This is a genomic window from Vibrio sp. PBL-C16, assembly GCF_034321865.1.
In the GTDB taxonomy this organism is placed as follows: Bacteria; Pseudomonadota; Gammaproteobacteria; order Enterobacterales; family Vibrionaceae; genus Vibrio; species Vibrio alginolyticus.
In genome coordinates this window covers 1,729,800-1,845,142 of the sequence record NZ_JAXLNY010000002.1, presented here as the reverse complement: position 1 = coordinate 1,845,142, position 115,343 = coordinate 1,729,800, and the positions used below count along the sequence as shown (strand labels likewise).

97 protein-coding genes (1 of these 97 only partly in view) are annotated in these 115,343 nt (G+C 44.2%); 48 read left to right on the top strand and 49 right to left on the bottom strand.

Annotated elements, in window-relative coordinates; translation table 11 throughout:
- Nucleotides 1-663 precede the first annotated feature (663 nt).
- Nucleotides 664-1,179 (top strand): GNAT family N-acetyltransferase, encoded by a 516-nt coding sequence (locus UQW94_RS16680; protein ID WP_017634886.1) that lies wholly within the window; start codon nt 664-666, stop codon nt 1,177-1,179.
- A 147-nt stretch (nt 1,180-1,326) separates the two neighbouring features.
- On the opposite strand, the gene rplY is transcribed toward UQW94_RS16680, so the two are convergent.
- The 5 genes from rplY to UQW94_RS16655 all read right to left on the bottom strand — a co-directional run bounded on the left by rplY (nt 1,327) and on the right by UQW94_RS16655 (nt 6,237).
- The gene (gene rplY / locus UQW94_RS16675; RefSeq protein ID WP_005378066.1) at nt 1,327-1,605 is read right to left on the bottom strand and encodes a 50S ribosomal protein L25; all 279 of its coding nucleotides are present in this window, start codon (nt 1,603-1,605) and stop codon (nt 1,327-1,329) included.
- A gap of 284 nt (nt 1,606-1,889) precedes the next feature.
- Nucleotides 1,890-3,239 (bottom strand): ATP-binding protein, encoded by a 1,350-nt coding sequence (locus UQW94_RS16670; RefSeq protein ID WP_258657255.1) that lies wholly within the window; start codon nt 3,237-3,239, stop codon nt 1,890-1,892.
- Entirely contained in the window at nt 3,229-3,888 is a 660-nt protein-coding gene (locus UQW94_RS16665; RefSeq protein ID WP_005378073.1) for a response regulator transcription factor, read from the bottom strand. Before UQW94_RS16665 ends, UQW94_RS16670 begins: the two co-directional genes overlap by 11 nt.
- A 76-nt stretch (nt 3,889-3,964) precedes the next feature.
- Nucleotides 3,965-4,330, bottom strand: coding sequence for a PepSY domain-containing protein (locus tag UQW94_RS16660; RefSeq protein WP_372036143.1), 366 nt, complete (start codon nt 4,328-4,330; stop codon nt 3,965-3,967).
- Nucleotides 4,331-4,485: 155 nt separating this feature from the next.
- Entirely contained in the window at nt 4,486-6,237 is a 1,752-nt protein-coding gene (locus UQW94_RS16655; protein WP_258669548.1) for a DEAD/DEAH box helicase, read from the bottom strand.
- A 121-nt stretch (nt 6,238-6,358) separates the two neighbouring features.
- On the opposite strand from UQW94_RS16655, the gene rsuA reads away from it, so the two are divergent.
- The 3 genes from rsuA to UQW94_RS16640 all read left to right on the top strand — a co-directional run bounded on the left by rsuA (nt 6,359) and on the right by UQW94_RS16640 (nt 9,361).
- Nucleotides 6,359-7,060 carry a 16S rRNA pseudouridine(516) synthase RsuA gene (rsuA, locus tag UQW94_RS16650; RefSeq protein WP_005388670.1) on the top strand — a complete coding sequence of 234 codons (702 nt, stop codon included), beginning with the start codon at nt 6,359-6,361 and terminating at the stop codon, nt 7,058-7,060.
- A 436-nt stretch (nt 7,061-7,496) separates the two neighbouring features.
- The gene (locus UQW94_RS16645) at nt 7,497-8,699 is read left to right on the top strand and encodes a Bcr/CflA family multidrug efflux MFS transporter (RefSeq protein ID WP_258669546.1); all 1,203 of its coding nucleotides are present in this window, start codon (nt 7,497-7,499) and stop codon (nt 8,697-8,699) included.
- Complete coding sequence (locus UQW94_RS16640) at nt 8,699-9,361, top strand: DUF2913 family protein (protein WP_005378053.1); 663 nt, start codon at nt 8,699-8,701, stop codon at nt 9,359-9,361. Before UQW94_RS16645 ends, UQW94_RS16640 begins: the two co-directional genes overlap by 1 nt.
- A gap of 30 nt (nt 9,362-9,391) precedes the next feature.
- On the opposite strand, the gene UQW94_RS16635 is transcribed toward UQW94_RS16640, so the two are convergent.
- The gene (locus UQW94_RS16635; protein WP_213898153.1) at nt 9,392-10,843 is read right to left on the bottom strand and encodes a DUF2867 domain-containing protein; all 1,452 of its coding nucleotides are present in this window, start codon (nt 10,841-10,843) and stop codon (nt 9,392-9,394) included.
- 94 nt (nt 10,844-10,937) lie between these two features.
- On the opposite strand from UQW94_RS16635, the gene UQW94_RS16630 reads away from it, so the two are divergent.
- From UQW94_RS16630 to fabV, 8 genes are all read left to right on the top strand, one after another.
- Nucleotides 10,938-12,314, top strand: coding sequence for an MATE family efflux transporter (locus UQW94_RS16630; RefSeq protein ID WP_005378048.1), 1,377 nt, complete (start codon nt 10,938-10,940; stop codon nt 12,312-12,314).
- Between the two features lie 187 nt (nt 12,315-12,501).
- Nucleotides 12,502-13,173, top strand: coding sequence for an ABC transporter ATP-binding protein (locus UQW94_RS16625; protein ID WP_005378040.1), 672 nt, complete (start codon nt 12,502-12,504; stop codon nt 13,171-13,173).
- Nucleotides 13,154-15,607 (top strand): ABC transporter permease, encoded by a 2,454-nt coding sequence (locus UQW94_RS16620; RefSeq protein ID WP_005378038.1) that lies wholly within the window; start codon nt 13,154-13,156, stop codon nt 15,605-15,607. Before UQW94_RS16625 ends, UQW94_RS16620 begins: the two co-directional genes overlap by 20 nt.
- On the top strand, nt 15,607-16,731 hold the full coding sequence (locus UQW94_RS16615) for a lipocalin-like domain-containing protein (protein WP_042521997.1): 1,125 nt from the start codon (nt 15,607-15,609) through the stop codon (nt 16,729-16,731). The genes UQW94_RS16620 and UQW94_RS16615 overlap by 1 nt, the downstream gene beginning before the upstream one ends.
- A gap of 330 nt (nt 16,732-17,061) precedes the next feature.
- The gene (gene nhaA, locus UQW94_RS16610) at nt 17,062-18,213 is read left to right on the top strand and encodes a Na+/H+ antiporter NhaA (RefSeq protein ID WP_005378034.1); all 1,152 of its coding nucleotides are present in this window, start codon (nt 17,062-17,064) and stop codon (nt 18,211-18,213) included.
- A 717-nt stretch (nt 18,214-18,930) separates the two neighbouring features.
- Nucleotides 18,931-19,566, top strand: coding sequence for a TetR/AcrR family transcriptional regulator (locus UQW94_RS16605; protein WP_053306960.1), 636 nt, complete (start codon nt 18,931-18,933; stop codon nt 19,564-19,566).
- 71 nt (nt 19,567-19,637) lie between these two features.
- The gene (locus UQW94_RS16600) at nt 19,638-21,920 is read left to right on the top strand and encodes an acyl-CoA dehydrogenase (protein WP_017634878.1); all 2,283 of its coding nucleotides are present in this window, start codon (nt 19,638-19,640) and stop codon (nt 21,918-21,920) included.
- 174 nt (nt 21,921-22,094) lie between these two features.
- Nucleotides 22,095-23,297 (top strand): enoyl-ACP reductase FabV, encoded by a 1,203-nt coding sequence (fabV, locus tag UQW94_RS16595; protein ID WP_005388648.1) that lies wholly within the window; start codon nt 22,095-22,097, stop codon nt 23,295-23,297.
- 78 nt (nt 23,298-23,375) lie between these two features.
- On the opposite strand, the gene UQW94_RS16590 is transcribed toward fabV, so the two are convergent.
- The gene (locus UQW94_RS16590; protein ID WP_005378028.1) at nt 23,376-25,058 is read right to left on the bottom strand and encodes an aspartate:alanine antiporter; all 1,683 of its coding nucleotides are present in this window, start codon (nt 25,056-25,058) and stop codon (nt 23,376-23,378) included.
- Between the two features lie 175 nt (nt 25,059-25,233).
- Complete coding sequence (locus UQW94_RS16585; RefSeq protein ID WP_005378026.1) at nt 25,234-25,500, bottom strand: GrxA family glutaredoxin; 267 nt, start codon at nt 25,498-25,500, stop codon at nt 25,234-25,236.
- Between the two features lie 377 nt (nt 25,501-25,877).
- Here UQW94_RS16585 and UQW94_RS16580 point away from each other — a divergent pair, with 377 nt between their 5' ends.
- Complete coding sequence (locus UQW94_RS16580) at nt 25,878-27,122, top strand: iron-containing alcohol dehydrogenase (protein ID WP_104975245.1); 1,245 nt, start codon at nt 25,878-25,880, stop codon at nt 27,120-27,122.
- Nucleotides 27,123-27,198: 76 nt separating this feature from the next.
- On the opposite strand, the gene UQW94_RS16575 is transcribed toward UQW94_RS16580, so the two are convergent.
- The 5 genes from UQW94_RS16575 to UQW94_RS16555 all read right to left on the bottom strand — a co-directional run bounded on the left by UQW94_RS16575 (nt 27,199) and on the right by UQW94_RS16555 (nt 32,916).
- Nucleotides 27,199-28,053 carry a MurR/RpiR family transcriptional regulator gene (locus UQW94_RS16575; protein WP_005378021.1) on the bottom strand — a complete coding sequence of 285 codons (855 nt, stop codon included), beginning with the start codon at nt 28,051-28,053 and terminating at the stop codon, nt 27,199-27,201.
- A gap of 311 nt (nt 28,054-28,364) precedes the next feature.
- Complete coding sequence (gene panP, locus UQW94_RS16570; protein ID WP_213871580.1) at nt 28,365-30,011, bottom strand: pyridoxal-dependent aspartate 1-decarboxylase PanP; 1,647 nt, start codon at nt 30,009-30,011, stop codon at nt 28,365-28,367.
- Between the two features lie 211 nt (nt 30,012-30,222).
- Nucleotides 30,223-30,735 carry a hypothetical protein gene (locus UQW94_RS16565; RefSeq protein ID WP_017634875.1) on the bottom strand — a complete coding sequence of 171 codons (513 nt, stop codon included), beginning with the start codon at nt 30,733-30,735 and terminating at the stop codon, nt 30,223-30,225.
- Between the two features lie 208 nt (nt 30,736-30,943).
- Nucleotides 30,944-31,849 carry a lysine exporter LysO family protein gene (locus UQW94_RS16560; protein ID WP_005378011.1) on the bottom strand — a complete coding sequence of 302 codons (906 nt, stop codon included), beginning with the start codon at nt 31,847-31,849 and terminating at the stop codon, nt 30,944-30,946.
- Nucleotides 31,850-31,995: 146 nt separating this feature from the next.
- Complete coding sequence (locus tag UQW94_RS16555) at nt 31,996-32,916, bottom strand: HDOD domain-containing protein (RefSeq protein WP_005378009.1); 921 nt, start codon at nt 32,914-32,916, stop codon at nt 31,996-31,998.
- Nucleotides 32,917-33,285: 369 nt separating this feature from the next.
- Between UQW94_RS16555 and UQW94_RS16550 the strand changes: the two genes are divergently transcribed.
- Nucleotides 33,286-33,873, top strand: a complete 588-nt coding sequence (locus UQW94_RS16550; RefSeq protein WP_005378007.1) for a TfoX/Sxy family DNA transformation protein — start codon at nt 33,286-33,288, stop codon at nt 33,871-33,873.
- A gap of 193 nt (nt 33,874-34,066) precedes the next feature.
- Here UQW94_RS16550 and UQW94_RS16545 read toward each other — a convergent pair whose 3' ends face one another.
- The 3 genes from UQW94_RS16545 to UQW94_RS16535 form a co-directional block, all read right to left on the bottom strand.
- A complete protein-coding gene (locus UQW94_RS16545; RefSeq protein ID WP_005378006.1) occupies nt 34,067-34,615 on the bottom strand; it encodes a hypothetical protein in 549 nt (182 codons plus the stop codon).
- A gap of 291 nt (nt 34,616-34,906) precedes the next feature.
- Nucleotides 34,907-35,404, bottom strand: a complete 498-nt coding sequence (locus UQW94_RS16540; protein WP_213874708.1) for a response regulator — start codon at nt 35,402-35,404, stop codon at nt 34,907-34,909.
- Nucleotides 35,401-37,341 carry an ATP-binding protein gene (locus UQW94_RS16535; protein ID WP_322142418.1) on the bottom strand — a complete coding sequence of 647 codons (1,941 nt, stop codon included), beginning with the start codon at nt 37,339-37,341 and terminating at the stop codon, nt 35,401-35,403. The genes UQW94_RS16540 and UQW94_RS16535 overlap by 4 nt, the downstream gene beginning before the upstream one ends.
- 186 nt (nt 37,342-37,527) lie before the next feature.
- Between UQW94_RS16535 and UQW94_RS16530 the strand changes: the two genes are divergently transcribed.
- From UQW94_RS16530 to UQW94_RS16520, 3 genes are all read left to right on the top strand, one after another.
- Nucleotides 37,528-38,796: a DUF945 family protein gene (locus tag UQW94_RS16530; protein WP_005389614.1), complete on the top strand. Its 1,269-nt coding sequence runs from the start codon at nt 37,528-37,530 to the stop codon at nt 38,794-38,796.
- A 137-nt stretch (nt 38,797-38,933) separates the two neighbouring features.
- On the top strand, nt 38,934-40,028 hold the full coding sequence (serC, locus tag UQW94_RS16525; RefSeq protein WP_322142417.1) for a 3-phosphoserine/phosphohydroxythreonine transaminase: 1,095 nt from the start codon (nt 38,934-38,936) through the stop codon (nt 40,026-40,028).
- Nucleotides 40,029-40,111: 83 nt separating this feature from the next.
- Nucleotides 40,112-41,443, top strand: a complete 1,332-nt coding sequence (locus UQW94_RS16520) for a D-serine ammonia-lyase (RefSeq protein ID WP_130546683.1) — start codon at nt 40,112-40,114, stop codon at nt 41,441-41,443.
- Between the two features lie 97 nt (nt 41,444-41,540).
- Here UQW94_RS16520 and cydC read toward each other — a convergent pair whose 3' ends face one another.
- From cydC to trxB, 3 genes are all read right to left on the bottom strand, one after another.
- Nucleotides 41,541-43,262: a heme ABC transporter ATP-binding protein/permease CydC gene (gene cydC, locus UQW94_RS16515; protein WP_322142416.1), complete on the bottom strand. Its 1,722-nt coding sequence runs from the start codon at nt 43,260-43,262 to the stop codon at nt 41,541-41,543.
- A complete protein-coding gene (gene cydD, locus UQW94_RS16510) occupies nt 43,255-45,042 on the bottom strand; it encodes a heme ABC transporter permease/ATP-binding protein CydD (RefSeq protein ID WP_322142415.1) in 1,788 nt (595 codons plus the stop codon). The genes cydC and cydD overlap by 8 nt, the downstream gene beginning before the upstream one ends.
- Before the next feature lie 103 nt (nt 45,043-45,145).
- A complete protein-coding gene (gene trxB, locus UQW94_RS16505; protein WP_005377991.1) occupies nt 45,146-46,105 on the bottom strand; it encodes a thioredoxin-disulfide reductase in 960 nt (319 codons plus the stop codon).
- Between the two features lie 359 nt (nt 46,106-46,464).
- Here trxB and UQW94_RS16500 point away from each other — a divergent pair, with 359 nt between their 5' ends.
- Together UQW94_RS16500 and UQW94_RS16495 are read left to right on the top strand one after the other, a co-directional pair.
- The gene (locus UQW94_RS16500) at nt 46,465-47,121 is read left to right on the top strand and encodes a 2OG-Fe dioxygenase family protein (RefSeq protein ID WP_005377989.1); all 657 of its coding nucleotides are present in this window, start codon (nt 46,465-46,467) and stop codon (nt 47,119-47,121) included.
- Nucleotides 47,105-48,340, top strand: coding sequence for a cysteine desulfurase-like protein (locus tag UQW94_RS16495; protein WP_085569570.1), 1,236 nt, complete (start codon nt 47,105-47,107; stop codon nt 48,338-48,340). The genes UQW94_RS16500 and UQW94_RS16495 overlap by 17 nt, the downstream gene beginning before the upstream one ends.
- Nucleotides 48,341-48,430: 90 nt before the next feature.
- Here UQW94_RS16495 and UQW94_RS16490 read toward each other — a convergent pair whose 3' ends face one another.
- Nucleotides 48,431-49,255 (bottom strand): DUF2797 domain-containing protein, encoded by an 825-nt coding sequence (locus UQW94_RS16490; protein ID WP_322142414.1) that lies wholly within the window; start codon nt 49,253-49,255, stop codon nt 48,431-48,433.
- A gap of 333 nt (nt 49,256-49,588) precedes the next feature.
- Here UQW94_RS16490 and UQW94_RS16485 point away from each other — a divergent pair, with 333 nt between their 5' ends.
- Nucleotides 49,589-50,926, top strand: coding sequence for a GGDEF domain-containing protein (locus tag UQW94_RS16485; RefSeq protein ID WP_031781257.1), 1,338 nt, complete (start codon nt 49,589-49,591; stop codon nt 50,924-50,926).
- Nucleotides 50,927-51,068: 142 nt separating this feature from the next.
- Here UQW94_RS16485 and UQW94_RS16480 read toward each other — a convergent pair whose 3' ends face one another.
- From UQW94_RS16480 to UQW94_RS16470, 3 genes are all read right to left on the bottom strand, one after another.
- Nucleotides 51,069-52,439, bottom strand: coding sequence for an SLC13 family permease (locus UQW94_RS16480; RefSeq protein WP_130546003.1), 1,371 nt, complete (start codon nt 52,437-52,439; stop codon nt 51,069-51,071).
- Nucleotides 52,440-52,658: 219 nt separating this feature from the next.
- Nucleotides 52,659-53,393, bottom strand: a complete 735-nt coding sequence (locus UQW94_RS16475) for a SanA/YdcF family protein (protein ID WP_213898167.1) — start codon at nt 53,391-53,393, stop codon at nt 52,659-52,661.
- Nucleotides 53,394-53,547: 154 nt separating this feature from the next.
- Complete coding sequence (locus UQW94_RS16470) at nt 53,548-55,236, bottom strand: NAD-dependent malic enzyme (RefSeq protein ID WP_005377977.1); 1,689 nt, start codon at nt 55,234-55,236, stop codon at nt 53,548-53,550.
- Between the two features lie 213 nt (nt 55,237-55,449).
- On the opposite strand from UQW94_RS16470, the gene UQW94_RS16465 reads away from it, so the two are divergent.
- The 3 genes from UQW94_RS16465 (at nt 55,450) to UQW94_RS16455 (ending at nt 60,473) form a co-directional block, all read left to right on the top strand.
- A complete protein-coding gene (locus UQW94_RS16465; protein ID WP_213898177.1) occupies nt 55,450-57,804 on the top strand; it encodes a helicase-related protein in 2,355 nt (784 codons plus the stop codon).
- Between the two features lie 288 nt (nt 57,805-58,092).
- The gene (locus UQW94_RS16460; RefSeq protein WP_005377965.1) at nt 58,093-58,470 is read left to right on the top strand and encodes a hypothetical protein; all 378 of its coding nucleotides are present in this window, start codon (nt 58,093-58,095) and stop codon (nt 58,468-58,470) included.
- Nucleotides 58,471-58,799: 329 nt separating this feature from the next.
- Nucleotides 58,800-60,473: an alkaline phosphatase D family protein gene (locus tag UQW94_RS16455; RefSeq protein ID WP_213963939.1), complete on the top strand. Its 1,674-nt coding sequence runs from the start codon at nt 58,800-58,802 to the stop codon at nt 60,471-60,473.
- A gap of 78 nt (nt 60,474-60,551) precedes the next feature.
- Here the strand turns inward: UQW94_RS16455 and UQW94_RS16450 are convergent, their stop codons facing one another.
- The 7 genes from UQW94_RS16450 to UQW94_RS16420 form a co-directional block, all read right to left on the bottom strand.
- Nucleotides 60,552-61,655, bottom strand: coding sequence for a phosphoribosylaminoimidazolesuccinocarboxamide synthase (locus tag UQW94_RS16450; protein WP_017634860.1), 1,104 nt, complete (start codon nt 61,653-61,655; stop codon nt 60,552-60,554).
- A gap of 204 nt (nt 61,656-61,859) precedes the next feature.
- A complete protein-coding gene (locus UQW94_RS16445) occupies nt 61,860-62,252 on the bottom strand; it encodes a SulA-like leucine-rich domain-containing protein (RefSeq protein WP_005377962.1) in 393 nt (130 codons plus the stop codon).
- A gap of 411 nt (nt 62,253-62,663) precedes the next feature.
- Nucleotides 62,664-62,846 carry a hypothetical protein gene (locus UQW94_RS16440; RefSeq protein ID WP_005377960.1) on the bottom strand — a complete coding sequence of 61 codons (183 nt, stop codon included), beginning with the start codon at nt 62,844-62,846 and terminating at the stop codon, nt 62,664-62,666.
- 177 nt (nt 62,847-63,023) lie between these two features.
- Nucleotides 63,024-63,998, bottom strand: a complete 975-nt coding sequence (locus tag UQW94_RS16435) for a J domain-containing protein (protein ID WP_322142413.1) — start codon at nt 63,996-63,998, stop codon at nt 63,024-63,026.
- A gap of 76 nt (nt 63,999-64,074) precedes the next feature.
- On the bottom strand, nt 64,075-64,734 hold the full coding sequence (locus UQW94_RS16430; protein WP_005377956.1) for an OmpA family protein: 660 nt from the start codon (nt 64,732-64,734) through the stop codon (nt 64,075-64,077).
- Between the two features lie 217 nt (nt 64,735-64,951).
- Nucleotides 64,952-65,647: a DUF2786 domain-containing protein gene (locus UQW94_RS16425; protein WP_005377954.1), complete on the bottom strand. Its 696-nt coding sequence runs from the start codon at nt 65,645-65,647 to the stop codon at nt 64,952-64,954.
- A gap of 208 nt (nt 65,648-65,855) precedes the next feature.
- Entirely contained in the window at nt 65,856-66,536 is a 681-nt protein-coding gene (locus UQW94_RS16420) for a DUF3334 family protein (RefSeq protein WP_005388843.1), read from the bottom strand.
- A gap of 262 nt (nt 66,537-66,798) precedes the next feature.
- Between UQW94_RS16420 and UQW94_RS16415 the strand changes: the two genes are divergently transcribed.
- Nucleotides 66,799-69,834, top strand: a complete 3,036-nt coding sequence (locus tag UQW94_RS16415) for an FAD-binding and (Fe-S)-binding domain-containing protein (RefSeq protein ID WP_322142412.1) — start codon at nt 66,799-66,801, stop codon at nt 69,832-69,834.
- A gap of 73 nt (nt 69,835-69,907) precedes the next feature.
- Entirely contained in the window at nt 69,908-70,369 is a 462-nt protein-coding gene (locus UQW94_RS16410; protein WP_005377951.1) for a methyltransferase family protein, read from the top strand.
- Between the two features lie 110 nt (nt 70,370-70,479).
- On the opposite strand, the gene UQW94_RS16405 is transcribed toward UQW94_RS16410, so the two are convergent.
- The 6 genes from UQW94_RS16405 to hutC form a co-directional block, all read right to left on the bottom strand.
- Nucleotides 70,480-71,205, bottom strand: a complete 726-nt coding sequence (locus tag UQW94_RS16405; RefSeq protein WP_017821813.1) for a DUF3581 domain-containing protein — start codon at nt 71,203-71,205, stop codon at nt 70,480-70,482.
- Between the two features lie 335 nt (nt 71,206-71,540).
- Nucleotides 71,541-73,076 (bottom strand): histidine ammonia-lyase, encoded by a 1,536-nt coding sequence (gene hutH, locus UQW94_RS16400; protein ID WP_017821814.1) that lies wholly within the window; start codon nt 73,074-73,076, stop codon nt 71,541-71,543.
- A gap of 11 nt (nt 73,077-73,087) precedes the next feature.
- On the bottom strand, nt 73,088-74,785 hold the full coding sequence (hutU, locus tag UQW94_RS16395) for a urocanate hydratase (protein WP_322142411.1): 1,698 nt from the start codon (nt 74,783-74,785) through the stop codon (nt 73,088-73,090).
- A 73-nt stretch (nt 74,786-74,858) separates the two neighbouring features.
- Nucleotides 74,859-75,869 (bottom strand): formimidoylglutamase, encoded by a 1,011-nt coding sequence (gene hutG, locus UQW94_RS16390; RefSeq protein WP_170897140.1) that lies wholly within the window; start codon nt 75,867-75,869, stop codon nt 74,859-74,861.
- A gap of 1 nt (nt 75,870) precedes the next feature.
- On the bottom strand, nt 75,871-77,121 hold the full coding sequence (gene hutI, locus UQW94_RS16385) for an imidazolonepropionase (RefSeq protein WP_322142410.1): 1,251 nt from the start codon (nt 77,119-77,121) through the stop codon (nt 75,871-75,873).
- Nucleotides 77,122-77,250: 129 nt separating this feature from the next.
- Complete coding sequence (gene hutC, locus UQW94_RS16380) at nt 77,251-77,958, bottom strand: histidine utilization repressor (protein WP_005385493.1); 708 nt, start codon at nt 77,956-77,958, stop codon at nt 77,251-77,253.
- Nucleotides 77,959-78,206: 248 nt separating this feature from the next.
- Here hutC and UQW94_RS16375 point away from each other — a divergent pair, with 248 nt between their 5' ends.
- Entirely contained in the window at nt 78,207-78,950 is a 744-nt protein-coding gene (locus UQW94_RS16375) for a sporulation protein (protein WP_322142409.1), read from the top strand.
- Nucleotides 78,951-78,956: 6 nt separating this feature from the next.
- Here the strand turns inward: UQW94_RS16375 and UQW94_RS16370 are convergent, their stop codons facing one another.
- A complete protein-coding gene (locus UQW94_RS16370) occupies nt 78,957-79,934 on the bottom strand; it encodes a DUF3187 family protein (protein WP_005377942.1) in 978 nt (325 codons plus the stop codon).
- Between the two features lie 402 nt (nt 79,935-80,336).
- Here UQW94_RS16370 and thrS point away from each other — a divergent pair, with 402 nt between their 5' ends.
- The 6 genes from thrS to UQW94_RS16340 all read left to right on the top strand — a co-directional run bounded on the left by thrS (nt 80,337) and on the right by UQW94_RS16340 (nt 85,213).
- Complete coding sequence (thrS, locus tag UQW94_RS16365; RefSeq protein ID WP_005395892.1) at nt 80,337-82,265, top strand: threonine--tRNA ligase; 1,929 nt, start codon at nt 80,337-80,339, stop codon at nt 82,263-82,265.
- A 3-nt stretch (nt 82,266-82,268) separates the two neighbouring features.
- Nucleotides 82,269-82,820 (top strand): translation initiation factor IF-3, encoded by a 552-nt coding sequence (gene infC, locus UQW94_RS16360; RefSeq protein ID WP_080276913.1) that lies wholly within the window; start codon nt 82,269-82,271, stop codon nt 82,818-82,820.
- A 121-nt stretch (nt 82,821-82,941) separates the two neighbouring features.
- Complete coding sequence (gene rpmI, locus UQW94_RS16355) at nt 82,942-83,136, top strand: 50S ribosomal protein L35 (protein WP_005377932.1); 195 nt, start codon at nt 82,942-82,944, stop codon at nt 83,134-83,136.
- Nucleotides 83,137-83,176: 40 nt separating this feature from the next.
- Entirely contained in the window at nt 83,177-83,530 is a 354-nt protein-coding gene (rplT, locus tag UQW94_RS16350) for a 50S ribosomal protein L20 (protein ID WP_004727974.1), read from the top strand.
- A gap of 189 nt (nt 83,531-83,719) precedes the next feature.
- Entirely contained in the window at nt 83,720-84,037 is a 318-nt protein-coding gene (locus tag UQW94_RS16345; RefSeq protein WP_005377919.1) for a heavy metal-binding domain-containing protein, read from the top strand.
- Nucleotides 84,038-84,403: 366 nt separating this feature from the next.
- Nucleotides 84,404-85,213 carry a helix-turn-helix domain-containing protein gene (locus UQW94_RS16340; protein ID WP_005385480.1) on the top strand — a complete coding sequence of 270 codons (810 nt, stop codon included), beginning with the start codon at nt 84,404-84,406 and terminating at the stop codon, nt 85,211-85,213.
- On the opposite strand, the gene UQW94_RS16335 is transcribed toward UQW94_RS16340, so the two are convergent.
- Nucleotides 85,206-85,391, bottom strand: a complete 186-nt coding sequence (locus tag UQW94_RS16335) for a hypothetical protein (RefSeq protein WP_005377915.1) — start codon at nt 85,389-85,391, stop codon at nt 85,206-85,208. The genes UQW94_RS16340 and UQW94_RS16335 overlap by 8 nt on opposite strands.
- A gap of 270 nt (nt 85,392-85,661) precedes the next feature.
- Here UQW94_RS16335 and UQW94_RS16330 point away from each other — a divergent pair, with 270 nt between their 5' ends.
- From UQW94_RS16330 to pheT, 6 genes are all read left to right on the top strand, one after another.
- Entirely contained in the window at nt 85,662-86,450 is a 789-nt protein-coding gene (locus tag UQW94_RS16330; RefSeq protein ID WP_005377913.1) for a TetR/AcrR family transcriptional regulator, read from the top strand.
- Between the two features lie 249 nt (nt 86,451-86,699).
- On the top strand, nt 86,700-89,078 hold the full coding sequence (locus UQW94_RS16325; protein WP_005377910.1) for an efflux RND transporter permease subunit: 2,379 nt from the start codon (nt 86,700-86,702) through the stop codon (nt 89,076-89,078).
- Between the two features lie 18 nt (nt 89,079-89,096).
- The gene (locus UQW94_RS16320; RefSeq protein ID WP_169628419.1) at nt 89,097-89,888 is read left to right on the top strand and encodes an outer membrane lipoprotein-sorting protein; all 792 of its coding nucleotides are present in this window, start codon (nt 89,097-89,099) and stop codon (nt 89,886-89,888) included.
- A 10-nt stretch (nt 89,889-89,898) separates the two neighbouring features.
- A complete protein-coding gene (locus tag UQW94_RS16315) occupies nt 89,899-91,074 on the top strand; it encodes a hypothetical protein (RefSeq protein ID WP_416153101.1) in 1,176 nt (391 codons plus the stop codon).
- A gap of 191 nt (nt 91,075-91,265) precedes the next feature.
- The gene (gene pheS, locus UQW94_RS16310; protein WP_005385470.1) at nt 91,266-92,249 is read left to right on the top strand and encodes a phenylalanine--tRNA ligase subunit alpha; all 984 of its coding nucleotides are present in this window, start codon (nt 91,266-91,268) and stop codon (nt 92,247-92,249) included.
- A gap of 18 nt (nt 92,250-92,267) precedes the next feature.
- Complete coding sequence (gene pheT, locus UQW94_RS16305; RefSeq protein ID WP_322142408.1) at nt 92,268-94,673, top strand: phenylalanine--tRNA ligase subunit beta; 2,406 nt, start codon at nt 92,268-92,270, stop codon at nt 94,671-94,673.
- Between the two features lie 213 nt (nt 94,674-94,886).
- On the opposite strand, the gene UQW94_RS16300 is transcribed toward pheT, so the two are convergent.
- A complete protein-coding gene (locus tag UQW94_RS16300) occupies nt 94,887-95,768 on the bottom strand; it encodes an AEC family transporter (protein WP_005377901.1) in 882 nt (293 codons plus the stop codon).
- Between the two features lie 534 nt (nt 95,769-96,302).
- Here UQW94_RS16300 and ihfA point away from each other — a divergent pair.
- Complete coding sequence (gene ihfA / locus UQW94_RS16295) at nt 96,303-96,599, top strand: integration host factor subunit alpha (RefSeq protein WP_005377899.1); 297 nt, start codon at nt 96,303-96,305, stop codon at nt 96,597-96,599.
- 122 nt (nt 96,600-96,721) lie between these two features.
- Here ihfA and UQW94_RS16290 read toward each other — a convergent pair whose 3' ends face one another.
- Nucleotides 96,722-97,501 (bottom strand): phosphoribosylglycinamide formyltransferase, encoded by a 780-nt coding sequence (locus tag UQW94_RS16290; RefSeq protein ID WP_025766820.1) that lies wholly within the window; start codon nt 97,499-97,501, stop codon nt 96,722-96,724.
- 315 nt (nt 97,502-97,816) lie between these two features.
- Between UQW94_RS16290 and UQW94_RS16285 the strand changes: the two genes are divergently transcribed.
- Entirely contained in the window at nt 97,817-98,467 is a 651-nt protein-coding gene (locus UQW94_RS16285; protein ID WP_021707633.1) for a thiopurine S-methyltransferase, read from the top strand.
- 72 nt (nt 98,468-98,539) lie between these two features.
- Here UQW94_RS16285 and purT read toward each other — a convergent pair whose 3' ends face one another.
- From purT to UQW94_RS16250, 7 genes are all read right to left on the bottom strand, one after another.
- On the bottom strand, nt 98,540-99,715 hold the full coding sequence (purT, locus tag UQW94_RS16280) for a formate-dependent phosphoribosylglycinamide formyltransferase (RefSeq protein ID WP_322142407.1): 1,176 nt from the start codon (nt 99,713-99,715) through the stop codon (nt 98,540-98,542).
- A 143-nt stretch (nt 99,716-99,858) separates the two neighbouring features.
- Nucleotides 99,859-100,746 carry a cytidine deaminase gene (gene cdd, locus UQW94_RS16275; protein WP_005377892.1) on the bottom strand — a complete coding sequence of 296 codons (888 nt, stop codon included), beginning with the start codon at nt 100,744-100,746 and terminating at the stop codon, nt 99,859-99,861.
- A gap of 430 nt (nt 100,747-101,176) precedes the next feature.
- Entirely contained in the window at nt 101,177-101,854 is a 678-nt protein-coding gene (locus tag UQW94_RS16270; RefSeq protein WP_171344747.1) for an LrgB family protein, read from the bottom strand.
- Nucleotide 101,855: 1 nt separating this feature from the next.
- A complete protein-coding gene (locus tag UQW94_RS16265; RefSeq protein ID WP_005377887.1) occupies nt 101,856-102,230 on the bottom strand; it encodes a CidA/LrgA family protein in 375 nt (124 codons plus the stop codon).
- Nucleotides 102,231-102,285: 55 nt separating this feature from the next.
- Entirely contained in the window at nt 102,286-103,707 is a 1,422-nt protein-coding gene (sbcB, locus tag UQW94_RS16260; RefSeq protein WP_085569561.1) for an exodeoxyribonuclease I, read from the bottom strand.
- A 157-nt stretch (nt 103,708-103,864) separates the two neighbouring features.
- A complete protein-coding gene (locus UQW94_RS16255; protein WP_005377885.1) occupies nt 103,865-105,238 on the bottom strand; it encodes an L-cystine transporter in 1,374 nt (457 codons plus the stop codon).
- Between the two features lie 200 nt (nt 105,239-105,438).
- Nucleotides 105,439-106,128 (bottom strand): NAD(P)H-binding protein, encoded by a 690-nt coding sequence (locus UQW94_RS16250; RefSeq protein WP_258514450.1) that lies wholly within the window; start codon nt 106,126-106,128, stop codon nt 105,439-105,441.
- 248 nt (nt 106,129-106,376) lie between these two features.
- Here UQW94_RS16250 and cobT point away from each other — a divergent pair, with 248 nt between their 5' ends.
- From cobT to btuD, 8 genes are all read left to right on the top strand, one after another.
- A complete protein-coding gene (gene cobT / locus UQW94_RS16245) occupies nt 106,377-107,420 on the top strand; it encodes a nicotinate-nucleotide--dimethylbenzimidazole phosphoribosyltransferase (RefSeq protein WP_104979038.1) in 1,044 nt (347 codons plus the stop codon).
- A gap of 29 nt (nt 107,421-107,449) precedes the next feature.
- Nucleotides 107,450-108,226 carry an adenosylcobinamide-GDP ribazoletransferase gene (locus UQW94_RS16240; protein ID WP_322142590.1) on the top strand — a complete coding sequence of 259 codons (777 nt, stop codon included), beginning with the start codon at nt 107,450-107,452 and terminating at the stop codon, nt 108,224-108,226.
- Entirely contained in the window at nt 108,223-108,756 is a 534-nt protein-coding gene (cobU, locus tag UQW94_RS16235) for a bifunctional adenosylcobinamide kinase/adenosylcobinamide-phosphate guanylyltransferase (RefSeq protein WP_065274411.1), read from the top strand. Before UQW94_RS16240 ends, cobU begins: the two co-directional genes overlap by 4 nt.
- A gap of 11 nt (nt 108,757-108,767) precedes the next feature.
- The gene (gene cobC / locus UQW94_RS16230; RefSeq protein ID WP_213868412.1) at nt 108,768-109,382 is read left to right on the top strand and encodes an alpha-ribazole phosphatase; all 615 of its coding nucleotides are present in this window, start codon (nt 108,768-108,770) and stop codon (nt 109,380-109,382) included.
- A 128-nt stretch (nt 109,383-109,510) separates the two neighbouring features.
- The gene (locus UQW94_RS16225; protein ID WP_262656924.1) at nt 109,511-111,307 is read left to right on the top strand and encodes a M3 family oligoendopeptidase; all 1,797 of its coding nucleotides are present in this window, start codon (nt 109,511-109,513) and stop codon (nt 111,305-111,307) included.
- 274 nt (nt 111,308-111,581) lie between these two features.
- On the top strand, nt 111,582-112,610 hold the full coding sequence (locus UQW94_RS16220) for a succinylglutamate desuccinylase (RefSeq protein WP_005377878.1): 1,029 nt from the start codon (nt 111,582-111,584) through the stop codon (nt 112,608-112,610).
- 82 nt (nt 112,611-112,692) lie between these two features.
- On the top strand, nt 112,693-113,688 hold the full coding sequence (gene btuC / locus UQW94_RS16215; protein WP_322142406.1) for a vitamin B12 ABC transporter permease BtuC: 996 nt from the start codon (nt 112,693-112,695) through the stop codon (nt 113,686-113,688).
- Nucleotides 113,675-114,442, top strand: coding sequence for a vitamin B12 ABC transporter ATP-binding protein BtuD (btuD, locus tag UQW94_RS16210; RefSeq protein WP_017820884.1), 768 nt, complete (start codon nt 113,675-113,677; stop codon nt 114,440-114,442). The genes btuC and btuD overlap by 14 nt, the downstream gene beginning before the upstream one ends.
- Before the next feature lie 69 nt (nt 114,443-114,511).
- Here btuD and UQW94_RS16205 read toward each other — a convergent pair whose 3' ends face one another.
- Nucleotides 114,512-115,087 (bottom strand): nucleoside triphosphate pyrophosphohydrolase family protein, encoded by a 576-nt coding sequence (locus UQW94_RS16205; protein WP_005377875.1) that lies wholly within the window; start codon nt 115,085-115,087, stop codon nt 114,512-114,514.
- A 110-nt stretch (nt 115,088-115,197) separates the two neighbouring features.
- Nucleotides 115,198-115,343 carry the 3' portion of a DUF1415 domain-containing protein gene (locus UQW94_RS16200; protein WP_322142405.1) on the bottom strand. It continues 427 nt past the right edge of the window, so only the last 146 of its 573 coding nucleotides appear in the window; the start codon falls outside the window, past its right edge — the gene reads right to left on this strand; it ends in the stop codon at nt 115,198-115,200.

Here is a 115,343-nt window from a genome sequence, read left to right as displayed (position 1 = left end):
ACTTCTATCGGAGAAATGAATTAATAAGCCTGCAAACTACGTCTATAAATAAACAGAATTGGTATTTAGTATTTATTTTATATAGCTAGCTCTGTTTTTTGTGAGGTAGTTAATTGAATGTGTGTTGTTTGTGTGAATCAATGCGCATTTTTGCGAAGTATTACGCTGATTTTGGTGATTATTTTGCCAAGTTTATGTTTTTCCTAATAGGTATGACACAAATCGTTATAAATTTTCGCTCTGATGATGAGGGGTGGCGGTTTGTATGCATAATGAACAGCACAGAGCTTAAACTCATTTGATCATGGCTTTATTCTGCCAAACTCTATCAAAAATTGTATTTATCTCTTTACTATAATTGCGATCGTTTAGAAACCTTATGCTTTAAGCATCGTTTATTTATCCTCATCCGATACCTTATCGTGCTTATTCCGCATTTGACACTCGAATGTTTAAACAAATAGATTCAACCTAATGAGTCAAAATGAAAAGTAAATAATGGATCGTTCTTCTTCGAATATTATGATGTGAACTATCATTTAATTAATGAAAATGAAATGGATTAATGTAAAGCGTTGCGACTGTAGCTGTTATCTTTGAGCTTTGGTTTAAAGGGTAGGGTTAAAAGAATTTGTAAGTGGTGAACGCTAATAAAGGATGCTTATGAGATACACAGTAAGGGACGCACTCAAAAAGGAAGCAGCCCAAATCGCCAAGATACACGTTGATTCTTGGCAGGTGGCGTATAAAGGATTAATGCCAAAGAGCTACATAGAGCAGTTTACGATTGAGCGTCGAGAAAGGATGTGGGCGCGAGTGATGACGGAGCAACTGGCCCAATTGATCGTAGTTGAGAGGCAAGGAGAAATTGTTGGCTTTTTAAGTTACGAGTTACCTAACCACACCAGCGAAGATAAAACGGCATTAGTGACATGTTGCTACGTTACGCCGCTACATTATGGGCAAGGAGCAGGAAGTGCACTGTTAGATGAGTTAGAGACACGTTTGCTCTCTACGTCAGTTATGCAGATCAGTTTGAAAGCACTGGATACTAATCAACAGGGGCTTAACTTTTACAAGAAGTGTGGTTTTGTGCGTACTGGAGAGGAAGAGTCGGAAGTGATTGAGAGTATGACGCTGACCGATCTCACTTTAGTGAAGTATATTGCCCGTTCATAAATCAAATGCTATATGCCAAATATAGTAAAACCCCGGAGGTGGTAAGACTCCGGGGTTTTGAAATTTTGTAGATGTCTCGGTTGGTAAATCCGATTATCTTTTATGCAAAAGGTTTGGATTTAATCCGATTAATTCCTTGGTAGGGAATTAGATACGGATGAAGTCCATGTGTTCAACTTTTGGCTTGAACGCGTGACGTTGAACGTCTTGTGGCTTAACTTTAACTTCTTTGCCATCGATAACTAGAACGATGCCTTCGTAGAATTCAGGCTTGTCCATTTGGTTTACGATGTCGTCGTGGTTAAGAACGATAGCTACTGCTGCTTCTTCACCGCCGTATACAACTGCAGGGAATTTGCCAGCGTGACGTAGGCGGCGGCTCGCACCTTTACCTAGTTCAGTACGTACTACTGCTTCGAATTTCATAGTATTTACTCTCAAATTAGTAAAAATCAAATGTTCACAATCAACAATGCGACCTTGTTGTTCGTGGTAAAGCTTGAAACAGGAACTGTTCAAGCGAGCGCGGATACTATCATTCCACTTATAAATGGGCAACCCAAATCGTATCCAAATCAACAAAAAGGTATGATTTAGCGGGGTGGAAGGCTATCCCTTTTAACGCTTTGCTTGGATTTTGTTCACATCGACTTCATTTTCATCGGTTTACTGATCATGGTCCGAAAAACAAAGTTTATGTGTTATATGCTTTATGTTCGGCCGAGATGTAAGACTAAAGATGCTTTTAATCCACCTAAAGCGCTTGTATCCAATGTTAATTGACCTCGGTAACTGTGTGCCATTTCACTGACTATGTTTAGACCAAGACCTGAGCCAGGGGTTGTTTCATCCAATCTAACTCCTCTCTTGATTACTTGACTCAGTTTCTCTTTAGGGATGCCTGGCCCATCATCTTCAATAATGATGTGTATATTTTCCTTATCCTGAGAGGAGTGCACACGAATCATGCTGTTGGCCCACTTATAGCCATTTTCTAGCAAGTTACCTAGCATTTCATCGAGATCGGTCTGCTCTACTGCTACATTCAGCTCTGAATCAAGTTCATTAATTAAGGTAATGCTTCGGCTCGCATACACTTTATCAAACGCCATTGAGATAGCATCCACACGATCTGCTGGGTTCGACTTCACTGATAATATGTTCATCGATCCGGCCATACGGGCACGACCCAAATGGTAATCGATATGGTCTTGTATTTGATTGATTGGAGCTCGGAGACGGGATTGTGCCTCAGGTTCTAACGTCTGAACTTCATTTTTTAGAACAGAAAGTGGCGTTTTAAGTGCATGAGATAGGTTACCTGCATGATTGCGAGCTCTCTCTAGTAATTCTTGGTAATGGAACAGCAGAGCGTTGAGGTCGAAGATTAGAGGAGAAATCTCTTTTGGGTAGGTTTCTTCTAGACTCTTTTTATTACCAGACTTCAGCTCGGCTAATTCTTTTTGTAGCTTTGTAAGCGGACTCAATGACCAAGCAATTTGCAGTAAAATGACGGTAAGCACGCCCGCGAATAATAAACCCAAAATAAGCCAAAGTTGGCCGATTAACGTCTGAAGGGTATTTTTAATGGGCTCTTCGTCAATACCAATAATAATGTGAATAGGACCATCGTAATCAGGAAGATACAGCGCTTTTTCTAGCGTAATTAGTTTTTCGCCTCTTGCTCCATACGCATCTTTATCCAAACCTTTGTATTCGATTTTTTTGTCCCACAAAGAACGAGAACGTTCGAGGCTTGCCTCTGTAGAGGCACTCCAATACAAACCACTGTAAGGTCGGTTAAATCGAGGGTCTGATAGCTGAGCTGCGAGTGAAAGATGCCCGGTGTTATCGACTTCTAACTGTGCTGCGACTTCATCCATAAAAATGCTGAGCTGTGAGCGAGTGTCATCAACCATATAGTTGTAGACCTGCGTCGGTATCGTCACACCAGCGGCGAGGATCATTGCCGTTAACCAAACGATCGCCGCTAAAACGAGGCGACTTTTGATACTCAGTCGTTTTATTGCGTTCAACGGTAGCCTGTTTCTATTCGGCATTTAATTGGTATCCCAACCCTCGGACAGTTTTGATGATCTTTGGTGCGATTTTTTTGCGAATTCGGCCGATAAAAACTTCGATTGTGTTGGAGTCACGATCAAAGTCTTGTTTGTAAATGTGCTCGACGAGTTCGGTTCGAGAAATCACTTTTTCCGGGTTATGCATAAAGTAAGCGACCACTTTATACTCTAGCGCTGTCAAGCTTACCGCTTGCCCTTGCCACATGACTTTAGAAGTGCGTGTATCCAAGCTCAAGTCGCCAATTTGCATCACAGGAGAGGCATTACCAGAGGCTCTTCGAAGCTGTGCACGAATACGAGCGATAAGCTCAACCATTTCAAATGGTTTAGTTAGGTAATCGTCTGCACCTGCGTTTAAGCCTTCAACTCGCTGCGTTAGGGTGTCGCGAGCGCTTAAAATCACGACAGGAGTATTAATGTTTTCATCTCTGATGCCTTTTAGGACGGTAAGACCATCCAGTTTTGGCAACCCGAGGTCGAGAACAATGGCGTCCCATTCTTCCGAGGTCGCGCGATACAGAGCGTCTATGCCATCTTGGGACAATTCTGGTACCCAGCCGGTACTTTCTAATGTTTCGATGATTTGCTCGCCTAAACGAGGATCATCTTCAACAACAAGTATTTTCATATTGATGATTCTTATTATGTTTGGATTTTTATCGAAGTAAGCTACGCATCGCGTCTGGATTACGCATTAGACAAGTTTAGTTGTTTTGCGGCTTTAACGCTTTGTTAAAGCTGCGACCTTTGATCTCAAGCATTTCCAGCGTGGCGGCGTCGTACTCAACTTTCAGGACGCTATTGTTGTACAGAATTTTCAATTCATACACCCAAGCATCATCATCTTCTTCAAGCTCGACCTTGATGATGCGGCCGTATAGGTCGTTTTCTACTGCGGCGTAAAGTTCCGAAAATGGTCGTATATATCCTTGTTGAACCGCGCGGTAGACCTCATCTTGATCTTCATCGAACTCGATGCGTGTTCCTGGCTTTTCGACATCTTGCACGATGGCGTGGCCATTTTGTGATGTGTACTCGTTGTCATGCTTGGCAAAACTTGGTGCACACATGAATGTCGCAATAAGGCCGAAAAGTAACGCAGAATGTAGAGAAGTCGTTGCTTTATACATAGTCAAACCTTTTCTGGAGCGTTAGCCGCAGTATATCGGATATAGATGAACAGAGAGTGAATCAGCTAATTAAGTTTTGCCATGTGTTGTGGATGTTATTTCAACTCATCTTCAAAAATTTTATCTCGCAGCTTCCAAAAGCGACCAGATTTTCTAGCAATAACAAACTGAGGCAAACGGAAACGATGTTGATTAGCGACAACGCGTGTCGGTGAAGCCTCTTCAAAAGGGCGATGCTTGTCTGCTAAGTGGGGGCGTACGAACTGATCTTTAAACGTTTGTTTTTGTTTTTTGGTACTCAATGACCAAAACTCATGAACTAACGCATTGCCTTCGCCTTGGTATGGTTCACCAGAATACGTCACTTTTAGCTGAGATTTACCATCACTGGACTTAAATACAGATAGGTCCATTTCTGTGCATTCAAAGATTAATGCATCTTTGAGATTAAGGGCTTCTTTTAGCTTTTTATCTGGGTCTACGAGCGTCGCGTCACACTCATGACAAATTCGTGCAGCGATATCGTTGTCCGCACCACATTCACCGCAGTATTTGGCACGAAAACGGTAGCCACAGTGTTCACGTTCGCCTGTGTCTTCATCTTCAAAGTAACCTTGGCAACGTCTGCCAAAATGTTCAACCAAGAAACCGTTACTATCCAACTTACCCCAGAAATTGTTATTGAATCCGCAAGCCGGGCAAGGAATCGTGATAATTTCACTGTCAGAGTCTGGTTTGGGATCACCGACTTCAGGTTGGTATAAATCGTAGCTGTTGCCTGCGTAATCAAGCACTAAACATTCTGATTTTCCGTCTGATAAGCGTAATCCTCGTCCTACTATCTGTTGGTACAGACTGACTGACTCTGTTGGTCGCAAAATCGCGATTAAATCGACATGCGGCGCATCAAACCCGGTTGTCAGTACCGAAACATTGACTAAGTATTTTATTTGACGATTCTTGAACGCTTGGATGATCGCATCGCGCTCCGGCGTAGGTGTATCACCAATGACGATTTCAGTTTCGCCTTCTGGCAATAAACCGTGTATCTCCTGTGCGTGTCGAACAGTTGCAGCGAAGATCATGACACCTTGACGCTCTTTCGCATATTGCATGATTTGCTCAACAATTTGTGGAGTCGCACGTTTGGCTTTATCGATCACCATGTCCATTTCTGCTTCTTTGTAGCGTCCGGTGTTAGCGGGCTTCAGCTGAGAGAAGTCGTAAGACAAAACGGGCGCATCCATCATGCGGGCTGGAGTGAGGAAGTTTTCGTCGAGCAAGTAACGGATCGGCAGTTCGAAAATACAATCGCGGAAGAATCGGGGCTCTTCGGCTCGCACTTGACCTCGGGTGTGATACTGATAAATCCAGCCCATTCCTAAACGATAGGGCGTTGCAGTTAGTCCCAGCACCTTAATGCCAGGGTTCAGTTCTCGTAAGTGAGTAATAACTTTTTGGTAGCTGCTGTTTTTGTCATCTGGCACACGATGGCACTCATCAATAACGAGCAGAGAAAACTGGTTTTTGAACGAATCTAAGTTACGTACGACCGATTGAACCGAAGCAAACACGACTTGCTGGTCAGTTTCTTTTCGTCCCAATCCTGCTGAGAAGATAGAACCTTTTAAACCATAACCTTCATACTTCGCGTGGTTTTGCTCGACCAGTTCTTTTACGTGGGCGAGGACTAACACTCGTCCTTTCGCAAGGCGAGCAAGTTCTGCGATCACCAAGCTTTTTCCTGCACCGGTTGGCAGCACGATCACTGCTGGTGTCGAGTGTTTACGAAAGTAATGAATAACGGCTTTAACCGAGTCGGCTTGATAAGGACGAAGTGTGTACATGAAAATATGTGAAATTGCTCAACTATTCGAACGAGGAACGCTATAATACCTGACTTTTATACCCAAGTGACCTTTAAACCAAGATTTAGAGATCACTTGGGTATAATTCAATGAGGTATTCATGCGTTTAGATAAATATTTGTGTGACGCTCTGGGTGCAACACGCAAACAGGCAACAAAGATCATCAAAAGTGGAGACATCACCGTTGACGGTGAGGTTCAAAAAAGTGGTGCATTTAAAGTACCTAAAGGTGCGGAAGTGATGTGGGAAGACCGTGTTATTGGTGCTCCTGGCCCTCGTTACATTATGTTGTATAAGCCTGCTGACTTTGTTTGTTCACATGAAGATGGCTACAACCAAACTGCATTCGCATTGCTTGATGAGCCTAAAATTGAAAACCTTCACTTTGCGGGCCGATTAGATGTCGACACAACTGGTTTAGTGTTGATTACGGATGATGGTAAGTGGTCTCACCGTATTACCTCACCTAAGCATAAGTGTGAGAAAACGTACCGTGTTTGGCTCGTCGATGCTATTCAGCCAGATTACGCGGAAAAGCTCGAACAAGGCATCATTTTGCGCAATGAATCAGAAGCAACATTGCCCGCTCGTTTGGAAATCGTGAACGAGGCCGAGAATGAAGTATTGTTAACTATCGTGGAAGGTAAGTATCACCAAGTGAAACGTATGTTCGCGGCGTTAGGAAATAAAGTTGAGTACTTACATCGTGAGCGTATTGGTTCTATCGAACTTGATGAGGCACTAGAACCAGGTGATTATCGTTACCTCACGCAAGAAGAAATTGATTCTATTTGGAATTAATTGTCGGCATGGGAAATTCTTTAGTTCCTAATGGGAACTAGTCTTTTGGTAGGAATTGGCTCAGAATAAATTTTCCTACCAAAATTAGTGCCTAGACAATTCCGGTGTGCTTACTCATCTCAGTGATATGCCTTTGCATTTAGCTGAGGCATGCATACTCTTATTGCAAAGCCTTCGGCTACGGTGAATGGAATGATGGTGTCAACGCCATCATTTTTACTGCATTGTGTTTGTTTCCCATAAACACATTTCGCTTTCACATGCTTTTCTATGTCGAGTTCGTCAAGGTCACACCTTGGTACATATTTGCCCTTATGATTCTCGAACGTTGGATAGAACAGGTTTTTGGCTTCTACATTCAGCGATATGAGAACTTCCGTTATTTTCACTTTGTTCTGCAAGTATTGACGGTAGGGCTCCAACAAGAGGTAAAAGAATGACAGAAAAAGCTCAAAGTGCTCCGCAATCCCAAATCAGTTTTCTATTGTTTCTGGTACTAGGAGCGATTGGTGCTTTGACGCCTTTGGCGATCGATATGTATTTGCCTGCGATGCCGACAATTGCGAAAGATTTGGGGGTCGCGCCTGGCGCGGTTCAGATTACGTTGACGGCTTATACCGCGGGTTTTGCGATCGGCCAGTTAATTCACGGGCCGCTTGCCGATAGCTTTGGTCGCAGACCTGTGTTGATTTTAGGCGTACTTTTCTTCGGCTTGGCTGCTGTTGTGAGTGCGACAACAAATGGCATTGATGCGCTGACCTATGTACGTACGGCACAAGGTTTTGCTGGCGCGGCAGCGGCGGTCATTATCCAAGCCGTCGTGCGTGACATGTTTGACCGTGAAGACTTTGCACGCGCAATGTCCTTCGTTACTCTGGTCATTACTATTGCGCCGTTGGTGGCACCGATGATCGGTGGCCATCTCGCGATTTGGTTTGGTTGGCGTTCCATTTTTTGGGTACTAGCTATTTTCGCTGTAGTTGTGATTTTTCTCGTACTTTGGAAAATCCCTGAAACGTTACAGCCTGAAAATCGTCAGCCTCTTCGTTTCCGCACGACGCTGAGAAACTACGCCAGATTATGCTCCAATCCTGAAGCGATCGGTTTGATGCTCTCAGGTGCGTTTTCATTTTCCGGAATGTTTGCATTTTTGACGGCGGGTTCGTTTGTTTATATTGATTTATATGGTGTTCGACCAGACCACTTTGGTTACCTATTTGGTTTGAACATTGTGGCGATGATCATCATGACCAGTATTAATGGTCGCTTGGTGAAGAAAGTTGGTTCCCATGCCATGCTTCGTTTTGGGTTGTTCGTGCAACTTTTGGCGGGGATTGGTTTATTCGTAAGTTGGATAATGGACTTCGGATTATGGGGCATTGTGCCTTTTGTTGTGCTGTTTATCGGTACATTGTCGACGATAGGTAGTAACGCGATGGCGCTGCTTTTAAGTGGTTACCCATCAATGGCGGGTACGGCGTCGTCTCTAGCGGGGACATTAAGATTCGGTATCGGTTCATTGGTTGGTGCGCTGGTGGCATCACTGCCCGGGAATGTTGCTTGGCCGATGATCATCGTGATGTTTGCTTGTTCTGTGCTTTCAGCACTGTTTTATTGGACTTTAGGAAGAAAGGCGTAATGTCGAATTACACCAAAGAAATTCAAAACTTGGTTAACTCAGCACTTGAAGAGTTAGATCAAGAGCATCGCTCAGGTAAGTTAGCCAATGCCCCTGTTGCGAATAACCATTATTTAGTGCGTTGGGTAACAAAGGCGCTAAAATCACAACGTTTCGGACGTACGGTAGGCGATGACTTAACGCGTTGGCAAAAAGCAGGTCGCTCAAAGGGGAACGATGCTGGTTTGTTGTTTATCTTCAAACGTATTTCTGCTTTTTATGCGCAATTCTTCCCTGAAGGTGAAGACTCCAAAGTGTTCAAAGATTCAGATATTGAGTCTTTTCTTGATTTGATGGAGCAAGCAGGCTGGGAAGTCTCAACGTCTGAGCAACTGATTGGGTGCGGCAAAGTACAAATCTTCACTGAAGGTCAAAACTCTTTAGCGTTATGTGCAGACCAATGCGAAAGCTGTTTTGATGGCGAGTTGCTCGTCAAGCCAATGAGTTGGTTTGTGCGTGGCAATCATGCTGAGTTTGTTGAGAAAGCAGCGCAAGCGGGCTTTATGGTTCATAAGGTAACAGACTACAAATCGATGGTGAAATACCATGGCGAGTACCTTATTTTTCCAGCAAACGAAGGCAACCAGTTAGCCGAAATTCCACTCTCGTTCAAAGCTGACTAAAGTGACATTTTGAGTGTTTAAAAGCCCCTGTTATTGGGGCTTTTTGTTTTCTAAACGGTTTGCTTCTTTCGCGATGGCTTTGACCATGCCTTTAAATATGAAAAGATGGGCTGGCATCATTGCAAACCAATAAAGCAGCCCAAGAAACCCTTGCGGGTGCCACCAGGCGGTAATATCCAGCTCTCGTTCGTCACCGAGATCTTTGATGGTAATTTCTAAACGCCCAAGGCCTGGGCCTTTCATACCAAAAAACAGTGAAAGAAACTGATTATTATCGCAGCGAATCACTTTCCAAGAGTCAATAAAATCACCGACTTTAAGCTCTGGTCCAGGAGGAGAAACGCGAATCGGTTTTCCGCCACCAAAAAAGATATCGAGCCATTCACGTGTACGCCACAAGATGTTGGCAAAGTAATAGCCTGTTTCGCGACTCCCGATCTTTTGCGCCACTTTCCATAATGCCGCAGCGGAGGCATGAGTTTTAATGCTCGCTCCAGCTTTTTTTGGGTAATAGCCATATCCTGGTTGCCATCGACGAAGCGCTGCGGGTTCAAACCCCCAGACATTACTGCGTACAAATGTGCCTTCATCTTGAATGGTATCAGTTACCGCTTGCTCGTAGCTGATCAGCGTTTGAGGAAATCGTTCTTCAATCGCTTTGGAGTTTGCAATGTAGTCGTGCTCTAAGCCCGCAAGTAATGCTTTACCGATACTAGTTGGCACTGAGGTAACTAAACCTAGCCAGTACGATGCCATTTTCGGAGTAAGTAGCGGGGTCGACCACAGTCGATACGGCTTGTTCGTGATTCGGCAAATGACTTTGAACTGTTCGCGGTAGCTAAGTGTATCTGGCCCACCAACTTCATAAATTTGACTTTCTTCTGGAGAGGGGGCTTCTGCTAACTTCAACAAATAGTGGTTGAGATTGGGCAAGGCAATAGGGTTCGCTTTTGAGTCGACCCATTTAGGAGCGATCAAAATAGGTAAGTTGTAGACAAAGTCACGCATGATTTCGAAAGCAGCAGAGCCGGGGCCGATGATAACGCCTGCACGCAATTCAGTTACTGGAATACCAGACTGTCGAATTATTTTTCCCGTGGCTTTACGAGCGGCTAAATGGCGAGAGTTTCCGGTTTGAGGTTGAATGGCACTCAAATAGATAACATGCTCGACGGAGCTTTGTTCCAACGCATATTTGAAGTTCAAAGCAAGGTTTAGTTCGTACTCAACAAAGTCATCACCTTGAGCCATCCCGTGCACGAGAAAAAATACTAAATCAAAATCGTTCACTACAGCCTTCGTGGTCTCTGCGTCAGCCAAGTCGAGATACCTTAACGTTAAATTAGGGTGAGGCTGAGTTCTTGACTCTAAATAATCAATATGTCGCGCTGCTGCTGTGACGGCGTAACCTTTATCTAAAAGTAACGGAAGAAGTTGAGAGCCAATGTAACCCGAGGCGCCTAGCACCAACACCTTTTTCATTATCTGTCCTTTTATCGTTGGTGGAATAAACACCACAGAGTATAATCATGAGACACTTTCCCCATTCTATCAATAAGTTGTCGTTGGAGCGCTTGTGACTTTTCTTTCTCAACTCTCAATACACGCAGATAAAGCATTCTTACGTCGTTTATTTGCAATCGCGTTACCAATTACACTGCAAAGCATGATGTTTTCAAGCCGAAGCCTCGTCGATGTTCTTATGCTTGGTCAACTTGGTGAAGCAGAAATTGCCGCTGTTGGAGTTGCTGCGCGCGCGACTTTCGTCACCACCATCATGTTAGTTGGGGTGACAACGGGCGGTGCGTTGTTAACCGCTCAATATTGGGGGGCTGGCGATAAAGTTGGGGTGCGTCGCAGTACCGCTTTAACATGGATGATCGCAATGATGTTTGCTGCGATTGCTGTTGCTTTGTTTGTTGTTTTTCCACAGCCCATCATGAGTTTGACTACCGATTCACAAGAAGTGATTGAGCTAGGGGCCAGCTATCTCATTATTTCGTCGGTTAGCATGTTTGCTGTTGCATGTGTGGCCAGTATGTCGGTGGGCTTAAGGGCGATGCACCAACCAGGCTTAAGCACTTTTTTTAGTGGTATAGGCATTTTATCTAATGTGTTTCTTAACTGGGTGTTAATTTTTGGTCAATTAGGCTTTCCTGCTCTGGGTATTACGGGAGCAGCGATCGCAACGGTAATCAGTGGCGCGATCGAAGTAGGTTGCCTGTTTGGTTATCTATGGTTGAAAAAACACATAATCGCATTTGGTTGGGATGATATACGCGCAGGATTGGTCTTAGATAAAATTACGCGTTTCTTGAGCCTCTCTTTGCCAACCACATTTAACTTCTTGGCGTGGGCTGGTGGGCTGTTTGCTTATCACGCCATCATGGGGCAAGCAGGCGTACAAGGTTTGGCGGCACTTTCCGTAATGACACCTGTTGAGTCGATCGCATTGGCGATGATGATTGGTTTATCGAATGCGGCTGCAGTTTTAGTCGGGAACCAGCTCGGCGCTCGTAATTTTGAGCCCGTTTATTATCAAGCATGGGCTACGGTCATTTTGAATGTGCTTATCGCATTTGTGGTCGCCGTCTTGTTGATAGTGTCAAATCAATGGATCCTTAATGCGTTTAGTGCACTGACAACAGACACTCGCGAGCTAGCTGAACAGTTTATGGTGATTCTTGCGTTGGGTGTCGTGCTACGCTCGGTGCCGATGATGGCTATTGTTGGTGTATTACGTGCGGGCGGTGATGTTAAGTTTTGTTTGTATCAAGACATCTTGGCGCAGTGGGTGATCGGGATTCCACTCGCAGCATTTGCAGCTATTTATCTCAATTGGGACCCACAATGGGTTTACTTACTCTTTTTGACGGAAGAAGTTGTGAAGTGGGCGATTTGCTTGCCAAGAATGGTTAGCCGAAAATGGATGAAAAACCTGATTGGCCAGTAAGGAGGAACAGAGTTTATTTTGGCTGCAAAAATCTGCTCAAAACGTCAACAAAATTAGCAACAGAAAGTGAATCGAGTTGCATTTGTACTTCCATAGTGTGATCAAGCATTCAAAATACTTTCTACTAACAGGATTTTAGTGTAGATTCTGATCCCAATTTTTAAACACCATCCGAGCGGCATAATCAATGTTAAAACTGTCAGACCTATGTAAAGGCTATGTAGACGGGGGAGAGTTTCACCCTGTATTACAAGGGGCAGAATTAACATTGCAGCAAGGCGACCAAGTTGCTCTGATGGGAGAAAGTGGTTCGGGTAAAAGTACTCTGCTGAATTTAATCGCCGGATTAGATACTGCTGACTCTGGTGAAGTGCAGTTTCCAAATTTTGCTATGCATGAAGCACCGGAGCATTTAAGAACCCTTTATCGCCGCAACAATATTGGGAATATCTTCCAACAATTCAACCTGCTTCCTACACTTAATATTGCCGACAATATTCGTTTTTGTCGTCAGTTAAAAGGTCTGCCGGAAGATAAAGAGTTGTGGCGTCAAATTCTTTCTGCTTTGGACTTAATGCCATTGCTAGGACGTTATCCGGAAGAGGCGTCTGGTGGTCAGCAACAACGTGCGGCGATTGCTCGTGCACTCTATATGGAGCCAAAAATCCTGCTTGCTGATGAGCCAACTGGTAGCCTAGACGAGCGAAACGCAGAAGCAGTAATGCGCTTACTAACGAGCCTCGCTCGCCAACTGGAGTGTACTTTGCTGTTAGTGACGCACAGTGAAAAAGTGGCCGCCCATATGGAAGGAAAGATTCGACTTCAAGGAGGGCAGCTACATGTTATGGCCCGTAGTTAAGGCACTACTCGGTCATTACCGTCGTTACCCTCTACAAATTATTCTTGTCTGGCTGGGATTAACTTTAGGCGTGTCCCTCCTTGTTGGTGTTACTTCTATCAACCAGCATGCAAAACAAAGTTATGCTACTGGGGAAAAGCTTTTCTCCAATCCTTTGCCATACCGAATCCGAACGAAGCACTCTGCCAATAAAATTCCTCAAGGTTTCTATATTCAGTTACGTCGAGCTGGGTTTAACCAATGTGCACCGTTTGACGTGCTTCATCTAGATGCCAAGACCGATATGAGCCTGATGTTGGTGGGGATTGATCCTGTCGCGATGATCCCACTACAACAAGGAAAATCGCTAGGTGAGATGCCTGTTTTATCTCTAATGAAGCCTCCTTATCCTATTCTCGTTAGTCAAGATTTAGCCGCTTACATGAGTTGGCAGGATGGGGACTTCATTGAGATGAATGACGGAAGCCGTCTTGGGCCTATTCAAGTAGATAAGGACAAGATGCTTTCGGGTACTCGGTTGGTTACTGATATATCGTTGTTGCGTATGCTCAAGCGGAGCTCAGGTTTGTCTGCGATTTCTTGTGGTGAAATGCCAGAGGAAAAGCTAATAGCACTGAAAAACATGCTGCCAAATGGAATGACGCTTGTTAGGAATACGCGTACTGAGCTTGAGTCGCTAACTAACGCATTCCATATGAATCTCACCGCGATGGGAATGCTGTCGTTTTTGGTCGGGTTGTTTATTTTTTATCAAGCGATGTCTCTGTCTTTCATCCAGCGACAACGTTTGGTAGGTATTTTGAGACAGACTGGTGTTAACGGAACACAGTTAGCGCAAGCTTTATTACTAGAGTTGTCTTTGCTCGTCTTTATTGCGTGGGCGTGTGGTAACTTTTTTGGCTTGATCTTAGCAAATGAACTTATCCCAGCAGTGTCTTCGAGCCTGAGTGATTTGTATGATGCCAACGTAGGCTTAACCATAGGATGGTCATGGCAATCTAGCTTATACAGTCTAATCATGGCAGCGATGGGTGCGTTGATATCGTGTCTGTGGCCATTAATCCGTTTGTTGAAGTCACAACCAATCCGCCTTTCTTCTCGACTGTCGCTAATGCGATTTGCTGGAAGAGAGTTCTCTTGGCAGGCGCTTGCGGCATGTGCGTTTTGTGTCGCTGCAATAGCGGTATATCAGGCGCCGAAAACACAAGAAACCGGCTTTGCTATTATTGCGCTGATGTTGGTTAGTGTGGCGTTGTTTATGCCATTTATTATGTGGCATATGTTCCAAAGTTTTTCTTATACCATGCGATGGGTTCGTGTCCGTTGGTTTTTTGCTGATGCAGCAGCCAGCATGAGCTATCGCGGTGTGGCTACGATGGCGTTTATGTTAGCGCTGGCGGCAAACATTGGTGTAGAAACAATGGTCGGAAGCTTTCGAGATACAACCGATAAGTGGCTAAATCAGCGATTAGCGGCTGATGTGTACATCTATCCGACCAACAATTCAGCCGCTAGGATGAGCGCATGGCTCCAGAATCAGCCAGAGGTGAACTCGGTTTGGTGGCGCTGGGAAAAAGATATGCCGACCGAGCACGGTGCTCTACAAGTTGTAAGTACGGGCTCTTCTGAAGGTGAGTTAGACTCACTTACCGTCAAGTTAGGTGTCCCAAATTACTGGTATCAACTGCACGCTACCAAGAGCTTAATGGTCAGTGAGTCGATGGCCTTGAAGCTGGATATCCGCCCTGGCGATTTCATTAACTTGCAAGAACCGCTTGGTGGTGATTGGCAAGTCGTAGGCGTTTACTACGATTATGGAAACCCATATAACCAGGTGATGATGTCGCACCGGAATTGGCTGTATGCATTTGCAGGTACGGGTAATGTTGGTCTTGGCGTAGTATTAAAAGATAACGTCAATGGAGAAGGGCTGAAAAATCGCTTAGAGAATGTATTCCGTCTCCCGCAAGATCGTGTGTTTGATAACGGTAATATTTATAGCCAAGCAATGAGAGTGTTTGATCATACCTTTGCGATAGCGGGAACCTTGGGCAATATCACGCTGATTATTGCCGTGTTTGGTTTATTCTTTGCGACGTTGGCAGGAGAACTTTCACGGCAGCGGCATTTTTCCTTATTAAGGTGTATGGGTGTGTCCGGAAAAGAACTTGTCGTATTAGGTGGTTTGCAGCTATTCGTCTTCGGAGCCATTTCTGCGATTATTGCAGTGCCGCTCGGCTTGGCGCTCGCACATTTGATCGTTGATATTATCATTAAGCAATCATTTGGCTGGTCTCTAGAGCTTCAAACGATTCCATGGGAGTATGCTCAAACCATTGCTTGGGCGATGCTTGCCATCATGGTTGCTGGCGCATTGCCTGTTATTAGAATGATCAAAAGTACACCGATGAAGTCATTAAGGGACGCGTTGTAATGAAAAAAATGGGCTCTAAAAAACGCTTGTTGGTTTCAACGCTCATTGTTGTTACGTTCGCTTTTCTGACTGGGGCTGCTTTTTACTCAACTTTTTGGTTAGAGGCGACAGCAACACGAGAAAGCGAACTTGATTCTATCTTAACGCGTGAAAATCAAACGATTTTCGAGCCTGTACTACCTAATGAGCATGTCTCTTTACCCTCAGACTTTCGCTTTCATCCCGAGTATCAGCATGAATGGTGGCACTACTTTGCGAAACTAAAAGATGAGCAAGGCAAGATCTACAATGTTCAATGGAGCTATTTTAGGGTTGCGACGGACGAGCGAGAAACCAGCGGTTGGCAGAACCCTCAATTGTACATTTCACATGTTGTCGTCAGTCATGGCTCGCATGTATGGAAAGAGCAACGGGTAGCTAGAGGTGGGATAGGCCAAGCTGGTATGATCAATCGTCCTTTCAGGTTATGGATTGATAATTGGACTTGGCGATCACTCGGTGCGACGCCTTTCCCGGGCAACTTGAATGTGAATACTGATACGTTTGGACTTGAGCTCAATACCATGACAAGCGGCCCCTTTGTCGTGAATGGAGACAAAGGCTTCCAAGTTAAACATGCGTTGCAATCTGTTGCTTCTTTCAGCTTCAGTGCTCCATTTTTAAAAGTAAAAGGCAGCTTAAGCTTAAATGGTAAGCGATTCTCAGTGACGGGTTCTGCTTGGGCGCAAAAAGAGTGGGGCAGCGGCTTAATTGGTGAGGGGCAACAAGGCTGGGATTGGTTTGTTTTCAATTTAGATGATGGTCGAGCATTAACTGTTAGCCGTTATCGTCACCATGGGCAAACACCGCACGTGTTTGGCACGTTGTCGACACGCTCAGGTAAAGTCATCAACCTCTCAGACGACGATATCAGTATTAAACCAATGCAAGTGACCAGTTTATCCAATGGAAGAAGGTTACCTTTGCAGTGGATTATCAATATTCCGAAGCATCAAATTAATTTGACTACCCGCATTATCAAGTCAGATATGTGGCTACCCTTTGTAATACCTTACTGGGAAGGGCCTACTTTAGCTTCCGGCTCCAATGAGGCTTGGGGCTTTATGCAGCTGACAGGCTATTGAGTTGTGAAGAAAACCACCTCCTACGGGTGGTTTTTTAGTGCGCGAAGCTTCCTAGCTTTTTCTCAAAAGTACGGGGTTATCATGATGGTACAAGCCGTGTTATGCTGATTTTCTCATCATCTTGATAAATATTTGGTGCGACAAAAACAAATACGATCTCCGATCAAAATTGAGTGTCATGTTGGAAAATACGATGTATAGTAAACTTAACATCGAAAAAACCGAAGTTTATACTCTGAAGAAGCGATTATTCTAAAGTTTTCGACAGCTATACACTCTTATCACTCTTTGTTAATCGTTTATTAAGATAATAAATATAAGGACGAAACCATGAACGATGTCATTCGTGACTTTTTCAAAATGGAATCAGCAGGTGGTATTCTTCTCGTAATTGCAGCGGCAATTGCGATGACCATTGCTAACTCACCGCTGGGCGAAACTTATCAATCTGTACTGCATACTTATGTATTCGGTATGTCAGTTTCTCACTGGATTAATGACGGCCTAATGGCTGTTTTCTTCTTACTTATTGGCCTTGAAGTGAAGCGAGAGCTACTTGAAGGAGCGCTAAAATCAAAAGAAACCGCAATTTTCCCTGCGATTGCAGCGGTTGGTGGTATGTTAGCCCCTGCTCTTATTTACGTTGCGTTTAATGCTAACGACCCAGAGGCGGTTTCTGGCTGGGCCATTCCAGCTGCGACGGATATTGCATTTGCTCTAGGTATCATGGCGCTACTAGGTAAGCGCGTACCAGTAAGCCTTAAAGTGTTTTTGTTAGCTCTCGCTATCATCGACGATTTAGGCGTGGTTGTTATTATTGCACTGTTTTACACAGGTGATCTTTCTAGCATGGCGCTGCTTGTTGGCTTCATCATGACTGGTGTCCTGTTCATGTTGAATGCGAAGGAAGTAACGAAACTGACGCCATACATGATAGTCGGCGCGATCTTATGGTTTGCGGTACTTAAATCTGGTGTTCACGCAACACTTGCAGGCGTAGTGATCGGCTTTGCTATTCCTCTTAAGGGTAAACAGGGCGAACATTCCCCACTTAAGCACATGGAGCACGCACTTCATCCATACGTGGCATTTGGTATCTTACCTCTATTCGCATTTGCAAATGCGGGGATTTCGCTAGAAGGCGTATCGATGTCAGGCCTAACTTCAATGCTGCCATTAGGTATTGCTTTGGGGCTACTGGTTGGTAAGCCTCTAGGTATCTTCACCTTTAGTTGGGCAGCTGTGAAAATGGGTGTAGCTAAGTTACCGGAAGGCATTAACTTCAAGCATATCTTTGCGGTCTCTGTGTTGTGTGGTATCGGTTTTACAATGTCTATATTCATTTCCTCTTTAGCGTTTGGAAATGTAAGCCCTGAGTTTGATACCTATGCTCGACTAGGTATCTTAATGGGCTCGACGACAGCCGCGTTACTTGGCTACGCGTTACTGCACTTTTCTTTGCCTAAGAAAGCGCAAGCGTAAGATACACACTGTTTAGTAAAGCCTCCCATTCGGGAGGCTTTTTTATGTCTGCAGATCGGCACATCAACTACTTCAGGATGGTTACTTTTGTGACCAACTAAGGTCTAGCTTATGGAGTTGGGGCAAATCATCGAAAGAGGCGCTTGGCAAATCTATAGGCGAAAAAAAGCCCAGCCGAAAATTTGACTGGGCGGATACAAACATAGGAGTTAATAAGAAAAAAGCAGCAACGTAACAATTAGATGGAAACAAGTTTGACGGCCAGTGAAACTTCAAATGCCCTAACTGTTACGTATATTCAGACCGAGCCTTTTCCAAACAGTTCCATTTTTTTTCAAAAAATTTCTACTTAATGCTTTCTAGCTTCTTACACACCCGAAAGTAATAGAAAAATCGAGATGGATTACCAACTTGGCGAAGTTACTAACTTCTGTGTTTCTCATTTTATCTCCCCTAGAACCGAAGATGTATTTCATACTCTCGTCGCTCACTCCAAGCCGCCAAGGCTATTGTTAGCATTTCAATTGCGATGGACTGAGAAGTTTGATCGTTTTCTTCTGACAAGCTTCACTGGAGTATTCGATTGAATTTCAAAAGATTAGATCACACCTTTTATTGTCTGGTCAGACCAATTAGTTAAAGTGTGATGTTAATCATTTGTTAATCTTAAGTTTCGGGAGTATATTTTCAAACAGTTGTTTAATACGAGTGATTAAAATGGCCCCGAGAACATCAACAAAAGAAAAAATACTCGATGTCGCAGAAGGACTCTTTGCTGAACATGGCTTTAATGATACTTCGCTAAGAACGATAACAGGTAAAGCTAACGTTAACTTAGCATCGGTAAACTATCACTTTGGCGATAAAAAAACGCTGGTTAGAGCGGTTTTAGATAGGTATTTAGAAGCACTAATGCCGAGCATTAAGACTTCATTAATTGAGTTAAACACGCGCGATAGCTACAACATGGACGATGTCTTTGAGTCATTGCGATTACCTTTACGTACATTAAACGATGTACGCCCAAATGGTACTGCGCTATTTATGTTGTTAATTGGCCGCGGTTATACAGACGTTCAAGGTCATCTACGCTGGTTCATTACCACCAGATACGAAGAGGTACTGAACCTTTTCACTTTCTCGATAATGAAGGCGAACCCGGAACTATGTGAAGAACATTTGTTTTGGCGACTGCACTTCACGTTAGGAACCTGTGTATTTACGATGGCTTCAAGCCAAGCTCTTTCGGAGCTGGCAGAAAGTAAGTTTGAAAAGGAAGTCGATGTGAAATCTGTCGTCGATTTACTGATTCCATATTTGTCAGCAGGAATGTCAGCAAAGCAGTTGGCATAAGACAAATAAGAAAGTTAAACCAATAATAAGATTATACCCCGAGCGGTTACGTGAACAAAAGGATCTGAACTATGAGCTCTCTACGAAGAAAATGGATTAGTGACCCGGCTTTTAAAGTGTTCAAAAAAGTATTGCCACCTCTGTCTAGCACCGAGAAAGAGGCGATGGAAGCGGGTAGTGTATGGTGGGATGCCGAACTATTCTCAGGCAAGCCAAACTTCACAACATTGCATCATTATCCAACGCCTACACTGACGGCAGAAGAGCAGTCATTTATGGATAATGAGCTTGAAACCCTGCTAGAAATGCTTGATGACCAGAAGATTGTCAAAGAAGACAGGGATTTACCGCCTGAAGTATGGGAGTACCTACGTAAAGAGCGATTTTTCTCTTTGATCATCTCGAAAGCATATGGTGGTCGTGAATTTTCCGCTTTGGCGAACTCAACCATTGTTTCTCGTATTGCGACTCGAAGTATCAGTACCGCGGTATCGGTAATGGTACCGAACTCTCTTGGCCCTGGTGAGCTGCTATCGCACTATGGTACGCAAGAGCAAAAAGATTACTGGTTGCCTCGTTTAGCTGATGGTACAGACATCCCTTGTTTCGCCCTAACTGGCCCTGAAGCGGGTTCTGATGCGGGTGGCATACCTGATCAAGGCGTGGTTTGTTACGGCACCCATGAAGGCAAAGAAGTGCTTGGCGTGCGAGTTAGTTGGAATAAACGCTACATCACGCTTGCGCCAGTTGCGACAGTGCTCGGGTTAGCATTTAAACTGCAGGATCCTGAAGGGCTACTTGGTGACAAGAAAGAGGTTGGCATTACATGTGCGTTGATTCCCGCTGACCATGAAGGTGTCGAGATAGGCGAACGCCATGATCCTCTGGGGTCTGCGTTTATGAATGGTCCTACTCGTGGTGAAGATGTCTTCATCCCTATGGACTGGTTGATCGGTGGCGCTGATTATGCAGGTAAAGGTTGGCGTATGCTGGTTGAGTGTCTTTCTGCTGGTCGCGGTATCTCTCTCCCAGCGCTTGGCACAGCGATTGGTCACCTTACTACACGTACAACAGGTGCTTATGCTTACGTGCGTAAACAGTTTGGAATGTCGATCGGTAAGTTTGAAGGTGTTGCAGAAGCAATGGGGCGCATTGGTGGTCTTACTTACCTACTAGAAGCGACGCGTACGCTAACGACGACTTCTCTCGATATGAAAGAAAAACCTGGGATTGTAACCGCGATTGCCAAGTACCACATGACGGAAATCGCGCGTACCATTCTAAATGATTCGTTTGATATCCATGCGGGTCGTGCGATTCAAGATGGTCCAATGAACTATCTTGCTAAACATTACCTTGGTATCCCGGTTGCTATCACCGTTGAAGGCGCGAATATTCTGACTCGTAATCTGATGATTTTTGGTCAAGGTGCGACTCGATGTCACCCATATGTTCTAAAAGAAATGGAAGCCGCGGCGAATCCAGATTCTGAACAAGGTGCGAAAGAATTTGACAACTTACTCTTTAAACACATCAAGCACGCGCTCGGTAATACATTCGGTGCATTTGGTGCAGCACTAACTGGTTCTCGATTTGTCAACGCGCACATGAGTGGCCCAACGCAGCAATACTACAAAGACATTACTCGTCTCAGTCGTGCACTTGCAGTAAGTGCAGACTTTGCGATGTTAACCTTAGGTGGAGACTTGAAGCGTAAAGAAATGATCTCCGCACGTTTGGGTGATGGATTAAGCTATCTATACATGGCATCTGCTGCCTTGAAAAAGTATGAAGATGAAGGCCGTCAACAAGGCGATCTAGACTTCGTTCATTACGCTGTTCAACACTGTTTGTATAACGCTTCTAAGTCATTAAATGAGGCTTACACCAACTTCCCTGTGAAATACGTTGGCGGTGTGCTTAAGGGGCTATTGTTCCCGCTTGGTAATCATTTCAATAAGCCAAGTGATGAGCTGTGTGTGAATTTGGCAGAAGCGATGATGACACCAGGCGCGCAACGTGATCGCCTCACGCATCTGTGCTACATCGGAAAATCAGAGGATGACAGCGTAGGCTTAATGGAGAATGCATTCCTTGCAATGTACGACATTAAACCTTTGGAGCGTAAACTTATGAAGGCTGCTAAGGATGGTAAAGTGGCTCGTAAAGGTCTGCTACATGATCGTTTGCAGCAAGCATTTGAAGCAGGCGTGTTAACTGAACAAGAAATTGATCAAATCATGGCTGCAGATAAATTGCGCTACAAGGCGATTCAAGTTGACCACTTTAGTCATGACTTTTCTGAAGTGCGAACTCATAGCCCAAAAAAGTCGCAGTTGAATCCGGCGGCATAATAGATAACTAATGTTAAGAAAAGCACCTCAATGAGGTGCTTTTTTGTATTCTTGGGGAGTGGATGGTGGGATAGTGCTCCAACCACTTGCCTTTTAAGAGCATTTTTACAGAAATTAGATGCGAAATCCCAACGAAACTTTTATCCTAACAAGGTTTTTTAAAGGAAGTTGAATATGATCATCAAACCTAGAATTCGTGGATTTATCTGTACTACAACGCACCCTGTTGGTTGTGAAGCTAACGTAAAAGAACAAATTGCGTACACCAAAGCGCAAGGTCCAATCAAAAACGCACCTAAGCGTGTTCTTGTTGTTGGTGCATCAAGTGGCTACGGTCTATCTTCTCGTATCGCGGCAGCATTTGGTGGCGGTGCATCAACTATCGGTGTTTTCTTCGAAAAAGAAGGTACTGAGAAGAAGCCAGGTACAGCAGGTTTTTACAATGCCGCTGCTTTTGAAAAGCTAGCGCGTGAAGAAGGTCTGTACGCAAAAAGCTTAAACGGCGACGCTTTCTCAAATGAAGCGAAACAGAAAACTATCGAGCTGATCAAAGAAGACTTAGGTCAAATCGATATGGTGGTTTACTCACTGGCATCTCCAGTACGTAAAATGCCAGAAACTGGTGAATTAGTTCGTTCATCTCTTAAACCTATCGGTGAAACTTACACATCAACGGCTGTTGATACCAACAAAGATGTGATCATCGAAGCTAGCGTTGAGCCAGCAACAGAAGAAGAAATCAAAGACACTGTCACGGTAATGGGCGGTGAAGATTGGGAACTTTGGATCAATGCGTTGTCTGATGCTGGTGTTCTTGCTGAAGGTTGTAAGACCGTCGCGTACAGCTACATTGGTACTGAGCTAACTTGGCCAATTTATTGGGATGGTGCACTAGGTAAAGCAAAAATGGACCTAGACCGTGCAGCGAAAGCGCTAAACGACAAGTTAGCAGCAACAGGCGGCAGTGCCAATGTTGCGGTACTTAAATCTGTTGTAACTCAGGCGAGTTCTGCAATTCCTGTTATGCCACTGTACATCGCAATGGTATTCAAGAAAATGCGCGAAGAAGGTGTACACGAAGGCTGTATGGAACAAATCTACCGTATGTTCAGCCAACGTCTATACAAAGAAGACGGTAGCGCGGCAGAAGTTGATGAGATGAACCGCCTACGTCTGGATGACTGGGAACTTCGTGACGACATTCAGCAGCACTGTCGTGAGCTATGGCCTCAAATTACGACTGAGAACCTAAAAGAGCTGACTGACTACGTTGAGTACAAAGAAGAGTTCTTGAAACTATTTGGTTTCGGCGTTGAAGGCGTAGATTACGAAGCGGATGTGAATCCAGCAGTTGAAGCAGACTTCATTCAAATCTAATCGAATCACAGACTAGATAACCAATAAACAAAAGGCGCTCATTGGGCGCCTTTTTGTATTTCATAGTCAAAGTGAGTATTAACTTAGTATTATCAGAATCGTACCAGCTAGCGTCATTAAAATATTCGCAATCGCATAGGTACCCGCATAACCAAGGGCAGGGATGGTGGACTTAGCGTAGTCGTTAACGACATCCATAGCTGGAGCGCAAGTACGGGCGCCAATAATGGCTCCGAAGAGCAGGGCACGGTTCATCTTGAGTACGTGTGCGCCAACTAAGTAAGCCAGAACTACAGGTACAACACTGACAATAAATGCCAAACCAATGACTTTTGGTCCTACTTGCGTTAGGTGCTCGAACATCTTTCCACCTGCACTTAGACCAATTCCCACCATAAAGAACATTAACCCTAGATCTTTGACCATATTCAGCGCCCCTTGTGGGACATAACCGAAAGTAGGGTGATTTGCTCGTAAGAAACCAAGCGTAATACCGGACAACAGAAGACCCACCGCATTACCCAAACTGAAAGACACCTGACCGAACGTCATTGTGATGAGGCCAAACAGAATACCCAAAATAAAGAAGCTACAAAAAGCGAGCAAATCGGCCATTTGACTGTGGATCGAGATGAAACCGATTTTTTCCGCCAGTCCATGTACTCGGCTTTTCTCGCCGCTCACTTGAAGGACGTCCCCTTTAGCGAGCACAATGTCTAAGTCCATAGGCATTTCAATCTGAGCGCGAACTACGCGGTTTAAGAAACAGCCAAACTCAGACAAATTCAAATCCGATAAACGCTTACCAGCGATAGCGTCACTTTTTACGACGATTTCTTCTTCAACGATGCGCAAATCAAGCAAGTTACGGTCGAATACTTCTTTACCATTACGGAAGCTAGGGTCTAAGCGAGCATGGCTGTCAGGGAAGCCAACCAGTGCAATTTCATCTCCCTCTTGCAAGATAGCATCACCATCTGGGTGGGCGAGAATACCATTGCGACGGATTCGTTCAATGTAACAGCCAGTTTGACGATAAATCCCCAGTTCTCGTAAGTTTTTACCATCAGTCCAGTCAATTAGCTCTGGGCCCACTCGGTAAGCTCGAATAATGGGTAAATACACTTTTCTCTGGCTTGAATTTCCAAGGCCACGTTCTTGTGCGATTTGCTGCGCGGAATCAGAAAGGTTTTGTTTTTGCAGTTTTGGCAACAATTTAGCAAACATGATCATGCTAATTAAGCCGACCAGATAAGCCATCGCGTAGCCTACGGATAGATTTTCTAATACCAGAGAAAATTCCATATTCCGCGGTATAGTCGCAAGGCCAGAGTTAAGAGCATCTTGTGCACCAACCAGTACTGGCGTTGCGGTCAATGCGCCTGCCATCATACCGGCGGATAAGCCAAAATCGAGGCCGAAATAGTGACTCAAGCCATACGTTAAGCTGACCGCAGACACGAGAACGGTCATGCTTAAAATAAAATAATGCTTACCATCTCTGAAGAATATACCAAAAAAGTTTGGTCCAGCTTCAATGCCAACGCAGTAGATAAACAGCATAAAGCCAATGGTTAAAGCTTCTGCATTAAATGAGAAACCAAGGTGGCCCATTACCAAAGAGGTAATAAGAACGCCAATAGAGTTGCCTAGTTGTAATTTGCCAAATCGAATTTTTCCGATGGCAAGGCCAATGGCTAATACGACGAAGATTAGAAGGATAGGGTTTTGCTCGAGAAGGTATACGACGTCTATGTTCACTGTGTGGCTCGGTAGAGTGTGTGCCAAAAAAGATTAAGAACTGTGAATTGTAACTAAATATAGCAAAAAGATAAGTGAATTTTTTTAGGTTTTACCATTAGTTGACTTAACGTAATAACCAGCTGAAAAATAATAAAAAAGCCGCATGAAGCGGCTTTTTTGAAAACAGTCTTTATTACTCGTCAAATAGACCTAGGTGCTCTTTCGCGTATGCTTCGAACTCGTCGCAGCCACCGATGTGCTCTTGGTCGATAAAGATCTGAGGAACGGTTTCAACTGGTTTACCAACAGTTTTCTCAAGATCTGCTTTAGAAATACCTTCAGCGTGAATATCAACGTAACGGTAGTTGAAGTCATCACGTTTTGCTTTTAGCGTTTCTGCGTGCTCTTTTGCACGAACACAGAAAGGACATGCAGGGCGACCAAAGATAACAACGAACATAATCTTATTTCTCCTAAATCTATTCTTTTTTGAAAGCGTACAAAACATAGCGGCTGAGTGCGCTTTCTTTTGTTGGAGTAACTATGCCCGATCCAGATACGGAAATAAAGCGGCAATTACCTCTTGGTTCTATAGGTGAAATCTATCGAATAAAAACTAAACGCGCGTTCTTATTTTACGGCTCTGAAGTATGTGAAGTGACGCATAAAAAACATACATTCTAAAGGGTTAATGATGGCAAGGTGGAATTGGTCAATTTTTTTTGTTTAAAAAAATAGCAATCTATTTTGGCTATACGCAAATAACTTCAACTCTTACATAAGTGTTAAATCAGAGGGCGAGAGGTTATTTGGGTATATTCTTTTGGGAGGGTGTGTATGTTTCAGTTTATGACTGCAACAAGGATTATATTTGGTGAAGGTGCACTTCAATCTTCATTGTCCGTTATTAACCAATTTGGCTACAGTGTTTTGCTGGTTACTGGGCAGGATACCCAACGAGCCGCCCCCATTATCCAATATCTTAAAGCTCAAAATATGCGTTACCAGCACGTAGCTATCGTTGGTGAACCATACATCACGATGGTAGAAGAGACCGCAGTGCTCGGTAGAAAATTCCAACCTGATATGGTGGTTGCGATAGGTGGTGGCAGCGTCATCGATATGGGCAAAGCCTTAGCTGCCATTATTCCCAATCAAGGCAATGTTTACGATTACGTAGAAGTGGTAGGAAGAAGCGTCCCTTTAAAAGCAAAGCCTCTTCATTTTATTGCAATTCCTACGACAGCAAGCACCGGTTCAGAAGTGACCAGAAATGCTGTGCTGAAATCTGGACAAGATAAAGTGAAAGTGAGTCTTCGAAGCCCTGATATGCTCGCAGACGTTGCCATTGTAGACCCGACACTTACTTACGGGACCGACCAATACACATCTGGACGTGGCGCAATGGATGCGTTCACTCATTTAATGGAAGCGTATGTGTGTGGTGAGCCAAACCCTCTTACTGATATGGTCTGCGAAGAGGGGCTACGCCGTTTAAGCCGTTCAGTGGTTGCCGCTTGTAAGCAAGATAATCATAAGGCGCGCTCTGATTTATCGTTCGCTGCATTGCTTGGTGGTATGGCGATTACTAATGCCAAATTAGGTGCCGCTCATGGGTTAGCATCGGCGTTAGGAGGCAAGTTAGACGCCCCCCATAGCATTATTACGGCTCGCCTAGCTCCACACGTGATGCAGGAGAACATTAACGCCGCTAAACTCGCGGGTAGGAATGATGTGATAAGTCGTTATCGCAAGCTGGCCCAATTAGTCACTGAGCGAGTAAACGCGAACGAACACGATGGAATTCTTTGGGTCAATATGGTGCTAGATAAGCTAGCGTTACCGCTACTGGCTCAATTTGGAGTATGCCAAACCTCTTTTGAGCAAGTGGCGAACGATGCGCTTAAATCAATGGCAATCAAAGGGAATCCTTTACCCCTGAATCAGGAACGTTTGATTTACATATTGCAGCAAGTCTGTGATTGTAGCGGAGAGTGCGCAGCTGAGAGTGCACAACATGTCAGTTCTGTTGAAGTACTGGAATCAAGAACGGACTTATCGAGTGTCAACGACTTAGGGTGATTGCTCCCTTAGCAGCATTAAAACAAAAGGGGAGCCTTGAGTTCCCCTAGATAAAGTATTGACTAAGCTTTAGTGCTTAGTACTGGCTTAGTTTGTCATAGCGACTGTCTTTCAACGCATCTTTTACGCGTTTTAGGTTCTCACGGAAACCTGTACCACGGCGAAGAGTGAAGCCAGTTGCTAGCACATCAATCACTGTCATTTGTACAACTCGGCTTGCCATTGGCATGTAAACGTCGGTATCTTCTGGAATATCGAGCGTGATGGCCAGCGAGCTTGCCTTTTCTAGAGGAGAATCCTTCGCTGTAATCGCAATAACCGTTGCGCCATTTTCACGAGCAAGGTTCGCTATTTCTACCTGACTCTTTGTTCGACCGGTATGAGAAATAAGAACCACAACATCATTATCACTGCAGTTGATACAACTCATGCGCTGCATAACAATATCTTCAAAACAAGTAATTGGAATATTAAAGCGAATAAACTTGTTTTGTGCGTCTCGGGCAACAGAAGATGATGCACCAAGGCCAAAGAATGAAATGCGCTTCGCTTGCGTTAGCAAATCGACCGCACGGTTCACTTGCATTGGATCTAGGCTATTTTTAGCGACATCTAAACACGCCATCGTCGATTCGAAAATCTTATGGGTGTACGCGTCTGGGCCATCGTCTTCTTCCACATTACGGTTAACGTAAGGGGTGCCGTTGGCTAGGCTCTGTGCCAAGTGAAGCTTAAAATCTGGAAAGCCCTTGGTGTCCAGACGACGACAGAAGCGGTTTACAGTGGGCTCACTAACGTCGGCCATTTTAGCCAGCGTTGCAATGCTTGAATGAATTGCAGTTTGTGGAGACGCCATAATTACTTCCGCAACTTTGCGCTCTGACTTACTGAAATTCTCCAGGTTTTTTTGAATTTTTTCTAATGTATTCATAGTGTTCACGAGGGTATAGAGAACAACTCGCTGGCTCTGCTAACGAAAGGAAACACGAAGATTCCGGAGTAGAGTGGGGCGTTAACGAAAACAACCAGCGCCATAGAATCAGTATAAACCTGATCTTCAATCAGTCTAAACCAATAACGGGTACTATTTAGTGAGAATTTGACAGGCCTCAAACAAAATGTTGTAAAAACTACAGAATTGGATGTGTAAACGAAGTTTTGTTGCGCTAGTCGTACGATAATGATGTTTGAGTTACATCAAAACGAAAAAAAATTTCAAATTGATGTAACTCGATCTGGCCGTTAAGACGATTGAATATCAACAACCAGCTGTTGAATTCTTTTCATCAAATTTGGTGCTTGCTTGGCGATTTCGCGTTGTTCATCAAGCACTGAGCTCAAAATTTCTTTTGTGGTCAGTGGATTTGCCAAAACCACTCGAAACACTATCGTATTCATGCGCTGCCATTGGTCTGGGTTCAGTCTTGTACGTGAAACGAACGATTTGCCCGTTTCGCGCTGACGCTTTTGAATAAACTGTGTTAACTCATTGATCAGCTCATTCAGTTGTTCTTTTTGTGAGCCTTCTGCTTGTGCTAATACTTCACGGATGAATGGCGGCAAATAACGGTATGTGAGCAGACAAAGCTCTGGTTCAGAAACTAACTCGAAATCATCTTGCTGTTTGATTAAATCCGCAAAGTATCGAGCTTTTTCAATGCTTTGGTCAATCAGAAGCTCGTAACCTGGGCGACTTATGATGTGCATTGCGGCGTAGACCAACATCGCCATGCCCGAACGTGAGCCTTCTAGTGTATGGCTGCCTAGGTCTTTTGAACCTTTGCGCAATATATATTGAGCGTGATGCTCTATGGATTTCATTGCGTCAGGGTCTTTGAACAGAACCATACCAGCGCCCATCGGGATGTAGAGCTGCTTGTGCGCATCAATAGTTACTGAGTCTGCCATTTCCACACCTTTAAGAAGGTGACGGTGATGGTTAGACATAAGTGTTGCGCCACCCCATGCGGCATCCACATGGAAGTGACAGCTGTGAGCTTGGCAGACTTCAGCGATTTCAGGCAATGGATCAACATTACCTGTCTCTGTTGTGCCAGCCACACCAATAACAGCAATAGGCTTGATGTTTTGTTTTTCGAGCTCAACAATTTTCGCTTTCAGGTCGTCGATAACAATGCGGTTGTTGGTATCGGTTTTAACCGCAACCAAACCCTCCTGGCCTAGCCCTAATACATCGGCTGCTTTCTTAAGGGAGTAGTGACCACGCTCAGACACTAGCACCGCTAAGCCATCATAGCCATAGTGCTTCATGGCTTTAAAAAGGCCTTCCTTTTCCACGCCTTTAAATGAGCCATTGGCTCTTAACGCTTTGTTACGTGCTACCCAAAGCGCAGTGATATTGGCAATGGTGCCGCCGGAACAAAATGCGCCTAATGAGTGATTTGCACTGTGCATCCACTGATTGTAAAACGTATCATTCTGACCATATATCAAGCGATGCAGCATACCCAAAACTTGACGCTCAAGTGGCGTAAAGGCTTTGGAAGTCTCTATTTTTACCAGGTTTTGGTTTAAGGCGATCATGATCTTTGACAGTGGCATCAAGAAATAAGGCAGTGCCGATGTCATATGACCAATGAAGCTTGGTGAAGATGTGTGAACTGAGTGCGACACCAAAGTGTCGAGTAAGTGCTCTGTATGATCTGACACGAACTCTGGCTGCTCAGGAATCTGAGCAGAAGAAAAGTCTTTTTCGATTTCGCGTAAAGGCTTTTCTTCTGCCACGATGTGTTCACGAAGAAATTGATTTAGATTTCGCGAGAGGCTCTCGTCAATTTTAGTTAACGTTGAGTCCGGACCTTCTGGGACAGTGAAGATCTTTAGCAAGCTCTCAAAGCTAACATCAGCGGTTTTTTGTTCCTTAACCATAGCAAAGAATCTTTGTAGTTATTTTGGTAATGCGAGCGGCACAATCTAAACTAAAACGGGCGCAAAGTCCCGTTTTAATTGTTGAAACCCAAGTTGTAGAAATGAAAATTTTAGGTGAAGGTTACGATATTCACATTAAAAAATTCTAGATTGAGTACGTTAAAACATTCTAGTGTTTTTGAATGCTAATCAACGACTAATGCGAGCAACCTTAGTCACATTTCTGCTTTTCAATCTTTTCTATTGACTGATTGTACTTATTAAGTGCGGTATCAATTTGTTGGGGATGACTAAGCAGATCAGCGAATGCTGAACGAAGCTCGTAGTTTTTGGGGTGGTTAGTTGATTGACGGTCGCTAAATGTCTGTTTTGCAACTTCACCTAACTTATCGCTTCGGGTCGCTAACTGCTTAACGTCATGTTGCTCTAGTTTTAACCATGCTTCGATTGGCTGTTCCGTCGCAACGCGGCTAGGGTCGTTCTCTAGAAAGTAGTGAACCGCTTCGCGGTTTAATTCAAAGTGATGTTTACGTCCATCCAAGAACCATTGACTCACTTCTTTCAGATCTGGATATTGGGTAACCGTCAAATCAACAAGATCTTGATACCACTGTAGTGAGGCATCGACGTAGCCATCGTATTTGCTAGCAAGACATTGTTGATCTGCGGCAAGCGTAAAAGTTGAGCTTGTAGCGAGGAGCGCTGCAACGACAAAGCGTTTCATTCTTCTTCCTTCTGGTTGTTATCCCTTTATTAACGCAATGCACATCAGTTGATGTTTCTCCCTTCTTTCTATTTGGTCGTGACAAATCGTTGGGCTGAATGACGAAAAGAAAGAGGGGTCTTGCCAAAAAATATTGACCACTTTGACGTTAACTGGGTATTTAAATTTTTGCCGTATTGTAATGGATGTTAAAGCGAAAACCTGAGATCTAGCTAGCAAGTGATACAAAGAAAAGCATCATAACTGGTACCAATAAACTCAAAATAAAGCCGCTAACGATAGCAACAGGAACACAACGCACACCACCGGTGGTTTGAATAACGGGTAGGGTGAAGTCCATTGCTGTTGCACCGGCATAACCAATTGCGGTGCACGGATAGCTACGAATAAAGAGAGGAATGGCAACCAGTGCGACTAGCTCTCTCATCAATTCAATCAAGAACGACGCGCCACCAAATACCGGACCAAAAGCGTCACCCATTAAAATACCTGCGAGTGAATACCAGCCAAAACCTGAAGCCATTGCGAGTGCTTGATAAAGAGGAAGATCCAAAAGCACCGCTGCAAGAACGCCACCAAGCATACATGTTGCGATGACAACAGCCGCAATGGCCATTCCTTGTTTATTTAATAGGATTTGACGCAGAGTAAGTCCACTATTACGCAGCTGAATACCAATAAAAAATAGAAGTAGAAAGAGTATCCATTCGCTTGCTGTATCTACCCAACTCAAATCAATGGGTAACAGCAGGCCAACCACTAACCCTCCGCCAACGACCACGATAAGCTTAACAGACTCTAAAGCCATCGAAGATAACGGTAGTTTCTTTTGATTCTGATTGGTCTGGAGTGGAATAATTTTATCAATAATAGGCAGAGCCAACAGGTTGCAGGCACTTAGACACAAAAAAAACGTACTCGCATAGAGGAGAATACTTTGTAAGTTGCTGCTTAAATTATCGAGCGCCGCCAAACTAAGACCCATCAACGACAAAATGACGTAAATAAGGTAGGACGTTGACTGATTGATCTTCTCCAATAACGAAGATCGAGATATAGGAATTAGATACCCCACCACAAGCGGAGCGAAAATAAATAGCATCCCTGAAAACATAAAGCTCAATGATTCCTTTTTGAGATAACATCAACACGCATAAATCAAATTATCTATCGGTTGAAATTAAAGACATTTCACCACACGCAGCTCAGCCTTGAGCGAATCGTTTTATCACGGATAAGGTATTATCAGAAAGCGATAAATTACAAACCGCTAGCATTGAGTACAGCACGGATTTGATCATTGAAGTCAGTATCACTCATGTTACTAAGTTCATACAAGACTTCTGCACCAGTTAAGTTGAATTCAACTTCATGTTCGTCAATGCGTTCATCGTGATTGCGGAACATCAATAAATGATGCGCAATTCTAGCGATGTCGAGATAACTCACTTCTGGTCGCGTTAATTCGTATTTTTCGTTTGAGGATACTTCTCTGAAGTCGTTGTCAAACCCCCAACGCTCAAGTACCAGTTTACTTGTGGCAGAACAACGTGTTTGGAAGATCTGCAATGCAATATCTGGGTCTAAGTAATTGCCCCTATCTAAGTACAAGTGGTACTCATTAATTAGGCAAAATAACCCTATATCGGCTAATAGACCGACCAATAACGCCTTTTCTTGCTCTAGATGACCATAAGTGCCTGGCTCGTGGCTACGAAACGATTGAACCAACATCACCATGACGGCACCGAGCTCACGAGATATCGCCGCACTCTTCACCAAGATGGCATTGCATTCTTTAGTGAGATTAACTGAGTGTTTAAGTTGCTCGATCGCTTGTGCGGTAACAATATCACGTACACGAAGTATTCCGAGACGAGATACCGCTGTAGTTAAGTCGTTGCAGGTGATATTTCTGCGATTGAAAATCACAGAGTTAGCGACTCGTAAAACGACCGCTGCTAATCCGGGATCTTCCAATAAACAGTTAGCAACATCGGCAATCGTGGTGTGTTCTTCGACACATAACTGCTGAATTTTAAGCACGACATCAGGAATAGGAGGTAACGAAATCTTACCCGTGGCGATGGACTGTTCTACCAGCTGAGCAAACTCGGATTCCAGTGCGTTTATAAGCTTATCTTTATTATTTGGCAGCCAAAAAAATGATAAATGTTCCATTGTGACGCTGTACTTGAGATCTTTCGTACAGTGTACCCTTACAGCGTATTCTTTATCAATTAAATGCGTATTATGTGCCCGTAATTGCCAGCGAGATCATAATGATGGCGTGTTTTAGGCATGCTATGCGTCAAAAAAATATCACCACACAAACAATAAGTGTGAAACTAATCACGTATGTAGAATTTATACTTTTTTATATGTGACCTATGTCCTAACTTATTTTTCAACGTTAAGTATGATTAAGCAAGTTGGTGAGCACAACTCACAAAAATATCGCCAACAAATCGACATTTATAATTCGCTATAAGCTGCTGTTTATCTGGTGACATCGCTAATCGGGGTAATTTATTCAGATTAAAGAGGTCAATGGACATGACAGACCAAGCTTTTTTTAAATATGTACGCACCTTCAGTGAGTACCAAAAACGTTCTATGTTCGGTGGTATTGGTTTATTCACCGATGATGCTATGTTTGCGCTTGTCAGCAATGATTGCTGCTACTTACGTGGTGGTAATGGGCTAGATGAAGTGTTTACTCAACTGAGCTGTGAGAAGTATAAGCACGTCAAAAAACAGACGACGGCAACCGTAAATTATTATGATGTAACCGATTTATTCGAATCCGGATATGTAGGGCTTGATGAACTGGTACAGAAATCAATTGAATACTCAATTAAGGAACGGAAATATCAAAAGTCCTCTGCCAGTAGACGCTTAAGAGACTTACCCAACATGCAACTAACCCTTGAACGTATGGTCAAGAAAGCCGGTGTTGATGACGTAGAAACCTTTTTAGAACTTGGACCTGTAAAAGTCTTCAACAAAGTTAAAACGGCTTACGGTAATGATGTTGATGTAAAGCTACTGTGGAAATTTGCTGGTGCAACTGATGGCGTACATTGGAAACTGATCCAAGAGCCGCGTAAAAAACAGTTATTGGCACTGTGTGACTAAGCGAAGCTGATCGCACAATGATTGACTCGTTTCGATGGAGTTAGCGGGTCGTAAAGGCAAGTGTGAAAAGCGGAAAAAGGACGTTGAAGTTTTTTACCACTTCATTGAGTTAGTCATTAAATTAGACAAAAAAACCGAGGTAGAGACCTCGGTTTTTGTTTTTTTAATTTGCTCTTTTCTTACAGCACAAATCTTAAAACTTAAAACGCGTAGTGAACATTACCTGATCACCGTAAAAATCGTTGATACGTGCTTCAGCACCCAAAGAGAAAAGCTCTGTTGAGTGGAATCGAGCGTAGGCAGAGCCAGTCCAATCGTCATCGTTATCGATAGAAACGTAGCCGACTTTGCCGCCTACTTCTAATTGAGGGCCCAACCATTGGCGAACACCTAAGTTCAGCTCCATACCAACATCTGTGCTGCTCTCATTCGAAGGTTGCACAACGCGCATTAGCATTTCACCAGTAAGATCTGCCCAGTTGTTTAGCGGAGAATGGAAGCCAAAGCCTGCAGCTGAGTCAAAATCACTTTCAAACTCAGAGTCAATACGAGCAATAACATGCGCGTTCGGGTGAATTGATTTGCTGAATCCAGCACCAAATGTCACAGGACTTGCGCCAATACGTGCTTCGAAATAGTCGTAGCTAAAGTTGCTCATAGTTGCTGGCGCATTGCGATCGTTTGCAGCTAGGGCATGGCTTGATGCCACTAGTAAGGCAGCGGCTAATAGTGTTTTACGCATAACTAACGATAAACCTTGTTCATTATTTCCATGGATTCAAGCAACCACTTGAACCGTAATCTGATTTGTCCGACATCATAATAAAAAGGAAGGTCCACGACCAACAAAAATGTGTCGATGTTTTGTCAATTAACTTAATAGTTCCTTGGTTTAAGCAAAAACTACGCCATATACGTAGTGTCCGAGAATTTCACTCGGACAAGTAACGATGTTTTTCTAACCTCGTTCTACTATGCGAGGTAAGGTGGTTCAATGACCATCGTTGAGTTCAAGTTAGAATTAAACACTTTATTACTCGCCAAAGCTTGCTCTTCTTTTTGCCATGGCGTTGAGGATTGCCTCAGAATCAAGGATTTGAGTCCAGGATAGCAGGTTATCATCATTCTCAATCACAAACGCGGTAAGCTGAGACACGATTGCCTTTCTCAATGCTTCGCCTTTCCAAGGTTTGGCAATGTAATAATCGAGACTCGCGTTATTTACGGCTTCTACGGTGTCTTCCAAACCGGCTTGTCCTGTGAGTAAAACTTTGCGCGCTGCTTTTGTGTCACCATTTTGACTGAGTTCGATTAAGAAGCTGATCCCAGTTTGTTCCGGCATAATGTGGTCACATAAAATGAGAGCAAGCTGAACTTCTTCTTCCGCCATCTCCTCAATCACTTGCCGAGCTTCAGTCACTGATTCCGCTCCTTCGACAACAAAGTTCTCCTCGAAGGGAGCAAGATCTTGGAGCACGCTATCCAAGACTTCTCGTTCGTCATCGACACATAAAATTAGATACTTGGTCATGTTTCATCTCCTTCTTCGATGACTGGTAACCAGACGGTCATTCGTGTGAACTGGCCGATCTCTGATTCGACGTCAATCCACCCTCTGTGTGCTGTTACGATTTGCTGGCAGATGGACAGCCCGATGCCTAAGCCAAAGTTACCTTCTTTTTTTGTGGTGAAGTTTAGCTCGAAAATGGCGTCTCTTTGCGACTCAGGAATGCCACATCCATTATCTTCAAATGAGATAACGGCATAATTTGTGTGCTCTTTTTCTACAAGGCGTGTTTGTATGTTTAACACCCCTTTTTCTGGAAATGCGTCAATGGCGTTAGAGACCAAATTCGTCCACACCTGTTGGAGTGCGATCGGTTGACAAAGGATGGAAGGCAAGTTTGCATAGTCGGTTGAAACTTGGTGCATTTTTAATTTGTTCTCGAAAATCACCAAGGTGTCTTCAATACCCTCATGAATATCGGCATAGTGCAGGGTCTCATCATCTGACCGAGCATATCCTTTCAGGCTTTTTACCATATCAGCAATTCGTGCTGCACAGACATTAATTGAGCGAAGTGTAGAACCTGCTTTGTGGTATTGCTCTAGTGTATTGAGAGCATGATAAGACGCTTGCTGCTTTCTCGTTAGTTGGGTAAGTAGCTCTTGATCGGATTCTAAACCAAGGCTCACCACTTTCTTTGCTAATGCTCGGTCTGGAAGTGTATGGCTAAGCGCTTTTACGCGTGATCTGAGCTCGGCGGTTGAAGCGGGTTTTGAGGTTTGCGCTTTGTTCAGTAATTCAATGCCTTTGCTTTGTATATCGGAACTGGGCGCATCGTTAAGTAATCGTTCTAGCGTATGCGTTAAATTCTCTACGCCCCTTAATATCGCGGCTACTGGATTGTTTAGTTCGTGGGCCACTCCCGCAACCAATTGACCAAGCATCGCCATTTTTTCTCTTTCAATGAGCTGCTGGTGGGCTGATTCTAAAGATTCGAGCGTTTTTTGAAGTTGCAGTTTGGTGTTGATGCTTCTTTGCAATCGGCGGTTGAAGTGGCGTAAGAGCAAGTTTGTAAAAAGAGGCAGTAAGTTTGAGTCGCTTTGCATCACTTTATTGAATACGTTGCGATCGAGTTTGATAACTTCTGTTTTGGTTAGTGTCAGAGCTGTCGAGAAAGAACATTCCCCAGTAACAAACGACATGCCTCCGACAATATTCCCTTTGTTATGGCGTACAACCTCTCGCTGCATGCCTTGCTCATCGCGCTTGTACAGAGCCACTTCACCTTCGGTGATAAACCACAAAAAGCTATTTGGCTCGCCTTCCACGGTTAACAAGTGTTCAGGTGAGTATGTACGGCACGCTCTTGTTTCGTCATTATCTTTGAAAAATTGTTGGAGAGCGGAGATCACTTGCTCGGCTAACTCGGCATCAGACATCGAGTGGTAGTCGTGTAAGAATCCGGCTTGATAATGGCTCATCTGGTTATTGATGTGCGCTCGCAACAAGCTGTGATGATCCAATATCTGACTGTAACTTAGCAGGTCTTCTTTGCCATTTCGCAAGATAAATTGGGTCAGCTCTTTTTGCACTGTGTTAAATAAGACGTGATCTGGCAAAGGTTTAGTGAGGCAGTGGTCGAGCCTGCCCTCATTAACGGCAGTGAGAATTGCCTCTATATCAGACGAGCAGCTAATCAGAATTTTTCTTGCTTGCTCGGTATGCGGCATCCGGTCTAAACCAATAAGAAAATCCACGCCGTTAAAGTGAGCGTGATGGCTCGCTATAACTAAAGCAACAGTCTGTTCTCTTTCTTCTAGATACTCTAAAGCGCTTTGAGCCTCTTCTATCGATTCGACAGAAAAAATATCAAACTTACTTGAGAAGGCAGACAGCTCCAATCGAAATTGTTCAGCACTGATTGGGTTGTTGTCGAGACACAACACAGCATAACGATTCACAGATGTTTTAGCTCCGGTTAAAACTTCGCCACGCAAACTTTAACAATAAAAGGACATGATGAGTGGGAGCCAAGTATGATTCCTGATTAATGGACTAGAATAAGCATCAATAGTCTGATTTGTCTCAATGTTTTCTCCGCAGGTGGTTTGGGGTAGACTGACCGAAAATATCTAATAAGTGACGTTATGCAAAATCTTAAAAAAATCGGCGCCATTGGTGGTGCTATCTCATTAGCGCTGTGTTGGCCATTGGCTGTCGGACAAATTGGTCAGTCCATCATTGAAGATGGTATTACCAATATGAATGATGAAATGATTAAAGGCGAAGTGGTCGAGTATCAGCGTGGCTATTTGTCTTCAGTCGTGCTGACTCGTTATTCAGTTGTTGATCCTGAGCTTAAAACGCAGCTAGAGCGTGATGGTATGCCAACGACGTTTGACGTAACCAGTGATGTTAGCCACGGTCTAACAAGCCTAACAGCTGATTCAAAATTGGTGGACAATGACTTTTTGCCTCTCACGATGCATAGCCAAACTCAACTAAATGGCAATACAGCATTTATCCTCGACCTAGACAGTTGGCATTATCGTAACGAAGCGCAAGGTGTTTCTGTTTCTACAAGCCCTGCAAAAGTAACAGGTGATGTGACGGTATTGGGTGATCTCAATTACCAAGTTTCCGTTCCTTCTGTTCAAGTGGATTTTGAAAACGGTGAAGAGCTTCATCTGAATGCATTGACAGGGCAAGGTAAAGGAAAGCAAGCAAAAGGCTACTGGTTAGGCGAGCAATCTTTCTCTCTAGAGAAGCTAGATGTGGTTGATGCGAACTTAACGCCTGTCTTTTTGATTGAAAATGCGAGCTACCGTGGTAACACTACGATGAGTGAGTCTGGTGATAAGCTGAACAGTCAATTAAACCTAGATGCTAAGAAACTACGTTTAACTGATGGGACGGATGTCGATAACTTTAAGTTGGATTTCTCAATTGCAGATGTGGATAGCCAGTCTTTTGATCAAATTATGTCTATCTATCAAAGCTCTCCTATGCTAGATGAGCAGGAAATTGCGAATTTATTGCCGCATGTCGATACGCTGTTTAGCAAAGGTTTTGATTTATCCGTGAACGAGCTTTCACTCGCGTTCGGTGACGGCAAGTTCCACAATGAGTGGCAACTATCCATCCCTGAAGGTACTGAGCATATTACTCAAGATCCAATGAAGTTGGTGACGGCCACTACTGGTGAACTTAGCACTTACTTCTCTGATGAATTAGTAACGCATTACCCATTTATTCAAGAAGGGATTGATGAGCTCCTTATTATGGAGTTGATCGAAAAAGTAGAGGGCGGTTATCAATTAAAAGCAGAAATTGGTGAAGGCAAATTGAAGTTCGAAAATGGGCATGAGTTCCCATTGGTGGCTCTACTTATGCCTGCTTTGATGCAACAACAGTAATTCGTGTTGTTGCGAATTTGTTCCAATTCAACGCTTAGTCTTTAAAAAGAGGTCGTAAGACCTCTTTTCTTGTTTTTATCACTGCGAAAACGTGATATTAATTTCGTAATATTTACATAGCAGGAGCAATGAGCATCATGGAACAAAATACGGACAACGTATTTAACTTCAGTGCAGGGCCAGCAGGTCTGCCTAAAGCAGTTATGCAGCAAGCACAACAGGAACTAATCGATTGGCAAGGTCTTGGCACTTCGGTCATGGAAATCAGCCACCGAAGCAAAGAGTTCATCAAAGTTGCAGAAGAAGCCGAGCAGGATTTACGTGATCTTCTGAATATTCCGGACAACTATAAAGTGCTGTTCTGCCAAGGTGGTGCTCGTGCTCAGTTTGCTGCTGTTCCTCTAAACTTACTTGGTGATGCCGATACGGCAACTTACATCGATGGTGGTTATTGGGCTGAAAGCGCGGTAGCTGAAGCGAAAAAATACTGTGAACCAGACGTGTTTGATGCAAAAACAGAAATCAACGGGAAAGTCGCGGTTCTACCTGCAAGTGAATGGAAAATTGCTCCAGAAGCGGCTTACGTTCACTTCTGTCCAAATGAGACCATTGATGGTATTGAGATTAACGATCTTCCTATCACCGACAAACCGATTGTTGCTGACATGTCTTCGACAATTCTTTCTCGTGAAATTGATGTGTCGAAATACGGTGTGATTTACGCGGGCGCTCAGAAAAATATTGGTCCTTCCGGCATTGCTATTGCTATCGTGCGCGATGATTTATTAGGTATGGCGAAGCATGTACTACCAAGTATTTTGGATTACACTGTTTTGGCAGAAAAAGAATCAATGTTCAACACACCACCAACCTTTGCATGGTACCTGTCTGGTCTTGTTTTCAAATGGCTGAAGGCACAGGGTGGAGTAAAAGCAATTGAGCAAGTGAACCGCGCTAAAGCCGCGCTACTGTATGATTACATCGATCAGTCTGATTTCTACCGTAATGGCGTGCACTCAGCAAACCGTTCTTTGATGAACGTGCCATTTCAACTTGCTAAGCCTGAACTGGATGCAACCTTCCTTGAGCTAGCAGACTCTAAAGGGCTGAAAGCGCTAAAAGGTCACCGAGCAGTTGGTGGTATGCGAGCATCCATTTATAACGCAATGCCGCTAGAAGGTGTTCAAGCGTTAGTAGACTTCATGCAAGAGTTTGAGAAAAACTACGCGTAAGCTCAAACTGATAGTTGTTCTCCAAAGCGTCGCTATTGCGACGCTTTTGTTTATCTCAACTCACATCATTCCAGGAAGGTAAAATGACCAAGGCAAATATTGAAGCGCTGACTAAGCAGTTCCCACTCTTGGCAGCACTTATTGATCTTGAAGAGGTTTGTTGGTTTAACCCCCATATCACTTCCTTGGAGGAAGGCTTACCTCATGTCGGGTTAGATGAAAAAGATATTCAAGCGGCGAGTGAACGGCTAGCACGATTTGCGCCTTATTTGATGAAAGCGTTTCCCGAAACGGAAGCGTCGCGTGGCGTTATTGAGTCCGCAGTGGTGGATATTCCCAATATGAAAGTGCGTTTGGAGCAGCAATACGACACACCAATATTGGGCCATTTAATGCTCAAAAAAGACAGTCATTTGCCAATTTCTGGTTCGATCAAAGCGAGAGGTGGTATTTATGAAGTGCTCACTCATGCAGAAAAGTTGGCGTTTGAAGCCGGCTTGCTCTGTGAAAGCGATGATTACAGCAAATTGTTCAGCAATGAGTTTCGGCAGTTTTTTAAGCAGTACAGTATTGCAGTTGGCTCAACCGGCAATCTTGGTATGTCCATCGGTATCATGAGTGCGAAGCTGGGTTTTTCAGTTTCAGTCCACATGTCTGCGGATGCGCGGGAATGGAAGAAAAATAAGCTCCGGTCACATGGTGTTAATGTCGTAGAGCACCAAGAAGATTATGGTATTGCTGTCGCGCAAGGTCGTAAAGAGGCAGAAAAAGATCCCAACTGTTTCTTTATCGATGATGAAAACTCACGGACACTGTTTCTAGGTTACTCTGTTGCGGGTGAGCGTCTTAAGCAGCAGTTTGATGACTTGGGAATCGTGGTTGATGAGCATCATCCATTGTTTGTTTATCTTCCTTGTGGTGTTGGCGGCGGGCCTGGTGGCGTGGCATTTGGCTTGAAGGTAGCGTTTGGCGAGCATGTCCATTGTATTTTCGCGGAGCCAACGCACTCCCCGTGTATGCTGTTGGGCGTACATACAGGCTTGCATGACGATATTTCGGTACAAGATTTGGGTATCGATAACATCACCGCCGCTGATGGTTTGGCTGTCGGGCGTGCCTCGGGATTTGTCGGAAGAGCGATGGAAAGGCTACTTGATGGTTTTTACACCATTGATGACGCTCGTATGTATCACCACTTGGGTGAGTTAAGTGAACTGGAAGGTATTAATCTAGAGCCTTCTGCATTAGCCGGTATGATTGGGGCAGTGCACGTCTCGAATAACCATGCTTATCAGTCTCGAATGAAATTTGACGAAGAAAAACTCAAAAACGCAACACATCTTGTTTGGGCAACAGGTGGGGGCATGGTTCCGGAAGATGAAATGGCGGCTTATCTCAAAAAATCTGGTCGGTAAATCAGCACTGTATACGTGCTTAATTAGGTAACTAATAATACAGGAATAACAAAAGGGCTCATCGTTTGATGAGCCCTTCTCGTCACTGAAAATCGAATTATAGAGATTGTAATAGCTGGTAGTAACGACCTTTTTGAGCGAGTAGCGTTGGATGGTCGCCTTGTTCGATGATCTCACCTTGTTCCATCAAACAGATGCTATCCATACTTTCTAACTCTATCAGTCGGTGTGTAATGAATACTACTGTCTTATTAGCAAAGTGTTCATTGAAAAGCGCCATCACTTTTTGTTCCGTACGCTTATCGAGGCCTTCAGTCGGTTCATCTAAGAGTAGGATTGGGGCATCACGTAGCAATGCTCGAGCAATACCGATTCGGCGTTTCTCACCACCAGATAACTGACGGCCGCCGTCGCCTAACCAAGCGTCTAACCCCGGCTCTTCAAGAAGTCCGCCAAGCTCGACTTTTTGTAAAATAGTAGACAGTTGCTCATTACTTGCGTCCGGAGCGGCCATGAGTAAGTTGTCACGTAGTGTCCCGTTTAGTACATCTACGCGTTGACTGACCACAGTCATTGCTGCTCGCAGGTCCGACTCGCTCCAATCTTGCAGTTTTGTACCACCGATTCGAACTTCACCTTGGTTAACATCCCAGTAGCGGCAAAGAAGCTGAATCAGTGTTGATTTACCTGAACCTGTTTGACCTACAACTGCAGTTTTAGTGCCCAACGGTAGTGAGAGTGACAAGTCTTTCAGTACCTTTTGCTGACCGTCAGGGTAAGTAAAATCAATGTTGTCGAATTCAATGTCTAACGTTGTGTCTTTATGTTTCGACTGCTCAGGGAAGACGACGTCAGGTTCAGCCAAAATTACTTCATTTAAACGACGAGCAGAAGTCAACGTTTGACCGAGATACTGGAATGCGCTCGCGATAGGCATCAGAATCTCAAAGCTCGCCATGGTTGCAAACGCAAACAGCGCAATCCAAGGATCAGGAGCACGACCACCTACGCCGTCTGCAGCAAACCAAAGCATCACAACCAGTGTAATGCCGTTCACCAGCATAAGCAGGCCTGAAGCCATTCCCGTTAAATTCGCGTTCACAAATTGGTTAGACAGCAACTGCTTCTGCTTCTCTAGAATGAGATTACGATAACGTTCTTCTGCTCCAAAGATACTCAGTTCGCTGTAGCCTTGAAGCCAGTCCAGTGTCGCCACTCGCAATTGCGCTTTATGATGAGTGAGATTCTCGCCATTGTTTTTACCCAGTTTATAGAACAGCACTGGCCATACAAACAACATGACGGTAAGAATCGAGCCAAGCAGTAGGGCGAGATGCCAATCAAAGAACGCTAGGACAGCCGTTAAACTCAATATGCCAAAAATACCAATCACGACAGGGCTGATAAGTCGAAGGTATACGTGATCCATCGCATCTACGTCCGCTACTAGGCGGTTGAGCAGATCGGCATCACGCATCGTAGAAACACGACCCGGAATCAGTGGTGCAAGTTTCTTAAAGAAGAAGATACGTAGATCGGTAAGCAGCTTGAACGTTGCATTGTGGCTAACGACACGTTCTCCCCATCGACCTGCGGTTCGAGCCATTGCAGCGCCGCGTACCCCGGCACCTGGTAACATGTAGTTGAAGGTCTCACGAGCAACCGTCAAGCCTGCCACCGCTGCGGCTGAAATAAACCAACCTGATAGCGTTAATAAGCCAATAGATGCCGCTAAGGTCAGAAATGCCAGTAGCATACCTAGCGAAAGACCAAACCATTGTTTCTTATAGAGTTTTAGATAAGGGAGTAAATCACGCATCTAAGTTCCCCTTGTCTGTTTCACGTTGTGCGAGGTTCGCTTCCAACATGTCTTTAAATAAGCCATCTTCTGTCGACAGTGTGGCGTAATCACCACGTTGAACAATCTGGCCGTCCTGCATAACAAGAATTTGCGATACGTTTTGTAAAGGCGCAAGTTGGTGAGTAATCATCAAATTTGTTGTGGCATGCGCATACTTGTTAATGCCTTCCATCACGAGTTTTTCACTGCGAGCATCTAAGCTTGCGGTTGGTTCATCTAATAACCAAAAACGACCATTTTGTAGCATGGCGCGAGCCAGTGCTATACGCTGCGCTTGGCCGACAGATAAACCACCAGAACGATCAGATATCGGATAATCCAACCCATGCATTTCAACAAATTCAGCAGCGTGAGAGTCATTCAACACAGAATGTACGTCTGCATCCTGAATATTGTGCTTACCTAGTGTGATGTTATCTCGAATGCTACCGTGTAATAGCATCGGGTTTTGACCAATCCAGCTTACTGCCTCTCGCCATGTGGCTAGATCCAGTTGCGACAATTCACAACCATTAATCTTCAAGCTACCTTGATAAGGCATGAAACCGAGGATGGTGTTTACCAAGCTTGTTTTACCTGCGCCACTTGGTCCAACTAAAGCCGTACTTTTGTTGGCTTCAAGAGAGAAGGATAGGGGACCTGCGAGCTGCTTACCTTCCGGACTAAAAATGGTTAACTGGTTCGCTTCAATATGGATAGGGCTGTTTTTATCTAACGCTTGGGTACCATCTTTGATTTGATCGACTTCCAAATCCAGAAACTCGACAATGCTTTCTGCTGCCCCAACCGCTTGCTGTTTCGCATGATAGAACGTGCCCAAATCACGTAATGGCTGATAAAACTCTGGAGCAAGAATCAGAATGAACAAACCAGCAAAGAGCGTAACACCTGTGCCGTAGTAGCCGAAGTCCAGCTCCCCGATATAACTAAAGCCAAAGTAGACAGCGGTAATTGCGATAGAAATGGAAGTGAAAAACTCTAACACCGCAGAAGACAGAAACGCGATTTTCAGAACGTCCATGGTACGAGTACGAAAGACTTCTGAAGCACCCTTTAGCGTCTCAGTTTCAGATTTTGTTCTATCGAATAAGCGAATGGTTGTCATTGCTTGCAAGCGGTCATAAAAGTGACCCGACAAACGCTGCATCGCTTTAAAGTTTTTACGGTTTGCTTCTGCGGCTTTCATCCCAACCAGTGCCATGAAAATAGGCACTAGTGGTGCAGTGACCAGGAAGATCAAGCCTGCTGCCCAGTTTACTGGGAATACGACAACCAAAATGATGAAAGGCACTAGTACCGATAATGACATTTGAGGCAAGTAGCGTGAGAAGAAATCTTGCATATCTTCTACCTGCTCTAAGATGAGCGTTGCCCAACTGCCAGCAGGTTTGCCTTTGATGTAAGCTGGCCCAAGCTTATGAACTTTATCTAAAATGAGTTGGCGAATATAAACTCGAATTTGCTCCCCGCAACGGTAACCGGCAAGCTCTCGACCCCAGGTACAAGCAGCTCGACCGATAACCGTGCCACCGAGCCCAACAAAATGCCAAATGAGGTCGGCTTTGTCGACTTGGTCAATGATTAACTGGTGCAGAATGGAGGCGAGCAGGGCTGCTTGAGCCAATAAAAACACGCTTGAAAGTACGCCTAGGCCTATCGCAATCATAAGCCAGCGCTTGGCTAACTTACTTTGTTGCTTCAGCCACTTATTCAAGCTGCTTTGCTTTTTCTTATCCATCGTGAAGGCTTAATGATAATTGTTTTAATGAGGCGGTAGTATACAAAAGAAAACCCAGCGGGAATACCGCTGGGCTTTAAGGATATGACACAAATGTGAAAAGTTATTTGTCACCAAGTGAGTCTAAGAAACGTTCAGCATCTAATGCAGCCATACAACCTGTACCTGCAGAGGTGATCGCTTGACGGTAGTTGTGGTCCATTACGTCGCCAGCTGCAAATACACCTTCGATACTAGTTTGTGTTGCGTTGCCTTCAAGACCTGATTGAACGATGATGTAGCCATCTTTCATGTCTACTTGGCCTTCAAAGATTTGTGTGTTTGGCTGGTGGCCAATTGCGATGAATGCACCCATTACATCGATATCTTCTGTCGCACCGCTGTTCACGTCTTTAATGCGGACGCCCGTTACGCCCATATCGTCACCCAGTACTTCATCGAGAGTGCGATCGGTATGAAGAACGATATTACCGCTTTCAACTTTATCCATCAGACGTTTCACAAGGATCTTCTCTGCGCGGAATGAATCGCGGCGGTGGATCAGGTGAACTTCTGACGCAATGTTAGATAGGTATAGCGCTTCTTCAACAGCCGTGTTACCACCGCCCACAACTGCAACTTTCTGATTACGGTAGAAGAAACCGTCACAGGTTGCACAAGCAGAAACGCCGCGACCTTTAAATGCTTCTTCAGACTCAAGGCCAAGGTATTTTGCTGATGCGCCGGTAGATATGATTAAGGCATCACAAGTGTACTCACCTGAGTCGCCTTTTAAACGAAATGGGCGTTGTGATAGCTCTACTTCATTGATGTGATCAAATACGATTTCAGTTTCGAAACGCTCGGCGTGTTCTTTCATGCGATCCATCAATGCTGGACCTGTCAGTCCCTCAGCATCGCCTGGCCAGTTTTCAACTTCAGTTGTGGTGGTTAGCTGACCACCTTGTTGCATTCCCGTCACAAGCACAGGGTTTAAGTTTGCACGCGCTGCGTAGACGGCAGCTGTGTATCCTGCAGGACCAGAACCAAGAATTAATAATTTACAGTGTTTTACGTCGCTCATTATGGCTCCAAAAAGGGCGTAACATTTCCCTCGATTGTATGGAAATTCTTAGTGCTTTAAAAGCATAAACAACGATTGTGATCGAATAATTGGTTATAGATTAGAACCCACTAAATATTGATAGAGAACGTTGACTTCTAGCATAAAATTCTATTCGTAGTAGAGAAGTCTAGTTTCAAATATTGCCAAAGCGTAAAACTGAAACATGGCTCTGTTTTTGTGGCTTTATTTGGTTTGATGTGTTGTTTTTGTTGTTTTGTTGAAGCTATCAACGTTAAAAGCTGGTAATTGCAGAATATTTGCGTAACCTAGCGTGTAAATTAAATGTTAATTAATGTGCCTCATTAAAGGAGCAAATGATGTTACATTCACGTGAGAATACTCTACATTTAACACAGCTCAGCATGGCAGCAATTGAGCAGCTTTCCCCATCGTTTGAAGAACTGCCTCGAACCGAACATGCAGATGGTCAGTATCGACTACGACGTTATTCTGTGGTTGGTTTTGATAACGGCAAAGTCATCGACTTAAATAAAAATAGCTTTGTTCAATCCTCTGATATCAACCGATTTCAAGGTGATGTTGTAAGACAATTCGAGCCAATTGAGAAGGATATTCTTACCAGCGATGGATTTCGAGAAATGTGTGAATTGTTTGTCAATGCGAATCATCTGCCAAACGGTCAAGAAATAGAAATTCACCAAATCCGTATCAGGGCACTGGAAGAAGAAACCCAAGTAGCACCTGAAGGTGTGCACCAAGACGGTTTTGATCACATTGCAATGGTTGGTGTGGGACGCCATAACATCATCGGTGGCGACATCATGCTGTACAGCAGCCATAACCAAGCCCCATTTTTCCGTAAAGTGCTAGAAACCGGAGAGGTCGCAATCTTGGCTGATAGCAAGCTGTGGCATAACGCGTGCCCAATCCGCTCTGTTATTGATGACGAAGCGGGCCATATGGATGTATTTGTACTCACGGCTACGGATAAGCGTAATGAACTTCAATCTTAATCAGATCAGAGAGCAATTTCCGGCGTTGGCTCAATACCACAACGACAAGCCCGTGACGTTTTTTGATGGTCCAGGTGGCTCACAAGTGCCTCAATCAGTACTAGACAGCATGGTTGGGTATTTAGGTCGTTTCAACGCTAACTTAGGCGGGCATTATTTTTCTAGCCAAGTGACCGTTGACGTAATGCAAAATGCGCGTGAGTCGGCTCAGGCTCTACTTAATGCCCCTTCATCTGGCAATATTGTCTTCGGTGCCAATATGACCTCACTAACCTTTCAGCTTAGTCGCGCGATTAGTCGAGATTGGCAAGCAGGAGATGAGATCATTGTCTCCGCTTTGGATCACTATTCAAATGTATCCAGCTGGCAGCAAGCGGCAGAAGATAAAGGCGTTACGGTTCATCAAGTTCGTATCAACGAAGAAGATTGTACGCTTGATATGGAGCATTTAAGCCGCCTTCTTTCTGATAAAACGCGCCTTGTCGCTGTGACTTATGCATCGAACACGACGGGCTCTATTGTGGATGTACAGCAAGTAGTCAGCATGGCGCACAATGTTGGGGCACAAGTTTATGTGGATGCCGTCCATTATGCGCCTCATCATTTGGTTGATGTTCAAGCGTTAGGTTGTGACTTTTTAGCTTGCTCAGCTTACAAGTTTTTCGGACCACACGTTGGTATTGCTTACATAGCCGATCAGTGGCTCCACAGTATTCGCCCTTACAAAGTCGAGCCTGCCACTAATATAGGCCCAGGTCGATTTGAAACAGGAACGCAAAGTTTTGAAGGTCTTGCTGGTGTCGTTTCTGCGGTTGAGTATCTGGCTCAATTTGGTGAAGTCGGTTTACCTCTTCGCCAACGATTGGAGCAAAGCTACCAACTGTATGAACAACATGAGCAGCGCTTGAGTGAGCGTTTCTTGCAGCGTTTGAATGCATTAGATGGTGTCAATCTATTCGGTATCGCAAAGGAAGATAGCCAACTCCGCACGCCAACTTTTGCGCTAACGTTTGACCGATATTCTCCAGAGTTCATCGCGAAAACACTGGGTGAACATAACATTTGTGTATGGAATGGTCACTTTTATGCGTTGGGCTTAGTTCGTCAACTTGGTTTAGAAGAATCGGGTGGTGTAGTGCGAATTGGTTGTATGCATTACAACACAATAGAAGAAGTCGATATGTTATTCGATGTGCTAGAAAGCATCCTTGACGCATAACTAACGATTTCTTCCTAATAGAAAAACAAAAGCTCGAGTCAAACTCGAGCTTTTTTCATTTTTATTTGAATCAACGCGTTCTGCAAGCGATTACTCACTAACTTCAACTTCATAGGAAGTGAATTTTCTTACATTAATAACGCCGGTATCAAAGATGAGGTATTGACCTTTGATGCCTTGCAAAGTGCCAGTAACAACCGGGTTTTTATCGAAGTTATGCGAAGTGATCTTCGTTGGGTGCTGTTGTACCGGGTAGCTAAGGTCGGTAATGCTTTCGTTTAATACTTCAATGGCATCTTCGCCGAATTGCTGTTTTATCTCGGCAATTTTCTCTTCGACTAAAGGCAATAGCTCAGCAAAACGGTCCTGCAATGCCATAGGTTCACCGTCACCTTTTAGCAGTGTGCGCCAATTGGTCTTGTCTGCGATATGTTTCGCCAGTTCAACTTCAATTAAACCGGAGATATGGCGAGTTTTTACTTTAAAAATTGGCAAGCCCTGAGTCGCGCCTTGGTCAATCCAACGAGTCGGGATTTGAGTATGACGAGTAATACCAACTTTTAAGCTGGATGTGTTGGACAGGTAGACAAAGTGATCCACCATGCAATTCTCTTCACCCCATTGTGGTTCGCGACAAGTCCCTTGATCGTAGTGGCAGGTCTCTGGCTTCATGATACACATGTCGCAGCTTGCTAGCTTTTTCATGCATACAAAACAGTGGCCTTGCGAATAACTCTTTTTCGTTTTCTTTCCACATGAGCAACAAAAAATATTGCCAGTGTGAGTCAGTGCGAGCGTTTTACCCAGAAAAGGAGTTAAGTCGATTTCTTCCTCACCGACAGGAAGACGGTAGTTGACGGCACCGTCCAGAGAAGCGCGCATTTTGTTTAGCGTGCCAGTTGCAATTAATGACATGACATTACTCATTATTGTGTTTTTGCACAGTATATACTGAAGTGGAGAAGAGATGCAGGGTTGACAGGAGCTTTAAAGTAAATGTCTTGCACTAAATTATTATGCATCGTGTTTTATTTTCTAAAAATTATGGCTGTGAAATGCTTCGCAAATAGAAGTTGGGCTGCACTTTTTAGAAATTTTAAAACGTGATAACGGTTCAAAATCCGTTACCATGTGTCGAAACTAAGAATTGAATGAAAAAGCGATTTTATTTCTTGATAAATCACCTTGATTTCATTTTTGAAATTATTGAACCCCACGTATTGTATAATCTCAGCAGGTCACTTGCCCATGAAGTGGATCCATAACTTTATCTTTGCTCTTTCTATTTGCACTATCAGTTTGGTTGCCCTTTATAGTGTGCTTGGCGATACGCGAAAGCTGACCATTACACCTGAGCATTTCAATATCTATGCAACTAAAGATGCCAGTGAAGGAGGTGTGAGTGAGGCAGATATCACATACGATCGGCAAAGCCTAGTCCTTAGCTGTGAACTAAAGCAGAGCTCGTATGCTTGGCCTTACTGCGGAATCTCGGTTTATACCGATTCAGCAACGCCAACACAGGGTATTGACCTTTCCAACTACCATACGATTCGATTGAAGGTGCGATATGAAGAGGCAGGAATAGGGGCTAACCCTAGCCACGACCTACGTTTGTATCTTCGCAATTATAATTCTGAGTATTCCAAGCCGGACGACGAGTACACCATTAAATATAATGGCATGCAGTTTTCTCCGTCGGGTTCGAGCGATATTGTCGAAATTCCGATTAAAAATCTTCAGGTGATGACCTGGTGGTTAGCAGATAACGGAGTCGCGATTGAGCACTCTGCACCTGAATTTTCAAACATCACACGTATTGATATTGCAACTGGGTCTGGTGCGGCACTTGGTAAACATAGAATTGTGATTGATAAAATTGAGTTTGAAGGCGCTTACCTTGCGCAAGAAACATTGTTGTATGCATTATTACTCTCTTGGATGGCGCTTGGACTGGCTTTTTCACTGCATGAGTTACGAAAAAATAGAGTGGCTTATGAAAAAGCGCAAAAGCGTCACCGTCATTTGGAAAAGGTGAATGATACTTTGCGAGCTCAAAACTATGAGTTTGCAGAGCTAGCGCATCGAGATGCTTTGACGGGCGCGATGAACCGATATGCTGTGCAACACTGGCTGGAACAACAATCTCGTCAGGTTCGCTGGGGGCATAACACCTTCAGTATTCTCTATTTGGACTTGGATAAGTTTAAAAAGGTGAACGACAAATTTGGGCACCAAATGGGGGATGACATATTGCGCGAATTTGTCATGGTGGTAGCGACTTCTATTTACTCAGACGATCGACTCGTTCGTTGGGGCGGCGAAGAGTTTGTCGTATTTTGCCCTGATACCAATATTGAACAAGCGTTAGAGAAGGCAGAAATGATTCGCAAAAATGTGGAGGATCATTTGTGGGTGCACGGTGAATCATTAACTTGCAGTATTGGCGTTGCCCAAATGCAGAATGAACGCGTCTCAGAAACCATGGCGAGAGCTGACGAAGTGCTGTATCAGGCGAAGCGCAATGGTCGCAACCGAGTGGAAGCTCATTATGGTTTACTTGCTTGCGAAAAGAAGCAAGCCTGATAGCCGTTCACTAAAAGGAAAGAAAAAAGGTGGCCAACTGGCCACCAAGAGGGAAACTGCTGAACACCACTTAGGGGGGAAGTTTGGGTTATCGATACGATTACCGTGAGCAGCAGTGTAGTGCTAATCGAACTTGCTATTTTTACCAGAACAACCAAGCGAAAAGCGTTAGTGCAGCAATACAGGCAATGTTTAATACGAAACCAATTCGCATCATTTCTTTTTGCTTGATATGACCCGTACCGAACACAATCGCGTTTGGAGGTGTTGCAACAGGTAACATAAATGCACAAGATGCAGCGACGGCAATCAGTGCAGAGAGAATAACCGGAGACATGCCTAAGGCTTCTGCAATGGTCGCAAATACAGGGACAAGTAGCGCAGCACTGGCGGTGTTACTCGCAAACTCAGTCAAGAAGACAACAAAAGCAACCACTGCAAGAATCGTTAAGAGAATACCGGCTTGCTCAAGGAAGCCTGACAAGCTATGAGCCAAAAATACGCTTGTTCCGGTTGTTTTTAGGACGTTACTCAGACAGATACCACCACCAAATAGGATTAACACACCCCAGTCGGTTGTTTTCTCAATATCTTTCCACTCGACGGCGCGAGAAGCACCAAGTAGAAGGATGGCGCCAATAGCTACAAGAGTATCGAACTTCGCGAAGCCACCCAGCATAGCGTTAATAGGCTTACTGAATATCCACAACGTCACGGTCAGTAAGAAAATCGCCAACGTAATCATTTTGCCGTTTGTCCATTCGACTGGTTGATGGTCAAGGTCAAACTTGTGGCTAAGGTCAGGCTTAGTCATCGTGTACAATACGAGGATAGCGATTGGCATTAATACTAGGGAAATAGGTACACCAAACTTCATCCATTCAGTGAAGCTTAGGCCAACTTCAGCGGCTGCAATTGCGTTTGGTGGGCTACCAACCAGTGTTGCAATACCACCAATTGAAGCACTGTAAGCTATACCGAGTAGAACAAACAAAAAGGTGTTGTGGTTTTTCTTGGCGTCTAGCTTTGTCATCACACCCAGCACAAGCGGTAACATCATCGCGGCGGTGGCGGTGTTTGAAATCCACATTGACAGGCCAGCACTCACACCAAATAGCATGAATACAGCGACAGACATTTTTCCTCTTGCCAGCAATAGTACTTTATCTGCAATCGCTTGATCTAACTTTTGTTTATGTAGAGCCGCAGCTAGTGCAAAACCACCCAAAAATAGAAAAATGATGGAGTTGGAAAAGTTATTCAGTGCGGCTTGAGTGTTGAACACACCCAAAAATACCGCAAGTAGTGGTATGAGCAGCGCAGTGATGCTGACGTGAATCGCTTCGGTTAGCCACAAAATAGCAACAAAAACTAAGATGCTCAGGCCGGTTACTACTTGTGGTTCAAAGGGTAAGGTATTAAACAAGATAATGAACAATAGGATATTCGCGTTCAAAATCATGCTGTTGCGAGTGAAGAACCAATTCTTCAATGTCACAGCGAGTGCGGTCATGGGTAGTGCTCCTTTTGCATTGCCTTTTGTCGGTTTTTTTATGGCAAAGTAACTGACTTGTAGTTATTTATTGATGAAATGTTACTTTGAATGCGAAAAAGAGTTTTGCCTGAATCGTAGAGCAAATTAGAAAGTGTGATGTTGAGAATTGGAAATGGGTAGAAAACTACCCATTTGTTTTATAGAAATGTTACTAGGCTTGTGAGCCACGTTATTCCTCTATTCGACGGGGACTTGAAGAGGCTCGTTAGCTGCTTTATTTGGCTCTTTTACTGCGACGATAGGTTCTTGAGGGCCAAGAAACTTAGGCTGCGTATTGATAATATACAGGTCTAAAAACGCTTTCACACGGGCTAGCAGTTCTCGAACACGCATCGATGTTTTTTGCTTGTTGGCCGTCGGCCCTGCTACCGCGAGACACTGCGCATCAATGTTGTAAGCATCAGCGATGAACAGTGCGCGTTCGCAGTGAAAGCGTTGAGTCACAATCAGAAATCGCTCCGAAGCAAAAATTTTTTTTGCTCGTACAATCGAATCTAAGGTACGAAAGCCAGCATAATCAAGGTGAATCACTTCTTCAGGCACGCCTGCTTTAAGTAAGTCGCGTTTCATTGTCCACGGTTCGTTGTATGAACGGTGGGCGTTATCACCACTCAATAAAAACTGTTTTACTTTGCCTTGGTTGTAAAGCTCAATCGCCGCATTAATGCGATGAGTGTAGTAAGTGTTGAGGATCTTTCCGATGTATTTACTGGTACCAAGAACTACGGCAACCTCATGTTGAGGGATTTGCTCGTATTCAGTGAAAATGCTCTCTTTGGCTTGTAAAACCACCCACCGGTCGATGGCAATAACAGAAACAAGCAGACTAAGTGCAGAGATCGACAAAATCAAAGCAAATCGCTTCCAGGAAAATTTCAGCTTCCACTTTGATCTTATGCGAGAAAACAACAAAACGTTTTATATCCTTAACTAAAAATGTAGTTCTCATCATATCTGATAGAAACAAAAAGAGAGAAGCCCATTTATGCCAAAATCTGGTTAGGATGATAAAAAAATAAAAGCCCCTACATGGTAGGGGCTAATTATTAAACGAATTGTCTCAAGCTTAGAACGCAGTGCGTTTGTAGCGGCGGTAAACAGGTTGCCAGAACGACTGTTCAATCGCCACGTTCAATGCTTCATCAGTAATTTCTAATGCTACACCTTGTTCAATTGCCTTTTTACCAACGGCGAATGCGATTTTTTTCGATACTAAGTGGATCTCTTCCAGTGGTGGAAGTAGTGCACCACGACCATTGATTGCTAGAGGAGAACATGTTGCTAGCGCGCGGCTTGATTCCATTAGCATCTCGTCGGTGACACGTTTTGCATTGACAGCAAGTACACCAAGGCCAATGCCTGGGAAGATGTAGCTGTTGTTACATTGTGCAATAGGGTAAGTGCGACCTTCATGAACCACTGGCTCAAATGGGCTACCTGTTGCAACCAGTGCTTCACCATTTGTCCAACGAATGATGTCGTTCGGTGTCGCTTCCACGCGGCTTGTTGGGTTCGACAGTGGGAAGACAATCGGACGCTTACAGTGTTTATGCATTTCTTCGATGACTTCTTGGCTAAATAGGCCAGGCGCACCAGAAACACCAATTAATACCGTTGGCTTGGCGTTACGCATAACATCGAGTAGTGAGAATCCATTTCCTTCATTTTCCCACTCTTTCGTATTGGTATGCTTTTGCACCAAGCGTTGTTGGAAATCAAGAAGGTTAGGCATGCCTTCTTGTAACAGACCCCAACGGTCAACCATGTAAACTTGTGAGCGAGCTTGCTCGTCAGAAATTCCTTCCGATACCATTTGTGCGATGATCGCTTCTGCGATACCACAACCAGCAGACCCTGCGCCTAGGAAGGTAATACGTTGTTTAGAAAGCTGAGTTCCTGCTGCTTTACAAGCTGCAAGTAGAGAGCCAACAGTAACAGCAGCAGTACCCTGAATATCATCATTGAAGCAACACACGCGGTCTTTGTAACGCTCAAGAAGAGGCATCGCATTTTTCTGAGCAAAGTCTTCGAACTGGATCAAAGCATCTGGCCAACGGCGCTGTACCGCTTGGATAAACTCTTCTACAAATGCATCGTATTCTGCACCCGTAATACGAGGATGACGCCAACCCATGTACATCGGATCAGCTAAGCGTTGCGGGTTATTGGTACCCACATCAAGCACGATTGGTAGCGTGTAAGCAGGGCTGATACCACCACACGCGGTATATAGTGACAGTTTACCGATAGGAATACCCATGCCGCCGATACCTTGGTCACCCAAGCCAAGGATACGTTCTCCATCTGTCACAACAATCACTTTAACGTTGTGGTTTGCTGCGTTGTTCAGCAAGTCGTCAATACGGTCACGGTTTGGGTATGAAATGAACAGACCACGACCACGACGGTAAATGTTAGAGAAGTTTTCACATGCTGCGCCAACAGTCGGTGTGTAGATGATAGGCATCATCTCAGAAATGTGATTTTGCACTAGGCGGTAATACAATGTTTCGTTGGTGTCTTGGATATTACGCAGATAAATGTGCTTATCCATATCGCTTTCGAAACTTTTGTATTGCTGGTAGGCACGTTCCACCTGCTCTTGGATAGTTTCGGTCGACTCTGGAAGCAGACCTTCTAAGTTGAATGAACTACGTTCTTCAGCAGAGAATGCACTGCCTTTGTTCAAAAGAGGGGTTGCTAAAAGAGCCGGACCCGCATATGGAATATATAGTGGGCGTTTATCGTTGTTCATTGGGTGCCTTATGTAGGGTTGAAGGATGCGCACCAAATTTTAACGGGTTCACTATTTAGTTGTAAACATGCGTTGATGCACATCAATGTAATGTCGCAAAAAAATTCAGATACCGACGAAAATATCTGCAATATTGGTTGTTTATAGATACCTAAAGCAGGATTTTTTTACTTGGGTATAATGTTTTGCATCATCAAATCAAATCCAATTTCTATGTTTCAACTACCTATCGACAGCCTGCAAGCCGAGTTTGACCATCATGTAAGCCTTAACCATCTTGTGGTGGAAGCCGAAACCGGGTCGGGTAAATCTACCCGCTTGCCCATGTGGGCGGCAAAACACGGACGCGTTCTGGTTATTGAACCACGTCGAATTGCTTGTACCTCGCTGGCTGAATTTCTTGCGGAGCAATCTGGAGAGCCAATAGGTCGCAAAGTCGGTTACGCGATCAAGCTTCATGCCTACTTTGATGAAAAAACCGAAGTTGTATTTGTGACTCCGGGGGTTGCACTGCGTTGGTTTTCGGAAAACAAGCTAGCAGACTTTGATGTCGTGATAGTGGACGAATTTCACGAGCGACGCTGGGATATTGATCTATTAACCGCCATTTTGAAGCAAGAAAATCAACATCGATTGATCGTCACTTCCGCTACCTTAGAAGGCGAAAAGCTTTCTCGTTACCTGAATGCTAAGCGTCTGCGTTCGGAGGGACGTTGCTTTCCAGTCACGGTGACACATCGTTCCACAGACAGCCGCTATTTACCGAACAAAAAGGGATGTGAACAGGAGGTTGTCGGAGCGGTAAAAGAAGCACTGGAAGATGAAGATGGCGATATTCTTGTTTTTCTCCCAGGACGTAAAGAGATCGCCCAATGCGCGCAGATGCTACAAAGCAGCAGTGATGTCATGGTGGTTAAACTTCATGCCTCGGTCAGTGATGAAGAACGACATCGTGCGCTGACGGTACAAAAGCAACGGAAAGTCGTATTGGCAACCAACGTCGCGGAAACCTCTCTGACCATTCCTAATATCCGTGTGGTAATCGATAGTGGTTTAGAGCGCAGAACTGTACAACGAAATGGACGTACAGCACTGACATTAACCAACATTTCTAAGGCCAGTGCCGCGCAGCGAATGGGGCGAGCAGGTCGCGTTACCGAAGGGGCTTGTATTCGTCTATATGGTGAGCACGCGCCTTTAGAATTAGTGACGCCTCCAGAATTACACAGAGAAGAGCTCGTCGAGCCCATGCTGGCAGCGGCTTGTTGTGGGTACCGTCTCTCAACACTCGATTTTCTCGACTCAATTCCCCCAAAGTCGCTAGAGGCATCTCATTCGACGTTGTTATCCATGGAAGCGATTGATGAGGATGGCAATGTCACGCAGCACGGGAGAAAAGTATATCCACTACCCATTGATGCACTGTTTGCCGATCTCGTTACCAGAATTCAAGCGAAGCCAGAGAAGGAAGCAATGATTGATTTGGCTGCCGCCTTATCTGTGCCTGCGCAGCTCTATCAGCGACAAAGTGGTGAAGTTGCTGAGCTTCTATCTCAAGAGGAGCCATACGGATGTGATGCCTCTTTACTGATCCGTTTGGTTCGAGGGGAGCAACTCTCAGGCATTATCATTGACGCTAGCGCGCTCGAAGAGGCACAAGGTTTAGCGAAACAAATGCGAGAAGTGTTTGAATTGCCGGAACTTGACGTTGCCTCTCGATATAAACGTGAAGCGCTCTTTTTCTCCATCGCCTCATTGCACCCTGAGCTTGTGTTTGTCCGACGAGCTCGTCGAAGAGATGCCCTAGGAAATGGCGTAGTCGAGATGCTGGTTGGGCGTAACAGCCGCTTTCCTGATAAAGAAGAAGCGGCCATCGTGCTAGATAGCCATAGCGTGCCAGGACGAGGTGTTAAGCAAACACTAAACCTCGCATCGGTTATGATGCCTATCCCGCTGACGTTATTACGCGAACTTGAGCTAGGGGAGTGGCAACAAGGTGAGACGAATTATGAAGAGGAGACCCCAAGAGCAACGATGCACTTGGTCTACGCCGGACGAACAATCTGTACTGAACATCAAGCGTTAAAAGGTGATGTTGCTGTTCAGTCTATTGTCGAAATGATAGAAGACGAGACACTGTTACCAGGTTTTGCTTCTCAAAGAAAACAGCAAATCCAACACTGGAAACTCTACAACGCATTGGGCCTTAATGTCGAAGGAGAAGAGGTTAACGACTTGGCCTCCTTGACATTTTCTAGCTGGTTAAAGGATCAGTTGGAAACATTAGGCGTTGAAAACATCGATGATATGGCGTTGTTTGAACCAGAAGACTTAACATTTAATGGTGTTCCAGAATGGGAATACGACGATTTCACGGAGCAGTACCCTTTAGAACTTTCGCTGCCAGAACTCCAACTAGATGTCGAGTATTACGCGTCTCGCAAGCTGGTACAGGTCGTTTATCGAGAGGGAAACCGTAAGGGAGACCCGAAGCGTTGGGAGCTGCCACGCTGGGCTGGTTGGAAGATACAGTATAAAAAGGCCAGTCGAGTGATTGATGTGAAGTAGGTCGGCGGATGACGTTGTGACGAAAATGGATATTTTCTTGGTGAATCTATAATGATTTCATATTGATAGCGTTACTTACGTGTTGTTTTTAGTTTCTTAATTGAAATATTAATCAATTGAATGCTTATATATGGCGAAGCTGTACATCAGTTGTTACAAAGCTGGTTTTAATATTTCCTTTTGTATGTAAATTAGGGCATAAAAGACGAATGTTTTATATCCCATTGCTATATCAAAACAGTTGAACGATATTTGGTATATCTCATTTTCGAGTGTCGGGGGCATAGAATGGATCAACAAGGAAAGACGTGCATTGAATTCGACTACACTAGCTTTTTAGGAGCGACAGGTAGTAAAAAATGGACCTTTTTAGAGGCATTTGCCACCATCGCGCCTATTTTCGGTTTGATGTGGAAACAGAACATTGCGGAATTGAGCAAGCCTGAAGATCGGTTGTGGGATGCCGCATTAAAATCGATGTCTTCTCGTAAAAGTGATGAATCCAATTTGGTCCGCTTAACCCAGCTAGCTAAACATGAAGGGATCAATGAATTGCGAGTCGTTATGCCATATTCGCTCGACGTTCAGCAAATCGAGTACATAGAATCTCGCAGTCAGTTGAAAGTGGACACGTCAGAACAAGATGTTCTTAACATCAAGTTTTAGGCTGAGTATTTCCACTGCATCGATGTACTACTTAACAATAGTGCAATGAAAAGCGACCTCAAAGTAGGTCGCTTTTTTATTTTGAGGTTTTTGTCACAGGTCTTGGAAATGTGATGAATATAGAGTATTTGCACTTAAATTAACAAAAATGTAACGTTTGGAAATGCAATTGTCATAACTAGCTTCTAACTTTGTGTTTTTAGGACAAATTACCGACTAAGTGGTTGGTACTGTAAGTTCGAATTAACGTCCCTTATTGGCACACAAGGATGATTGAGTCACCACGTCATTTGGGCATAAAAACAAGCACAATAAGAAAGGAAGTCAATATGTCTTTGTCTCGTCGAGACTTTATGAAAGCAGCCTCTTCAACTGCGATTGTTACCGGGCTGGTGGGCTGTGGTAGCGATGCTAGTGAATCTGTTGCGGTTACCTTTGAGCACGGAGTGGCGAGTGGAGATCCTACTCAAACACAAGTAATCATTTGGACTCGTGTTACAACCTCAGCGAGCTACGCAGATGTAAGCTGGCAAGTTTCATCTAACGAAAATTTTACTGATATCGTGCAAAGTGGCACTTTTGCCACAGACACGAGCCGAGATTTCACGGTAAAAGTCGATGTTCAAAATCTCAACGCAAATTCTCGCTACTACTATCGATTCATGGTTGGAGATGTCACTAGCGAAGTCGGGCAAACTCAAACATTACCAGAGGGTGGTGTAGAAAAGGCATCCATGGCCGTTGTTTCTTGCGCAAACTATCCTGCTGGTTATTTCCATGTGTATCGAGAGATTTTAAATCAACATGAGCAAGACCCGTTTGATGTGGTGCTTCATCTCGGTGATTACATTTATGAGTATGGTGCTGGTGGCTACGCTAGTGAAGATGCTGAGGCACTAGGGCGAGAGCCAAGCAAAGGCACTGAATGTATTACCTTAGATGATTACCGAAAACGGTATGCGCAATATCGCCAAGATGCTGATCTGCAAGCGTTACATGCGAGCCTACCAATGATTGCTGTCTGGGATGACCATGAGCTTGCAAATGATACTTGGAAAAATGGTGCGGAAAACCATCAAGAAGAGGAAGGCAGTTTTAATGATCGTCGTGCAGCAGCTGCTGCCGCGTGGACAGAATGGTTGCCCGTTCGTGAAAACACTTTCTCAAACATGCTGATTTACCGTCAGTTTTCGTTTGGAAGTTTAGTCAATTTGATGATGCTCGACACGCGACTTGTGGGGCGTGATAAACCGTTGGATTATTTCTCGCTCAGCTCACCAACGATGGAAGCTATTGGCGGTTTAGTTGCTCAGTCGCGCAGTCAAGACCGAGAGCTGTTAGGCGGTGACCAACTCGCTTGGCTGATGGATGCGTTCAGTACGCACGACGCAACTTGGAATGTGCTAGGGCAACAAGTGTTAATGTCTCGTATGGAGTTGCCAAGTTCGGTTATGACCGCGATGTTTCAATTGTTTACTGCCACTGAAGAACAAAAAACAGAGGCGTTATTAGCGGTAAACTCTGCGATTACGGGTTATCTCTCTGACCCAAGTTTAGATACCATTGCTTTGCCATATAACCTAGATGCATGGGATGGTTACTACGTTGAGCGAGAGAACGTTTATCAACTGGCCAAAGCCAGCAGTGGTAATTTTGTCTGTTTGGCAGGAGATACGCACAACGCATGGGCAAGTGAGCTTAAAGACGTATCTAAGTATCCTATCGGGGTAGAGTTTGCGACTAGCTCTGTGAGTTCCCCTGGGTTAGAGGCCTACCTCGCGTTAGACCCTGTCGCGATCGCTCAAATGGAATACACGCTGCCGCACTTAGTGTCAGAATTACAGTGGGCAGACATCAAACAGCGTGGCTTTATGCGTGTTACTTTTACGCCCGACAAAGCAGAGTCGACCTGGTATTTCGTATCAACGATTAAAGACAAAACATATCAGGTGACGACTAAGTCAGCCTCTACAACAGATGGCACTACGTTAAACATCAGCTAAACTGAACCTAATACGAAAAAAGTCCGCAAGCTAGTGCGGACTTTTTGTTGGAAAGCGTTTAGCAATCTAGCGACAGTGCTAGTCAATCAATCCGTATTCTTTGCTCAGAACTTCGATGATTTCCGCTTTCGGATTCTCACTCAAATGAATCGGCTTGCCTGTAATCTTCTCGGCAATACCAATGTAGGTGCTCGAAATCGCCATCAAAGATTCGACGGGTAAAGCATTATCACGAGCGAGTGCTTCGCGCTCTGGCATACGTTCTTTGTTTAGCAAGATATCTGGGTCAGGGAAGTGGTTAATTAGGAACTGGCGGAAACCTTCTTTTGAGTTCTCTACGATGTGACCTGCTTGGTACTCTTTAGCATCCCATATACGAGACGAGTCTGGTGTACCCACTTCATCCATGTAAATCAGCTTTTCATTGCCAGCAGCATCATGAACATAACCAAATTCGAATTTGGTATCGACAAAGATTTGGTCGATTGCTTCTAATGCTTGGCTGATAACGTTAAAGCCGTCTTTCAGCAGTTTTTCGTAGAGTGCGATATCGTCAGCGCTTGAGAAGTTAAATGCTTCGTAGTTGTCTACGATGTTTTGACGAGTAATATTTACGTCATCCGCTTCTGGCACACCGGGAATGCCTTTTAGAATGCCTTTTGTGGATGGGGTCATTAGCAATTCTGGAAGTGCTTTGTCTTTTTCTAACCCTTCAGGAAGTTGGATTCCACAAAACTCTCGCTCGCCATTTGCGTAAGCGCGCCACATCGAACCCGTGATGTATTTGCGGCAGATGGCTTCGATTTTTACCGGTTTGGCTTTTTGTACAATCCAAACAAAAGGGTGAGGAATGTCTAGAATATGGCTATCTGCTAAGCCATTTTCTTTGAACAGTTTGAACCAGTGATTAGAAATCGCATTAAGCGCCGCCCCTTTACCCGGGACACCATTAAGACCACCTTCAGCATGCCAAATACAATCGAATGCAGAGATTCGGTCGCTAATCACCATGATAGCCAAAGGCGCATCTGGAGCGACATTGTATCCTTTTTCTTTGATCAGTCGGGCGCTGTCTTCTTCAGTTAACCAGTAAACTGAACGAACTTTTCCACTATGAACGGGTTTATGGGTGCGAATTGGCAGGTCGTCATTGACGGCAAGTACTTGATTAGCAAGGCTCATTGCGACATTCCTATCATCTTAATCAAACGTCAGAAAGAGAAGATATTCAGCAAAATGTGGGCGCTGAATAAATCGAATGTGGGCATCATACCAGAACTATTTTAACTCGCCAGAGAAAAAGCAAACGTTTGCCTGTTTTCTTTAATACAAAAAAATGCCCCCTTAAAAAGGAGGCGAGATGCAGGATAGATAACGTCGAACTTATTAGTGGTACTTATTAACTCTGCCTTCGACGAAAAAGACTTCACACTGATAGCGCTGCGCCATGTCGCGCAACATAGATTGATTCATAAGTGCAATTTTATTTGATGCAACAACAGCACTGGCATTGCCTGATCGGATGGCTTTGATCACGATCTCGACTTCTGAAAGCTGTTGAGAGGGCTTCATTTGAATAACGTTTTTACAGCAAATATTAGAAGCAGTGAGTTGTTCAAAGTCTGGACGAGGGCAGTCTGCTGTAAACAAAATCCATTGTTTCTGCTGCGATAAAACAGCCAGCTTAGATAGAAGCTGATCCGAAACGGCCATGGGCTTAGTTGCTTGTGCCAATACGTTGTAACGAGAGTATGTATGAGATTGACTTTGTAACTGCATCTTACTGTTCCTTTATACATGCTGTATGTGTATACAGTAGTTTGTTTTGGTGACCTGATCAACCAGTTTCTCAAAAGTTATTTGCGGTTTTTTGAGAAGGAAATAAAAGGATTTGATTCTAAGTAATTGAATTTATGTGGTTGTTTTTCATTTTTGATATGTCTAACATCAATTTAAAAATGTGAGGTGAGTAGAAAACTGGACGAGAGACATACAGGGGTTTACTACTGTATATACAGGTGTTTTTCACGGACAATGGTTTGTATACAGTGGGAGAGGGCTGATAACCGATGCGACGTGCTATGTAAGATAGGAGGGAATACGAGATAGAGATTGGAAATAGGGCTTGGCCGATCAAAAAAGCGCCTTAAAAGGCGCCTTTGAAAATCAGTTCCGTTGATTCCGTCTTGCTTAGCTCGCTCGTTGCAAGCGTTCGCGCATTTGTAATTCGCCTTGGTTAAATAGGCGCACGTCGATTTTCGCCATATCGTAGCAAGCTTTACATGAGTAGTGGTGCTTGCCATCTAAATAATCGTGACGAGTTACAAGGCTAGGTTTTTTACACCAATCACAGGTGCCTTCTTCAGTGAACATTGATTTTCTCCCCACCTAGATTAATTTGAGTCGTTAGGTGTTATTTTGCGCCGGGCATTATGGCATAAAAGCGCGACTTAAGTTAAATGTCTGTTAATTTCTTTGAGAGGGAGATCGATTGCGGTGCTTGATTATATGGGAATAAAAGCATGACAGCCAAAGTATCCTGACCTATTTTTACTGTTTTGTAACATTTTGTGAGACGAGCTTAAAGGCATGATTGAGTCGCTTCATTTCTTCTTCACTGCCTCTTGTGTCCGGATGATAAAGCTTTGATAGCTGTCTATAGCGTAGCTTGATTGCTTGTAAATCAGGGATGTGTTGTGGTGTGTAGCCAAACATAGCACACGCGACGCTTAGCTTATGGTTTTCTGCCTGAGTTTTGGATTTCTTAAATTCTCTGAATACTTTCTCTAGCTGACGCTTCAGTTGCTTGTTCGTAAACTCTAGCTCTTTTATTTGTTCCGCCATTCGTTGATTTTGGTTTTCCTCTTTGGCTTCACGCGCTTTTCTATTCTGCTTAAGTTTCTTGATCACGAGAAAACTTAAGCCGCTGATGATGAGTATCGCCGCTAGCCAAATCAGCCATAGAAACTGCGAGTGTTCTACTTTGGGGGTTGCAACTGTGCTTTTTTCTTCTTGTGTTTGCTCCGCCTTTTTATCGAGCGACTTTATTTGCGAGACTTGTTTAGCTCGCAGTTGGTTGAAGCGCAGCTCTAACAGTTGATTATAAGCTTGTTCTGCTGCTGGATTATGCTGAGAAGCCATTTGATACAAGGCTTCAGTCAATTGAGAAGTTGTGACCTTATCTGGATTGCGCTGAATAAAATCGGCGAGAAGAAAGCCACGATCGGTTGGGTCATTGAGTGCGATAGAGGTTAGCCAATATAACGCTTGTGTTTCATTTTTTTCGCCATTTATCCCTTTAGCAAAGTCGTTCGCGAGCTGTTTTTGTGCAGGGAGGTAACCTTGGTTGGCGGATTGCTCTAGCCAGTAGCGCGTTTCTGGTGAGGCTTCAGCTTCGTTTGATGCCAATAATTGTTGTGCGTACTCGTATTGTTCGATGGGGTCATTTGGAGCTTGAGAGGCAAGTGAGTAGCCAGAAAAGCTAAGGCTAAATAAGCAGAGTAGGGCAGACGTTTTGACAGACATTAATATGTCAGGCCTAACGATAATGGTTAGGCCTGCTCCGGTAATTTTTTATTATTACCGTTATGGTGCAACCAAATTACTTCAGTGGCAAGATCTGGATTTCAACACGACGGTTGCACGCACGACCTTCAGAAGTTTGGTTTGAGCAAATTGGGTTACGTTCGCCGTAGCCGCGTGCAATTGCACGACCAGGTGCAACGTTTTGAGATACTAGGAATTGACGTACGGACTCTGCACGGCGCTCTGACAACGTTTGGTTGTATGACTCACTGCCTGTGCTATCCGTGTAACCATCAATAACGAGACTGGTATCTGGGTACTCAACTAGGATGCGAGCAACACCGCGTAGAGTGTTATGGATACTAGCATCAAGTTGGTAAGAGCTTGAAGAGAAGCCGATACCGTTTTCCATACGCAGTAAAAGCTGATTTTCACCAACACGCTGAACTTGTACGCCAGAGTTTAGCAAAGCGCGACGTAATTCCGCTTCTTGTTGGTCAAAGTAGTAACCAACGCCAGCGCCAGTCGCTCCGCCTGCGGCTGCACCAATGAGTGCATGCTGACGACGTTCTTTAGCATCATCACCCGTTGCTAGGCCGATTGCTGCGCCAGCGATCGCACCAATAAGTGCGCCTTGCGTGGTGGAGTTAGTTTCGTATTCACCCGTTGTTGCATTTTGGCGTTGAGTGGCTTGACAGCCAGTAAGAGCTAGCACTAGAGCTAGTGCAATAGGCATCTTTTTCAAGGGAAAATCTCCGTATAAAACTGAGGCGAAACCATGCCTCATAATGGGATGCGAATTATGAATAAACAAGCATTAATATTTGTTATGAGAAAGTAAGATTGATAAGAGTTTCTGTAAGAAAATTCCTATCAATACTGCCAAAGCTCTCAAAGTAAGCCCCATAGACATCGAAGTCATTGCTGCTTATGTGAATCCTTTACTATCCTGGCTATTTCGATGAATCGCCCAACATTTTGCGTGCTTGTTCGCCGCCCACTCCACGGTTAACTGAAACCTTTCTACCTTTCTTTAAGCCCACTTCGTAGTCTTCAGTTAGGTTTTTCATCGCTTCTTTCAATTGCTTCTTGAACGTTTCGCGGTCAATGTTTTGGAATTCTTTATCAATATAGTCATTAATTTTATTGGCCGACTCTTCATCTGGAGAAATAATTGGCAATTTTTCAATCGCGCCTTCCACCCAGCCAGATACAAATGAGTTCACACGGCGAGTCACTTCCTGAGAAGAGGTGCCGGTGCCAGCAAAGCTGTTTCGGAATTGTCCGGTACTTTCGTTCATCTCGCGATAAACAATATCGAAAGCAAATGCAGCAAAAATAGCGCGATCTGCTTCACCGATAAATTCGACACGTTTGAGCCCTTTGTGATTCAACAATACTGCTTCGACACCGAATTTTGTGTTAATGCCGCGAATCACTCGCAATATGGTAGAACTGATGTTCGCTGGTAGCAGATGAGAAGATTGTGTTTTTCCCATTCTGATGAACTCAATATCGTCTTTATCGAGACCATATTTAAGCATGAGGCGATGTGCCATTTTGATAGCATTGGCAGCCTCATTAACATTAGCGGAATTGCCCAGTTCTAAGCACTTGGCGATTTTTTTCAGAGCTTTTTGTTTATCCATCGACAACCAGTAACGAAAGCAGAAAATTTATGAAGTCAGACATATTACCTTTTTTGACATAAAAACGAAATACAAGGTGGGACTGAAGATAATTTCTGCACATAAAAAGAAGCCTCGCATTAAGCGAGGCTGGCGTTTTAGTTCGTCGTAATCAGTATGAAGTCGTACTTGTGTCTAAGAAGCCATTCTTCATTAAGATTCGTTAGAATTACAACCCGAGCTGGTTGAGCAAGTCATCGGCATCATCGTTTGATCCCGACGATTTAGATTCTTTCTCAGCCAACTGTTTACGTGTTGCCTCTAAAATGTCGTCTGGGTTTTCGTCTTCAGCAACTTCAAACTCTTCCAGTTGGATGAACTCAGTTTTATCCATTGCTAGTTCGAGATAGAAAATATTGTTGTTTTCGGTGGAGAACGTCACTCTGCGCGCTTGAGGGCGGTCAAGGTTGGTATCAACTTGTAAGATAACTTGCTTATTCAGCGCTAGCATTTTTGGTTGGTTTTGTGTGATGTTCGTTTGCAGGTCTTTACGAATTTTATTAGTGAAGTCTCCGACCAGTTGATTCATGAGTTCACCCAGAACATCGCCTACCTCGTCAGAAGTATGAGATATTGCCAGTTCTTCTTCTGGCATGCCCATATTACGCATGTAGTTCGTGTAAATCTCCAGTGCGGCTTTTGCCGTAAAATTAATCACAACTAGCCCGGTAAATCCGCCATCAAACAGAACAAAACAGCCAAAATCTGGTTTGAGGCTAGTCTTGTGGATTTTTTGCACCATTGCTGAATAATTTACTTGAGAAGATGTCGCCGAAGTAAGTACGCCAGAAACAGACTGGCAAAGTTTGAGAAGGATATCTTCAGTGGTCACAATTTTATTTTTTTTCATTCTGAAAACTCATCTAGAAACGCGATTCGTTCCCCAATGTAAGGCATCAAGCGTGAAAAAATAAAGCATAAGTTTAATTATTGTATCGAGATTCTGATTTGCTCGTCTTTTTAAATGTTGTAAAGTGACGAAATTCAAAGAATATTACTTCACTAACTCTTTTGTGGTGTTTTTTTCGCTTAGCGCCAATTTGTATGAGAAGTGAGCAAATAATTACATAACCCGCAGCTGATCGGATCAGCGTCGTAGGGGCAGGAAGCAAATGTTACCAAGATTACACTCGCAAACTGATGTCGATCCTCTTGTTCTTAGTTTTCTGAAAGAGCTTGAGCACGCCGGATTCACTGGTGATATCGAAAGCCAATATTCAAGCCGACTAGCGGTTGCCACTGACAACAGTGTTTACCAGCAACTTCCTCAGTCTGTCGTTCATCCCAAAACGACAGAAGATGTTTCTCTCCTCGGGAAACTGAGCAATAAAGAAAAGTACGAACGAATTACCTTTTCACCTCGTGGTGGCGGCACAGGGACCAATGGTCAGTCGCTAACCAAAGGTATTGTGGTGGATATGTCTCGTCACATGAACAAAGTGCTTGAGATTAATGAGAAAGAAGGCTGGGTTCGTGTACAAACTGGTGTAGTGAAAGACCAGTTAAATGACGCTGTTCGCCCTTATGGCTACTTCTTCTCTCCAGACTTATCTACCAGTAACCGTGCAACGATTGGCGGCATGGTCAACACCGATGCTTCTGGTCAAGGTTCTCTGAAATACGGAAAAACATCCGATCATGTTTTGTCGCTACAAGCGGTGTTTGCTGATGGTTCAATTTTAGAGTCGGACTTGTCTCATGGTTACCCAAAAGAAGGCGAGTTTGCTGCCAAGGCGCTACGTGTAACGGAATTCGTATGTCGTGAAAAACGCCAGCAGATCGTAGATAAGTTTCCTCCTCTTAACCGATTTTTAACGGGCTACGATTTAAAAAATGCCTTGAATGACGACGGTAACCGTTTCGATATCACACGAGTGTTGTGTGGTGCGGAAGGTTCATTGGCATTTATTACCGAAGCGAAGCTAAATCTGACGCCAATTCCGAAAGCACGTACTTTGGTTAACGTTAAATACAACAGCTTTGACTCTGCGCTCCGTAATGCACCGTTGATGGTCGAAGCGAAAGCGCTATCTGTAGAAACCGTTGACTCGAAAGTGCTTAATCTCGCGAAGCAAGATATCGTCTGGCACACCGTGAGTGATTTGCTTACCGATGTTCCAAATAAAGAGATGCTTGGCATCAATATGGTGGAATATGCAGGTCAGGACGAAGAAGAAGTTGCAGCGCAGGTTGCAGCGCTGACCGCCAAGCTCGATACCATGTTGGAAACAGAAGAAGCGGGCATTATCGGCTACCAAGTTTGTAACGATGTAGCGAGCATTGGGCGTATTTACAACATGCGTAAAAAAGCGGTGGGTTTGTTAGGCGCAGCAAAAGGTCGTGCTAAACCGGTCGCATTCGCTGAAGATACCTGTGTGCCACCAGAAAACCTGGCGGACTTCATTGTAGAGTTTCGAGAACTGTTAGACAGCAAGTCTCTGAATTACGGCATGTTTGGTCACGTCGATGCTGGGGTGCTTCACGTACGTCCTGCGTTGGATTTGTGTGACCCGCACCAAGAAGCATTGATGCACGAAGTTTCTGATGAAGTGGTCAAGCTGGTGGCGAAATACGGCGGTTTGATGTGGGGTGAACACGGCAAAGGTTTCCGTTCAGAATATGGCCCTGAGTTTTTCGGCGACGAGTTGTTTACTGAACTGAGACGTGTGAAAGCTGCATTCGATCCACACAACAAAATGAACCCGGGCAAAATCTGTACACCGCTGGATAGTGATGCAGAGCTTGTCAAAGTTACCGATACCAAACGTGGTTACTATGACCGTCAGATTGACGTTCAAGTACGTGACAGCTTTAAACAAGCGATGGAATGTAACGGTAACGGTTTGTGTTTTAACTACGATACTAGCTCGCCAATGTGTCCATCGATGAAAGTAACAGCCGATCGTCGTCATTCACCGAAAGGTCGTGCGGGTTTGGTTCGCGAGTGGTTGCGTCAGCTCACTGAGCAAGGCATTGATATTCTTGACTTAGAAAAGCAAACACTAGAAAACAAAACATCAATCAAAACCATGGTTGACCGCGTACGTCATTCTATCAATCGTCGTCACGAGTATGACTTCTCTCACGAAGTGTATGAAGCGATGAATGGTTGTTTGGCGTGTAAAGCGTGTGCGAGTCAGTGTCCGATTAAAGTCGATGTTCCGAGCTTTCGCTCGCGCTTTTTAAACATCTATCACTCTCGTTACCAACGTCCTGCAAAAGACTATCTGGTTGCGAACATTGAGACTATGCTGCCGATGATGGCGAAAGCGCCAGGTGTCGTAAATGGTGTTTTGAAGCAGTCGTGGGTGAAAAGTTTAACGGCATCTACGGTCGGGTATGTCGATGCGCCGTTGTTATCAGTACCCACCTTGAAACAACGAGTAGAGTCGCTGACAACGCCTTATGATCTGCAAGCGCTCAGTGGTTTGTCTTCGTCTGAAAAGAGCAAGCATGTTTTAATTGTTCAAGACCCATTCACTAGTTACTACGACGCTGATGTCGTTGAAGACTTCGTTAAGTTATTGAAAAAGCTGGGTATGAATCCGGTGCTTCTGCCGTTTAAGCCGAATGGTAAAGCACAACACATTAAAGGGTTTTTACGTCAGTTTAAGGACACAGCAGCCGACACAGCGAAGTTCTTGGCGATGGTAGCGGATTTGGATATCCCATTAGTTGGCGTCGATCCTGCTTTGGTGCTGTGTTATCGAGATGAATACACTGAAGTGCTTGGCAGTAAGCGAGGTAATTTCGATGTACTAACAGCCCACGAATGGCTTTACCCAAGACTAGAAGCGTTTGAAAGCGGAGAGCATAAGGCGCAGGAACCTTGGTATCTGTTTGCTCACTGTACTGAGAAAACCAAAATGCCAAATGCGGAAAAAGAGTGGGGCGCTATTTTTGCTCACTTTGGTGCAGTTTTGAATACGGTACCTGTTGGTTGTTGTGGTATGGCGGGTACGTTTGGTCATGAGGTTGATAAGTTGTCGATGTCGAAAGACATTTACAATTTAAGCTGGAAGCCGAGCTTAGATAAGTTGGATAACGAGAGATGTTTGATTACAGGCTATTCTTGCCGCAGCCAAGTTAAACGCTTTGAAGGAACGAAGCCCAAGCATCCCGTTCAGGCATTGTTAACTTTGTTGTAATCGGACTAAATCAAGCCCAGTTTTACTGGGCTTTTTAGAAACCGTATTTAGACCCTTTCAAAGGATATGAATCTTGAGAAAACTTGAACTCAAAGTCCCACCTGTTGTGGTGTTTTTGCTAGTCATACTTTTGATGTACGGACTTAAAGTTTTGACGCCGAGCATGAACATTCGAGTACCCTTTGTTGAATTTGTAGTAGGTGTATTAACTTTGTTGTCTGGCTACATGGGCATTGCTGGCGTGTATGAATTTCGCAAAGTAAAAACCACAGTGAACCCAGTAAAACCTGAAGCGGCATCTTCTGTTGTAAGAACTGGTGTGTTTGCCTTTTCACGCAACCCTATGTACACGGCATTATTGCTTCTAATCATAGCAACTGGTTTGTGGTGGCAGCACTTGAGTGTGGTGCTTTGTGGCGTGATATTTGTCAGTTATATGAATCGGTTTCAAATCAAGCCTGAGGAACGCGTTTTAGAGCGATTGTTTGGTGAAGAGTATGTGGATTATAAAAATCATGTTCGTCGTTGGCTCTAAGCATTGCATTTAGTTTTGTTTGGATGAGACATAAAAAGAAAGCCCAACGGTAGACGTTGGACTTTCTTTTAGTAAACACATTTTTTGTGCGCTTCTGATAGGGCAGTCGACTAGGCTGCCTTAACGAACTTTGCTAGGAATGCATCCTTACGTTCATTAAAGCGGCGTACAAGGTCGTCAACCGCTTCTTGGTCATATGGCTTCAAGCCACTTGCAACCATGCGCTTAATACCTTTACCAACGACTTCACCGTCTTCTTTAAACGCAAAGTTTAAGGTGACTACACCTCGTTTTCCTTCTACGTCGAATGTTGCGCCAGTGAAATCCACCTCTGGATGCGTAAGGTCTAAGCGTGAAAATTCGACTTCCATGCTTTCATAAATAACTAATGGACGCTGGCAGTTAATCATCATTTGCTTCTCTTCCATAAGAGGAACCATGATGTGAGGGAAGTTCATACCAGAAAATTGCACGTAATTTGTCACTACATGCTCAATAAATGCCGGATCGTGGTTAGTTTCACCTTCACGGGACATGTGTAAGTATTCTTTACCTGCCTCGTCAACAACAGCGCTTTCTTTGTCACACTTATTTTCAATATGAAGTGCTACACCATCGTTTACCATGCCAGAGAAGTTAAAACGCATCTTTTGGCTAACGCCTTCTTTACTAAGAAGCACAGCGAAAAGTAAATCTCCAGGGACACAAAAGCGTTTGTTGTCTTCATCATGAATTGGGTTGTAGTCACCTGCGACACGTTTTGCAAAGTGGCTTGCTTGTTCGCGAGTGAACTGAAACTGGTGATTAGTGTTTGAAAAATAAGGTGTTAGAAACATAATTTTTACGTAGTAACCAAAACTGTGTGGGATTATATGCGAATATCTGCGTAGCAATGGTCCATCCAGTGAAAACTTCACCGTATCCTAACAATAAGACACTATTTCGGCGGATAAACCGTTAAAAACGCATACTTTAGCAACGCTTTTATTTGTGAAAACAATAAACAACGACCTTTTCGCTCGCCTATCTTTTAAAGTATAGCCATCAAAGTAGACAGGCGTTCATAAATAGTGCCATCAACATGTTTAATCGTATGTAAAAAGGCTCCACGCTGAACGTAGAGCCTTCAAGTCATTATCTGTTTATTCGATGAAATGCCAGTTATGCTTGGTTATTGAACGCTTGGTAACAAGCTCTCTGGCATGAGCGTGTTGTGGATAGCCAGCTTAAGCAGAGTATTTGCCTGTTCAATGTCTGGAGCAAAGTAGCGATCTTTATCGTAGAACGATACTTTTTCACGCAACATTTGTTTCGCAATCTCAATACGCTCAGAGGACTTGTTTGGTGCTCTAAAGTCTAGGCCTTGTGCTGCTGAGAGGTATTCTACCGCCAGAATACCGCGAGTGTTTTCGCCCATTTCTTTCAATCTGCGAGCCGCGAATGTTGCCATTGACACGTGATCTTCTTGGTTTGCAGATGTTGGCAAGCTGTCTACTGACGCTGGGTGAGCGAGCGTTTTGTTTTCACTTGCTAACGCAGCAGAGGTCACCTGAGCGATCATGAAACCAGAGTTCACACCACCATTGTCGACTAAGAACGGTGGCAGTTTTGATAGCGCGCTATCGATAAGTAATGCCATACGACGTTCAGACAAGCTGCCGATCTCGGCAATCGCAAGTGCTAGGTTGTCGGCTGCCATTGCAACAGGCTCCGCGTGGAAGTTACCGCCAGAGATGATGTCACCATCTTCAGCAAACACCAACGGATTATCTGATACGGAATTCGCCTCTACTTGTAATACTTCGGCCGCATTGCGGATTTGCTGTAAACACGCGCCCATCACTTGAGGCTGACAGCGCAAAGAATACGGGTCTTGCACTTTTTCACAGTTAGTGTGCGAATCACCTATTTCACTCGATGTGTCTAACAAATGACGGTATGCGAGTGCTGCGTCCATCTGGCTGCGATGACCACGTACACGGTGAATGCGCGGATCGAATGGACGTCGGCTGCCGAGAGCGGCTTCAACAGACATTGCACCACAAACGGTTGCTGATGCGAAAAGGTCTTCCGCGATAAACAGGCCTTCCAATGCGAACGCTGTGGATGCCTGAGTCCCATTTAGTAGCGCTAAGCCTTCTTTTGGCGCCAGAGTGATAGGCTCTAGACCTGCGATTTTTAATGCTTCTTGCCCGGAAATGATTTTACCGTTGTGGCGAGCTTGTCCTTCTCCCAGTAATACAGTGCTCATATGGGCTAGAGGAGCTAAGTCACCTGATGCGCCAACAGAGCCCTTTTTAGGTACACAAGGGTAAACTTGTGCGTTGACTAGGTCGGTCAGCATATTAATGACTTTTAGGCGAATCCCAGAAAAGCCACGAGACAGACTATTGATTTTTAATACCATCATCAGACGAACCGTTTCATCTGACATAAACTCACCGATACCTGCCGCATGAGAAAGAACGATACTGCGTTGCAGTGTTTCTAAATCTTCTGGTGCTATTCGTGTGTTAGCCAATAGCCCAAAACCAGTGTTAATTCCGTAAACCGTTCGATCTTCCGCGATGACTCGGTCTACGACCTGTGTGCTTTCTTCAATGGCCGGAATGGCTTCAGGATCCAAAGTAAGGTTGACTGGTGAACGGCTCACTTGGCGTAGTTCGTTTAAGCTAATATGACCTGGCTTTAGCGTTAAATTTAACATCTCTTTCATCCTTACTTGAGCTTCTTCAGTTCTTCGTTGAGCATTGGCAAATCTAGCCCTTGCTCTGCTGCACATTGTTTAGCGATATCGTATCCCGCATCAGCATGACGCATAACGCCTGTTGCTGGGTCGTTATGCAGCACGCGGGCAATACGTTCTGAGGCATCTTCACTGCCGTCACAGCAGATAACCATACCTGAGTGTTGCGAGAAGCCCATACCTACGCCACCACCGTGGTGTAGTGAAACCCAAGTTGCGCCGCCCGCCGTGTTGAGTAGCGCGTTTAATAATGGCCAGTCTGATACGGCGTCAGAACCGTCCATCATACCTTCGGTTTCACGGTTCGGGCTTGCTACAGAGCCAGAATCTAAGTGATCTCGACCAATGACAACGGGCGCTTTAAGTTCGCCATTTTTCACCATTTCGTTGAATGCTTGACCAAGACGCTCACGATCTTTAAGACCAACCCAGCAAATACGCGCAGGTAAACCTTGGAACTGGATGCGTTCGCGAGCCATATCTAGCCAGTTATGTAAGTGCGGATTATCTGGAATTAGCTCTTTTACTTTTTGGTCGGTTTTATAAATGTCCTCAGGATCGCCAGAGAGAGCAGCCCAACGGAAAGGACCGATACCTTCACAGAATAGAGGACGAATGTAGGCTGGAACGAAGCCAGGGAAATCAAATGCGTTTTCTACGCCTTCTTCCAAGGCCATCTGGCGGATGTTGTTACCGTAGTCGAGTGTTGCGGCGCCGCGATTTTGCAGCTCTAACATCGCTTGAACTTGCACAGCCATGGATTTTTTCGCTGCTTTTACGACCATTGCTTCATCTTGCAAACGCATTTCTGCTGCGTGAGACATGCTCCAGCCTTGTGGTAAATAGCCATTGAGCGGGTCGTGTGCAGACGTTTGGTCTGTTACGACATCAGGCGTGATATTACGTTCTACCAGCTCAGAGAAAACGTCTGCTGCATTACCTAGTAGACCAACCGATACTGGTGTGTCTGACTCTTTAATGATAGCTAGCGCTTCATCTAAAGAAGTCGCTTTCTTATCGACATAGCCTGTACGTAGGCGGTAATCGATACGTGATTCATCACACTCTACTGCAATCATGGAGAAGCCCGCCATTGTACCAGCGAGAGGTTGAGCACCACCCATGCCACCGAGACCACCTGTTAGAATCCAACGGCCCTTTGCTTCACCGTCAAAGTGTTTTTTTGCAACAGATACGAACGTTTCGTATGTGCCTTGTACGATACCTTGCGAGCCAATGTATATCCAGCTGCCAGCGGTCATTTGGCCGTACATCATCAAGCCTTGTTTATCGAGCTCGTTGAAGTGTTCCCAGTTTGCCCAATGCGGAACAAGGTTTGAGTTTGCGATAAGCACGCGTGGAGCATTTTTATGGGTAGGGAAAACACCAACAGGCTTGCCTGATTGAACTAAAAGCGTTTGGTCATCTTCGAGTCTTTCAAGTACTTCAACAATCTTGTCGTAACATTCCCAGTTTCGCGCTGCTCGGCCAATGCCGCCATATACAACCAGTGAATGTGGATGTTCTGCAACATCAAGATCAAGGTTGTTCATCAGCATACGAAGAGGGGCTTCGGTTAGCCAAGATTTTGCGCGCAGTTTATCTCCGTGAGGTGCACGAATTGTTCTGCTTGTATCAAGTCGTGGATCTTGTCCCTGGCGCTGTGTCATTTCAGACTCCTTTAGTTTCTCGTGATGACCAAGTACTTGCTTGGTCGTAATAATCAGTGGCATCTGGGATGCATTATGGTTTGTGCTGTTTTTCCGCCATTGCGTTGGCGATATCCCAACACAAACGGGCAGCTAATCGTGCTGTTTGACTATCGACGTCATAATTTGGGTTGTATTCGGCGATATCAGCCAGCATTAACTTATTTTTGTAATGAAGAATTCGATCTAAAAAGGGTGCAATAGTGTCGTAACTCACTCCCCGAGCTGCTGGTGCGCTGACTCCAGGTGCGGTTGCGGCAGGAAATACATCCAGATCAATGGTCAAATAGAGGTGGTCACAGTCGTCAATAAAATGCTGAAGCTGAGTTAAGTGATAACTGTGGTTTAAGTAGCAGAGCTGATTGTCCTCTACATACCAAACATTTAACGCATCTGCTTTTTCAAATAGCGCTTTAGTGTTGCTACTGCGGCTTACACCAATACAAGCGTAATGAAAGTCCCAATCGTTACGTTGACAAAAATGATGAATTTGGTTGAAGGGTGTACCAGAGCTCGGTCTTATGTCGGCGAGGTTACTCTCGAATGCGCGCAAATCGAAATGCGCATCGAAATTGATAATGCCGATTTTAGGCTTCTTCTCTGGATGGTGCGCTTTAAAATATTCCGCTAAGCCGGAAAACGAGGCCCACGCAATCTCATGCCCACCACCCAGCACGATGACTGGCGTATGGGGCAGTGCGCTTGAAATGGTTGCTGCACATAGAGCTTGGCTCTCTTCCAGTAAGTCGTCTTCACACACCACAGTACCTAAGTCATATAGTGGGGCGTCTTGGTGCCATGCTAAATTAGCGAGTGCTCGTCGGATTAAGTCTGGCGCTTTTTTCGCGCCAATGCGTCCTTTGTTTCTCGCAACGCCAGCGTCGGTAGCAAAACCGAGTAATGAGACGCCATGCGCAACGGCACTCAACTCATCTGCTTTTTGGCGTTGAACAACGTGATGAATTCGCTGACCAAGCTTGCCGTCCTCGGCATCATGACGGCCTTGCCAATGAAATAGGGGAGAATGTAGGTCGAATTGAGACATATTATTGGCCTCCGTGTGAAATGTATTCACCATTTACTATACGACCTACCAGACGTTTTGCTCCGACTTGATAGCTTAAATCCGCAGGGCTTTCGATATCCCATATAGAGAAGTCCGCATTAAACCCTACTTTGATTTCGCCACGTGAGTTTTGATAACCCAGAGCTTTGGCTGCATGTTGCGTTACACCACGCAGTGCTTCTTGCGGTGTAAGGCGAAATAGTGTGCACGCCATATTCAGCATGAGTGTGAGATCAGAAAATGGTGATGTACCTGGGTTGACGTCCGTAGCAATTGCCATCGGCACGTTATGCTCTCTCAACAACTCAATCGGTGGTAACTGAGTTTCTCTTAGAAAATAAAAAGCGCCAGGCAATAGAGTGGCGACGGTGTTTGATCGAGCAAGTGCTTTAACACCTTGCTCATCTAAAAACTCGATGTGATCCGCTGACAGACCGTTGTATTGCGCAGTGAGGGCTGTACCACCGAGATTAGAAAGTTGCTCAGTATGCCCTTTAACCTTTAAGCCGTGGCGTTTTGCAGCTACAAACACTTTTTCTGTTTGTTCAAGATTGAAACCAATCGATTCACAAAAAACATCGACACTCGTAGCTAATTCTTCCTTTGCGACAACAGGGATTATGTCCTGACAAATGTGCTCAATATAATCATCTGCACGACCCTGGAACTCTGGCGGAATGGCGTGAGCGGCGAGAAGTGTAGTGGTAATTTTAACTTTGCGCTCTTGTTCCAGCATTTTGGCTGCACGGAGCATTTTTACTTCATCATTCAGTGTCAATCCGTAGCCTGACTTCACTTCGACAGAAGTGACGCCGCTCGCGAGTAGCCCGTCTAAACGTGGCAACGCTAACTCAACTAATTGCGCTTCGGTTGCTGAACGCGTCGCATGCACCGTTGAAAGTATTCCACCGCCTTGTTTGGAAATTTCTTGATATGGCACGCCGTTTAAGCGCATTTCAAATTCGTTGGCACGATTGCCCGCGTAAATAAGATGAGTGTGGCAGTCGATCAAACCTGGCAGAACTAACTTGCCTTGAAGGTCGATACTCTGAGGGTAATGTTGAGCAGACAGCAGAGACTCGGTTTGCGGTGCGTCTTCACCAATGGCACAAGTACTGATCGCAACGATTTTTCCAGATTGAATACCAATGCGCGCTGGAGGCGTTGGAAGGTATCCGCATTCTCCCGATTGCATGGTAACTAGACGTGCGTTTTCAATCAGCAAATCCATGTTTGTGTCCCTGTGTTTATTTGTATCATTAAATGTATATACAAATAAATAGAGCAAAATAAGAACACTGACAAGATTGATGTTGCTAAAATGTGATCAAAACGTAGATCTAGAGGATAAATCTTGTCCTTAAATGAGCACTTTTGAGCTCAGCTTATATTTGTTACCAGGGTGATAAAGTAGGGCGGTACTGACTAACTTATCTTGGCTCCACGTTCTGCGATTCAAGAGAAGGCAAGGTTCATTGGCTTGCATTTTTAAGTCTTGCTTAATACGGCTTTCAGGCACAATTGCCTCTACAGTATGTTCTATCGCGCTGAGTGGGCAATTATCTGACAGGTATTGATTTGGAGTGATTTGTGTGAAGTCTTGATTTAAATAACTCGGGGCATATTGGCTATTCACCCAGCGGAGCTCCAATTGAATCGGCGTTTGGTCTTCATAGTGAATAATTTCACTGTAAAACACTGTCGTGCCTAGCATAACGCCGAGTTTTGTCGCAATGTTGTCATCTGCTTTTATGGCAATCTGTTTGAGCACTTTACTGCCATACTTTCGCCCTCTATCGCTGACTTCTTCGGCAATGTTTCGAATGTCTAGCAGGGGAGATTCTGACTTTTCACCAGGATCACACACGAACGTGCCTAAGCGTGGGCGACGTTGTAATCGGCCCTCATTTACTAAATCCCGAATTGCTTTGTTCACTGTCATTCTACTGACACCAAATTGCTCGGTAAGCTCAATCTCGGTGGCGATGCGATGACCAACTACCCACTCTCCAGCATCAATTTTATCCAGGATAAATTGTTTAATTTGAATGTAGAGTGGTGCAGACATAATGATCTCCCTTTATTTGACTATACAAATACTGCTTAATTTAGGTACAAATTGCAAACATTTCTCGACGAATGTACCGCTTAGTGACCGAGCAATCCTATTGCAGAGCTGAATGACTCTTGCTGCTGAGCATTATTTGGATTGATGATTGAATTCAAACATTTTCTTGTGGTCTATTGCTTGCACAGCAGAAAACAATTGTGTAAACAAACGATTATTAGAAGAAAAATCGCTAAAAAAGGAAAAGTATGTTTAAAAAATTGAAAGCATCACTGGGGATCGGCTCTGCAAAAGTAGATACTATTTTGGACGAAATGAGCGTGTTTCAAGGAGCGACGCTGAAAGGGCATGTTCATATCAAAGGCGGAGACGTCGAACAACAAATTGATGCTATTACGATTAAATTGAACACGGAAATGAAAGTCGAAGTGGATGATAGCGTAAGTTACCAAACCTTCACTATTGATCAATTGAAAGCAGTTGACCCTTTTGTGATTCAACCTAATGAAGAAAAGCAGGTTCCGTTTGAGCTAAAACTGCATGATGAAACACCAATTACTGCGGTTAGCGCACTTAAGAATCAATGTCATGTTTGGGTCGAGACGACGTTAGATATTGATTTTGCAATTGATCCGCGTGACCGTGACTATATTGAAGTGAAGCCTTTACCAGTAGCATCTCGGGTTATTCAAGCGATCGAGCAAGCTGGTTTCACTATGGTTAAAGCCGATGTTGAAAAAGGCTTTTTGCGCGGTGGCTCGTTTGCCTCTCGCTCTGGTATTTATCAAGAGCTAGAGTTCCGTAACAGCGGCTTTATCTCATCAAAAGAAGTTGAGCTCTCTTTTATTCTGGAAGGGCAGGTCATGCATTGTTTGGCAGAGATTGACCGTTCGCTCAGCTTGGCTGGTGACCAATATCGCTCGTTTACGTTGCCGATCAATGCAACCGATGCTCAAGTCGCTGCCGCAGTTACACCAACGCTAAATCTATAGCTCTCATCAACTTGATGAAAATATGTACCGATATCCTATTGTGAAAGCGATATCGGTACTGTTATCCATGTTTCTTGCGTTCTCTACGGCTAAAAACTCAAGCGCTGAATTTTCCATTAGATATCGATAGCCCAATACCAGTTCATTAGAGGCATCAGCAAACTCTGTGGGCCCTTCTGTTGAGCCTTGATACCAATGATATTCCAACATCAGGTGATGGTTATCTTCTAAGGCATAACGGTACCCACCCGCAATGGCAATCGTATTATGTCGATAGGGCAGATCGAGCAAGGCACGGTCATCCGATCGAAAAGTCATGCCAATCATCGAATAAAATGCATGAGCATCACTTAAGTAGCTGTAGTTTAATTGGAAGCCTTGCTCGAAACTGCTACCTTGAAAAGTGCCGTGAGCCACATCGTTAAAATACAAACTGCCGCCAATCGATAGGCCGTGATGTTCATTTTGGAACACTTGATACTGTAAGTAAGTAGATAGGTTATTGGCCAGTGTTTGTCCTTCGAAATCATCTTCAAGCACATCATATTGCGGCATTGAAATGTAAAAACGATCTCTGTCTACTTTATCCCGCCCATTTTGTCCGATACCGAAAAGTTTATGGAAGCTTTTCGTCAGTCCATCTAAATGGTTGTCAGCGGCAAAGACCCATCGATAGTTGAGCTCCCACTGCCAACGGTTGCTGACTTGCCATTTGCTGCCTAATTCGATTTGATTGTGGTAATAATCCAGTGCGTATTCATCAGTATGAGCCCAAACACTTGCCACGGTTCCCGAACCATAGGCTTCGACAAAACCAGAGGGCAGACTGTGCCCTGAACGTAGTATGTTGGTGTGACTAACCACTTGCATTGGGGATTGTGCGTAAGAACGCAGCGGGCCATATAAGTCATTTGATGCGAAGGCTTGCAAAGAACATATCGAGGTGCTTAGAAGCACCATAAAGCGCGATTTGAAATAGACCATGATGAATACCTACATACAAACTACTCTATAAAACAACTATATACCTAAATCGCACGTTGAGCTCTCGCCAAGCGTGTTAGGCTTTGTATCGGTTCACACGTAATAGGCGATATTGTAATTTGTTGTGTAAGTTCATTGAGGGGCAATTCCGTTTACAAGTTATGCGGTCTCTTAAAAAGCATGATCAGATTGCCGTGATGGGTCTGCGGTTAAGTTCTTATGACAAAACAAAATCGCGCTTTGCATTCTAAATGTGAGCTAGGTACAATCCCATTTTCGATAACGGTCCGGTATTCGTGTTACCGAGAGGCCTTTATTGACTCTCAACTATTTTCAACAAATAGCTTCTAATTTGAATAACATGTGTTGCTTGGTGTGCAACACCACTGTAAAGGACATAGCATGCCTATTATTACTCTTCCTGACGGCAGTCAGCGTCAATTTGACAACCCAGTATCTACTATGGAAGTTGCGCAATCGATCGGTCCCGGTCTTGCCAAAGCAACTATCGCTGGTCGTGTAAACGGTAACCGCGTTGATGCGTGTGACCTAATTGAAGAAGACGCAAGCCTTGAAATCATCACAGTTAAAGATGAAGTAGACGGTCTAGAAATCGTTCGTCACTCTTGTGCTCACCTTCTTGGTCACGCTCTTAAGCAGCTTTACCCTCAAGCTAAAATGGCGATCGGTCCAACCATCGACAATGGCTTCTACTACGATATCGACCTAGACGAATCTCTAACGCAAGAAGATCTTGAAAAGATTGAAAAGCGTATGAAAGAGCTAGCGAAAACCAAGTACGAAGTGGTTAAGAAAAAAGTAAGCTGGCAGGAAGCGCGTGATACGTTTGAATCACGTGGCGAACCATACAAAGTGGAAATCCTTGACGAAAACGTATCTCGTGATGATCGTCCAGGCCTTTACCACCATGAAGAATACATCGACATGTGTCGTGGTCCTCATGTTCCTAACATGAGCTTCTGTCAACACTTCACTTTGCTGAATGTTGCAGGTGCTTACTGGCGTGGTAACAGCGACAACAAAATGCTTCAACGTATCTACGGTACGGCTTTCCACGACAAGAAAGCACTGAAAGCGCACCTAACTCGCCTAGAAGAAGCGGCGAAGCGTGATCACCGTAAGATTGGTAAACAACTAGACCTATTCCACATGCAGCAAGAAGCACCGGGTATGGTGTTCTGGCATCACAATGGTTGGTCTATCTTCCGTGATCTAGAAGTATTCATCCGCGCTAAGCTAGATGAGTACGGTTACCAAGAAGTGAAAGGTCCACTTATGATGGACCGTGTTCTTTGGGAACGCTCAGGTCACTGGGATAAATACGCTGATGCAATGTTCACAACTTCTTCTGAGAACCGTGAATACGCGATTAAGCCAATGAACTGTCCAGGTCACGTACAGATCTTCAACCAAGGTCTAAAATCGTACCGCGACCTACCGCTACGTATGGCTGAGTTTGGCTCATGTCACCGTAACGAACCATCTGGTGCACTACACGGTATTATGCGTGTACGTGGCTTTACTCAGGATGACGCTCACATTTTCTGTACTGAGAGCCAAATTCAAGAAGAAGTAACAAACTGTATCAAGATGGTGTACGATACGTACCAAACATTTGGTTTCGACAACATCGTAGTGAAACTGTCTACTCGTCCAGAGAAACGTGTAGGTTCAGATGAAATCTGGGATCAATCTGAAGAAGCATTGAAGCAGTCTCTTGAATCGATGGATATCCCATACGAAATTCAAGAAGGCGAGGGTGCGTTCTACGGCCCTAAGATTGAATTCACACTATACGATTGTCTAGACCGTGCGTGGCAGTGTGGTACTGTCCAGCTAGACTTCAACCTACCAGGTCGCTTAGGTGCAACTTATGTAGGTGAAAACAATGAACGTCTTGTACCAGTAATGATTCACCGTGCGATTCTAGGTTCACTAGAGCGCTTCATCGGTATCCTTATCGAAGAATATGCTGGTTTCTTCCCAACTTGGTTGGCGCCAGAACAAGCAGTTCTTATGAACATTACTGATAAACAGTCAGGTTATGTTCAAGAAATAGTACAAAAACTACAAAAAAGTGGAATTAGAGCTAAAGCGGACTTGAGAAATGAGAAGATTGGCTTTAAAATCCGCGAACATACTTTGAAGCGTGTACCGTATATGCTTGTTGTTGGTGACCAAGAAATGGAAGCTGGCGAAATTGCAGTGCGTACTCGTAAAGGTAAAGATCTTGGTAAATTTAAAGTGGATGATTTTATTGCATACATCCAAGACGAGATCTCTAGCCGTAAGCTCAATCTGGAGGAATAAGCTATTAAAGGCGGAAGACGTGGCCAACAGCCGGTAAAACAAAACCCGCACCGTATCAACGGTGAAATTCGTGGTATTCGTGAAGTTCGACTAACAGGCGCTGACGGTGAATCAGTTGGTGTTGTATCGATTCAAGAAGCCATTGCAGCTGCTGAAGAAGCTGGTATGGATCTCGTTGAGATCAGTCCTAACGCCGAGCCACCTGTTTGTCGTGTGATGGACTATGGTAAGTTCCTCTTCGAGAAGAGCAAAACTGCTAAAGAGCAGAAGAAGAAGCAAAAGCAGGTCCAGATCAAGGAAGTAAAATTCCGTCCTGGAACTGATATTGGAGACTATCAGGTAAAACTACGCAACCTGACGCGTTTCCTTGAAGAAGGCAACAAAGTGAAAGTAACAATTCGCTTCCGTGGCCGAGAGATGGCACACCAAGACATCGGTGTTGACGTTCTAAATCGTCTTAAGGAAGATACTGCAGAAATTGCTGTAGTTGAATCTTTCCCTAAGAAGATTGAAGGTCGCCAGATGATCATGGTGCTAGCCCCTAAAAAGAAGTAATTAACGGCTCATCAAGTAATTAAAACCTAGCCGCTTTCCTTTCGATAAAGGCATGACGGCTGGGTTTTGTTCGCCCTAATTACGTTGTTTATTAAACCTACTCAATGCGGAGTTATTCATCATGCCTAAGATGAAAACCAACAAAGGTGCTGCTAAGCGTTTTAAGAAAACTGCTGGTGGTATTAAGTACAAGCACGCTACAAAACGTCACATCCTGACTAAGCGTACTACTAAGAACAAGCGTCAACTACGTCCGAATGCAATCCTTCCAAAATGTGAAGTGGCTGCAGTAATCCGTATGTTGCCATACGCTTAATTCTTTTTAGTTATCAATCGTTTAGTTTAGGAGAAGCATAATGCCTCGCGTAAAACGTGGTGTACAAGCTCGTGCACGTCATAAGAAAGTTCTAAAACAAGCTAAAGGTTACTACGGTGCGCGTTCACGTGTTTACCGCGTAGCTTTCCAAGCAGTTACTAAAGCTGGTCAATACGCTTACCGTGACCGTCGCGCTAAGAAACGTCAATTCCGTCAACTATGGATTGCACGTATCAATGCGGCATCTCGTCAAAATGGTCTATCTTACAGCCGTTTCATCAACGGTCTTAAGAAAGCATCTATCGAGATCGACCGTAAGATCCTTGCGGACATCGCAGTATTCGACAAAGCTGCATTTGCAGTTCTAGTTGAAAAAGCGAAAGCTGCTCTTTAATTAGCAGTTTAGGATTAAGAGAAGGAGAGCATTAGCTCTCCTTTTTTATTGCTAAAATTTATACCCAAATGACTTTTAGCTTGGCTATTTAGAGTATTGTTTATCAGTCTTCTCAATTTATTGGTTAGCATCTTATGTTAGTTATAAGGTAGCTTGGGTATAAATTTTTACGTTTATAAGGGATTAAAAATGATCTACACAACGACCGAAAGCATTCCTGGCAAGCAGATCTCTGAAATCAGAGGGGTTGTAACTGGTAATGTTGTTCAATCAAAGCATATTGGCCGTGACCTCATGGCGGGTATCAAGAGCATTGTTGGCGGCGAAATTCGTGGTTACACGGAAATGATGACCGACGCGCGTGATATTGCTATACAGCGCATGGTGGCGGACGCTGAATCTAAAGGTGCCGATGCAATTGTAGGGATTCGATTTACCACAAGCTCAATCGTAGATGGTTCTTCGGAAATTTTGGCATTTGGTACTGCAGTGAAACTAGCGGACTAGTCTACTTGAATAGCATTGCAAAAATTCTAATAGAGAGCGGTGAATTATTATGCATTTACCGTTCTGTTCCTTTTAGGTTAATTATTCTAGATTTTTGTAGAGAGAATAGGTTTATATTCTCAACTTTACGTTACTATTAAAATTAATCACGATGATTTAGAGTAATTGCTTCACTTTTATTTTGCATATTATTTTATATCTATAATGAAATTGAATTCATATTGAATTTTTCATTTGTTGTGTGAATTCTCTTTTCAGTATATTAATTCATGTTTTTCTTATAAAAATATGAACTTATACCTTGCCAAGCGGTTCTAAATTGTTACAAATACTATACAGCTGTAACATTGCCAAAAGGAATTGTAGATGAGAGATCTGACTCCCGAATACTTGCTAGCCGCATTACGCCAAGCGATTAAAACAAAAGGGCTAACATATCGAGAGCTATCTGAGAAAATGGGTATGCCACTATCTACCTTTAAGAGACATCTTACAAGCACGAATCTCGCTTTAGATAAGTTGCTGGAATATTGTAGAGCGGTTGATTGCACGTTAGATGAACTACAAAAGCTCGCAAATCAATTGCAAGGTGAAGACGAGGATTACTTTAGTCGTACGCAGGATGAGGTATTCTTTCAATTCCCTCACCTTTACGACTTTTATCGTGAATTGAGAATGCTTCGAGGTAAAGACGGTTATTCTATTTTAAAGAAAAAGTATGACTTGTCTGAGCAGAGCATGTCTGATTACTTAAAAGCATTAGAGTTGTTGGATCTCGTTTACGTTGATGAAGATAAAAATATAACGCTGCACGGGCCTTTATATTATAGCTATGCAGAGAACTCCAAGCTCAACGACAAATATACAGAAATCATAAAAGAGCAGACGACTACCCACGATAAGTGTGTTCGCGTTGCTTTGGCGCGTATGAAAATTACCGAAGAACAGCTTTTGTTACTGGAAGATCAAGTCGCAAAGACCGTCATCGATTTTCATTCCAAAAATGTTGTAGCAGAGAACTTTAATGTCTCTGATTTTACTAATATTGTTCTACTTGCTGGGCCACATCAGCCAGTCACATTCTCTGACGGCATTATTGAGACAGAGGGGCGATTTATTGATGATATTCGTTATGCCATCGCAGCTGCAGGTGATAAGCCAAGCCTATCTATATAGATTTTGAGCCTTTTTTGAAGAGAGTTTCTGAAAGGGCGTTGCAAAAGAAAAAGCCTAAGACAGCAAATACTTTGTAAGTAGGGCATTCAGCGGTGTTTGCTCTTAATTCAGACTTAAAGTGTTTTGGGCTTATTTCGAATAATACCTGTTCAGCATCTACTTTCGTTATTTTTAACATGCTGATTTCCTTCGTTGTTCCTCCCAAAGCCTCTCTCGCTTCCTCTACAAAGAAACCATTCTCGTTGAACCAAGCATCCTGTAGCTACTTGGGTATGCATAATTGGTAGCTATTTATCTTCTAATTATAAATTCATACTTGAAATGTTTGTTTTTTGATCTATTATGACGAAGTGTCATTTATGACGGTTCGTCAACTTTAGTTGCGTTCCTGTATTAAAGAATCGTGTTACAATTATTGGGAGTGTGTTGGTATACGGATCAAAGGATTATGTTTAACTTTCGCTGTAAAAAATATAGCAAGCAAGACGGATGTCGTGTGTCTTCAGGGCTAACAAAAAAGCAACAGGCGATTGCTGATCGTGAGATAGAGCTTATTCAATTGGCTAAGTCTTTAGTTCAAGAGCAAGGCTTTGCCAACTTAACGATGGACAAGCTTACAGCGTCAAGCCCTTATTCTAAAGGGACGATCTACAATCATTTTTGCAGCAAAGAAGATGTGATTCTTGCGCTTTGTATTCATTCGCTGAAAAGCGAAGCAATATTTTTCGAACGTACCGCCAAATTTAATGGCAATACCAGAGAAAAAATCATTGCGATGCATGTAGGTTATCGTATTTACGCTCGTATGGAGCCAGTACTATCAACTTGTGCGATTGTTGCAAAGACGCCTTGGGTTCTAGAGAAGGCTTCGCCTAAACGTGTGAATGAACTGAATAACTTGGAAGAACAAGTAATAGATGGTGCTGATGCGCTGGTGAACAATGCGGTAGAATGTGGTGATCTTAAGTTTTCTCCCGCAATTGGTTCTGATGCTATTGTATTCGCCAACTGGTCTATTGCATTCGGTTCAAACGCTTTGGCGCAAAATGCATCGAACAGTCGATGTATTCAGCGAATTCAAGACCCATTCTCAGTACTGCACAACGCGAATATGTTACTTGATGGTTTAGGTTGGTCGCCTTTATCTACAGAATGGGACTACCGTAAAACCTGGCGTCGAGTGGAGCAGGAGTTATTTAGTGAAGAGCTTGCTTATTTGGAGTCAGTGAATCGCTAATAAACTGGAAAGGCCAATCTGACGTTATGGTTGGCTTTTTTATCGCACTATTGTGACGAATCGTCATTAAATCTCGAAGGTTGGCGTTCAGCCAATGATCACGAGAAGCATAGGAAGTTACTAAAAACTAACTTATGTAGCCAAATTCATTCGATCTAAAGTTTGCATGTCGAGTTTGTCTGGTTATTTACAGCATTTGCTGTTTTTTTAGTTTTTAAATTTGACGAAACGTCACAAAAGGAGAGTGTGATGCCACATCACAACGTTCAACAATACGCCCGTTCAGGGTGGGGTAAGCTACCAACGAATTACAGTGTATTGGTGATGCTTGCTACCGTTTTATTGATTGTCATAGCAACCATTGGAGGAAAAAATCTTTACTTTAGAGGAGATTACGACATCTTCTTTGATGGAACAAATGAGCAGTTACTTGCGTTTGATGAAATTCAAACCACCTTTGCAAAATCTGACAGTCTTGCTTTGGTTATAGCGCCAAAGAGCGGCACTGTTTTTACTCCTAGCACATTATCTCTTATTCAGCAGATCACTGACGAGGCGTGGCAAGTTCCATACTCCACCCGCGTTGATTCCCTCGCTAACTACCAGCATACCGAAGCGTTTGAAGATGATCTTCTTGTCGAAGATTTACTGTATAGCGAATATGAATTGACACCTCAACGAATAGAGAAAGTCAAAAGTATTGCGTTGAGTGAGCCGGTTTTGAAAAGTTCACTGATTTCTGAAAAAGGAGATGTCACGGTCGTAAACATTACGGTCCAACTCCCTGAAATAGATAAAACTGCTGAAGTACAAGAGGTGGTTGCTTACATAAACGGAATGATTGAGCGTTATCAGCAAGTGTACCCAGACACGGAATTCCACAAGGCTGGTATTATTGCAATGAACTACGCGTTTATGACCGCAGCCCAAGATGATAGCGCAACATTAGTGCCAACTATGTTACTAGTGATATTGGTGTTTCTGACCATCATGTTGCGCTCATTGCTTAGCGTCATCGCGACGCTCATCGTTATTATCGGCTCGGTTATGGTTACAATGGGCTTGTCAGGATGGGCTGGTATGTTCTTAAGCACGGCGACCGTTAATGTGCCTACCTTGGTGATGACGCTTGCCGTCGCAGACTGTGTACACATCATCGCGACAATGCGTCAGTCTATGCAAAACGGCTTTAGTAAAGCCCACTCTATTGAGCGAAGTATTGCGCTCAATTTCATGCCTATCTTGATTACTTCCATTACCACCGCGATCGGCTTTTTAATGATGAATATGTCGGATTCTCCAATCCTGAGAGATTTCGGCAACCTATCAGCCCTTGGCGTCATGGTTGCTTGTTTCCTTTCCATCACGTTACTTCCCGCCTTGCTTAATATCCTTCCGGTTACGGTGAAGTCGGATACTTCTGATGAAAGAAAGCACTTTATGGATCATTTAGGAGATTTCGTGGTGTCAAAGCGACATGCTTTATTGCCGTTGTCGGTGCTTGTTATTGTCGCGAGTGCGAGCTTGATTCCGCTGAACAAAGTCAATGATGAATCCGTCGAGTACTTTGGCCATAGCAATGAATTTCGCCGAGCGGCTGATTTTATGGAAGAGCGAATAAGTGGCATGGCTAACATCAGTATCGCGATAAAAACCAACGAATCGCAGGGCATTGCCGATCCTAATTTTCTCAATTCCGTGGGTAAATTTACTGACTGGCTAAGGTTGCAGCCAGAAACGGACCATGTTGCGACCTTGAGCGATGTTTATAAGCGCCTAAACAAGAACATGCATGGAGATGAACAGGCTTATTACTCGCTCCCTCAAGACAGAGAATTAGCGGCTCAATATCTGCTGCTTTATGAAATGTCACTACCGTATGGTTTAGATTTGAACAACCAAATCAATGTAGATAAGTCGTCGATCAAGATGGTTCTCACCGTGGAGAACTTGGGCAGCGTCGAGCTTGTTGATTTGGAAAATCGCATTTACCAATGGTTTAACGAAAACGCGCCTCAATATGATGTTGTTGCGTCTAGTCCTTCACTGATGTTTGCGCATATTGGTGAAACGAATATGGCCAGCATGCTGTCTACCTTGCCCATTACTCTTGTCTTAATCTCTGCATTACTGATCTTTGCCTTGCGTTCGTTCAAGCTTGGCTTAATTAGTCTTGTCCCAAATATTGCTCCTGCGCTTATTGGTTTTGGTATTTGGGCGCTGGTTTCTGGCGAGATTAACTTGGGATTGTCTGTCGTTGTGACATTAACGCTTGGTGTAGTTGTCGATGACGCCGTTCACTTTCTTTCTAAATATCAACACGCTCGTAAAGATGGCCACAGTGCGGAGCAAGCGGTTCGCTACGCCTTTCGTACCGTGGGGCGCGCACTTTGGATTACGACGGTCGTGCTTGTTGCTGGTTTCTCTGTTCTGGCGATGTCGAGCTTCCGTTTAAATGCCGATATGGGACAGCTGAGTGCCATTGTCATCTTTATTGCTCTTGTTGTGGATTTCATCTTCCTACCGACTCTACTGATGTTGTTTGACAAAGGCGTTTACGACGAGGTGGAGCGCCGAAATAAGCTTAAATCAACTGACTCTCAAACCAAGACTGTTACTCAGTCATAACGAATTAAAGGATTGAACATGAATTTAGTAAAAAATGCCTTAAAAGTATCAGTACTTTCTGTCTCGCTTATTATGAGTCATGCGGTGTTGGCGGATAAAGCCAAAGGACTAGAAATTGCTCAAGAGCGCAAAGCCCGTGATGAAGGGTGGGGGGATTCTGTTGCTACGATGCAAATGATTCTGCGAAACGCGCAAGGAGAAAGCAGCACACGTTTAATGCGCTTACAATCACTCGAAGTTGATGGTGATGGTGACAAAGGGCTCACGATATTTGATGAACCGAGAGATGTAAAAGGCACGGCGTTTCTTAACCATTCTCATACGGTGGGTGCCGATGACCAATGGCTTTACCTTCCTGCACTGAAACGTGTGAAACGTATTTCCTCGCGTAACAAATCAGGTCCTTTTATGGGCAGTGAATTCGCGTATGAGGATCTCAGTTCCTTTGAGATTGAAAAATACCGTTTCAACTACCTAAAAGATGACAGCATAAACGGGCAAGATGTTTTCGTCGTAGAGCAAATTCCGACCGATAAGAACTCAGGTTATACCAAGCAAACGGTATGGTTAGATAAAGCGCATTATCGTCCACTTAAAGTTGAGTTTTACGACCGCAAAGGTTCTTTGTTAAAAACGCTTTCTTTTTCCGATTACAAGCAATATCTCAACCAATATTGGCGAGCGCACACTATGGCGATGACAAACCATCAAACAGGAAAAAGTACTGAGCTAACGACTAGCGAAATGCGTTTTAACACTGGATTACAAGACAATGACTTTCATAAGAATGTGTTGAAGCGAGTGAGGTAGTGGAGGAAAAATGAAGCGATTAAATGCTGGGTTGTTGCTTAGTGCAGCAGCCTTTTTTTACTCGATGCCTCTGACTGCCGTCGAGCTCGCAGGACAAGTCAATATTGAGCATCGTCAGTTTTTTAAAACGGGCTCTCAGGGTCAGAGCAAAGCGCAAACGTCATTGGTTTTGCAGCCAGAATTTTACTGGGAGATGCAAAATGGTGATGCAAACTTTACTTTCACACCTTTCTATCGTCTGGATGGTCTAGACGATGAGCGAAGTCATAGTGACATACGAGAGGCACTTTATCTGACTTATTGGGATGATTATGAGCTTCGAGTTGGGATTAGTAAGGTCTTTTGGGGAGTGACTGAATCAGCCCATTTAGTTGATGTAGTAAACCAAACAGATGCCATTGAAGCCGTCGATGGTGAAGATAAACTCGGTCAGCCGATGTTACATTTTACCTCTTTCAAAGACTGGGGCACCGTCCACGCAATGTTGTTACCTTACTTTAGGGAACGAACGTTTGCGGGTACAGATGGCCGCTTGCGAACCGACCCCGTTGTCTCTGATGATGCTATCTATGAATCAAGCAGAGAAGAGAAGCACGTAGATGTGGCTTTTCGATATTCGAAAATGCTTGGCGATTGGGACGTAGGCCTGAGCTATTTATATGGGACAAACCGGGATCCTTACTTTCGTTTTGAGTACGGAGAATTAAAGCCTTACTACGCTCTGATGAGTCATGTCGGTCTGGATGTGCAAGGAATCGTTGGCGATTGGTTATGGAAACTGGAAAGTATTTATCGAGATAGTGCTGATAATCATGTCGGTCTTGTGACGGGCTTTGAGTATACCTTCGTCGGTGCATTTGACACGGTTTGGGACGTGGGGGTTATTGGTGAGTACCTCTATGACAGTCGTGGGAACAACGCACAAACTATCGGTCAAAATGATGTGTTTGCAGGTATTCGTTGGGCGCTCAATGATGAGGACGGAACGGAAGTATTGACGGGAATTACGAAGGATTTAGATAACGATGATGTTTACAATGCTAAGTTAGAAGCATCGAGCCGAATATCGAATCACGTTAAGTGGCAAATTGATGCTTGGTTGTTTAAAAATGAAACACCAAATGATTTGCTCTACTTCGCTAGAGATGACGATTTTATCGAGCTATCTATTCAATACTATTTCTAAAACAAAAGGGCGCAACTAAACGGCAGATTAACTAAAGATGACATTTTTGACGTTTTTGTGCTCTTTTTATTCAATAACCTCTTCTTTTCGTAATTCAATTTGGCATTGGTGCCCGGTTTGGCTACTATGTACAGCTATCAAAAAACCAATCACTCCCTTATGGACACTACCTACAGGTAGATGAGGAAACGATGCAACATCTAGAAGAGATCATTGCTAGCGCGAGCACTGCAATTGAAGCTGCCGAATCGCTAGTCGCACTTGATGAAGTGCGTGTTCAGTATCTGGGTAAAAAAGGTGAGCTAACTGCTCAACTTCAAAGCCTAGGCAAACTACCACCAGAAGAACGCCGTGAAGCTGGTCAAGAGATCAACAAAGCGAAAGGCGTCGTTCAGCAAGCTATCGCAGCTCGTAAAGATGCACTACAACGTGCTGAGCTTGAAGCGAAACTAGCAGCAGAAACAATCGACGTCACACTACCAGGTCGTCGTATTGAAAACGGTGGTTTACACCCAGTAACTCGTACTGTAGAGCGTATTGAGAAGTTCTTTGGCGAACTTGGTTTTAACACCGAGGCTGGCCCAGAGATCGAAGATGCATTCCACAACTTCGATGCGCTAAACATCGCAGCTGATCACCCAGCGCGTACTGACCACGATACTTTCTTCTTCAACCCAGACTTGATGCTTCGTACTCATACGTCAGGCGTACAGATCCGTACGATGGAAAATGGTAAACCACCATTCCGTTTTATTGCACCAGGCCGTGTATACCGTAACGACTACGACCAAACGCACACGCCAATGTTCCACCAAGTGGAAGGCATGCTGGTTGATGAGAACGTAAACTTTGCTCAGCTGAAAGGCATCCTGCACGATTTCCTATGTAACTTCTTCGAAGAAGAAGTAGAAGTACGTTTCCGTCCATCTTACTTCCCATTCACTGAGCCTTCAGCTGAAGTAGACGTGAAAGGCAAAAACGGTAAATGGTTAGAAGTACTAGGCTGCGGTATGGTTCACCCGAACGTGCTACGTAGCGTAGGTATCGATCCTGAAAAATACTCTGGTTTCGCATTCGGTATGGGTGTTGAGCGTCTAACAATGCTTCGTTACGGCGTGAACGACCTACGTGCGTTCTTCGAGAACGATCTTCGTTTCCTAAAACAGTTCAAGTAATCCAGAGGGTTCATCAACATGAAATTCAGCGAATCATGGCTTCGTGAGTGGGTAAACCCTGCGGTTACTACTGACGAGCTAACTCACCAAATTACAATGGCCGGTCTAGAGGTAGACGACGTTCTTCCTGTTGCTGGTTCTTTTACTGGCGTTAAAGTCGGTCACGTTGTTGAATGTGGTCAACACCCAGATGCAGACAAACTGCGCGTAACTAAAGTTGACGTGGGTGAAGAAGAGCTTCTAGACATTGTTTGTGGCGCACCTAACTGTCGCCAAGGTCTGAAAGTAGCAGTAGCAACAGTTGGTGCTGTTCTTCCAGGCGATTTCAAAATCAAAAAAGCGAAACTACGCGGCCAGCCTTCTCACGGCATGCTTTGTTCATTTACCGAACTAGGTATCGATGTTGAGTCAGACGGCATCATGGAACTAGCAGAAGACGCAGTAATCGGTACTGATTTCCGTGAATTCCTAGGTCTAGACGACGTAACAGTAGACGTAGACCTAACAGCAAACCGCGCAGACTGTTTCAGCATTCGTGGTCTAGCTCGTGAAGTTGGCGTACTAAACCGTGCTGACGTGACTGAGCCATCAGTAGAAGCAGTTGCCCCTTCAATCGACGATAAAGTGTCTATCGAAGTGAAAGCGCCAGCTGCGTGTCCTCGTTACCTAGGCCGTGTTATTAAGAACGTAAACGTTCAAGCAGAAACGCCACTATGGATGCAAGAGAAACTGCGTCGTTGTGGTATTCGCTCTATCGACCCTGTAGTAGACATCACTAACTACGTTCTTCTAGAGCAAGGCCAACCAATGCACGCATTCGATCTAGCGAAGATCGAAGGTGGCATCGTAGTTCGTATGGCTGAACAAGGTGAGAAGCTAACACTTCTTGACGGCAGCGAAGCAGAGCTAAACGCAGATACACTAGTTGTTGCTGATCACAACAAAGCACTTGCAATCGCAGGTATCTTTGGTGGTGAAGAGTCTGGTGTAACAACTGAGACTAAAGACGTTCTACTAGAGTGTGCATTCTTTGCACCTGACCACATCCGTGGCCGCGCACGTAGCTACGGTCTTCACACTGATTCTTCAATGCGTTTCGAGCGTGGTGTGGATTACGCACTACAAGTGAGCGCAATGGAGCGTGCAACTCAGCTTCTCGTTGAGATCTGTGGCGGTAAAGTAGCACCTGTTGTTGCAGTAGAGTCTGAAGCAGACCTACCTAAGCCGAACAAAGTTGCTCTACGTCGTACTAAGCTAGACAACCTGCTAGGTCACCACATCGCTGATAGCGACGTAGTAGAAATCCTAGAGCGTCTAGGTTTGACGGTTGAAGCTTCAGAAGAAGGTTGGATGGCAGTAGCGCCAACATGGCGTTTCGATATCGCTATCGAGCAAGACTTGATTGAAGAAGTTGGCCGTATCTATGGTTACGACAACATTCCTAATCAACACCCAGCAGCAGCACTTAAGATGCACAACCACGTTGAAGCGGATCTTCCACTGAAACGCGTTCGTGATCTTCTTGTTGACCGTGGCTACCACGAAGCAATTACATACAGCTTCGTTGAGCCTGAGCAACAAAAGCTAGTTGTACCTGGTGTTGAGCCTCTAGTGCTTCCAAACCCAATTTCTGCAGACATGTCAGCAATGCGTCTTGGTCTTATCCAAGGTCTGCTGAACACGGTTGTTCACAACCAGAAGCGTCAACAGCCACGCGTTCGTCTATTCGAATATGGCCTACGTTTCATCCCATGTGAATCTGCAGAAAACGGCATGCGTCAAGAGCCTATGCTTGCAGGTGTTATTGCTGGTACTCGTGGTGAAGAGCACTGGGATATCGAAACCGACACTGTTGATTTCTTCGACCTTAAGGGCGATCTAGAAGCGATTCTAGAGCTATCTGCGAACGAAAAAGCGTACTCTTTCGCTGCACTGTCACCTGAAAGCAAAAAAGCTAACCCAGCACTTCACCCAGGTCAATCTGCGGCAATCATCGTAGATGGCAAAGAAGTGGGCGTGATCGGTACCGTTCACCCTGAGCTTGAGCGTAAGTTCGGTCTAAATGGTCGTACTATCGTATTCGAAATCGAATGGTCTGCAATTAACAGCAAAGTGATCCCAGAAGCGGTAGCACTTTCTAAATTCCCTTCAAACCGTCGTGATATCGCGGTAGTAGTGGATGAAGCTGTTGCATCTGGTGACATTGTTAACGCTTGTCTAGAGCAAGGTGGCGAGTTCCTTAAAGATGCGAAACTGTTCGACGTTTACGTAGGTAAAGGCGTTGAAGATGGTAAGAAGAGCCTAGCAATCGCTCTGACTCTACAGTCACTTGAGCGTACGCTTGAAGATGCAGATATCGCTGGTGCGGTTGACGCTATCGTTGCTCACGTTTCTGAGAAGTTTGGTGCGTCTCTGCGTGACTAATCTCGCGTAACGTATCTTCTTAAGAAATGAAAACCCTGCCAGTTTGGCAGGGTTTTTTATTTTTAGGATTACCTTATCGTTGTTCAAGTTCCTTACTGCTCGCACCATCCCTCATTACTTTAAAATACTAGACCAAACTAGGGATGGCCCTTACCCGAGATTAGGAACGTATTGTTTTTCAGCTAATACACGCTAACGATAGCTTGTTGGCGGTTAGGCAGCGAGTGAGAGGGTATAGCTAAGCAGAAGAGGTAGCGTAAGAATGCTGAAAAAGTTGCCAAATAGTACCATTGACGCCACTTTCATGGGTTCTATATTCAGCCTTTCCGCAAATAGGTAATTCATGACGGCTGGCGGCAGCATTGTGAAGAGCACCATCATTTGCAATTGCATCGTTGGAAGGGGAATTAACCAATAAATAAGTGCAAAAGCGACAGCACCAGTTGCCAGTGACTGCACGGTACACAACACACCAATCTTTAAACCGTCCAACCTTAAATGACACATTTGTGCCCCCAGAGATAAAAGCATCACGGGTACGGCCGCTTGCCCAAGTAGAGCCGTGGCTTCGTATAAAGGCGCCCATGCACCCACATTTGACACGTTGAGAAACAGAGCCAACGACGCTGCTAAAAAGATTGGCATCTTGACTATTTGCTTAAAAGGGTTGCCATGACTAAGCAGCATTACGCCTAAGCTGATATGCAAGCATGCTGACACGACAAATAAAAGCACTGCTGACGAAAGCGCAATTTCTCCAAACGTATAGGTAAACAAAGGAATAGCTAGATTTCCGCTATTGCGAAACATATGTGGTGGCGCCCAGGTTTTAAACGAGAGTGACGTCCATCGACATACCGGGATCATGAGTAGTGCGGGAATTAAAACCGCGACAATTGCCGCCAAAAGAAGCGGCCCCTGATTTGAATCGAGCGGCATGCTAACGAGTGACGAAAATACCAGTGCTGGCGTAAATACCTCAATATTAATGCGGTTTATTGGGCGAAAGTCAGGCTTGATGTAACGACCGACCAAATAGCCAACTCCGACAAGAGCAAAAACAGGGAAAAGAATATTTATGATTTGATTAATCATGGTCGCCTAGAAGCAGTGTAAGAAGCTAATGAGGAAATACACGAACTTCCACATTATCAATCTTTATATATGGCGTCATCGTTAAACAGCGAGAAGCGTGGGTTTAATCAAGCTTTCTAAGCACAGTTGCAAAGTACAGGTGGTCATACCTTTTAATCTAATTGTTACGTATCGAGTTACATACAAATCACTGAATTTACGACAAGTTCTATGTCAAGTGTCTGTTAAATAACCAATATCTGATATTTTTATTAAATAGTGTTTAATGTTGATATTTAAGCTACTTTTAGTTTTATAATCTGGATGTTTTTCCTGATAAAGATGAAACAAAAACAAAAATATCAAATTTCTGGCGTTTAACAATAATTTACGTAGTGCTATTCCTTTTGTTCGCCAAGAAAAAAGTTGGCGAAAATCATAAGCTTGTCATACACTTCCTGATGTAACCCCGATATGTTGTTGAATTGGTAGGGTAAAACTGCTCTGGCGCTACACTAACGTAGCATTGTTTAACATAGCTTTGAGGAAAGTTTTATGGCGCTCACAAAAGCCGAACTGGCAGAAAACCTGTTTGATAAATTAGGATTTAGTAAGCGGGACGCCAAGGAAACGGTGGAAGTGTTCTTTGAAGAGATTCGTAAGGCACTGGAAAGTGGCGAACAGGTAAAACTGTCAGGTTTTGGTAACTTTGATCTTCGTGACAAGAATGAACGACCTGGTCGTAACCCGAAAACTGGTGAAGATATTCCAATTACTGCTCGACGTGTAGTGACTTTTCGCCCGGGTCAGAAGTTAAAAGCTCGTGTAGAAAACCTGAAGAAAGTACAGTAAGCCGAATAAATGGATCACGCTAAGGCGTGGTCTTTTTTTTGCGTAAAATTCGTGAGCATACAAATGAAAACCACCGCAATGCGGTGGTTTTTCTGTTTATGAGAGACGCCTAATGATATCGGTTACGCCGCTTCTAGATGCGTTGTTAAGTATGGTTGCCATGCTTGTTGGTACAAGTTCTTAGACTGTGTACGCATGTTGCGAATAGAGGCAAGCTCTATTTCGCTTAGCTCACGTTTTTCCAACATCGCTTGACGTTCTAGTTTCTGGATTTTTTCGTATAGGTCGTGTTCGGGACCGCTTTTTACATCTGCGATTGCTTTCAAGTGCAGTTGAACTTCGGCTACTAGGTTTGTTTTTGGTAAACGAACGAGCAAGTTCAAGTCTCTATATCCTGAAGGGCCAGGTTTTTTGAATCGATTTTTTACTTTCACAATCGTTGTTTCACGCTCTAACGTTTCATAAATGGAGACTAAGCTCGCGACGTCTTCAGCTACAATCGTTGCACGTGCTAGGTCAGTAATACGTTCAACTTTCCCATCTAACTCTAAAGCTATCTTTTCTTCTGCTCGTTGTTTGGATTTCACGCCTGCGAAGTATGGCTGAGCGTCATTAAGAAGTGCGGTACTCTTACAGATAGTTTCAAGTTCAAATTGTGCTTGGTGAGCTTTGCTGTAAAGAATGTCGAAGTCAGAATATGGCTGAGTTGGTGTGGTGTCGATTGACTGAATGCCATATAAACCGCTAAGGCTGTGTTTAAAAAGTTTCGAACAAACTTCGTTTTGGCTGGTTGAACGATTTTGTTCGCCACTAGGCGCAGGGGTAATTGGAAGTGCGGCAAATGCCGGTGCACGGCTAAGTACCAAAAGCATCAATGCTGTAGTACGAAGAAATAAGCTCATTCACTCTCCTTAACTTGCTTGTACTTAGAAAATAGGGAACATAAAGGTCGCTAAGTTCGGCAAATCAGGTACTAACTTATAAATGGGGCCATTACGAAAGATTCCAAGGTTTCAGTTTTATCTTGAAGTAGAATCGTGCGTTAGATCACCATTTCTCTTTTCTTTATTCTGATTATCAGATAAAGGCGCGTCTCCTATGAGACCGATTACATCCTATCACCGCAGTATTAACCAAAGATGAACGGCATAGACAAATTGAAAAAAAACGTTAGTCTTACCTCTCAAAATGAAAACAGCCGACAAGTAGAAAGTAAAATGAGAGACCAAGAATTTTGGCATAACAAATGGGCCAGCAATCAGATCGGATTTCACTTGGAAGATGTAAACCCGCTATTACCAGTATATTGGAAACACACTAATCCAAAGCGTGAAGATAAAGTGTTAGTTCCTTTATGTGGAAAGTCAGAAGACTTGATTTGGCTAGCGATGAAGCATGATTCGGTTGAAGGCGTTGAGCTAAGCCATATTGCTGTGCGTGCCTTTTTTGCTGAACATTTTTACACGCCAACGGTAACGCCTCTTAATGGCATGCACGAGCTTTATCAATTTGATGAGCTCTCTATTTATACTGGGGACTTTTTCACTGCACCAGTATCTCAAGCCGATATCATTTATGATCGCGCCGCGTTGGTTGCTTTACCGCAAGATATGCGAGAGGAGTATGTAGAGCGTCTCAAGCAACTTTTGAACCCAGGCGGTCGTATTTTGCTTGTTACACTCAACTATCCTCAAGAAGAGATGGCGGGGCCTCCATTTAGCGTGCCGGTCGAAGAGATTGAGCAGTTATTTTCAGGTTACAAAGTTACTTGTTTGAACGTAGATGAAGCTGACGAGAATCATCCTAAAATTGCGAAAAAAGGCTTAAGTCGCTTCTCTGAAGAAGTGTACTTAATCGAGAGTGAATAGGCTCTCTTCGGTTTGGAACACGAAATAGCACAGCAATTTGAGCTGCGCTATTTTTGTATGAGTGGTTCGTATTTAATAAATGATATTCACTTTTGAAGCACTTTCAACAGCATCTTGAACGGCTTCTTCGGTGGTTTTTCGTCGCGTAAGGACAACACCTAAACGGCGGCGACCATCGATTTCTGGCTTACCGAATAGACGAACTTGTGTTTGAGGTTGAGCTAAAGCTTTGCTTAGGTTTTCAAAGCGAATGTTTGTGGAAGTCCCTTGTCCAAGAATAACAGCAGACGCAGATGGGCCATATTGCACAATATTATTAATTGGCATTCCGGTAAACGCGCGCACGTGGAGAGCAAACTCAGACATTTCCTGCGAAATCATTGTAACCATACCCGTATCGTGAGGGCGAGGAGAGACCTCATTGAAAATGACTTTATCGCCTTTGACAAACAGCTCTACACCAAAGATGCCGTAGCCACCGAGCGCGTTTACCACTTTCTCAGCCGTGTATTCAGCTGCTTTTACTGCGTTTTCTGACATAGCTTGCGGTTGCCATGATTCGCGGTAGTCGCCATCTTCCTGACGATGACCAATTGGAGCACAGAAATGCACACCGTCAACGGCTCTGATGGTCAATAAAGTGATTTCGTAATCGAAGTCGATAAAACCTTCCACGATAACGCGACCTGCACCCGTACGTCCGCCTTCCTGAGCGTAATCCCATGCTTTTGTAACGTCGTCTTCGGTCTTGATAACACTTTGCCCTTTACCTGAAGAGCTCATCACAGGCTTCACCACGCACGGAATACTCACATGCTCAACCGCGGCTTTGAAGTCTTCAAAGTTATCTGCAAAACGATAAGGTGAAGTCGTCAATTCCAGTTCTTCTGCTGCCAAACGTCGGATACCTTCACGATTCATTGTTAGCCTGGTTGCCTTAGCGGTTGGAACAACATTCAGTCCTTTTTCTTCAAGCTCTACCAGTTTGCCGGTTGCGATGGCTTCAATTTCTGGTACGACGTAAGTAGGTTGTTCCTTCGCAATAACTTCTTCTAAGGCGTTCCCATCTAACATGTCGATAACATAACTACGGTGAGCGACTTGCATCGCTGGAGCATTGGCATAGCGATCACAAGCAATCACTTCTAAACCAAGTCTCTGGCATTCAATGGCGACTTCTTTACCGAGTTCGCCAGAGCCTAAAAGTAATACACGGGTAGCATTTGCGCTAGTTGCAGTGCCAAACATAGTGTTCCCTTACAAAATAGAGTGGTGAGACAGAAATTGCAGGAGATCATACTGAAGTTTCATGACAAAGCAAACGTTTGCTTTTGGTTTTTAGGCAATAAAAAAGCTCTACATGTTGTAGAGCTTTTTGTTGAATTTGTCGTTTATACGTTGACAAAACTAAGCGGAATATCTGGATTCAACGCTTCTAACGTTGATTGCGTATCGGCTAAGTGGCTGATCTTACCTTCAGAGTTTTCTACCAATGCAGCGGCTTTGATGCTGTCAAAGGTTTCACCCGCAAGTAAAACTTGGATTAGCGCAACTTGTAGCGGTGGCAAGCTAGGATTAAACGCTGCATTTTCTGCATAAGCGCCTTGGAATACACGGCCGCTAGTCATCTCTAATGCTAAACCACTCAAGTTGTTGGTGTATGGAGAGTGGCTCATGTTCATCGCTTCAACTGCACTTTGGATGAGTGCGTCTTCATCATCACATGAGAATTGGTGTTTAACTTCTGCCATTAAGCCGGACTCGATACCGAGATCGTTTGGTCCAAAGGCTTCAGGCAGGTATTCATGAAGTGACTTTTCTTCGCGTTCTGGGAGCTGGATTTTAAGCTCGTTTGCGGTAGATAACTCATTCATGAACTGGCGGCAGTGACCACATGGGCTGAAGTTGATAGTGATATCCTTAACACCACGTTCGCCTTTCATCCAAGCATGGCTAATCGCAGACTGCTCTGCGTGAACCGTTTGACCCAACTGTACGCCAAAGAATTCCATGTTGGCACCGAAGTAAAGGCGACCTGAAAGACCACGAACGATAGCGCCGACATAAAAGTCAGAAAGGGGAGCATAGGAGTACGCTGCGGCAAAAGGAAGTAGCGCAACACGAAGCTCTTTGTCTGATAGACCGGTAGCTGAAAGCAACTGCTCAAATTGTTGAACTGAAAGCGTAGCATCAAAATCATCAGCTTGGATGATAGGAGCAAGTTGTTTGGAAAGTGCTTCTGGAGCGCCTGCTAGCGCCTGTTCAATGCGACTTTTCATGTTGAATCCTTGTTATTGCATGGACAGTTATTCTATGTGAAAGATAGAAATGTTCCGTGCGTTAGATCACGATAAATAATGCAATTGATAATTCTGTTACATAATTAGAGTGAGCTCACACATGTATTCGATTGCACAGGTATGAAGCGTTATCTCCGTCTCACAATTAACCATATCAGTATATATTCATATGACCAAGGAGCAGGAGTATGTTACTAACGCGACTTTTACCGCTATGCTACTTTATACCCACGTAATCTAGAGCGAGTGGTAGCACCTAGAATGCTAATGCTATGAATGTATATCTCGATCAAGTCCCTTCACGGTATTACTGGGTGAGGTTGCTAGATAAGATAGGATTTTGAAAGGGATAAGTAAGAAATGGAAAGGCTACGGCCTGCCGGAAGGAGGGCAGACCGAGAGCGCTTAACTATTGATATAGCCAGACCGCCAAAGCAAAAAAACTTGGAGCCAAAATAGAAGTTATGATCCCACATAAAACCAATGCGAGTGATGAGAACGCGGCATCTATGGGCTGTTTCTCTGCACAAGTAGCGGTGCCTAAGGCATGAGAGACTGTACCCATTGTCAGACCACGTGCAATCGGGTGTTTAATTCCAATCAAATTGTAAATTGGGTATGCCAAAATTGCGCCCAATAAACCGACAATCAGAACCAAGATCGCTGCAACGGCGGCTTCACCACCAAGGTGACTCGATATTTCCATCGCTATTGGTGTCGTGACGGATTTACCCACTAGACTCGCGATTAAACTGATATCCGCTTTGAAAGCGACTGCGATCAAGGTGGTTGTCATCATCGACATCACACTGCCTACTGTGCAAGCGAAAGTGATGATTCGCCAGTTTGCTTTAATTTGTGGTAGTTGTTCATATAGTGGATAAGCCAGAGCAACTACAGCAGGTTGAAGCAAAAAGCTAATTCCTTCGTTATCCGCATAATACTTTTCAAATGGCACATTTAAGTAAGTAAGCAAAGGAATGAGCACTGCGATACTGATCAGCAAAGGGTTTGCTAGAGGATTGTTCACTTTGATTGCGATTTGGCGAGCGATAAGAAAAACCGCAATGGTAACAACTAACCACATATCAGTGTTTCTCCTGTAGCAAGTAATCCAGCAGCCAAGCGAGGCTGACCAATACAATGAGTGAACCGCCAACCGCGCTAGCGATGATAGGGAGCGCATTGGCGAGTAGTAGATCGAAATGCTGCATTAATCCGACGCTGATAGGAACGAACAATAAGATCATATAGCGTATAAATAGCGTGGCGCCCGGTTTGACCCAGTCGACTTTTACAAGCCCAAGAGTCATGGAGAAAAACAGTACGAGCATACCGATGACACTTCCTGGAACGGAAACGCCAGTGAACTTTTGAATGGTAATTCCGATGCCAAGTGCTCCCATGATGAGGAAGATTGAAATGAGCAGTTGGATCAGTTGTAAGAATCGTTCTTTAATCATTTTGACAGTATATAAACAACAAGCACACCATAAGGTGCGCTTGTATTAGGAGGAGTTAGGAAGCTAAGCTCTCTACATAACGGTACACGGATTTTAATATCGCAATCTTCTTTTCGTCACTTTCATGTTCGTGAACTAAGTTTTCTAAATTCAGCATGTACTCTTCAATTTGGCTTTCAAACACTTCTCGACAGTGTAGTGCCCAGCGTCTTTGTTCTTGCTCGTCTAATGTGCCTGGGAAGTTACGCGCACGATAGCGGAACAATAGAGGTTTAATGCGCTTGTCATCAAATTCAATGTCTAATGCAGCAAGATTATTCGGATCGGTTTCGCGAATGATATCCATAGCTGCGCGATCGGCTGGAGAAAAGAACCCGTCGTAAAGTTGTGTATCGACGTCATCACTTTTATCGAATTTGCGCTCGACTGAAAAGAGGCTAATCAGCTTTTCTCTAATTTCAGGATGTTGGCGCAACAAAGCGAGATTGGCGAGACATTGTTGGCGATCAATGCCAATAGACTCTGCATTTTCAGCCGTTAACGTTTTTGCAGGGGCGAGAATAGGGCATTTGTTCAAATGAACTAGTTTAACTGGCACTGGTAGCAATTCACCAAGATCTTCGCGCTTCGTGTAGAGTCTTTCGTGCAGCTCTTCTGCGGATAGCTCAAGAATAGGTTGAGGGTCTTTCGCTAAATCGATGGTGATAACGGCGTTATTATTGGTTGGATGCCAAGCAACAGGCACAATCCAGCTAGTGTACTGGCATTCGCGCCCTAGCATGCCTGAAACGTGCATCAACGGTGTCATGTTGACGATGTCGACTAAATCATTGAGCTTGCGCTTTTGGCGCATAGAAAAAAAGTAATCAAACAATTTTGGTTGCGCTGCTTTTACTTTCTTTGCCATTTCGATAGTCGCAACCACATCTGCCATGGCATCGTGCGCGTTACTATGTTCTATGCCGTTAGCCACAGACAAGTGTTCTAATTTAAAGCTAGTGAAGCCATCTTCGTTTTCTGGCCATTCTACGCCTTCTGGGCGAAGGGCATGGCACGCGCGTAGTACATCGAGTAAATCCCAACGTGAGTTACCGTTTTGCCAACTCCATGCGTATGGATCGATAAAGTTGCGATAACAAGTATAACGGGTCACTTCGTCATCAAAGCGAATGCTGTTGTAGCCTAAACTGGTAGTATTGGGTTTCGCGAGTTCAGCGTGAATCTTAGCGATAAACTCTGGCTCAGAAAGGCCTTCTTGAACCGTTTTTTGCGGAGTAATACCAGTAATAAGTGCAGCTTCAGGAGACGGAAGATAATCAGCAGGTGGCTGGCAGTACATGACTAAAGGCTCGCCGATGATATTAAAGTTTTCATCTGTACGAACACCAGCGAACTGGCTTGGGCGATCTTTCGCGGGGTTGGTTCCCCATGTCTCATAATCAAAGAAGAAAAAAGTGGGCTGATTATCTTGGTGCATTCTGCTTACCGTTTACAAAACCGATGACAGTATTAGACCATTCAACGCCTTGACTAGCAACGAAAGATGCAAGTTGAATTTTTGAAAATGAAAAAAGCCGATGGCGAACCATCGGCTTGATATTTTACGTTATATCGCTTTGGAAGGAATTTGAGTTCTATGCTCGTGTTTCTTCCAATGTTGCTTCACTTTCTGGTGACTTCAGCACTCGGCTAGCAATTGTACCCGCAGTCATTGAACCTGAAACGTTTAGTGCGGTACGTGCCATGTCAATCAATGGTTCAATAGAGATGAGCAGTGCCGCGATGGTCACAGGTAAGCCCATTGCAGGAAGAACAATCAAGGCTGCAAACGTCGCACCGCCGCCGACACCTGCAATACCAAATGAACTGATGGTGATAATCGCAATCAATGACAGGATAAAGTGTAGATCAAGTGGGTTGATGCCCATTGTCGGAGCTACCATCACTGCTAGCATTGCAGGATAGATACCCGCACAGCCGTTTTGGCCGATAGTGGCACCAAACGATGCTGATAGGTTTGCAATCGCTGGTGGTACGTTAAGCTTCGTGATTTGCGCTTCTACGTTTAGTGGAATTGTTGCTGCTGAGCTACGAGATGTAAACGCGAAGGTCAGTACAGGCCAGATTTTCTTAAAGTATTCCGCAGGGCTAACGCCGACAAAAGAGACTAATACGCCGTGAACAACAAACATCAGTGCGATAGCAACATAAGACGCCACAATAAAGCCAAGTAGGTTTAGGATGTCGCCTGCGCTTGATGTCGCTACCACTTTTGCCATCAGTGCTGCGATGCCGTATGGCGTTAGGGCCATGATCATCTTCACTAGTCGCATAACGATAGATTGAGCAGCTTCTACGAAAGTACGAATCGGTGATTCCAACTCTGCTTTTTCCATCATCACTTTACGAGCGGCGATACCAGTTAACACGCCGAAAATCACAACAGCGATAATTGATGTCGAGCGAGCACCTGTTAGATCAGCAAATGGGTTGGTTGGAATGAAGCTAACTAGCATTTGAGGAATAGTTAAGTCACTTACTGTACCGGCACGGCTTTCTAAAACGGCGATACGAGCGGTTTCACGCGCACCTTCAGTTAACCCTTCTGCTGACAGGCCAAATGTCGTTGTCACCAAAATACCGATAAGTGCAGCAATTGCAGTCGTTACTAGAAGAACAGAGATGGTCAGGCCAGAAATTTTACCTAAAGATCCACCTTTCTCCAACTTAACAACTGCAGAGATCATCGATACCAATACTAGTGGCATGATGACCATTTTCAGTAGACCAACGTAGCCACTGCCTACAATGCCTACCCATTCAAGTGTTTGAGCAATTGCGCTGTTGCCTTCACCGTGAATGAGTTGCAAAGCAAGACCAAAAAGAGAACCGGTAACAAGACCGATCAAAACGAGACGTGAAAGAGTGTGTTTCTTTTGTTGCTGATTAAATAGAAAGAACAATATTCCAACAAAGACGGCTAGAGAGGCTATCACTGCAAAATTCATAATTTGACCTTATCAACCAGCCGAAGTGGCGGTTGTTTTTTATACGGGGTTTTATACGGATTTATTTATGGAGCGTAAGATAACGCTCGTGATATAACTTTAAAAATGACAAACGGGTATTAGCTAGATCTAAAATGAATATAAAAACGAGATCTAAGTCGCGTGAGAGTGTGAATTAGCACGTTAATTGTACAAAATGGTTATTCGTAGTGATGCAGTAATTCACGCATTTCTTTCCTTTGTAAGTAAACCACCGACTCTTCTTGATAACTGAAAAGTTGATAAATCATCGCTTTGGCGACATCTTCTGCTCGAATAGGTAAAAAGTTGGACAGTTTGCCTAGCATAAGTGGGCGAATTACCTTAAACAGAGTTTGTACTAACTTCTCGTCCATTCTTGGGTTTTGACGTTGACCAACAAGCGGGCCTGGGCGAACAAATACGATTTCCTCAAAATCCATAGCTTCGATTCGTTGTTCCATTTGTCCTTTACAAGCTAAGTAATGGGATGGCGATTTACTATTTGCACCGAGGCTAGAAACAACCGCAAGGCGTTTGACTCCGATTGTTTTCATTTGTTGGGCGACTTTGCACACCAGATCAACATCTACTCTACGCAAATTATCCTTACTGCCTGCTTGCTTAAGGGTCGTGCCTAAACAGATAAAGCCGATGGTTGGTGTTGGTTGGTTCTCATCCCATTGGTGGATAGAAAGGTCTGCATCAATGAGAGGAATAAGCTTGTTGTCCACATCTAGGACGCCATCGAGTGGGCGGCGAGAAAGATAATATAATGTTCCAACACCTGACTGATTTATGAGGTTTGCAATGACTTTTGAGCCTACTAAGCCAGTTGCACCGGCGATGATTGCGCAGGTGTTGTTATCCATATCTTTTCTCCTATATGGGAACATAGTCTAAGCTATTGTAGCGGATTTCAACGAGTTACTTATAATCTCGTGCAAGAAAGGTGAGACGCTCTGCGAACTCGGCAGACTATCCTGAGATAAACTTGATTAGCGCTGCCCCAATTGGATGCAAGTGTATACAATAGTGGGCGCGCAAAAACTGTCGCTGAACAAGACCTCTTGAACAACAGAACACCTCTCACCCAGACAACATCAAAGGAACGTAAAAAATGGATGACTCTTTTGCTGCGGAGATACAAGCACGCATAGATAACAAAACCAAACCCGTCGGTTCTTTAGGCTTATTGGAAAAGGTGGCACTGCAGTTAGCTCTTATTCAAAGTCAGAATAAACCTCAGCCAGTTGATTCCATCGCTATCTGCAAACCAAGCATGCTGGTATTTGCTGGAGATCACGGCGTTGCAGAGGAGGGTGTGAGCATTGCGCCAAGCGAAGTCACTCAGCAAATGGTGGCTAACTTTCTCGCTGGCGGCGCAGCCATCAACTGTTTTTGCGACATCAATGGCATTCAACTCAAAGTAATAGATTGCGGCATGTTGGCTCCTATTGATGTGCTTGTTCCAGAATTTAAATCCCATCCCAACTTGGTTGAACAACGGTTGGGTAACGGTACGGCTAATTTTTCTAAACAATCCGCGATGTCCCCAGAACAAGTGGCGCTAGGTTTAGAATATGGTGCGAAGATTGCTGAGCAAACCATTTTGCATGGTTCAAACCTCTTGATGTTCGGTGAGATGGGCATCGGTAATACCAGTTCGGCCTCAGCACTGTTATCGGCGCTGAGCTCATTAGATATTGATTATTGTGTTGGCGTTGGCACTGGAATCAATCAACAGCAGTTGAGCCGCAAATATAAATTGGTAGCACAGGGGGTAAACCGATGTCGAGGTCTTGATACCAAAGCGATTCTCGCACAGGTTGGGGGCTTTGAAATCGTACAAATGGTGGGCGCTTTTTTAGAAGCCAAGCGGCTTAAAACTCCAGTTTTAGTGGATGGGTTTATCGTATCGGTAGCGGCTTATATTGCGACGTTGTTAGACGAAGAAACGCGTGAATACATGTTGTTTGCCCATCGCTCTGAAGAAAATGGACATAAATTTGTATTGGAACATCTAAAAGCAGAACCTCTGCTCGACCTTGGTTTACGGCTAGGGGAGGGAACAGGAGCCGCTCTTGCCTTGCCTCTGTTAAAAGCTGCTGCTCAGTTTTACAACAAAATGGCGAGCTTTGAGAGTGCAGGAGTTACAGTTTAGTGTCAGTCCCTGATAGTTCTGAGAAAGTCATGCCGTCATCGTTAAGATACCAGTGGGAGTTATTTCTATTAGCTACCAGTTTTTTTAGCCGCTTACCCGTGCCCCAAGCGTTGCCTTACAGTGAAGAACGCATGAATCAGGCAGGCCGTTACTTCGCGTTAGTTGGTCTCGTGCTTGGAGCACTTTGCGCTTTGGTATTCTCGCTCACCTCAATTTTTTTCCCAGAGTCGGTTGCCATAGTATTAACGATGGTGTTTAACTTATTGTTAACTGGGGCTTTTCACGAAGACGGCTTGACCGATATGGCGGATGGCATTGGCGGTGGCATGACCGTAGAGCGACGCCTCTCTATTATGAAAGACAGTCGTATTGGCACTTATGGTGCCGCCACTCTCATTATGGCGTTATTGGCTAAGTATGTTTTTTGGAGTGAACTGGCTAACTTGCCGCACTTTTGGTTGGTCATTGTCGTCGCTTACACCGCAAGCCGAGCACTAGCAGCGACGCTTATTTATGACATGCCTTATGTCAGTGACAGTGATACGTCGAAAAGTAAACCGCTAGCAAGTCGCCAGTCTTCTCTAGAAGTCTCCATTTTGTTGTTTACTGGTGGCGTAACATTGCTTGTGCTTGGTATCGCGGATGCGATCTTGATATCGCTTGTTCTCGTGGTATTTCGTTTGATGTTCAAACGTTGGTTAACCAAGAGAATTGGCGGCTTTACGGGGGATTGCCTTGGCGCAGCGCAACAGTTGTCGGAACTGCTTATTTATCTCACTATGATTGGGTTGTATCACTCCTCATGAAGCAATTGATACTCGGTGGCGCGCGCTCTGGGAAGTCGCATTTGGCAGAAAAAACAGCTAAGCAATTATCGGTCGCTTCTCATCGATCATTACACTATGTTGCAACCGCGCTGCCATTTGACCAAGAAATGCGAGAGCGAATAGCGCATCATCAAAAGCAACGCGGGGGCGAGTGGCAAGAGCATGAATGCCCCCTTCATTTATCTGAGTTACTGACAAATTTCGCTATCACCGATGTTGTATTGATCGACTGTTTAACCTTGTGGCTCAACAATTGGATATTTGAGTTAGGTGATGAATGTTCCAATGAGAAGCTAGAAGCAGAAATTGAAAAGCTTATACAGGTGGTACGTGGCTCAGATGCGACGTTAATATTCGTCTCTAACGAGGTTGGAATGGGCATTGTACCTTTGGGGGCGGTTAGTCGTTATTTTGTGGATAATGCAGGACGGATGAATCAAAAACTAGCCAGTGTTTGCCATCGCGTTACCTTTGTTGCTGCTGGTTTGCCGTTGGTTCTTAAAGAGTAGGATGGAACAAAATGAAAACACTCAATATCTATCTTGTGCGTCATGGAAAAGTAGACGCTCCACCAGGACTCCATGGCCAAACAGATGTAAAAGTTACGCCTGCTGATCAAGAAAGTATTGCTCGGGCTTGGGCTGAGAGTGGACGAGGTGTGGGTGGAATAATTTCTTCTCCACTTTCACGCTGTCAAGAACTGGCAAACATCATTGCTGAACAGCAATTATTACCAGTAATGACGGATGAATCTTTACAAGAGATGGCATTTGGTGATTTTGATGGTATGCCTTTTGATCTGCTCACTGAGCAGTGGAAAAAGCTAGATGCTTTTTGGCAATCGCCAGCACAACATACGTTGCCGAATGCTGAGAGCTTAAGCACATTTTCTGAGCGCATATGTCGCGTTTGGTCTCAAATCATCAACGATATCAATGACAATCTCCTTATCGTCACGCATGGTGGCGTCATTCGTATGATTCTTGCTCATGTATTGGAGTTAGATTGGCGTAATCCAAGGTGGTATTCGACGTTGTCGATAGGAAACGCTTCTGTCACGCATATAACAATTACCATAGATGAGCAAATTTACGCCTCGGTGCGTTCGATTGGCGTACCTCTTTTAACTCGTTAACTTATAAATATTAAAATGCCCAGAACGATATTGCTTACGGGCATAGTCACGGAAGATGTCAGTGGAAGCCCATCTGCTAGGTGCAGGAAGCGAAAATTGACTCAGTTACATAAAAAGGAAATATAGAAATGACAACGCCGAGTTGGGATTTGTCCATCGTTTATAACGACCTTTCTGACCCACGAATTCAAGACGATATTGCTCTGGTGGAACAATGTATTGATCTTTTGAATAAACAATCAGTAGATTGTGGCAACGTAGAGATCATGCAAAATGCGATTTTGACCAATGAAGCTGCGAGTCGTTTAGCGGGTACAGTTGCAAATTTTGCGAGTTGTTATGCTTCTGTTGATGCAACAAACGCCAAAGCGAAATCGTTACTTGGTAAAATGACCCGCATCTTTTCGGAGCTTTCCCAAGCATTCAGTCCCTTTGATTTGACATTAACTCATGCTGACGAAGAGTTTATCTTGCGCGTGTTAGACCATGAGAATCCTGATATCAGTGGGCAAGCTTTTTCTATCTTGAATTCTAGAAAGTTGGCGGATACTCGTCTTAGCAACGCAGAAGAACAGTTACTGGCTGCGATGAGTGTGGATGGCAAATCGGCTTGGGGTAACCTATACGATAACCTGACTGGCTCATTGAAAGTGAAGCTTGAGTACACAGATGGTAATAGTGAAGAGCTTGGATTTTCTCAAGCGGCAAGCATTCTTTATGGTTCTGAATTCGAGCGTCAAGAAGCCGCGTGGCGTGGCGTACAAGATGCAATGCAAACGCACCAAGAATCATTCGCTGCGATTTTGAATGCGTTAGCAGGATGGCGCTTAACTGAAAACAAAAAGCGTTCTACGAAGCGTGAAGTTCACTTCCTAGAGCCGAGTTTGCATGGTAGCCGAATCCAAGCTGAAACTTTAAATGCGATGATGACAGTAGCCAAAGACAGTCGAGCTATTGGTCAGAAAGCAGGTTTATTGATGGCGCAAGTACATGGTCTGGATGAGATGAAACCTTGGAATCATCTGGCGGCTATGCCTGCTTTGAGCGGTGAAGCGAAGGTTTACGACTTTGATGAAGCGATTGATGTTATTTGTGAAGCATTTGAAACAGTAAACCCTGAGATGTCGGAGTTTGTCCGTTTGATGGTACAAAATGGTTGGATTGATGCCGCGCCAAATGCTAACAAGCGTCTTGGCGCATACTGCACCAAACTGCCAGCAACGCGAACACCACTTGTGTTTATGACTTGGAGTGGCAGCCGTTCAGACCTTATGACTCTGGCACATGAACTTGGCCATGCGTTCCATAACTGGGTTATTCGTGATTTGCCACTTTGCCAAACTTACTACCCAATGACGTTAGCAGAAACCGCCTCTATCTTTGCAGAAAACATCGTTCGTGATCATTTGATTTCGAAAGCGGAGAGCGTTGATGAAAAGCTCGAAATGTTGTGGGAAGAGTTGTCATCTGCGCTAGCTTTAATGATCAACATTCCGGTTCGCTACGAGTTTGAAAAATCGTTCTATGAACGCCGCCAGGATGGAGAGTTAACCGCAGATGAGTTCTGTGAGTTGATGTCAGAAACTTGGAAAGAATGGTATGGCGACGTAATGAGCGAACCGGATCCGTACTTCTGGGCAAGCAAGCTGCACTTTTCTATTGATAGCGTGAGCTTTTATAACTACCCATACCTATTTGGTTTCTTGTTTAGCAAGGGTATCTATGCACAGCGAGAAACCAAAGGCGAAGCGTTTTACACCGATTACATCAATTTGCTGCGCGATACAGGCTGCATGATGGCGGAAGATGTCGTCGAAAAGCACCTGTCGATGGATTTAACCCAGCCAACGTTTTGGCAGCAGAGTGTTGAGCTAGTGCGTGAAAAAGTCGATGAGTTTGAGCGTTTGCTCGCACAGCGCGGCTAAGTTTTTCGCAGTGTTGATGCATAATCTGCTTTATAGCTACAAAAATTTGATCAAATCATAATGATCTTAATCAGGGCTGTGGTAAAGTTCACAGCCCTAACACTTTGTAATTGTTTGAAAATTAAACGCCTCAATGCTTGATTTGAGTGCCTGGCGCGAAAAGGCATCGGATTTTCGAGGGAAATAGTGATTTCTACTCATAAGTGAGATCGCAGCAACAAAAATCCTTTGTACAATTTATTAACATATCCGCCGTGCTATTAAGGAGTAACGCATGACGAAGTCTCTCTTTCGCCAATCGTTTTTAACTGACACGTTAGATGTTCATATTGATGTTGCACCAGCGGAGCAGGTGCTTTCTAACGGTGTAAAACTTAAACTCTATCAGCGTGGTGTATTAGAAGTAATCCCTGCGAATTATACTCAGGATACGAAGAACATCATCATCTCTTGTGGGGTTCACGGAGATGAAACCGCACCGATGGAGCTGGTGGATTCCATTATTCAAGACATAGAATCTGGGTTCCAGACGGTCGATACCCGTTGTCTGTTCATTATCGCTCACCCAGAATCCACTCTGGCGCACACGCGATTCCTCGAAGAAAATCTCAACCGTCTGTTTGACGAAAAAGAACACAAACAGACAAAAGAGCTTGTTATCGCCGATACGCTTAAGCTGCTTGTTCGAGATTTTTATCAGGATACCGACCCGACAACACGCTGGCACCTTGATTTACACTGCGCGATTAGAGGCTCGAAGCACTATACGTTTGCAGTAAGTCCTAAGACTCGTCATCCTGTGCGCAGCAAGGCATTGATCGATTTCTTGGACAGTGCACACATTGAAGCAGTGCTCCTGTCAAACTCACCATCGAGCACGTTTAGCTGGTACAGTGCCGAGAATTTTGGTGCGCAGGCTCTCACAATGGAGCTTGGCCGTGTGGCTCGTATCGGTGAAAATGACCTCGATAAACTGACCGCGTTTGATTTGTCTTTACGTAATTTGATTGCGGAAACGAAGCCAGAACACTTACCAAAACCATGCATTAAGTATCGCGTAAGCCGCACAATCGTTCGTTTGAACGAAGACTTTGACTTTATGTTCGACGACAATGTTGAAAACTTCACCTCATTTGTTCACGGCGAAGTGTTTGGTCATGATGGCGACAAACCATTAATGGCGAAGAATGAAAACGAAGCGATTGTCTTCCCGAACCGCCACGTCGCAATAGGTCAACGTGCAGCTCTGATGGTTTGTGAAGTGAAAACCCGTTTTGAAGAGGGTGAGTTGGTTTACGATTAATCCAACATTGCTTTGAGAAGTTAATTGCAATTTACCGAGGCTTAACTGTAAGGTTAAGCCTCGTTTGTTTTTATCGGCCGCTATGGATTTTCAACAACTTATCCTGAACAAGGAACGACGCTGGCAACGTAACCTGATGGTTATGTCGATCGTGCTCGCTGTACTCTCTGCCATTCACTTGATGGTCGGAGAAATTTTCCTTTCTCCTTTTCAATCCTTATCTGCATTTGAACAGAAGCTATTGGTGGACTTGCGTTTACCGAGGTTAGTGTCCGCGGCAATTATTGGTGCTGCGTTAGCGGTATCTGGCGCGACGTTACAAGTGTTGCTTGGGAACGTGTTGGCTGAACCTGGCGTGCTTGGTATATCTGGTGGTGCAAGCTTAGCAATGGTCTTAATCATGTTCGCGTCACCTATTCTTCCTACCCCGATTGTTTTTATGTTGGCAGCGATTGCTGGCTCGATGGCATTCACGTTTGTTTTGGTGGCGATAGCAAGGGCAATGCACCTGACGACGGCTCGATTGCTTTTGGTTGGGGTCGCATTGGGTATTTTATCGAGCGCGATTGTGACCTGGGCATTTTACTTTAGTGATGATCTCAGTTTACGCCAACTGATGTATTGGTTAATGGGCAGTATTGGCGGTGCGAGTTGGTATCAACATACTGTTACCTTGGTGATGTTACCGGTGCTCATCTGGTTATGTTGTAAAGGCAAATCGCTTGATAAATTGATGCTGGGTGAGATTCATGCGACCCAATTGGGTGTCGATGTGCATCAAATGCGTTGGAAATTGATCCTCGCCATTTCTATTTTGGTGGGTAGTTCAGTCGCTTTGGGTGGCATCATCAGTTTTGTTGGTTTGGTGGTGCCGCACTTGTTGCGTTTGGCTTTTGGTACGGAAAACCGTTATTTATTGCCACTTTCTGCAATATCTGGTGCTGCGTTGCTTGTATTTGCTGACATCGGCGCAAGACTGTTATTGGACTCCGCAGAGTTACCTTTAGGTGTCATGACAACATCGATTGGCGCACCTATTTTCATCTGGATGCTGGTGAAGAGTCATGATGCACGTTAAACATATGTCGGTTGGTAGTCGATTATTGCCTCTTTCTTTTGAATGCAAAGCTGGCGAAATCGTACATATCGTTGGGCCTAATGGTTCCGGTAAGAGTACTTTATTGGCTGCGATTTCTGGTACGTTAAGTCACCGAGACGGTATGAGTGGTGAAGTGTACGTTGGCAACAAAAACTTGCTTACTTTACCGTTGTCAGAGCAAGCTCATGTTCGAGGTTATTTGTGTCAGCAATCGCGCCCAGCGTTTAATGTTGATGTGTTTCAGTATCTCGCTTTATCTCTGCCAAGTGGTGCTGAGATTGCGGATATCAAAGTGCGTGATGCCGTCAATATGGTGGTGGAGCTGGTACAACTGCAAGATAAGCTTCATCGCAGTATTCAAACATTATCCGGTGGTGAGTGGCAGCGTGTCCGATTAGCAGGTGTATGTTTGCAGGTGTGGCGTACCATTAATCCTTTTTCGCAGTTTTTAATTTTGGATGAGCCAGCAGCACCGTTAGATATTGCGCAAGAGGGTCTGCTCTATCAATTGATTAACGCTATGGCGGCGCAGGGAATTGGAGTATTGGTTGCTAATCACGATCTCAATCGCACATTAAAGCACGCAGATAAAGTATTGCTGCTTAACAACGGTGTGCTGCACTCATCAGGAAGTGCCGATACTGTGCTAACGGAAGAAGCTCTCGGGGAAGTGTTCAATACTCAAGTCAAAAAGGTCATCGTAGATGAGCAACCTTATTTAATCTTTGATTAGTATTTAGGGACAATAAAAAAACGACCTACTTGAGGTCGTTTTTTTAATCGAGAAAGCCAAACTCAACGCTTACTGAGTTAGCGGTTTTAGATCTGCTGGGCGGTAGTAAACAGATTTGAGTACTTTGCCTTTACGAATGGTTTTACCTTCCGATACGAAATCTTCGGCGCATTTCGCGATGATGTATTCACCTTTCTGCACCGCCATCAACTTGATGCCTTGTTCTGCGTAGAATGCTTCTGTTTCTGAGTACTCTTGCTCGTTACGGCATACTTTGCTCATGTTGCTTGAATGTACTTCATCCCAGCAAGGAATAAACTCGATACCACGGTTTACCGCAACGTTTAATAGAAGATCAATTAAGTAGCTGATCGCCAGGTTGTCTTCTACTTTGCTGTGGCCAAGATGAACGAGACGGCCCATTAATACATACACGCTGTCTACGATGGCATCTGCTTGCTCAGTTTTACAATCTGCTTCTGCTAGCTCTGTTAGCTCTTCGATCGCCAAAGAGGTGTGTAGTGTGTCTGCTTGCGTATCAAGGCTTGCAGCGTCTGCGACTGGTAAGTCGAACGTACTACGGAACTCGGTGATATCACGGTATAAGTGATCAAAAATCTCTTGGGTTAGCTTTGACAGTTGCATTCTAATTTCCATTGAATCGATTGAAGCGGCAATGATACCAAACCGCACTTTGAACCCCAAGGGCATTGCATCTAACTGGTGATAAATCTGCCTTTGGGGAATAGTGGTGCTTAACGAAATAGGTAAGGGAACAGCTTTTTACGTTCTTCCTCTGAAAGGGCGGAAACACGAGCGATGTTCGTATCGGGAATGGATTCAGGATCAGGATAGTGTTTTAGTACCTTTTCCATACTCTCTTCGCGAATCAAATGGAAGA

Coding starts and splice junctions, on each gene's coding strand:
- UQW94_RS16680 (WP_017634886.1), top strand. CDS start 664: ATGAGATACACAGTAAGGGACGCACTCAAAAAGGAAGCAGCCCAAATC.
- rplY (WP_005378066.1), bottom strand. CDS start 1,605: ATGAAATTCGAAGCAGTAGTACGTACTGAACTAGGTAAAGGTGCGAGC.
- UQW94_RS16670 (WP_258657255.1), bottom strand. CDS start 3,239: ATGCCGAATAGAAACAGGCTACCGTTGAACGCAATAAAACGACTGAGT.
- UQW94_RS16665 (WP_005378073.1), bottom strand. CDS start 3,888: ATGAAAATACTTGTTGTTGAAGATGATCCTCGTTTAGGCGAGCAAATC.
- UQW94_RS16660 (WP_372036143.1), bottom strand. CDS start 4,330: ATGTGTGCACCAAGTTTTGCCAAGCATGACAACGAGTACACATCACAA.
- UQW94_RS16655 (WP_258669548.1), bottom strand. CDS start 6,237: ATGTACACACTTCGTCCTTATCAAGCCGACTCGGTTAAAGCCGTTATT.
- rsuA (WP_005388670.1), top strand. CDS start 6,359: ATGCGTTTAGATAAATATTTGTGTGACGCTCTGGGTGCAACACGCAAA.
- UQW94_RS16645 (WP_258669546.1), top strand. CDS start 7,497: ATGACAGAAAAAGCTCAAAGTGCTCCGCAATCCCAAATCAGTTTTCTA.
- UQW94_RS16640 (WP_005378053.1), top strand. CDS start 8,699: ATGTCGAATTACACCAAAGAAATTCAAAACTTGGTTAACTCAGCACTT.
- UQW94_RS16635 (WP_213898153.1), bottom strand. CDS start 10,843: ATGAAAAAGGTGTTGGTGCTAGGCGCCTCGGGTTACATTGGCTCTCAA.
- UQW94_RS16625 (WP_005378040.1), top strand. CDS start 12,502: ATGTTAAAACTGTCAGACCTATGTAAAGGCTATGTAGACGGGGGAGAG.
- UQW94_RS16620 (WP_005378038.1), top strand. CDS start 13,154: ATGTTATGGCCCGTAGTTAAGGCACTACTCGGTCATTACCGTCGTTAC.
- UQW94_RS16615 (WP_042521997.1), top strand. CDS start 15,607: ATGAAAAAAATGGGCTCTAAAAAACGCTTGTTGGTTTCAACGCTCATT.
- nhaA (WP_005378034.1), top strand. CDS start 17,062: ATGAACGATGTCATTCGTGACTTTTTCAAAATGGAATCAGCAGGTGGT.
- UQW94_RS16605 (WP_053306960.1), top strand. CDS start 18,931: ATGGCCCCGAGAACATCAACAAAAGAAAAAATACTCGATGTCGCAGAA.
- UQW94_RS16600 (WP_017634878.1), top strand. CDS start 19,638: ATGAGCTCTCTACGAAGAAAATGGATTAGTGACCCGGCTTTTAAAGTG.
- fabV (WP_005388648.1), top strand. CDS start 22,095: ATGATCATCAAACCTAGAATTCGTGGATTTATCTGTACTACAACGCAC.
- UQW94_RS16585 (WP_005378026.1), bottom strand. CDS start 25,500: ATGTTCGTTGTTATCTTTGGTCGCCCTGCATGTCCTTTCTGTGTTCGT.
- UQW94_RS16580 (WP_104975245.1), top strand. CDS start 25,878: ATGTTTCAGTTTATGACTGCAACAAGGATTATATTTGGTGAAGGTGCA.
- UQW94_RS16575 (WP_005378021.1), bottom strand. CDS start 28,053: ATGAATACATTAGAAAAAATTCAAAAAAACCTGGAGAATTTCAGTAAG.
- panP (WP_213871580.1), bottom strand. CDS start 30,011: ATGGTTAAGGAACAAAAAACCGCTGATGTTAGCTTTGAGAGCTTGCTA.
- UQW94_RS16565 (WP_017634875.1), bottom strand. CDS start 30,735: ATGAAACGCTTTGTCGTTGCAGCGCTCCTCGCTACAAGCTCAACTTTT.
- UQW94_RS16560 (WP_005378011.1), bottom strand. CDS start 31,849: ATGTTTTCAGGGATGCTATTTATTTTCGCTCCGCTTGTGGTGGGGTAT.
- UQW94_RS16555 (WP_005378009.1), bottom strand. CDS start 32,916: ATGGAACATTTATCATTTTTTTGGCTGCCAAATAATAAAGATAAGCTT.
- UQW94_RS16550 (WP_005378007.1), top strand. CDS start 33,286: ATGGACATGACAGACCAAGCTTTTTTTAAATATGTACGCACCTTCAGT.
- UQW94_RS16545 (WP_005378006.1), bottom strand. CDS start 34,615: ATGCGTAAAACACTATTAGCCGCTGCCTTACTAGTGGCATCAAGCCAT.
- UQW94_RS16540 (WP_213874708.1), bottom strand. CDS start 35,404: ATGACCAAGTATCTAATTTTATGTGTCGATGACGAACGAGAAGTCTTG.
- UQW94_RS16530 (WP_005389614.1), top strand. CDS start 37,528: ATGCAAAATCTTAAAAAAATCGGCGCCATTGGTGGTGCTATCTCATTA.
- serC (WP_322142417.1), top strand. CDS start 38,934: ATGGAACAAAATACGGACAACGTATTTAACTTCAGTGCAGGGCCAGCA.
- UQW94_RS16520 (WP_130546683.1), top strand. CDS start 40,112: ATGACCAAGGCAAATATTGAAGCGCTGACTAAGCAGTTCCCACTCTTG.
- cydC (WP_322142416.1), bottom strand. CDS start 43,262: ATGCGTGATTTACTCCCTTATCTAAAACTCTATAAGAAACAATGGTTT.
- cydD (WP_322142415.1), bottom strand. CDS start 45,042: ATGGATAAGAAAAAGCAAAGCAGCTTGAATAAGTGGCTGAAGCAACAA.
- trxB (WP_005377991.1), bottom strand. CDS start 46,105: ATGAGCGACGTAAAACACTGTAAATTATTAATTCTTGGTTCTGGTCCT.
- UQW94_RS16500 (WP_005377989.1), top strand. CDS start 46,465: ATGTTACATTCACGTGAGAATACTCTACATTTAACACAGCTCAGCATG.
- UQW94_RS16495 (WP_085569570.1), top strand. CDS start 47,105: ATGAACTTCAATCTTAATCAGATCAGAGAGCAATTTCCGGCGTTGGCT.
- UQW94_RS16490 (WP_322142414.1), bottom strand. CDS start 49,255: ATGTCATTAATTGCAACTGGCACGCTAAACAAAATGCGCGCTTCTCTG.
- UQW94_RS16485 (WP_031781257.1), top strand. CDS start 49,589: ATGAAGTGGATCCATAACTTTATCTTTGCTCTTTCTATTTGCACTATC.
- UQW94_RS16480 (WP_130546003.1), bottom strand. CDS start 52,439: ATGACCGCACTCGCTGTGACATTGAAGAATTGGTTCTTCACTCGCAAC.
- UQW94_RS16470 (WP_005377977.1), bottom strand. CDS start 55,236: ATGAACAACGATAAACGCCCACTATATATTCCATATGCGGGTCCGGCT.
- UQW94_RS16465 (WP_213898177.1), top strand. CDS start 55,450: ATGTTTCAACTACCTATCGACAGCCTGCAAGCCGAGTTTGACCATCAT.
- UQW94_RS16460 (WP_005377965.1), top strand. CDS start 58,093: ATGGATCAACAAGGAAAGACGTGCATTGAATTCGACTACACTAGCTTT.
- UQW94_RS16455 (WP_213963939.1), top strand. CDS start 58,800: ATGTCTTTGTCTCGTCGAGACTTTATGAAAGCAGCCTCTTCAACTGCG.
- UQW94_RS16450 (WP_017634860.1), bottom strand. CDS start 61,655: ATGAGCCTTGCTAATCAAGTACTTGCCGTCAATGACGACCTGCCAATT.
- UQW94_RS16445 (WP_005377962.1), bottom strand. CDS start 62,252: ATGCAGTTACAAAGTCAATCTCATACATACTCTCGTTACAACGTATTG.
- UQW94_RS16440 (WP_005377960.1), bottom strand. CDS start 62,846: ATGTTCACTGAAGAAGGCACCTGTGATTGGTGTAAAAAACCTAGCCTT.
- UQW94_RS16435 (WP_322142413.1), bottom strand. CDS start 63,998: ATGTCTGTCAAAACGTCTGCCCTACTCTGCTTATTTAGCCTTAGCTTT.
- UQW94_RS16430 (WP_005377956.1), bottom strand. CDS start 64,734: ATGCCTATTGCACTAGCTCTAGTGCTAGCTCTTACTGGCTGTCAAGCC.
- UQW94_RS16425 (WP_005377954.1), bottom strand. CDS start 65,647: ATGGATAAACAAAAAGCTCTGAAAAAAATCGCCAAGTGCTTAGAACTG.
- UQW94_RS16420 (WP_005388843.1), bottom strand. CDS start 66,536: ATGAAAAAAAATAAAATTGTGACCACTGAAGATATCCTTCTCAAACTT.
- UQW94_RS16415 (WP_322142412.1), top strand. CDS start 66,799: ATGTTACCAAGATTACACTCGCAAACTGATGTCGATCCTCTTGTTCTT.
- UQW94_RS16405 (WP_017821813.1), bottom strand. CDS start 71,205: ATGTTTCTAACACCTTATTTTTCAAACACTAATCACCAGTTTCAGTTC.
- hutH (WP_017821814.1), bottom strand. CDS start 73,076: ATGTTAAATTTAACGCTAAAGCCAGGTCATATTAGCTTAAACGAACTA.
- hutU (WP_322142411.1), bottom strand. CDS start 74,785: ATGACACAGCGCCAGGGACAAGATCCACGACTTGATACAAGCAGAACA.
- hutG (WP_170897140.1), bottom strand. CDS start 75,869: ATGTCTCAATTCGACCTACATTCTCCCCTATTTCATTGGCAAGGCCGT.
- hutI (WP_322142410.1), bottom strand. CDS start 77,121: ATGGATTTGCTGATTGAAAACGCACGTCTAGTTACCATGCAATCGGGA.
- hutC (WP_005385493.1), bottom strand. CDS start 77,958: ATGTCTGCACCACTCTACATTCAAATTAAACAATTTATCCTGGATAAA.
- UQW94_RS16375 (WP_322142409.1), top strand. CDS start 78,207: ATGTTTAAAAAATTGAAAGCATCACTGGGGATCGGCTCTGCAAAAGTA.
- UQW94_RS16370 (WP_005377942.1), bottom strand. CDS start 79,934: ATGGTCTATTTCAAATCGCGCTTTATGGTGCTTCTAAGCACCTCGATA.
- thrS (WP_005395892.1), top strand. CDS start 80,337: ATGCCTATTATTACTCTTCCTGACGGCAGTCAGCGTCAATTTGACAAC.
- rpmI (WP_005377932.1), top strand. CDS start 82,942: ATGCCTAAGATGAAAACCAACAAAGGTGCTGCTAAGCGTTTTAAGAAA.
- rplT (WP_004727974.1), top strand. CDS start 83,177: ATGCCTCGCGTAAAACGTGGTGTACAAGCTCGTGCACGTCATAAGAAA.
- UQW94_RS16345 (WP_005377919.1), top strand. CDS start 83,720: ATGATCTACACAACGACCGAAAGCATTCCTGGCAAGCAGATCTCTGAA.
- UQW94_RS16340 (WP_005385480.1), top strand. CDS start 84,404: ATGAGAGATCTGACTCCCGAATACTTGCTAGCCGCATTACGCCAAGCG.
- UQW94_RS16335 (WP_005377915.1), bottom strand. CDS start 85,391: ATGTTAAAAATAACGAAAGTAGATGCTGAACAGGTATTATTCGAAATA.
- UQW94_RS16330 (WP_005377913.1), top strand. CDS start 85,662: ATGTTTAACTTTCGCTGTAAAAAATATAGCAAGCAAGACGGATGTCGT.
- UQW94_RS16325 (WP_005377910.1), top strand. CDS start 86,700: ATGCCACATCACAACGTTCAACAATACGCCCGTTCAGGGTGGGGTAAG.
- UQW94_RS16320 (WP_169628419.1), top strand. CDS start 89,097: ATGAATTTAGTAAAAAATGCCTTAAAAGTATCAGTACTTTCTGTCTCG.
- UQW94_RS16315 (WP_416153101.1), top strand. CDS start 89,899: ATGAAGCGATTAAATGCTGGGTTGTTGCTTAGTGCAGCAGCCTTTTTT.
- pheS (WP_005385470.1), top strand. CDS start 91,266: ATGCAACATCTAGAAGAGATCATTGCTAGCGCGAGCACTGCAATTGAA.
- pheT (WP_322142408.1), top strand. CDS start 92,268: ATGAAATTCAGCGAATCATGGCTTCGTGAGTGGGTAAACCCTGCGGTT.
- UQW94_RS16300 (WP_005377901.1), bottom strand. CDS start 95,768: ATGATTAATCAAATCATAAATATTCTTTTCCCTGTTTTTGCTCTTGTC.
- ihfA (WP_005377899.1), top strand. CDS start 96,303: ATGGCGCTCACAAAAGCCGAACTGGCAGAAAACCTGTTTGATAAATTA.
- UQW94_RS16290 (WP_025766820.1), bottom strand. CDS start 97,501: ATGAGCTTATTTCTTCGTACTACAGCATTGATGCTTTTGGTACTTAGC.
- UQW94_RS16285 (WP_021707633.1), top strand. CDS start 97,817: ATGAGAGACCAAGAATTTTGGCATAACAAATGGGCCAGCAATCAGATC.
- purT (WP_322142407.1), bottom strand. CDS start 99,715: ATGTTTGGCACTGCAACTAGCGCAAATGCTACCCGTGTATTACTTTTA.
- cdd (WP_005377892.1), bottom strand. CDS start 100,746: ATGAAAAGTCGCATTGAACAGGCGCTAGCAGGCGCTCCAGAAGCACTT.
- UQW94_RS16270 (WP_171344747.1), bottom strand. CDS start 101,854: ATGTGGTTAGTTGTTACCATTGCGGTTTTTCTTATCGCTCGCCAAATC.
- UQW94_RS16265 (WP_005377887.1), bottom strand. CDS start 102,230: ATGATTAAAGAACGATTCTTACAACTGATCCAACTGCTCATTTCAATC.
- sbcB (WP_085569561.1), bottom strand. CDS start 103,707: ATGCACCAAGATAATCAGCCCACTTTTTTCTTCTTTGATTATGAGACA.
- UQW94_RS16255 (WP_005377885.1), bottom strand. CDS start 105,238: ATGAATTTTGCAGTGATAGCCTCTCTAGCCGTCTTTGTTGGAATATTG.
- UQW94_RS16250 (WP_258514450.1), bottom strand. CDS start 106,128: ATGGATAACAACACCTGCGCAATCATCGCCGGTGCAACTGGCTTAGTA.
- cobT (WP_104979038.1), top strand. CDS start 106,377: ATGGATGACTCTTTTGCTGCGGAGATACAAGCACGCATAGATAACAAA.
- UQW94_RS16240 (WP_322142590.1), top strand. CDS start 107,450: ATGCCGTCATCGTTAAGATACCAGTGGGAGTTATTTCTATTAGCTACC.
- cobU (WP_065274411.1), top strand. CDS start 108,223: ATGAAGCAATTGATACTCGGTGGCGCGCGCTCTGGGAAGTCGCATTTG.
- cobC (WP_213868412.1), top strand. CDS start 108,768: ATGAAAACACTCAATATCTATCTTGTGCGTCATGGAAAAGTAGACGCT.
- UQW94_RS16225 (WP_262656924.1), top strand. CDS start 109,511: ATGACAACGCCGAGTTGGGATTTGTCCATCGTTTATAACGACCTTTCT.
- UQW94_RS16220 (WP_005377878.1), top strand. CDS start 111,582: ATGACGAAGTCTCTCTTTCGCCAATCGTTTTTAACTGACACGTTAGAT.
- btuC (WP_322142406.1), top strand. CDS start 112,693: ATGGATTTTCAACAACTTATCCTGAACAAGGAACGACGCTGGCAACGT.
- btuD (WP_017820884.1), top strand. CDS start 113,675: ATGATGCACGTTAAACATATGTCGGTTGGTAGTCGATTATTGCCTCTT.
- UQW94_RS16205 (WP_005377875.1), bottom strand. CDS start 115,087: ATGCAACTGTCAAAGCTAACCCAAGAGATTTTTGATCACTTATACCGT.